Genomic DNA, 112371 nt, shown 5'->3' with positions numbered 1-112371 from the left:
CAAGTAGATGGCATGAGCAACCAACTACATCGCCAACGTAGTCCAGGTCCGGGCGCAGGTGTAGTGCGCAGAACAAGCCTGGGCGACATTGGCCGGAAACGCTCCGTACTCGTCCCATCCCGCGGCGCGGAGGAGTACCGTGCGCGAGGGCCTAGCTGGGGGACTCCGCCGCGGCCCCCGCCCGGCCTGCCTGGTCGCGCAGGGCCTCCGCCACGATGGCCTCCAGCCGGGCGTGGTGCGCGCCGCGCCAGTACACCTGGCCGCAGTCGGCGCACTGCGCGTACACGTCGAAGGAGCGCTGGGTGCCGTCGTGCAGCCGGTCGTGCACCTGCGCCTTGTCGGCCCGCTCCAGCAGCCCGTTGCAGGCCGTGCACCTGGTCCAGGGCGCCAGCGGCGGCGCGAACCGGCCGAGGACGTCCTTCACCTGCTCGTCCGGCCGGTGGCTGTAGACGTACGCGCCCGCCCAGATCTCCCGCCGCCGCAGCAGCCCCCGATCGCGTGAGAGCATCACCCGCTGCTCGGCGGCCGAGCGCGCGGCCAGCGCCGGATCGCCGATGTCCAGGTTCTCGTAGGCGGCGTCCACGCCCAGCAGCCGCAGCCGCCGGGCCAGCGTCCCGAGGTGCACGTCCAGCAGGAAGCGGGCGGGCCCGGGCAGCGGCTGCGGGCGCTCCACACCCAGCACCGACACCCGCTCCCGGTCCGCCGGCACGTGCCCGGGGGCCACCGGCCGCCCGTCCACCAGCAGCGTGCCGACCTCGGTCAGCGGAATCCCCAGCGACTCCACCACGTGCCCCAGCGACGACACCCCGTCCGTCCGCAGCGCGGCCTGCCCGCCGCGCCGTCCCGACGCCATGAACACCCGCAGGTCGGGGGCTATCTCACAGTAGATCTCCGGTCTCTCCACCCGGCCAGCATGCCAGCGCCCGCGACCGCGCTGCCACCGCATTCCCGCCGCAGGTGAGCGGGTGCGGCGGCAGGGCGGGGCGCAGCTTTTGCCGGGGGCCGACCGGGGGCGCATCCTGGAACGGACCTGGTGGTCCTGCCGATCGGCGAGGTGAACCATGGTGATGGCGGAGGCGCTCGGCGGTACCGCGCCCGGCGGGGTCGAGCCGCGCGAGACGGTGATCCGCACCGCGGGCCTGACCAAGGTGTACCCGAAGGCCGAGGCCCCGGCCGTGGACCGGCTGGACCTGGAGGTGCGCCGGGGAGAGCTTTTCGGCCTGCTCGGGCCCAACGGCGCCGGGAAGACCACCACCGTCGGGATGCTGACCACCCGGGTGGTGCCCACCGACGGCAGCGCGCACGTCGGCGGGGTGGACGTGATCGCCCGACCGGCGCTGGCCAAGCAGATCATCGCGGTGGTCTCGCAGCAGAACACCCTGGACCGCTCGCTCACCGTCCGGGAGAACCTCTACTACCACGGGCTGATGTTCGGCGTCCCGGCCCGTCAGGCCCGCCGCACGGCGGACGAACTGCTGGAGCGGTTCCGGCTGTCGTCCTGGGCCGACCGGTCGGTGCACACCCTGTCCGGCGGGATGGCGCAGCGGCTGATGGTGGCGCGGGCCATCTTCCACCGCCCGGCCGTGCTGTTCCTGGACGAGCCCACGGCCGGGCTCGATCCGCAGAGCCGGCTGGCGCTGTGGGAGATCCTCGGCGGGCTGATCGCCGACGGCCAGACCATCCTGCTGACCACGCACAACATGGACGAGGCCGACCAGCTCTGCGACCGGGTGGCGATCATCGACCACGGCCGGATCCTGGCCCTGGACACCCCGTCCGCGCTCAAGCGCAGCATCGAGGCGGACACCGTCGTCACGGTGCAGGCCGAGGGCGACGCCCGGGCGCTGGCCGACTGCCTGGCCGGGGCCGTCCCGGGGGTGGTGAGCACCCGGGCGCAGCCGGACGGCCGGGTGGAGCTGCACGTCCGGGGCAATGACCGGCTGCTGCCGAAGGTGCTGGGGGCGGCCGAGTCCGGCGGCTTCGACGTGGTCGACCTGTCGGTCTCGCAGACCTCCCTGGAGACCGTGTTCATCCGGCTCACCGGGAAGGAGCTGCGGGACTGATGGGTGCCTACGCCGCCTCGTCCGGGACCGCCCGGCAGCCGGCGGTGCGGCCGGAGCGCACCGTCGCCGCCGCCTCGCGCGCCGCGCTCGCCGGGCTGGTCCGGCGGGATCTGCTGGTGCTGCGGAAGAACGCCGGGGAGATCGCCGGGCGGACGCTGATGCAGCCGCTGCTGCTGGTGTTCGTCTTCCTCTACGTCTTTCCGATCATCGGTCAGGGGGTCGGCGGGGGCGGCCCTGCGGGGGAGTCGGCCTTCGCCACGGTGCTGGTGCCGGGCGTGGTCGCCATCGCCATCATGTTCCAGGGCATCCAGTCGGTCGCCATCCAGCTGTCCCAGGAGTTCGGCTTCACCCGGGAGATCGAGGACCGGGTGCAGGCGCCGTGCCCGATCTGGCTGGTGGCCGTGGCCCGGGTGCTGTCCGGCGCGACCCAGGCGTTCATCTCGGCGGTCGTGGTGTTCCCGATCGCGGCGGTGGTGCACGCCCCCGGCGTCCACGCCGACCTGCGGGTGCACTGGTGGATCCTGGTGACCCTGCTGCCGCTGGCCTGCGTCGCCATGACCTCGCTGGGACTGGTGCTCGGCACCACCTTCGAGCCCCGCAACATCGGCCTGATGTTCGGCTTCGTGGTGCTGCCGCTGGTCTTCCTCGGCGGCACCTACTACCAGTGGAACCGGCTGTCGGCGGTGCACGTCGGCGGCTTCCCCTGGCTGCAGGTGCTGGTGCTGTTCAACCCGCTGATCTACATCACCGAGGGGATGCGCGCGGCCCTCACCGACACCGCGCACATGCACCTGTACGTGGTCTACCCGGTGCTGTCCGGGTTCTGCGTGCTGTTCCTCGCCCTGGGCCTGCGGAACTTCCGCCGCCGGGTGCTCTCCTGAGGCGGCGTCCACCACCGCTGCACCCGTACTGCCTAGTCGAACAGGCGGGTTCGGCGGCGGCTGCATAGCGTGAATCACGGCGGGAGTCCCGAGGACGCCCCACCGGTGGCGGAGACCCGAGCGGGCCCGCTCCCCTCGTGCCCGCCGGCCCTCACCCACGCCCGTCTCTCTTGGCACGCCCGTTTCTGGGTTCGGCCGCAGGAAGCAGGTCCGCGTGCACACGCCACCGACGCCCGGAAGCGCAACCGAAGACTCGGATGTCACCACTCTGGAACCCCCCGCCCCGACCCCCGCCCCGAAGCGCCCGGGCTGGATCCGGCGGCTGCTCGCCCGGCGCAGCACCAGGGCGGTGCTGGCGGTCGCGGCCCTCTTCGCTGGCTGGCTGAGCTGGTCGCTGGGCAGCGCCCTGGCCGCGCCCGGGGACGACAGCGTCGCCGCCCGGGTCGCCGAATGGGGCCGGGACCACGAACTCGGCCCGGTGGTCACCGCGCTGGAGAGCGTCCAGTACAAGGCCCACCCACCGGCCGTGGGCGGCCGGCCGGACATGGCGCTGGTGCCGACCGGCGAGGCGGCCCAGGGGGCGTCCGGGGCCAAGCCGGCGCTGCCCGCGGTGGTGCCGCCCCGGCTGGCCTCCCCGGCCGGGGAGCCGCTGGCCGGAGAGGGCACCTGGAAGGTCCTCGGCAGCGTCCGCGGCACCCCGGCGCTGTACGGCGCGTACGTCCGCCCCGACGCCGACCACACCTCGTACGTCGCCGGTGTGGTCTCCATGGACCAGCGGATCCTGCGCTTCGCCCTGCACCCGGGCGAGGTGGACCCGGGGGCGGGCAACTGGGGCGTGCCGCCGTACATCCCGGCCGACCAGCGGGCCGGTCTGATGGCCACCTTCAACGGCGGCTTCAAGGTGGACGAGGCCCGAGGCGGCTTCTACCTCAACGGCGTCACCCGGGGCACCCTCACCGACGACGACGCCTCGCTGGTCTTCTACCGCGACGGCCATGCCGAGGTCGGCGCCTGGAACCGCGACGTGAAGATGGGCCCGCAGGTCGTCGGCGTACGCCAGAACCTGAACCTGATCGTGGACAACGGCCAGGTGCCGGACGGCGTGGACAGCAACGTCGAGAGCGGCTGGGGCCTGACCATCGCCGGCGACTACTTCGTCTGGCGCTCCGGCGCCGGGATCACCCGCGACGGGCGCCTGGTCTACGCCTACGGCCCGGCCCTGTCCGTCCGCACCCTGGCCGACCTGCTGCAGCGGGCCGGGTGCGTGCAGGCCATGCAACTGGACATCAACCCCGCCTGGATGTCGTACATGTACTACAAGCCGACCTCCGACCCGGCCAAGCCCACGCCGGTGAAGCTGCTCCCCACCCAGGAGCGCCCGGCCGACCGCTACTTCGAGTCGACCAGCCGTGACTTCACGGCCGTGTACGCCCGATGAGCCCCCAGCCGCCGGCCCAGCAGCCGGCCCCCGCGGCGGGCGCCGTCGCGGTCCTGCTGCCCGCCCGCCGACCGGGCTGGGTGCGCTGGCCGGTGGCGGCGGTGCGCACCGCCCGCCCCCGGCAGTGGCCCAAGAACTTCCTGGTCTTCGCCGCCCCGATGACCGGATCGGCGCTGGCGCGCGGCAGCGCAGCGCTGAGCGGGGCGATGGTCGCGCTGATGGTCTTCACCCTGGCCTCCTGCGCGGTGTACTTCGTCAACGACGCGGTGGACGCCGAACGCGACCGGCAGCACCCGCGCAAGTGTCTGCGCCCGGTGGCCTGCGGGGACCTGAGCGAGAACCACGCGCTGGCGCTGGCGGCCGGATGCGTGGTCGGCGCGGCCGGACTGGTGGCCGCCACCGGCCTGCTGGCCTCGGACTACGGCCTGGCCCTGGCCGTGGCCGCCTACCTGGCCAGCTCCTTCCTGTACTCGTTCGGGCTCAAGCACCTGCCGTTCGTCGAACTGGCCCTGGTCGCCTCCGGCTTCGTGCTCCGGGCGCTCGGCGGGGCGGCGGCCTCGCACGTGCCGCCGTCCGGCTGGTTCGTGCTGGTGTGCAGCCTGGGCGCGCTGCTGGTGGTCATAGCCAAGCGCTTCACCGAGATCACCTCGCTGGGCGCCCCGGCCGCCCGGCACCGCCCCTCCCTGCGCCGCTACACCCCGCGCGGCCTGCGGACCGCTCAGCGGGTGGTGGCGGTGGCGATGGTCTGCGCGTACCTGGCGTGGGCGCTGACCGAGCCCGACCCGTGGACCGGACGCTGGCACCTGGCCACCGCCGTGCCGCTGATCGCCGCACTGGTCCGGTTCGACCGGCTGACCGCCTCCGCCACCACCGGGCACATCGAGGACCTGATCCTGCGCGACCTGCCCATGGTCTGCCTGGAGATGGTCTGGCTGGTGGTGTTCGTCACCGGCCTGGCCACCCATCCGTGACCGCCGCCCGGCCCTCCCGCAGCGCCCAGGAGCGCCCCAGGGCCGCGCCCGACACGCCCAGCAGCGCCCCGGCCAGGACGTCCGAGGGGTAGTGCACCCCCACGCACAGCCGGGAGGCGCAGATCGCCGACGCCAGCAGCGCGGTCGGGCCGACCGGCAGCAGCGGGTGGAAGGCCAGCGCCGCCGCGGCCGAGGAGGCGGCGTGCGAGCTGGGGAAGCTGTGGCGCCCGGCCGTGCGCACCAGCGGCTCCAGGCCGGGCAGGCAGGGGCGCGGGCGGCGCACCACGCGCTTGACGCCCATGCTGGCCAGGTGCGCCCCGGCCACCAGGGCGGTGGCCCGCAGCCAGGCCCCGCGCCGGGGGGCGTCCACGGCGGCTCCGGTCGCCCCGGCCAGCAGCCACACCGCGCCGTGCTCGCCCGCGAACGACAGCGCCCGCCCGCAGGCCGCCAGCCCGGGCCGGCGGCCGGCCCCGCTCCGGGCGGCGCGCACCAGCAGCAGATCCAGGCCGGGGCGCGGGTCCAGGCCCGGGCGCGGGTGCTGCTCGGGTGGGGTCATGCCGCTCCTCCGGGACGATACGCCGACGCCGATGAACCCTGATGGCCCTGATATGACGATTTGTCAGGGTTGCCAACGGTACATTGTCCTATATGCGAGAAGACGCCGACGGGCCGGACCGCGTGGTCACTCTGTCCGGATGGGGGCGCACCGCACCCACCGCCGCCCGGATGCTCAGCCCCGCCACCGCCGCCGACACCGTCCGGGCCGTGCGCGCGCCGGACGCCCGCGGCCTGGTCGCCCGCGGCCTCGGCCGCTCCTACGGGGACGCCGCGCAGAACGCCGGCGGAACCGTGCTGGACATGACCGGCCTCACCGCGATCCGCAGCATCGACGTCCGCGGGGGCGTCGTCGACTGCGAGGCCGGGGTCAGCCTCGACACGCTGATGCGGGTGCTGCTGCCGTTCGGCTGGTTCGTCCCGGTGACCCCCGGCACCCGCCAGGTCACCGTCGGCGGCGCCCTCGGGGCCGACGTCCACGGCAAGAACCACCACGTCAGCGGGGGCTTCAGCCGCCATGTGCGCTCACTGGAGCTGCTCACCGCCGACGGCCGGGTGCGCCGGATCACCCCCGAGCACGACCCGGAGCTGTTCTGGGCCACCGCCGGGGCATGGGCCTGACCGGGGTGATCCTCTCCGCGCAGATCCGGCTGCTGCCGGTGCAGACCTCGCTGATGAGCGTGGACACCGAACGCGCCCGCGACCTGGACGACCTGATGGACCGGCTGGAGTCCACCGACCACCGCTACCGCTACTCCGTCGCCTGGATCGACCTGCTCGCCCGCGGAGCCGCCACCGGGCGCGCCGTGCTCACCCGCGGCGACCACGCCCCGCTGGACCGGCTCGGCCCGAGGCAGCTGCGCGACCCGCTCGGCTTCCGCCCCTCCGGCCTGCCGGTCAGCGCCCGCGGGCTGCCCGGCGGGCTGCTCACCCCGGCCACCGTCGGCGCGTTCAACCAGCTCTGGTTCCACAAGGCGCCCCGCGAGCGGCGCGGCCAGCTGCAGCGGATCTCCACCTTCTTCCACCCCCTGGACGGCGTCGCCGACTGGAACCGGATCTACGGCCCGGCCGGTTTCGTCCAGTACCAGTTCGTCGTCCCCTACGGCGCGGAGGACGCGCTGCGGCGGATCGTGGAGACCATCAGCCGCCACCGCTGCCCCACCTTCCTGGCCGTGCTCAAGCGCTTCGGCGCGGCCGACCCCGGCTGGCTCTCCTTCCCCGCCCCGGGCTGGACCCTGGCCCTGGACATCCCCGCCGCACTGCCCGGCCTCGGCGCCCTGCTGGACACCCTCGACGAGGAGGTCATGGCCGCCGACGGACGGGTCTACCTGGCCAAGGACTCCCGGCTGCGGCCGGAGTCCCTGGCCCGGATGTACCCCAGGCTCGGCGACTTCCGCGAGCTGCGCGCCCGGATCGACCCCCGCTCCCGCTTCGTCTCCGACCTCGCCCGCCGCCTCGGCCTGCACGGCCGCGACGACCGCGACCCCACCAGGAAGGACCCGCGACCGTGCTGAACGCCCTGGGCCAGCCCCAGTCCCTGCTGCTGCTCGGAGGCTCCTCCGAGATCGGCCTCGCCACCGCCCGCCGCCTGGTGCGCGAGCGCACCCGCCGGGTCCACCTGGCCGGACGCCCCTCGGCGGCGCTCACCGCCGCGGCCGACGAACTCACCGCGCTCGGCGCCGACGTCCAGGTGCACGCCTTCGACGCCGCCGACACCGACACCCACGAGGAGGTGATCGGCAAGGTCTTCGCCGAGGGCGACATCGACCTGGTGCTGCTCGCCTTCGGCGTCCTCGGCGACCAACTGCACGACGAGCGCGAGCCGATGGCCGCGGTGGCGGTCGCCCGGGTCAACTACCTCGGCGGGGTCTCCAGTGCGCTGGCGAGCGCGCAGGCGCTGCGCCGCCAGGGGCACGGCGCGCTGGTGGTGCTCTCCTCGGTGGCCGGGGAGCGGGCCCGGCGCGACAACTTCATCTACGGCTCCACCAAGGCCGGACTGGATGCCCTCGCCCAGGGCCTCGGCGACTCCCTGCGCGGCAGCGGGGCCCGGGTGATGGTGGTCCGCCCGGGCTTCGTCCGGGGCCGGATGACCCAGGGGATGCCCGAGGCGCCGCTGGCCACCACCCCGCAAGCGGTGGCCGACGCCATCCTCACCGGCCTGCGCCGGGGCAGCGGCACGGTGTGGGTGCCCGGCGCGCTGCGCTTCGTCATGTCCGGCCTGCGCCACCTGCCCCGGCCGGTGTTCCGCCGGCTGTCAGCCCGGTAGCAGCGACACCCGGGGGCGCGGACGCCGGGCGGCGGCCTCCCGCTCGAAGGCGGCCAGGCCGTCCGCGCCCAGCAGCGACCGGTAGGGCGCGGGCGGCTCCAGGCAGCAGGCGATGCCAGGGCGGTCGTCCCGGTCGCCGCCGGGGTGGGCGAGCGCGGCCAGCCGCCGGGCGAGGTCGGCCGGGTCCGGCCGCAGCCGCTCGCACAGGTCCAGGTGGACGTCGGCCAGTTCGGCGCCCAGCTCCTCGACCTCCTCGCCGTAGCTGCGCCAGTCCTGGCCCAGCAGCACGGCCAGCCGGTCCCAGCAGGCGACCGTGTGCTCGGCCGCGTCCAGCAGCGCCGGGGTGGCCGGACGCAGCGCCTGGACCCGCAGTTCGGCCACGGCCGCCCGGGCGGCGGTGGCCACCTGGTGCAGGTCGTAGCCGTCCTCGGCGGACGGTACCGCCAGGGCCCGGTCGGCCAGGGCCCGCAGCGGCCGCAGCTCCTCGGTGGTGGGTACCCCCAACTGGCCGGTGGCCAGCGCCAGATCGGTGGCCAGCAGCCGGTCGTGGACGGCGTGGCGGGCCACCAGCTCGGCCAGCCGCTCGGCGCCGAGCGTCCCGGCCAGGGCCAGGTGGCGCTGCTCGACCGGATCCCGCGGCGGGGCGTTGAACACCGGCCGGGGCGCCGGAGCCCAACTGGTCCCGGCGGACAGGGCGGCCAGCGCGGCGGCCACCGCGTGCGCGCACAGCGACGGCGGGGCGGCCGTGCCGCAGTCGCACTCCCCGGTCAGCGCACGGTCGTTGACGCCGACCCACACCTGCCAGGCCGGGCCGCCGCCGGCCGGGTCGGCGACGTCGGCGTTGACCCCGCCGTAGCCGGACTCCAGGTGGCCGACCGCGTCGGCGGCCAACAACCGCTCGCCGTCGGTGAATGCTGCGGCCGACGCTGCGGCCCGTACGGTCTCGTTGGTGACGCTCAATGCCATGCACCCATCCAACCCTGTCCGGGGCGCACTGCCTATGCCGGTGGCATTCCGGCTGCACAGCCGCTGTTCCGCCGCCGGGCCCCATTACCCGTCGCGGCGCCCGCGCGCTGGCCACCGGCACCGAGGGACAACCGATCTGATGAAAGATCAGGTGGCATATTGCCGACGGCGGTCGGCAGGGGCACCCTGAAGGGGTGATAGCGAAGCGTAGTCGACGGTCACGCTTTGTGGCAGCCGGGCCCGCCCCGCGCCGCCGCCCGGACGCATCCGCACGCCCGGCCCCAGGCGTCCCCGCTGACTCCGCACCACGTCATCGCACCTGTCAACTGGGCGCGGCGGCCCGCTCATTCGATTGGGAGCAGCATATGCAGCACGACCGGACCCGCGTCAGGCTCGCCGTAGCGCCGTGCGACCCCGCCCGCACGGCCCCGGGCGCGGCCCGCGCGGGGGCGCCGAAGGTGGCCGAGGCGGCTCCGGGCTTCTACCTGCTGGTCCGGCCGACCGGCTTCGCCGTGCACATGAGCGCCTCCGCCGATCACCTCCGCTTCGTCCGCCAACTGGCCGACGCCACGCTGACAGCCGCCGGGGTCGACACCGAACTGGCCCAGGACGTGCAGCTGGTGGCGTCCGAGCTGATCGGCAACTCGGTCCGGGCCTGCGGCGACCTGGTCCCGCTGGTGGTCGAGGTGGACGCCGACCCCCGCGGCGTCTCGGTCAAGGTGCACGACCCCGACCGCCGCGCGCTGCCCCGGCGCTCGGACATGCCCTCCGACTGCGGGGCCGAATCCGGGCGCGGGCTGCCGCTGGTGGACCTGCTGGCACCGGGATGGAGGGTGTCCCGGACGCCGATCGGCAAGCAGATCTGCTGCCACCTGCCCTACCGGCGACGGGTCCGGCGCTGAGCGCAGCCGCGCGCGCCCCCGGGTTGGTAGCGTCGGCGGATGCCGTGCCGACCGGCACCGGCCGACCCGACCCGAGGGAGCACCCCATGGCCTCCACCATCCGCCGAGCGGTCATCCCGGCCGCCGGCCTGGGCTCGCGGCTGCTGCCGCTGACCAAGGCGACGCCCAAGGAGATGCTGCCGGTCGGTGACAAGCCGGTGATCGAGCACACCGTCCGGGAGCTGGTCGACAGCGGCATCACCGACATCACCATCGTGGTCTCGGCCGGGAAGGGCCTGATCCAGGAGCACTTCCGCCCCGATCCCGGCCTGGTCGCCCAGCTGCGCAACGCGGGCAAGGACGGCTACGCGGACGCGGTGGAGGAGATCGCCGAGCTGGCCCGGCGCGGCCACATCACCTATCTGGACCAGCACGGGCCGTACGGCAACGGCACGCCGGTGCTCAACGCCGCCCGCGCCTTCGGCGACGAGCCGGTGCTGGTGCTCTGGCCCGACGACGTCTTCGTCTCCGAGGTGCCGCGCGCCCAGCAGCTCATCGCCGCGTACAACGCCACCAGCTCCCCGGTGCTGGCGCTGATGGCGATGGACCCGGCCGACTCCCACCGCTACGGCGTCCCGGTGGTCAAGGAGGACCTCGACGACGGCCTGCTGCGGATCACCGGCCTGGTGGAGAAGCCCGCCGAGCAGGACGCCCCCAGCCACTACGCGGCCATCGGCGGCTACGTGATCACCCCCGGCATCGTGGACGAGCTGCGCGAGCAGACCCGGCGCTGGCACGAACACCCGCAGGGCGAGATCTACCTCACCGACGCCATCAACGCCTACGCCGCGACCCGCGCCGTGTACGGCCAGGTCATCGACGGCACCTGGTACGACACCGGCAACCCGCTCGCCTACCTCACCGCCCAGTTCGCCGCCGCCCTGGCCCACCCCGACTACGGGCCCTCGCTGCGCAGGCTCGCCCACGACCTGGGCGCGGAGCCGCCGACCCGGTCGGGCGGCTGAACCCCCGGGCGGACCCCGCGGTCAGGGCGCGGCGGGGGAGGCTTCGGGGCGCAGCGCGGACAGGGTGAGCGCCAGCAGCCGGTGCACGGCGGCCTCGGAGCGCGCGGCCCCGGCGGCGGCCAGGGCGTGCAGGCAGTAGGCCGCCAGCTCGTCCGCGCCGATGTCCGCGCGGACCGCTCCGGCGTCCGCCGCCTGCGCCAGCAGCTCCCGGAGCAGCTCCAGGACCGGCTGCTGCGGATCGGGGCTCGGGCTTCCGTGGTCCGGGAGCACTCCTGCGCCCCGCTGCTCGTGGGCGGCGAGGGCGTAGGCCAGCAGCACCGCCTGCAGCCGTCCGCCGGGCCCGGTCCGCCCGGCGGCCCGGTCACGGGCCCCGGTCAGCCGGGCCAGCAGCCGCTCGGCCTCCCGCTGCCTCCGGGCCGCCAGCACCGCCTCGACGTCGGGGAAGTACTTGTACAGCGTGGCGCGGCCGATCCCGGCCCGCACGGCGATCTGCGACATGGTCAGCGAGGCCGGGCCGTGCTCGGCGGTCAGCGCCGCCGCCGCGTCCAGCACCGCCTCCCGGACCGTGCGGCGGTGGGCCTCGATGGTCTCGTTCCACAGCTTCGGCACCCTGCCCAATGTACAGAGTGCCGAACCTGGGACGGTGTGTCTCGAAAAGCGCCGGTCAGCCGCGCGCGGGCACTCCGGCGGGCTCCGAGGCCGGCTCGCTCCCGGCCTGCTGCTGCGGGGCGGCCCGGCGCAGCCACAGGATGCCGGTGACCGGCAGGATCAGCGGGATGAACACGTAGCCCATGCCGTAGTACGACCACACCGTCTGGTCGTGGAACGCCGAGGGCAGCACGATCGTCAGCGTCCCGACCACCAGCACGCCCGCCAGCTCCACGCCGCAGCACCACAGCGCCAGCCGCCGCGCCGACTCGCCGCCGCGCACCAGCGTCACCAGGATGAACGCGTACACCACCGCCGCGAACGCGGACAGCACGTACGACAGCGGCGCCCGGTGGAATTGCGCGATCAGCTGGTACAGCGAGCGCGACCCGGCCGCCACGGTGAACAGCCCGTACAGGCTCACCAGCAGCCGCCCAGGGCCCTCGCCGATCCTCCGCTGCGCCTTCTTCTCCTGCGCCTTCTTCTCCTGCGCGGATTCCTGTGTGGACTCCTGCGTGGGCTTCGTCTCAGCCATGCCCGCCTCCCCAGATCTCGACCAGTCGCAGCTCAAGTGCGGCCAGGACCAACCCGCCCGCCGTGGCGATCGCCGAGCCCCAGCGGGTTCGCTCCACCAGGGACATCAGCCCGGCGGCGGGCACGGTCAGCACCGCGCCGACGGCGTAGGCGAGGAAGATCACCGTCCCGCCCTGGGCCTTGTGGCCGTTGGCGAGCTCGACGATGCCGACCACCAGCTGGGCCAGGGCGAGCAGGGTCACCACGGCCATGCCGATCAGGTGCCAGTCCTTGGTGGGCTGGTCGCGTGCGGTGGCCAGTCCGCACCACGCCGCGAGCAGCAGGGCCGCGACCGAGACGACGGCCGTGAGCGCGCTGATCACCTCGCCCACCGCGCGGCGGGAGAAAGCGGACGGAAATCACTGAGCATGCCGCGACTCTATATCCGGCGGCGTCGGTGGGACACCGTGCCTCGACACCGACAGAGTGTCTCGAAAAGACTTCCGCCCCTGTTCCGGCCGTCGCACCAACGAGCGGCGCGGCGGTTCGATCCCGGGAGTTGGGAAGGAGATGCTGCAGGATCGCGGCAGGGGCTGGCCCCGTCGAACGAGGAGGGCGTCCATGGGCCTGGGAACGGCACCGAAGAAGGTCGCGCCGAGGGTGCCGCGGCGCCACGGCGAGGGCGACAAGGAACACCTGACCAGCCTCGGCGGGCTGGCCGCGCTCTCACTGGACGCGCTGAGTTCGGTGGCGTACGGGCCCGAGGCGATAGTGCTGGTCCTGGTCGCCGCCGGGACCTCGGCGCTGCGGCTGACGCTGCCGATCACCCTGGTCATCGCCGGACTGCTGGCCGTGCTGGTGGTCTCCTACTGCCAGGTCATCGCGGTCCACCCGGACGGCGGCGGCGCCTACGCCGTCGGCAAGAAGGACCTGGGCGCGACCGTCAGCCTGCTGGCCGCCGCCAGCCTGGTGATCGACTACGTGCTGACCGTCGCCGTCAGCCTGGCCGCCGGCGCGGCCAGCCTGGCGTCGGCCTTCCCCTCGCTGGCCCCGCACCTGCTGGCGATCTGCCTGATCGGGCTGGTGCTGATCACCGCCGTCAACCTGTGGGGGATCGCCGAGAGCGCCCGGGCGCTGATGCTGCCGATGGCGCTGTTCCTGGTCGCCGTCTTCGGCGTGATCGGGATCGGGCTGACCCGCTCCCACCCCGTCGCCATCGTCGGCACCGCGCAGCCGGTGCACGTCACCGAGGCGCTGGGGGTGCTGCTGATCCTGAAGGCGTTCGCGGCCGGATGCTCGGCGCTGACCGGGATCGAGGCCATCGCCAACGGCGTCCCCACCTTCCGCGAGCCCCGGGCCAGGCGGGCGCAGCGCACCGAGCTGATGCTCGGCGGGCTGCTGGCGCTGATGCTGATCGGGCTGGCGTGGCTGATCCGCCGCGAGCACGTGGCCCCGCGCGGCGGGGTGACCGTGCTGGCGCAGCTCACCGCCGGCTCCTTCGGCACCGGCTGGGCCTACTACGCGTCCAACATCGCGGTCACCCTGGTGCTCGGTCTGGCGGCCAACACCAGCTTCGGCGGGCTGCCGGTGCTGATGAGCCTGCTGTCCAAGGACAACCGGCTGCCGCACCTGTTCGGCCTGCGCAGCGACCGGCCGGTGCACCGGTACGGGGTGGTCGCCCTGGCGCTGATGGCGGCGGTGCTGCTGGTCGCCGTGGACGCGGTCACCGACCGGCTGATCCCGATGTACGCCATCGGGGTGTTCATCGGCTTCACCATCAGCCAGACCGGACTGGTCCGGCACTGGCACTCCGAACGGCCGGCCCGCTGGCGGCTGCGGATCGCCCTCAACGGCACCGGCGCGGTGCTCACCGCCGTCGCCGCCCTGGTCTTCGTGGTCAGCAAGTTCGCCCAGGGGGCCTGGGTGGTGGTGCTGACCGTGCCCGCGCTGATGCTGCTGTTCTCCCGGATCGAGAGCTACTACCGGGCGGTCGGGCAGGAGTTGGCGCTGGGCCGGCTGCCGCAGCACCCGGTGCCGATGCAGAGCCTGGTGGTCGTCCCGGTCAGCGGCATCAGCAAGCTCACCGAGCTGGCGCTGAGCGCGGCGCTGTCGCTGGGCGGCGAGGTGGTGGCCGTCAGCGTCCACCCCGATCCGGCGCGGTGCGCCGACTTCGAGGCCGAGTGGGCCCGTTGGGATCCGGGTGTGGAACTGGTGACGCTGGAGAGTCCGCACCGCTCGCTGGTCCACCCGATCGTCGGCTACGTCCAGCGCGCCCAGCAGGGCGCCCGCCAGGTCGCGGTGCTCATCCCCGAGGTGCAGCCGCGCCACTGGCGCTACCAGATCCTGCAGAACCAGCGCGGGCTGCTGCTGGCGACCGTGCTGCGGGCCACCACCGACGCCGTGGTCTGCGTCATCCCGTACCGGCTCACCAGCCGCTGAGCCCGGGGCGCGACACTGGAGCCATGGAAACCGCTGCCACCCCGGACGGCCAGGACACTCCCCGCCCCGGCGTCGCCGCCGCCGGGGCGCAGGCGCCGCCCGGGGCCGACTTCACCCCCGCCCAGCTCGAGCGCTCCCGGGCGCGCAAGCGGGACACCGCGGCCCTGCGCTACGGCTCGCTGCTGACCGGGGCGGCCGTCCCCTGCGTCCTGGGCTTCACCCCGCTCGGGGCGGGGCTCAGTCGCGCCGCGGGCGCGCTGGCCGGCGGTGGCTGGACCGCCACCGCCGCGCTCGGGGCGGTGGCGGTCCAGCTGGTGCTGACGCTGGCGGCGCTGCCGTTCTCGCTGCGCGGCGAGGTCGTCAACCGCCGCTGGGGGCTGTCCACCCGCAGCTGGGGGCTGTACGCCGCCGATGCCGCCAAGGGGCTGCTGCTGGGCGCGGTGCTGCTGGCGGCGGTGTCGGTGGGCCTGTTCGCGCTGGTCCGGGCGCTGCCGCAGAGCTGGTGGCTGGTGGCCGCGCCGGTGGCCGCCGCCCTGGTGGTGCTGATGTCCTTCCTGCTGCCGGTGGTGTTCGAGCCGCTGTTCAACCGCTTCGAGCCGATGCCGGAGGGGGAGCTGCGCAGCCGGCTGCTGGAGCTGGCCGGGCGCTCGGGGGTGCGGGTGCGCGACATCCTGGTGGCCGACGCCTCGCGCCGCACCACCGCCGCCAACGCCTACGTGTCCGGGATCGGCCGCACCCGCCGGGTGGTGGTCTGGGACACCACGGTGCGGCAGGCCGCGCCCGAGGAGGTGGCCGCCATCGCCGCCCACGAACTGGGCCACGCCGCCCGGCGGGACGTGGCCACCGGGACGGCCGCGGGCGCGGTCGGCGGCGCGCTGGCGGTGCTGCTGATCGCGGCCGCCCTGCACTGGGGGCCGCTGCTGCGGGCCGCCGGGGTCACCGGTGCGGCCGATCCGCGCGCGCTGGCCCTGGTGCTGGCGCTGGGCACGGTCCTGGGCACGATCGCCGGGCCCTTCGGCAACGCGTTCAGCCGCCGGATCGAGGCCAGGGCCGACGGCTACGCCCTGGAACTGACCCGCGCCCCCGGCGCGATGGTGGCAATGCAGCGGCGGCTGGCGGTGCTGAACATCGCCGACCTCAGCCCGCACCCGCTGACGGTGCTGCTGTTCGCCACCCACCCGCCGACGGCCGCCCGGATCGCCCACGCCCGCGCCTGGGCCCGCGAGCACGGAACAGCCGCGTGAGAAAGAGGGACTGACGATTCGTCAGTTGCCGCGCTGGGCCGGGACGGCGACCGACAGCAGCACGTCGGTCAGCTGCTCGGCCGCGTCCGGCCGCCCCAACGCCCGGGCGCACTCGGCCATCCGCTGCCGCAGCGGCGGCGAGGCCAGGATCGGCGCGACCGCGGTGCGCAGCCGCTCCGCGTTGACGGCCTCCTTGACCAGCGCGGTCGCCGCACCGGCGGCCTCCAGGTGCAGGGCGTTGTGCTCCTGCTCGTTCCCGGCCGAGGAGGCCAGCGGGATGAGCACGGACGGCTTTCCCAGCGCGGTCAGTTCGGCGATCGTCCCGGCGCCGCTGCGGGAGACGACCACATCGGCCAGGGCCAGGACGTCGGGCAGCTCCGGACCGACGAAGGCGGTGACGTGGTAGCGGCCGCGCTGGTCCACCGGCAGCCGGGCGGCGTAGTCGGCCGCCTCGTCGATGGAGCCGGAGCCGCACTGGTGGATCACGTTGGCGTTGAACAGCAGCCACGGGAGGATCTCCCGGATCATGCCGTTGATCTGCACCGACCCCTGGGCTCCGCCGGTGATGTAGACCGTGGGCAGCAGCGGGCTGAAGCCGCGCAGGCCGAGCGCGGCCACGGCCCGCTCGCGCCGCCCGGAGAACACCTCGGGCCGCACCGGGTTGCCGGTGACCACGGCGTGGGAGCGGGTCGCGTCCGGCAGCAGCGGCAGCGTGGACTCCGAGGAGACCGCGATCCTGGTGGCCGCGCGGGCCAGTGCCCGATTGGCCAGGCCGAGCCGTACCGTCTGCTCGTGGATGACCAGCGGGCGGCGGCAGAGCTTGGCCGCGAGCCCGATCGGCACCGCCACGTAGCCGCCGGTGGACAGCACCGCGTCGGGCCGGTAGTCGGAGACGATGCGGCGGGCCTGGGCGGCGCCCAGCGGCACCCGACCCATGTCCCGGACGTTCTCCCGGGTGAGCATGCCCAGCGGGTTGCTGGAGCGGCGGATCTTGCCGGTCTGCACGGTCCGGAAGGCGATGCCCTCGCGCTCGGCCACCCGCGCCTCCAGGCCGGCGGCCGTGCCCACCCACAGCACGTCCAGCCCCACGCCGAGCGCCGCGAGCCGGGCCTGGGTGGTGCGCACCGCGGTCAGGGCCGGATAGGTGTGCCCGCCGGTGCCCCCGCCGGTGACGATGAGCCGGAGCGGACGGCCGAGGGAGGCGAGGCGGTGGTCGAGGTCAGCGCTGGTCACGAGGTGAGGGTTCCGTTCGCGGACTGCGGGCACGCCCCAGACCCTGGGGCATCCGGACTTCGGGGACGATATCAGGCAAACGCCCCGCAGCCGGAAACCTCCAGCCCGGGCGGGATGCCGCCCGGGGCCGGAAGCGGCGTTGCCGGTCCGCCGCCGTACGGGGGAGGAGCGGCACCGCTGAGGAGCAGTCAGGAGAGGCTCGCCCGAGGCCCGGTGGGCGAGCCGCCCGGGGACGCTCAGAAGAAGTCGCGCTCGATGATCTCCTCGCGCACGGTCTCCCCGCCCAGCCCGAACAGGCCGCCGCGCTCCACGATCTCCTCGCGCTCGATGATCTCCTCACGGCCGAACGCGCCCCGGCGGACGACCTCTTCGCGCTCGATGATCTCCTCGCGCCCGAAGAAGCCGTCCCGCTCGATGATCTCCTCGCGCTCGTAGAACTGGTCCCGCACCGTGTCTCCCAAGGTCGTTCGTCGCTGTGCTGCCCGGTCGGATGCGAACAGGCAGGACCGGAACGGGCGTCCGCGCACCGGCGGCCGCAACAGCGGCTGTGGGGTGCGTTCTGACGTTCCGGCAGGCAGGGACGATAGCGCACCCGGGTAAGGAAGATCCTTGAGGTTCTGCGGGCCGCCGCCGGGGGCGCGTCCGGTGAACATCATTTGCTTCATCCCATTGACGGGCGGACATCACAATTGTTAAATCACACCGTGAAATAAGCCTTGATGTAAGGCTCGGCCATCCCCGCCCTTCCGCCGGAGGCGAGCGCCACCGCGCTCCGGAACCGGGGCCCCTCGCAACCCGGCCTGCACCTGGCGCAGCGCACCAGCACGTCGCACCGCGTACGCCCCCGCCCGAGGACGTCGGGCACCGAACACCAGGAAGGGTCTGTCAGGTCATGATCAGACAGCTAAGACGCTCCGTCCGCAGCAGCGGGTTCGCAGCCGTCAGGGATCGGTCCAGCAAGCGCACCCTGGTCTCCGCCGTGGTCACGGTGGTCTCCATGCTCGGCCTGCTGATCGCACCGGCGGTCACCTCGCCCGCGGCGGCCGCCTCCGGCGAGACGGCGTTGAGCGAGACGGGCTGGGTTGCCAGTTCCAGCACCACCTCCGCGGGCGATCCGCCGTCCAACGCCATTGACGGCAATCTGGCGACGCGGTTCAGCTCGGACGCCTACCAGGCCGCCGGGCAGTGGTTCCAGGTCGACCTCGGGTCGAGCCAGAGCTTCAACCAGATCGAGATGAACACGCCCAACTCGGCCGGGGACTACGCGGTCGGCTACAACGTGGAGGTGTCGACCAAAGGCACCGCCTTCACCACCGTGGCCACCGGCACCAGCAGCACCACGCCGGAGGTCGCCACCTTCGCCGCGCAGACCGCCCGCTACATCCGGGTGGTGCTGACCGCCGCCTCCACCACCAGCTGGTGGTCGATCGACGAGTTCACCGCCTACAGCGGATCCGCCACCCCCGAGACGGCGTTGAGCGAGACCGGCTGGACAGCCAGCTCCAACACCAGCTCCGCCGGTGATCCGCCGTCCAACGCCATTGACGGCAATCTGGCGACGCGGTTCAGCTCGGACGCCTACCAGGCCGCAGGGCAGTGGTTCCAGGTGAACCTCGGGTCGAGCCAGAGCTTCAACCAGATCGAGATGAACACGCCCAACTCGGCCGGGGACTACGCGGTCGGCTACAACGTGGAGGTGTCGACCAACGGCACCGCCTTCACCACCGTGGCCACCGAGACCGGCAGCTCCTCGCCGGAGATCGCCACCTTCGCGGCCCAGACGGCGCAGTACATCCGGGTGGTGCTGACCGCCGCGTCCACCACCAGCTGGTGGTCGATCGACGAGTTCACCGCCTACACCAACGGCTCCGGTGGCACGGGCGGCGGCACACCGCCCCCGCCGACCGGCGGCAGCCTCGGTTCGAACGTCTACGTGTTCAACACCGGCATGTCACAGGCGTCCATCCAGAACACCCTCAACACCATCGCCAACGCGCAGATCGGCAACCAGTTCGGCACCCAGCGCTACGCCATCCTGTTCGACCCCGGGACGTACGGCTCCGCCGCCGACCCGCTGATCTTCCAGGTCGGCTACTACACCAGCGTGGCCGGTCTGGGCCAGAACCCGAGCGCCGTGGTCATCAACGGCACCATCGACTCGTACAACCAGTGCGACGGCTCCACCTGCAACGCGACCGACAACTTCTGGCGCTCGGTGTCCAACCTCACCATCAACGTGACCGGCATGACCGGCTGCGAGTCCGGTGACGACTTCTGGGCCAGCTCCCAGGCGTCCCCGCTGCGCCGGGTGCACGTCAACGGCAACCTGAGCCTGATGGACTACTGCAACGGCGGCCCCGACTACGCCAGCGGCGGTTTCATCGCCGACTCGGAGTTCACCGGCGGCACCGTCACCAATGGCTCCCAGCAGCAGTACATCACCCGCAACAGCTCCCTGGACGGCTGGTCCAACGCGGTCTGGAACCAGGTCTTCTGCGGTGACCCGGGCGCCCCGGCGCAGAGCTTCGCCGGCAACTCCGGCGACAGCGGCGGCCCCAACTCCTACACCACGCTGGCGAGCTGCCCGACCACGGAGGAGGAGCCCTACCTGTACGTGGACTCCTCCGGCAACTACAACGTGTTCGTGCCCTCGGTGCAGACCAACTCCAACGGCCCCACCTGGGTCAACGGCAACACCCCGGGGACCTCGCTGTCGCTCAGCTCCTTCTTCGTGGTCCAGCCGACGGCCACCGTGGCGCAGATCAACGCGGCGCTCGCGGCCGGGGACAACCTGCTGTTCACCCCGGGCGTCTACAACGTCCCGCAGACCATCAACGTCACCAAGGCCGACACCAAGATCATCGGTCTGGGCTTCCCCACGCTCATCCCGCAGAACGGCAACACCACGGTCAACGTGGCGGACGTCAGCGGGGTCAACCTCTCCGGCCTGATCTTCGACGCCGGACCGACCAGTTCCCCCTCGCTGCTGCAGGTCGGCGTCCAGGGCGCGACCGACAGCCACGCCGGTGACCCGGTCAGCGTCGACGACGTCTACTTCCGGGTCGGCGGCGCCGAGGCCGGGACGGCGGCGACCAGCTTCATCGACAACAGCAGCAACTCCATCATCGACGACGTGTGGGCCTGGCGGGCCGACCACGGCGCCGGCGGCGGCTCCTGGACCTCCGACCAGGGCGCGACCGGGGTGGTCGTCAACGGCAACAACGTGACCGCCTACGGCCTGGCCGTGGAGCACTACCAGCAGGACGAGACGATCTGGAACGGGCAGGGCGGAACCGTCCTCTTCTACCAGAACGAGAACCCCTACGAGGTGCCCAACCAGGCCGCATGGATGTCCAGTTCGACCCAGGACGGCTACCCGGCGTTCTACGTCCCGAACAGCGTCACCTCGTTCCAGGGCTACGGGATGGGCAGCTACTCCTACTTCGACCAGGGCGTGCCCATCGTCAACTCCATGGCCTTCCAAGCCCCGGACACCTCCGGCGTGCAGTTCCACGACCTGCTGACGGTCTTCCTGAACGGCTCCGGCGGGATCAACTCGGTCATCAACGGCACGGGTGCGGCGGTGAGTTCGACCTTCGGCGGACCCAGCGACGTGGTCTCCTACCCCTGATCCGGCGGCGCCGGCCCCCACGGCGCCGGCGCCGAGCAGACACGGCGCCCCTGCCGACCCACCGCCCGGTGGGCCGGCGGGGGCGCCGCCTGCGCTTCCGCCGGAGCCGTGCCCGTGCCCGTGCCCGTGCCCGTGCCCGTGCCCGTGCCCGTGCCTGGGCGCGGGCGGGCGGCGCGGCAGCGCGCGGGCACGGCGGTCGTACGGTAGGAATACCGGTGGACCCGACCGGACGGGACCTGCGGAGGGAGCGGGGATGGCAGAGCACCAGCGGCCCTGGCGGTGGGCTGCCGTCATCGTGGCGGTCGTGGTGATCGTCTGGGTCGCGCAGCACGGCAGCCACAGCGGCGGCAGCCCGGGCACGGCCGCCGCACTGCCGTCGGACTCGGCCGGCGCCCGGCCCTCGGCGGGCGGCTCCGGGCACCCCCCGGGGGCAGCCCGAGCCCCAGCTCCTCGCCCGACCAGAACGTGCCCTCGGACTTCGCCGCGCCGGTGGTGGACTACGCCCGGCAGGCCGGGATCGATCCGCAGCTGCTGATGGCGATCCTCTACAACGAGTCCTACAAGCCGCACGACCCGTCGTTCCAGCGGGCCTGGCTCAAGCTCAAGCCGGGGGCGGCGCTCGGCATCGCCAACATGCACGAGGCCGCCTTCGACCAGGTCAAGGCCGGGCGGTCGTTCGCCGACCGGAGCTGGCTGGAGCTGCCGGACGACCCGGACCTGGCCATCGAGGCGGCCGCCTGGTACCTGCATGACCTGGCCGCCGAACTCCCCGCGCACCGCACCGGCGGGTACACCGAGGACGAGCTGCTGGCCATGGGCTACAACGCCGGGCCGTCCAACATGCTGGCCTTCGCCCGCGGCGTGACGCCCGGCTCGCAGGCCCAGTCCTACCTGGACACCCTGCACCAGAACTGGGCCACCGCGGGCGGCGTGGTCCGACCGTACGAGTGACACCATTATGATTGCCCGTCATATACCTTTCTCCGCACGGTAGTTTGGTGGGGACTGGCGGCGATCGGGGCTGTGATGGACGTAAGCGTCAGCTACCTTCCGGCCTGCGGGCGGACGGCGGTGGTCGAGGTCGCGGGGGCGGTCGACGTCCGGTGCTCGCCCCGGCTCCGCGAGGTGCTGACCGCGCTCGCCGAATCCGGCCGCAGCCGCCTGGTGGTGGACCTCGGGCGGGCCGACTCGCTCGACGCCACCGGCCTCGGCGTCCTCGTCGGCGCCCTCAAGCGGGTCCGGGCGCAGCAGGGCGGGCTGGTCGTCGTCACCCAGCAGCCCCGGATCCTGGACCAGTTCGCGCAGAGCGGGCTCAGCCGCCTGCTGGCCGTCCGCCCCTCGGTCCGGCAGGCGCTGGCGCTGCTGGAGGACGGCGGGGCCCGGCACGGGGACGGTCCGGCATCGGGTAGTGTGGGCGGCCCCAGCAATGGACGTGCCGAACGAGGAGGTGGGACCGATCAACGCAGGTACAGACCGGGTGCTCCCCTCCCGTAGCAGTGCGGGCCGTCTGGCATAGGCGGACCGGGAGAGCGCCCGCGGATCACGCGGTATCCCGAAAGGCTCTCATGACCGTCCCCCCGTCGTCCCTGACCGAATCCGCCATCGTCATCAGGCTCCGCGCCGCCGGCTGCGTCTTCGCCGAGGACGAGGCGCGCCTGCTGATGGACACCGCGCCCTCCCCGGCCGAACTCGCCGCCATGGTGCAGCGGCGCGTCGACGGCCTGCCGCTGGAGCACGTCCTCGGCTGGGCCGACTTCTGCGGGCTGCGGATCGCCGTCGGCCCCGGCGTGTTCGTGCCCCGCCGCCGCACCGAGTTCCTGGTCCGTCAGGCCGCCGCGCTGGCCCGGCCCGGAGCGGTGGCGGTGGACCTGTGCTGCGGCTCCGGCGCGCTGGGCGCGGCCCTGGCCGCCGCCGTGCCCGGGGTCGAGCTGTACGCGGCCGACATCGACCCGGCGGCCGTGCGCTACGCCCGGCGCAATCTCGCCGCCGCGGGCGGCCGGGTGTTCCGGGGCGACCTGTTCGACCCGCTGCCCGTCGCGCTCGGCGGCCGGGTGGACGTCCTGGTCGCCAACGTGCCGTACGTCCCCACCGACGAGGTCGGGCTGCTGCCCGCGGAGGCCCGGGTGCACGAGCCGCTGGCGGCCCTGGACGGCGGCAGCGACGGTTTGGACGTCATGCGCAGGGTCACCCGGGAGGCCGCGCGCTGGCTGGCGCCCGGCGGACACCTGCTCGTCGAGACCAGCGAGCGGCAGGCGCGACGGGCCGTCGAGGTCTTCACCGGCAGCGGGCTGACGGCCCGGTCGGCCGAGTCCGACGAGTTCTACGCCACCGTCGTCATCGGCGCCCGGCCCGGCGGGGCGCGCGGATGACCACGCGCCGGACGCGGCTCCCGGCCGGATCGCCGCGCTAGGGCCAGGGCCGGCTGATCCACCGGGCCGCGCCCGGCGGTGTGGGTGCGCTGTGCGGTTCCTGTGGGCCGTGTTCCCGGCCCTTCGTGCCCGCCGGACGGCCGGGACCTGCGGCGACCGGCTGAGGCTCCGGCTCGGGAACTTCCGTTCGTTGTGTGCGTGGGGGCGATCTTCGCGCACGGGACAGGGAGCGGTGGAATGGACGAGTCGGCTGCGGACGCGGCGTCGGTGGGGAACAGGGCACGGGGCCCGGTGGCGGCGAGCGGCACGGAGGTCCCGGAGGAGCCCGCGCCGGCCGCCGCGCCGGACGGCCGCAGACAGCGCCCGTTCTGGAAGGAGGTGCCGCTGCTGGTGGTCGCGGCCGTGGTGATGGCACTGATCATCAAGACCTTCTTCGTCCAGGCCTTCTACATCCCCTCGCAGTCCATGCAGAACACCCTGCAGCCCGGCGACCGGGTGCTGGTGGACAAGCTGACGCCCTGGTTCGGGGCCACCCCCGAGCGCGGCGACGTCGTCGTCTTCAAGGACCCGCACGGATGGCTCGACGACGAGCCCCAGCCCGCGCCGACCAGCAATCCGGTGCTGCGCGACCTCCAGTCGGCGCTGAGCACCATCGGGCTGCTGCCCGCCGCCGACGACCAGGACCTGATCAAGCGGGTCATCGCGGTCGGCGGCGACACCGTCCAGTGCGTCTCCGGGCAGCCGGTCCGGGTGGACGGCGTGGCCCTGTCGGAGCCGTACATCTACCCGGGCAACCAGCCCTGCGACCTCGACCCGGTCGGCACGGTGAAGGTGCCCAAGGGCGACCTGTGGGTGATGGGCGACCACCGCGACGACTCGGCCGACTCCCGGCACCAGCGGGTCACCGGCAACGGCGAGGGGTTCGTCCCGGTGGGCGACGTGGTCGGCCGTGCCTTCGTGGTGGCCTGGCCGCTCAACCACTGGGCGTTCCTCTCCGTGCCGTCCACCTTCGACCAGCACGGCCTGGCCTCCTCGCCGCTGCCCGCCGTGGCTCCGGCCGCGCTGGACGGCGCGGCGCTGCTCGTGCCGGTGTCGCTCTGGTACCGCAGGCGCCGCCGCAACCGCGGTTGAGCGCCGCCACCGTGGCCGACGCAGCCGCCGACTGGACAGCCGGCGACGCGATTGCCTAGCTTGCGCGGCATGACAGAGCGACGCGCCATCCTGACCGGTTCGACCTTCGAGGAGCAGATCGGCTACGCCCGGGCGGTGGTGGACGGGGACCGGATCCACATCTCCGGCACCACCGGCTTCGACTACGTCACCATGACCATCCCCGACGACGTGGTCGAGCAGGCCGAGCAGTGTCTGCGCACCATCGGCTCGGTGCTGGCCGAGGCGGGCTCCTCGTTCGCCGACGTCGTCCGGGTGCGCTACCTGCTGCCCCGGCGTGAGGACTTCGAGCCGTGCTGGCCGGTGCTGCGCCGCTGCTTCGGCGAGGTGCGCCCGGCGGCGACGATGATGGTGTGCGGGCTGGCCGATCCCCGGATGAGGATCGAGATCGAGGTGGACGCGCGGCGCGGGCAGGCGTGAGGCGTCAGCGCCGGTCCGTCCCTTCCCGGCGGTACTTGCCGGGGGTGCTGCCGAAGGCGTGCCGGAACGCCTCGATGAACGCGCTGGAACTGCTGTAGCCGCAGGCGGTCGCCACGGCCGTGACCGGGCGTCCGGCGGCGAGCAGGGTGAGCGAGTGGTGCAGCCGCAGCTGGGTGCGCCACTGCGGGAAGCTCATCGCGGTCTCGCTGCGGAACAGCCGGCTCAGGGTGCGTTCGGACGCGCCCACTGCGGCTCCGAGTTCGGCCAGGGTGCGCTGGTCGGCCGGGTCCTCGCTGAGCAGCGCATGGACGTGGCGCAGCCGGTCGTCGGCGGGCGACGGCAGGCACAGCGGCAGCGCCTCCACCCGGTACAGCTGGTCCAGCGCGACCCGCTCCAGGTTCTCCCGCTGCGCCGAGGTCAGGCTGTCGTCCCCGGTCAGGCTGACAATGACCTCGCGCAGCAGCGGGGTGACCGCCAGCACCGTGGGCCGGTCGAGCCGGAGCGGGTTGACGGTCGCGGCGAAGGCCAGGGTGCGCATGTGGGTGGGGCCGTGCGCCTGGTGGGCGTGCGGCACCTCGGCCGGGATCCACACCGCTCGGTACGGCGGCACGATCCAGGCGCCGATCGGCGTGGACACCTGCAGCACCCCCGCGCTCGGGTGGATGAGCTGGTGGACGGCGTGGTCGTGCCAGTCGACCCGTTCCCGGTGGACCAGGGAGGCGAGGGTCGGCCCGTGCAGAGGATGGCGGTCTACCGGCATAGCTCGGCAGGATACCGGTAGTCCGCAGGGGGCGTCGCTGGCGATGCTGGGGCCATGACCGATATCGAGCGGCGCGCCGCCGCCCCCGACCCGACCCGGCCCGACCTCGACAGCCTGCCCCTCGCGGACGCGGGGGCGTCGATGTGGCAGCGGATGCGGCTGTGGGGGATCGCGCACGCCGTGGACGACCTCTACCAGGGCCTGGTCCCGGCGAGCGTGCCGTACTTCGTCCTGGACCGCCACTACGGCTACGTGGCCGCCTCCGGCCTCACCCTGGCGGCCACCCTGGGCAGTTCGGTGCCGCAGCCGTTCCTCGGGGTGCTGGTGGACCGGGTGCGCTGGGGCTGGCTGCCGGCGGCCGGTGTCGCCCTGGCCGGTCTGGGGCTGGGCCTGTCCGGGCTGTTCCACCCCTATCCGGTGGTGTGGGCGCTGATCCTGCTCTCCGGGCTCGGTGTGGCCGTGTTCCATCCGGCGGCGGGCAAGGCCGCACGGGAGGCGGCGGGCGACAGCGCCGGGGCCATGGGCGTTTTCGCCGCGGGCGGCAGTGTCGGCTTCTTCCTGGCTCCGGTCCTGGCCACCCCGGCACTGGTGGCCTGGGGCGTGGGTGCGACCGCCCTGTTCATCCCCCCGGCTGTGCTGATCGCCTACGTGCTGCACCGCAACCGGCACCGGCACCGCGCGCTGGCCTCCGCCGCGCCGCTCCGCACCGGCACCGACCGCTGGGCGCCCTTCCTGGTGCTGACCGGTATCGAGGTGGTCCGCTCGACGGTGTTCTTCGGCGTCAACACCTTCATCGAGCTGTACTGGATCAGGCACCTGCACGCCTCCCGCGCGGTGGCCGGCACCGCGCTGGCCTGCTTCCTGGGCGGCGGCGTGCTCGGGACGCTGCTGGGCGGACGGATCGCCGACCGGATCGGCATGGTGCGCACCGTCCAACTCGGGGCCGTACTGGCCGTCCCGATGCTGGCCGGGCTGCGGTTCCTCCCCGGGACGCTCGCTCCGCTGCTGTTCGCCGGGCTCGCCGGGGCGGCGCTCAACATCCCGTTCGCGGTGCTGGTCAAGCTCGGCCAGGACTACCTGCCCAACCGTCCGGGCACGGCGGCCGGCGTGACGCTCGGACTGGCCGTCAGCATCGGTGGGTTGATCGCCCCGGCCTTCGGCGTGCTGGCGGAGAGCCGGGGACCGCAGGGCGTGCTGACGCTGCTCTGCGCAATCCCGTTGGCGGCCCTGGGGTTGGGCGTCCTCCTGCGTGAACCGGAACAATGACGCGTTTGGTGACGCCGCGTCAGTCGCCGTACACCGCAGATATGTTGTCGCGCGGCGGCGGCAGGCGGTGCCCGGCCGGGCCCTGGGCGAAGGCGGTGAGCAGGTTCTCCGTGGCCCGGGTGACGAAGGCGCAGGTGCGGGCGTCCATGCCGTGGTCGCCGCCGTCGTCGCGCCCGCCCGCCATCAGGCCCTCGACCCAGCGCATGGTGCCCGAGGCGAACACCCCGGCCCCGCCGGGCGCCGTGTAGTAGGCGGTGTCCGAGTGGCTCGCCCGGCCCTCGCACACCAGCGGCGAGTGCGCGAGGATCTCGATCGGGCGCGGCACCGGCCCGCCCGGGGTGACCCGGTCGTACTCCACGCCGACCAGGTGCGGGAAGGAGTCACCCGCGGCCACCCCGGTGCCCGCGTACAGCCAGTGGTCGGCGGCGAGGACCACGTACGGGGCGTCCACCGGGTAGCCCTCGTACAGCACTCCGGTGAGCGAGGACTCCGGGTCGGGGGCGGGCTCGGCCCGGAAGTCGGTGGTGACCGCCGGGTCGTCCCGGCCGTAGAGCGGATCGTCGCGGTAGTCGGTCTTGTAGCAGACCACGCTGCGCGAGCCGTCCTCGACCCGGATGCGGCGGAAGCAGGTGTTCGCGCCGAGAAAGGCGAGGTTGGTGCCCGCGTCGCGGGCCCGCGTGACGGCGGCGCGCTGCTGCGGCGTCCAGTACTCGTCGTGCCCGAGCGAGAGCAGCGCCGTCGCACCCTCCAGCACGGCCGGCTGCCGGTGCACGTCGATGCCGGTGGTGTAGGCCAGCGGTATGCCGAGCCGCTCGGCCAGCACCACCAGCGCGCGCTCGTACACCAGGAACTTCTCCGCGCCGTTGCCGTCGTACGGGCGGTCGAAGGAGACCGACAGCGAGCGGGTGCCGTAGGCTCCGTCCTCGCCCTGGTAGAGGCTGTAGCCGCCCCAGACGTTGTACGCCTGCCAGGTCGCCGGGCCGTGCACCAGCAGCGTCCGCCCCTTGGCGGCGGCGTCCCGGACGATCATCGGGACGTACCGCTGGTGGCCGTTCTCGGCGTCCAGGCGCAGCAGGTACGCGCCGGTCGGCCAGTCGTCGGTGGCCACGCCCAGCGTGGGCTCCCAGGCGGTGGTGACGGTCCGGGTGGCGTCGGTGAAACCCGCCGCCGGCTGGACCCGGCCGGGTATCCGCCCGGAGCGCCACACCAGCCGGGCCTGCGCGCCGCCGTACCAGCCGACCCGGTACGCCGACACGGTGAACCCCGGTGCGGTGGTGGAGACATGGAGCGCGAAGCGCTCCCCGCGCTCGACGCTGACCTGGTCGGTCCAGCCCTGGACGGCCTCCTGCGGACCGGCGGAGACCAGCCGCCAGTCGGCGTCACCGGGCAGGGACTGCTCGGAGCGCCGCGCCGTCGTGGCGCGGACCGGCGAGGGCCGGCCCGACGCGCGGTCCCCGGCGGAGGCGGGGGTACCGCAGCCGGCCAGCGCGCCCAGCCCGGCGGCGCCCGCCCCTGCTGCCGCTGCCGCGCCCAGGAACCGCCGCCGGGGCACCCCGCTGCTGTCCGCCATCCGACGCTCCGTCCGCCCGTGCCGCCTGTCCGCCGGTGCCGCGCGCGTGCCCGTGCCGCGCACGCGGGTGCCGTGCCGTTCGTCCTCGAGACTAGCGGCTGTTGATCGTCCGGGCGCGCGGCACCGTGGCCTCAGCCGGAGCGGCGGGCGACGAGCACCGCGTCGTGGACGGTCGCCTCGCGGCCCTCGGGGTCCAGCACCGCGCGCGGCCTCCGAAGTCCACCGCGGTGACCCGCCAGCCGCGTTCGGCCAGCCAGAGGGCGTCCCCGCCCTCGCCGCAGCCGACGTCCAGGGCGGCGCCGGGCGCGAGCCGCGCCGCCTCGGCGACCAGCTGCGGATTGACATGGCCGCTCCACAGGACGCTGCGCGAGCGGTAGCGCTCCTCCCAGAAGCTCTGGTCCATCGACGGGTACTGAGCGGTCTCGTCTGTGTTCCTGGTCAAGGTGACCACCTCCACGTGAAAGCGCGCCCCCGGCGGGGGACCGGTGCGGCGGGGCAGGGCCCCACTGGCGGTAATTGATGCGTCCATGCCATGATTGTCAGGCGCTCCCCCCGGACGCGTACGGTGCCCCGCCTTCGCGTGGAGACGGGGCACCGTCCCTGGTCGGCCCCGGTCCCTCAGGGCGTGCGGCCGGTGGCGGCGTCCAGTTCCGCCGAACGGGCGGCGCGCCGGGCGAGCACCGCCTCCCGCCGTTCGTCCCTCTGCCGCAGCGCCTCCCTGCGGTCCCGCTTGGAGAGCCGGTCCAGGTAGAGGCCGCCGTTCAGGTGGTCGGTCTCGTGCTGCAGGCAGCGGGCGAAGTAGCCGGTGCCCTCGATGACCAGCGGTCGGCCCTCCCGGTCGAAGCCGCGCGCCACCGCCCGGTCGGTGCGCGGGACGTCCGCCACCGCGCCCGGCACCGACAGGCAGCCCTCGTCGTCCTCGATCAGCCTGCGGCCGACCGGACCGGCCTCGTCCAGGACCGGGTTGAGGATGTGCCCGACGTGCCGCACGCCGTCGTCGTCCAGGCAGTCGTAGACGAACAGCCGCAGATCCACGTCGACCTGGTTGGCGGCCAGCCCGGCGCCCTCGGCGACGTACATGGTGCGGAACATGTCGTCGATCAGCCGGGAGAGCTCCGGGGTGCCGAACTCCGCCTGCGCCGGGCGGCACGGCCGGTGCAGGATCTCCTCGCCGGCCTCGGTGATCCGCAGCACCGATCCGCGCTCCGCCTCGGGCAGCAGCGACGGGCAGGAGTCGACCGGCTCGCCCTGGAGCCGGACCCTGCGGTCGACGGCGGCTGGACGGTGGTGGGCTGCGGGCACTGCGGGCTCCCTCTCGGTCACGGCCTGGCGCGCGGAAACCGGTCCGGGCGGCTCCGCCCGGACCGGCGCCCGCGCGCTGGGCGCGGCATGCACGGTGAGTGCATTTTAGGGAGTCAGGAGTTGGAGGGCCCGAAGAACTCCATCTCGGCCACGGCCACCTGCTTCTGCGGGCTGACGCCGTAGATCGACTCGATGATGAAACGGACGCTGGTCACGTCCCGGGCGTCCAGGCCGAAGGTCTGCGGCTGGCCGTCGTTCAGCGACAGCTGCTTGGTGCTGGTCTTCCCCGAGCTGTTGGTGATCAGCGCCTCCAACTGCTGCGGGCACGCCTCCACCGAGACCTGGTCCGACTCCGCGCCCGCACACGGCGTGATGATCACGTTCAGCAGGTGCGTGGGGGTGGCGAAGTTGGCCTGCAGCCACTGGCCGGTGTTGAAACCGCCGTAACCCGTGCCCCACCAGGTGTTGTTGTAGCCGTCACCGGCCAGCGAGGCCGGGTGGGCCGGATCGGCGTGGTAGGCGCTGAAGGTGATCTGGTGGATCTGCGCCCGGGTGGCGAAGTGGTCCTCCACCGCGTGCGTCGCCGGAGTCGCCTCCGTGCTTACCGTCACCACCAGCGCCACGGCGACCGCGATCGCCAGCGTCCAGCGCACGATCCGGCCCAAGTCCCGCCGCAGGCGCGGCCGTTCGCCCGCCCACGGGGCCTCGCGGCCACGGAAGTCGAAGATCCGCCGCCACCACGGCCGACGCTGCGGACCGCCGGGCGACTCCGCCAACCGCATCGCGCAGCGCCGGCAGAAGTGCCGGTCCCGCTGGTTGGCGGTGCCGCACCAGGGGCACAGCTCGCCGTGCGGCACATGGTCGTCGTCGCCGGGCTGCCGCACGGTGGGGCGCGCCGCCGACGGCGTCCCCGGCAGCACCGGCGCCACCTCCGGCGCGGGCCGACCCGGAACGCTGCGGTCGGCGACCGGCACCAGCAGCGCGCGGGCCCGGGCCACCTCCGGCGGCACCGGCGCGGCCGGGGGCGCGGGCGAGGCCGGGTGGATCGGCTCGTTGAGGACCTCGGTGGTGTCGTCCTCCGGGCCGAGGGCGGCAGCCGTCGGGGGAGCCTGCGCCGGGACGACAGGTGACGTGGCGTCAGCGGCCTTCTTGACCGAGAGGGTCGGCGGCGCGGCAGGCGGAGCCGGAGGGGCCGGTGGCGCGGCTGCGGCCGGTGCGGCGGACGTTGCCGGTGCTGCGGGTCGGGCCTGCGCGGGCTCCGGCACGGCGGCCTGCTCCGGCTTCGCGGCCTGTTCCGGCTCTGCGCCCTCCTCCGGTGCCGCTTCCTGCTCCGGTTCCCCGGCCTGGGCGGGCTGCTCCGGCTTCGCCTGGGCGGCCGGCTCGGCCGCGGCGGGGCGGGCCCCGGCCTGGTGCTCCCAGTTCAGGAACGACCCGCAGTCGTCGCAGAAGGACTGCCCGGCGTGGGCCACCCCGCCGCAGTCGGCGCAGCGCAGCTCCGTCCTCTGGGTTGTGTCGTTCACGTGGCGGGTCCTCTCATTGCGGCCACCTGGACCGTGCAGGGTATGTGGGCGGGGCGTGCGGCGCGCACCAGTTCGGTGAGGCGTTGCTGGTCGATGCTGCCGGGGTCCTCGACCCGCAGCACCACCCGCAGGTGCGGCTGCGGGTCACCGGGGAACGGCCCGAGCGGGCGGGCCGACCAGTCGGCCCCGCCGCTCTCGCTGATCTCCGGCTCCACACCGAAGGCCAGCCGGACCGCCTCCGACAGGCCGCGCGTGGTCCCGCGCAACCGGTGCAGTCCGGCTGCCGCCCCCACCGACTCGCGCAGCAGCGGCAGCGGGGCGTCCGGGTCGGTCTCCGCGCCGACCCAACTGCCCAGCCACTCGGTGAAGTCCTCGGGGGCGAGCGCGGGGGTGAAGTAACTGTCCAGGCAGTCCAGGACGTTGAGCAGCGGCGCGAGGAGGTCGTCCAGCCCGGCGGTGAAGCGCTGCGCCATCTCGTCGTCGGCGTACACGGCGGGCAGTTGCAGGCCGATCGGGTGCCGGCTGCCGAGCCCGTCGACAGCGCCCCGATATGCGGCGGATTCTGACATGCCGTCAGCCCCCGATCACGCGGACGCGGTGGTCGAACGAGAAGACCAGGGCGGAGGGGTCCAGGTCGATCCGGTCGGTCGGGTCGCCGCGCTTGCCGGAGAGCGGGTCAGCCGGGTGCAGCAGCACCTGGTCCACCAGCTCCACGCCCGGCACCCGCTGCAGTACCGCGAACACCTCGCCCGCCTGCAGCGGACGCCCGAACGGCCAGCCGGTCCCGTACGCGCCGCCGGCCAGCGGATCCAGGTGGTCGTAGAGCGCGTCCAGGGCCGCCGCGCGGATCCGCTCCGACTCGGTGCCCCGGAAGGCGTGCAGCGTCGCCACCACCGTGACGCCCTGGTAGTAGGGCGGTCCCACGGCCAGCCGGGTGCCGATCGGGCGGCGCTCGTCCAGGTGCCGGGTGATGGTGCCGAGCAGCTCGTCGCCGGGGACCAGCTGCTCGAAGCGCAGCCGCCCGCCCTGGTCCGGCACGGCCTGCGGGACGACCAGCACCCGCACCGCGTTCTCGCCGTGCTGGGACTCGTCCGCCGCCAGGCAGGTGATCCGGGCCGCCTCGGGGGCGGCGCGGCGGGCCAGCTCCTCGTAGTCGCGCACGGTCACCGCCCGGTCCTGGGCGCGCAGCGACACGGGGGCGCGGACCTTGGCCTCGGCCACGGTCTCGCCGTCGACGCCGCCGCGCGCCGCCTCGCGGTTGTCCACCCGGGCGATGTACGGGATGGAGCTGCGCAGCACCCGGATGCTGCCCCGGGCGACGTTCCCGGCCCGGCCGCCGCCGGTGCGGTAGCGGTGCGCGCGGATCAGCGCGCCCTTGGGCGGCACCGCGCCGTAGTGGCGCATCGTCCCGTCGGGCTCGCGGACGGACGGGCCGAAGGCCAGCTCGCCGGTGGTGGCGTCCAGGGTGGCGTGCCGGTCGTCCGGGCCGGAGCCGGCGAAGTGCGGGACGACCGTCCAGTCGGTCCAGCCCTCGCCGTCCGAGACCTGGAGCAGCAGCGGCGGATCGCCCTGGGCGACGGGTGCGTGCGCCAGCCGCAGCCGCTGCCCGGGGACGCCTGTGGACTCGCCCAGCGCCTCGTCCCGGACGACGTCCGCGTGGACGGCGCGGGTGGTGCCGCCGATGGTGAAGGCCGACGCGGAGCGGATGGTCGGGGAGAGGGTGTAGAAGGGCTGGCCCGGCTCGGCCTGCGTGACGCGGCAGCGCAGCCAGCCCGCGTCGTGCCGCCCGCTGCGCGCCACGGTGTGGCCCGAGGGCACGTGCAGCACGACCTCGCCGGGGCGGTTGAGGCCGCCGGTGGTGTCCCGGTCCACCTCGCAGGGGTGCCAGCCGTCGCCGGTCAGCGCCTCCCACACCAGCGGCGGCTGCCGGGGGTCGACACCCACGCCGTCCACCCGGCTGCCGAGCCGCAGCACCACCGCGCAGTCGGGGACGGCGGCGGTCAGCCCGAACAGCATGGCGTCGCCGGGCTGCGGCGGGTCGCCGAAGCAGGCGGTGTCCTTGCCGTCGAAGATCCCGTCGGTGTGGTCGATCGGCGGCTCGCCGCCCGGCTGCAGCAGGACCCGCTCCAACGTGCAGGGGACGACCGTGAGATCGCGCTCGGTGGCGAACACCACGGCGTCCTCGGTCTCGGTGCGCTGGGTGGCGACCTCTGTGCCGGTCGGCAGCAGCAGCGGCTGGCTCTGCGGCGCGGAGAGCCAGAAGGTCACCGCGGTGCGGGCGGACGCGGGCGGGAACAGGGTGACCCCGAGCAGGTCCAGGAACGCCAGGTAGTTCTTCTCCGGTACCCGGTTGAGCCGGTAGACGATCTGGTCCGCCATGTGCGCCACGGCCTCGACCAGCGTCACGCCCGGGTCGGAGACGTTGTGGTCGGTCCACTCCGGGCAGCGCTGCTGGATGTAGCGCTTGGCGTCGTCGACGAACTGCTGGAAGCGCCGGTCGTCGAGGTTGGGGGCTGGCAGGGCCATCAGCGGTCGCTTTCGGTGGACGGGTCGGCGGACGCCGAGGGGCCCTCGTGGGAGGGGATGACATAGAACGGGAAGACCAGGCTGCGCGGGTTGTTGGTGCCCCGGATCGTGTAGCGGACGTCGATGAAGAGCACCCCCTCCTCGCTGGGGCTGGCGGTGACCGCCACCTCACGCACCTCGATCCGCGGCTCCCAGCGGTCCAGCGTGCTCCGCACCTCGTACTGGATCCGCCCGGCCGTGGCCTCGTCCACGGGGGCGAAGACCAGGTCGTGGATGGCGCAGCCGAAGTCGGGCCGCATCGGCCGTTCGCCGGGAGCGGTGGCGAGGACCAGGCGCAGCGCCTCCTCGATCTCCTTCTCCCGGCTGACCAGGGCGATTCCGCCGGACGGGGCGATCCGCATCGGGAAGGCCCAGCCGGCGCCGACGAACTGCTCTGCCATGTACGGAACCTCGCTCTGTGCTGGTGGTGGAGCTGGTGTCTGACGAGTCGTCAGGCGACGGGAATGCCGTTGGCGGTGACCACGCCCACCATCGTCACGTCGACCGCCGCCAGCGTCAGTTCGGTGGTGGCCGTGAGGTTGGCGAGTCCGATGGCGTCGATGGAGACGTCCGCCACGGCGTCGATGGTGACGTCCGCACCGGCGTCGATGTCCACGATCCCGGCGGCGGCCAGGTTCAGCGCGCCGAGGGAGCTGACGCTGACCGTCGCCCCCTTGATGGAGACGGCCCCGGTCGCCTCCAGGTTGAGGTCCGCGCCCGCCTTCACCGAGACGCTGGTGCCGCCGTCGATCGTGATGGCGCCGGTGTTGCTGATGGTGATGGTGGCGCCGGGCCCCTCGCGGGTGGCGCTGATGGTGATGGTGGCGCTCGCCGGATCGGTCTCGTCCAGGTGCACCAGCAGCTTCTTCTCGCCGGTGCTCAGGCGGATGCCACTGCTGGGCGGCTCCCTGACCTCCAGCAGCTCCACCATGTGGCCGTTGCGCGAGGCCAGGCTGCGCCAGTTGATCGCGCCGTTGGTGGGGTCGTACTGCGGGTGCGCGTCCGGGTCGGGCGTGGGCTGGTCCACGCCGTTGTAGAGCCCGGCGATGACGTAGGGGTGGTCCAGCGCGCCCCGGTCGAAGGCGACCAGCACCTCGTCGTGCACATCGGGCAGGAACAGCCCGCCGCCGTGCACCCCGCCGAACTGGGCCACCCGGCACCAGTCGCTCTCGTAGTCGGCCGACAGCCACGGGAAGGTGAGCTTCACCCGCCCTTGCCTCAAAGGGTCCTGAGTGTTGGTCACCAGTGCGCTGACCACGCCCGGCATCTTCGGTGCGGTGTCCGCACCGCCCGACGCCAGGCCGTACAGCGAACGCATCTGACGACCCGTCACTGAAACCCAGGTCTGGTACTGGTCGGCACCGGTGAAGACATGGCGGGTGCCGGTCACCGTGTAGCGGCCCTCGAACGGGAAGCCGCCGCCCTTCAACGCCACCGGCAGCCCCGGGTGCAGCGCGGGATTGCCGGTGACCGTGATCTCCAACTCCGCGAAGGAGGAGGTGATGTCGTCGGCCAGCGCCTTGGACGCCTTCAGCACCTCGGCCTGGGTGTCGTAGGGGACGTCCGCCGCGGTCAGCCTGGCCGCCCCGAACATGGACGAGACCTCCGCGGGGGTGACCCCGATCTCGATGTCCTCGCTGCTCAGCGCCGGAGTCAGCTCGGTCAGCGGAGTCTTCGCCTGGACGTTCCAGCCGCGCACCTCGACCGTGTCCACCTGGTCGGCGGAGGTCACCACGACCCGGCTGCGCATCGCGTTGGTCTCGAACTCCAGCACGTACGGGCTCTGCCGGGCGGTCATGGTGTCCGGCGGCGCGCCCGCGGCCGACACCAGGTCGGTGAACTGCAGCAGCCCCAGCTCGTTGACGTACAGGTGCACGCCGTTCTCCCGGGCCAGCCGGCTCAGGAAGTCCCAGTCGCTGATGTTGGGCTGGGTGGCCAACTCGTAGGTGGTGGTCGTGGAGTCGACCTTGCCCAGCTCGACCCCGCACATCCCGGCGACCTTGCGGACGATGTCGGTGGCGGTCATGTTGGGGTAGCCCACCACCCTGCGGTTGCGCAGCAGCCGGTGCCCCGGGTCGTAGCCGCGCACCACCAGCAGCTTGTCGCTGCCGTCGGCGTCCGCCTCGAGCGCGGTGATCTCGCCGGTGATCAGCGGCTGCCCCTGCACCCCGTCGGTGATCGGGAACAGCTTCACCTCGGCGCCGATCCGCAGCAGTCCGCCGTAGGAGTCCATGATGGCCCGGCCGGGGTCGCTGAACGACAGCTGGAAGGCGGCGGGCATGTTCACCCCGGCGTCCACCCAGCCCTCGGCCAGCAGGTTGGCCAGGGCGTTGGGGATGGGCCCGCCGATCTCGACCGCGAGGATGTTGGTGTACGTGGCCTGGCTCATGGTGCTCCTACCTGTGGATCTCTTCGGCGGCGGGCAGCAGCAGCTCGGTGCCCGGCTCCAGATCCATGGGGTCGTCGATGTCGTTCGCCTCGGCGATCACCCGCCACACCGTGGCGTCGCCGTACTCCCGCCAGGCGAGGGACTGCAGCGAGTCGCCGACCACCACCCGGTGCACCCGGCGCGCCGTCAACGCGCCGGAAGTCGGGTTCTGACCGGCCGTCAGCACCGCCACCTCGGTCAGCGACAGCGTGCACCGGGCCCTGGTCGGCTCGCCGGTCGGGCTGAACAGCGTGTACTGCGCGGAGGCCCGGCTCACGTACGCGATGAACTGGACCGTGCTGAAGGAGCCCCACGAGAAGCGCACCCACGGCGGCGACGGCCGCTTGGAGAGCAGGCTCCCCGGCCACACCTCGCAGCAGGACAGCAGCAGTTCGACCTGCGACTGCACCTCGGACTTGCTGCCCGGGGCCGTCCCGTCCAGGAAGACCACGAGATCCATGGTGGCCGGATCGGCGCCCCTGAAGTTGGCCAGCGCGCCGCGCTCGAAGCCCACCGCGTGGTCCATCGACCAACTGGCGCTGCGGACCAGGGTCAGATCCTTCGGGTTGAACTGGAAGTCGACCGTGCCGATCTCTCCGCCCAGGGCCATGGCCAGGCCGGTGGGCGGCTCGTGGATCGCCAGGGAGGCGCGGACCAGACTGGTTCCGGGAGGCTGTGTCATGGCTAGGCCGCCCCCGCATCGGTGAACCCGTGGTGGGTGATCTCCAGCACCTCGGTGGCCACATTGGGGCTGGCCGGATCCAGCGACGGCCCCTGCCAGCGCACCGGCAGCACGTCCAGCAGGCCCCAGCGGGCGACCAGCGAACCGTCGGCGCGCAGCGCGGAGATCTGCGCCGTGGGCCGGACCACGCCGGTGGCCACCGACGAGATCCAGGCGGCGACCTTGGCCGTGTCCGGCGTCAGTGGACGCGTCAGCCGGATCGTGGAGTGCTTCACCCGCGAGGGCAGCTGCCACACGAAACCGTTGTTGCCGCCCTCCTCGTACGCCTCGACCTCGACCTCGGCGGCGAGTCCGTCGCAGCCGTTGAACGCGCCGAGGTCCTCACCGTCGATGCTGAGGGTGAAGAAGATGGTGGAACCTGGGTCCTGCGGGGTGCTCATGGCTGATGTACTCCAGGCGCTGGGGGCGGGGAGGGGTGGCGCGGCCGACTGCGGCCGGGTCGCGGTGGGGAGCCCCATGCGGGCTCAGGCGTCCGCACGGTCAACGCCCGGGGTCGCGGAGACGCCCGATCCGTTCCCGTTCGAGCCGCAGCTCGGCCCGCAGCAGCCGCGACAACGGCCCCACCAGGCGGCGCGCCAACTCGTCCAGATGCGGTTCGGCGGCGGGCTGCGCGGATACCGACACGCTCTCGGGCGTGCTCGCTGCCGAGGACCGCTGGATCGGCGCGGCCGGGCGCGGCGCCGCCGGAGGCACGGCAGCTGCAGCCGGCGGCACGGGCGGCAGAGGCGGCGGGGAGGCGGGCGGCGGCGCGGCGGGCGCTGACGCCGAGAACACCGGCTGCACGGCCGGGGGAGTCGCCCTGGGGCCGGGCGCACTGCTCAGCTGCACCGGCAGCGCCGACCTGGCCCCGGCAGGCGACACGGCGGACGGTACGACGGCCGGTCCGGCGAACGCCGAGGGGACGCCGGGCCGGACCGTGGACGCCGCTGGCGACCCCGAGGTCGCCGACGGGCCTGCGGCCGACAGCCGCTGGACCGGAAGCGCCGCCACGGACGGCCGGACCGCCTGCGGATCCGTCGCAACTGCCGCCCGCTGCACGTTCTGCAGGCGCACTGGGCTCGGAGCGCTCGGCCCATGCGGCCCACTCGGCGCGGGCCGCGCCGTCCGTACCGCCTGCGCCGGAGTGGGCGAGAGCGGAGCAACGGTCGGAGCCTGCGACGCAGCGGAGTGGGGCGCGGCCGGGGCGGGGCCGACCGTCGTCGCCAGCGGACGCGCCGACGCCAACGGCGCCCGCTGCACCACTGGGGCCGCGTGGTGCGTCAGCAGGGGCTGAACGGGTACCACAGGCGGCGTCATGTCGGCGGCTGACGTGAGCTGCTGATGTTCCGTCATGGATGGGCTCGGCTGGCTCGGTGGGGCGGCCGGCGGCTGAGCCGGCGCCGGGCGGCTGACGGCGGCGCGCTGGACCGGTCGCGCGGCGGCGGTGGCCGTCGGCGCACCGAGCGTGGGCTGCCGGGCGATCGGCGCACCCAACGCGCTGCGCCGCACCGGCGCGGACCCGGCCGTCGGCGGCACGCTCGGCGGAGCACCGGCGGGGGCTGTGGGCACGGACGCGGGGGCCGGCGACGTCCCGGATATGGGCGGGGTGATCGGAGCCCCCAGCGCGGACCGGCGCGTCGCCGACCGCTGGACCGGCGCGGACGGCTGCGAGGCGATCGGCGCCCCGAGCCCCACCCCGGCAGGCCGTTGCCCACCGACGGCTGGGCGTGCCGCCGACGCAGCACCGGGCACGGCCGGTTGCGTCGGGAGGCTGCCACCGCCCAGCGTGGGCGCGCTGGTTGGGCGGTGCGCGGTGATGGGCGGCTCCTGAGCCGGACGGTTCGGGCTGCCCGGCGCGGTGCGCACCGGCGGCGTTGCCGGAGGGGTGCTGGCCGAAGTCTGCACGGGAAGGGGGGCGGCAACCGGGGCGGTGGGAGCGGCGGCCGTCGGTGCGGTGCGCTGCGTCTGGGCGGCCGGTGACGGCGCCGCCGAGCCCAGGGGCTCGGCCGTGCGCGGCTCGGTCGGCGCGGCCGACCTCTGCACGGCCAGGGGGAGCGTGGCCGACGGCTGCGGCTCCCGGTGCGGCGGGCGCGGCTGAGCCGTCGGCGACGGCACGGCCGATGCGGTCGCGGGAGCCGCCGGAGTGCCGGTTGCTGCGGCCCGCTGAACGCTCGGCGCAGGACTGGCCACGGGCCGTGCTGCCGCCGGGGTCTCGGCGGACGGCGCCCGCTGAACGCTCGGGGCAGCGCCGCTGGTCACAGGCCCCGGTGCTGCCGGGGACTGGACTCCTGCCGGGGGCTGGGCGGAAGCGGTCCGCTGAACGTGTGGGTCACTGGCCGGTCGGCTCTCGGCGGGCGCTGCCGCGCCGGGTTCGGGACGGGCGGGCGTCGGGGCCTGGACGGGCGCCGTTGTGCGCTGCACATTCGGCGCGACCGTCGGCGTGCTCTCCGAACGGACGGGTGCCGCTGCGGGCGGGGTTGCGGCGCGCTGCGCAGCGGCTGAGCCGGGGAGCGAGCCACTGTCCGGGAGGGCGGCCGTGGGGCGGACGGCAGCGGGCCGAGCTGGGGCGGGGGAGTTGACGGCGGAGGGGTCCGCAGCAGGGCGGGTTGCCGCCGGAGTCGAAGGGGTCGGTGCAGCGGCGGCGCGTTGGACCACCGGCGCGTTGCTGCCCTCCGGTCGGGCCGCTACCGGTCGCTCAGCAGCGGCTGCCGCCCGCTGGACGCCCGGTGTGCCACGGACCGGGCTGCTCGCCGGACGTGCGCCTGCGGGAGCCGTTGCTGCCGGAGACGTCGCCGCCGGAGTCGTCGCCGGGGAAGCCGTTGCTGCCGGAGCCGTTGCGGCCCGTTGGACGGTCGGCGTCGGCGTCGCGGTGTCGGCGGCGCGGGTCTCCGATCGGGCCGCTGGAGGAGCCGAGACGGGCGCGGCGGGGGCCTGCGCCGGAGCGGCTGCAGCCCGCTGAACCGTCGGCGGCGCGCTGTCGGCCGTACGGTTCGTCGGCCGGGCGGCCACCGGAGCCGGAGCCTGGGCAGGAGCAGGAGCAGGAGCAGGAGCAGGAGCAGGGACGGCACCGGCGGCCGTGGCTGCGCTCGGAGCCGACGCTGCGGAAGCCGCTGCTGCCGGGCGTATGCCCACGGCCGGAGCCGGAGCCGGAGCTGGTGACGCAACCGGTGCCGATGTAGGAGCCGGTGCCGAAACCGGTGCGGCCGGTGCCGACGCCGCCCCGGCGCGCTGGACGGCGCCGGGCTCGGCGGCGCTGGACGCCGCCTGCGGGTGGGCCGGGGCCGCCGGGGGTCGGGGTGCGACGGACACCCGTCGCGGCGGCTGGGGCACCGCCGGAGCGGAGGTGAGTGTGGGCCTGCGGGCAGGTGTGGGCGACGCCGTCGCGGGCCGGGCGGTGGCGGCCGGGGCCGCCTCCCCGGCAGCCGGTGCGGCGGCCGGAGCTGTACCCGGGGTCGTGGCGGTCTGCACCTGCCGCTGGACGGCGGCGGCCTGGGGCCGCGCTCCCGTGGCCGCCCGCGCGGGCCGCACCGGGGACGCAGGCACCCCCGCCGCACCGGCTGCGGCACGAGCGCCGCCCCCGGCGCGGGGCACGCCCGTGGCCGCTGCACGCGCCGTTCCCGAAGCACCCGAAGCCCCGACAGACCCCGAAGCTCCGACAGGCCCCGTGGTCCCGACAGACCCCGAGACCCCCGCAGAACCCGAGGCCCCCAACGACCCCAGCGGCGCCGCCTGTCCCGCCAGGCCCGCGGATCCGGCCGGGCCCGAGGGCGTGCGGCCGGCGACGGGCAGGGACAGCGCGGGCAGGTCCAGCCGGGAGGGTTGGACGGGCGTGGCGCGCAGCAGGCCGTGGGTGAGGCCGCTGGGTGCGTCCCGCTGCACGGAGTGCGATATCTCGCCCATCATCGAGGGGTTCTGCCAACTCGCCAGCGTGCTGCTGAAGTTGCTCGACGCCACCGATCCGCCGGCTGATCCCAGGCGGGTCTGTATCGGCGGCAGTGCCGCCCAGTCCCGCGCGGGTGCCGGTGCGGGCGTCCGGGCAGGCGTGGGCGCGGGTCCGGCGGACGTGTGCTCCGCCGTACCCGCGCTGTCGGCGGTGGTCGCCGCCTGCGGGGCCTGCCCGCCCGATCGTGCGGTCCTGCGCAGTCGATCGCGTATGGCCATCGCTGTGCCTCAGCCTTCCGCGCCGGCGCGGGCGACGAGCGCGGCGATCTCGTCCGCGTACCGGCGACGGTCGCGGTGTTCCAACTCCAGGATTTCTTCCATGCTCCAGTGGAAATGGTAGGCGAGGTACGCGACTTCCTGGTGGATCAGGTCGGTCGCGTACGTCACCATTCCCCCAGGCGGCTCCCGCCCAGCTCGACTTCGAACGGCTGCTCGCAGTGCGGGCAGGTCACCGCCGCGCGAGTGTGCCCCTCGGAGTTGATCTGGCGGTAGAAGTCCTGCAGGAAGGCGAGGTCGGAGGCGAACATGTTCTCCACGATGCCGTCGTGCACCATCGGCACCGTGCCCAGCTGGGTGATCACCCGGCCGAGCAGGACCACCGAGAGGTACGCGGGGTTCTCCTGAACCCGGACGTCACGCAGTGGGATCAGTTCGTCCTTGGCGGTGGACAGCCGCATCACTCCACGCCGGTGGACCGTGCCGGAGTCGTCGACGTAGCCCCGGGGCAGCTCGAACTCGAACTGCGTGCGCAGCTGTTCGCGCTGGACCGGCGCGGGCCCCTGCGGCGCGGACGCGACCGGCGCCGCAGGGGCGGCCGGCGCGGGAGCCGGGGCGTGCCCAGGGTCCGCCAGCGGCGCGGCGGCCGGTGACGGAACCTGGGCGGTGTTCAGGGAACGGCGCATTACTCGATGACCAGCTCTTCGAAGACGATGGTGACGGACTCGGTCAGCGCCGCGGCGTCGCCGGCCTTGACCGTGCTCGCCTCGACCTTGCTGCACCAGGCGTTGCGCAGGTTGTAGCGCTTCACCGGGCTGTTCATGTAGTCCATCATGATGATCGAGGCGTTCTTGCGGGCCATCGCCATGTTCCCGGCGACCGACTCGTTGATCCACTGGGTGAACGACGCCGACTGGGTCATCCCTCGGACGACGGAGACCTGTCCGGCCTTCTTGACGCCGGGCATCTTCTTCACGGTGGGCTTGCCGTTGGCGGAGACCTGCTGGTACTCGATGACGTCCTGCTCCATGGTCAGGCCGTTCACCTCCTGCAGGTACTCGACCATGACGCCGTCGATCTGCAGGCCGAAGTTGTGTGATGCGAGCGCGTCGCCGGGCTGGAGTGACATGAACCGGTGGTCCTTCTGCTAGCGGTTGGTGGGCCGGTCGGTCGCACGGCCGCTGGTGGGCCGTGCGACCGACCGGGGGAGGAGCTGGGGGCTGCGCCGGGGTCGGACTACTCGTCCAACTCGCCCGAGCCGCCCGAGAACTGGGCCAGCCGGAAGACGACGAACTCGGCGGGCTTCACCGGGGCGATGCCGATCTCGCACACCACGCGGCCCAGGTCGACCGACTCGGGGGTGTTGGTCTCGGCGTCGCACTTGACGTAGTACGCCTCTTCGGGACGCGAGCCGAAGAGGGCGCCGTTGCGCCACTCGTTGACCAGGAACGCCGAGATGTTGCGCCGGATGCGGGCCCACAGCGCCTCGTCGTTGGGCTCGAACACCACCCACTGGGTGCCGACCAGGATCGACTCCTCCAGGTAGTTGAAGTACCGGCGGACGTTAAGGTAGCGCCAGGCCGGGTCGGAGGCCAGGGTACGGGCGCCCCACACCCGGATGCCGCGCCCGGGGAAGGAGCGGATGCAGTTGATGCCGACCGGGTTGAGCAGGTCCTGCTCGCCGCGGGTGATCTGCAGCTCCAGGTCGACCGCGCCGCGCACGATCTCGTTGGCGGGGGCCTTGTGGACGCCGCGCTCGGAGTCGTTGCGGGCCCAGATGCCGGCCACGTGGCCGCTCGGCGGGATCACCCGGGACTGGCCGCTGGCCGGGTCGAAGACCTTGATCCACGGGTAGTACAGCGCCGCGTAGCGGGAGTCGTAGTTGCTGGTCTCCATGCGCCACTTGCGGATGTCGCGGGCGTTGAGTCCGGGCGGCGGGTCGATGACGGCCATCCGGTCGCCCATCAGCTCGCAGTGCGCGATCAGGCCCAGCTGCACGGCCTTGACCGACTCCAGGTCGATCGCGCCGCGCTGGTAGGCCGCCATCAGGTCGGGGACGGCGACCATGGAGATCTCGTCCAGGGCCTCGAGGCCGCCGAAGCCGGTGCGGTCGGCCGAGTCGCCCAGGTACTGGTCCGGGGTGACCGGGCGACCGGTCGCCTTTCCGCCCTCGGTCGGCGCGGCCGGGGCCGCCGGGACGGCCAGGCTCTGGTTCTCGGGGCGCACCAACTGCGCTGCGGGCGCGGCCTCTTCGAGGACGATGAGCTTGGAGCGCTCCTTGACCTGGGTGACGACGTAGTTGCGTCCGCCCTTCTTGGCGGAGACGTCGAAGGACTCCGCGACCGTGTCGCCGTCCTTGACGATGAGCTTGAAGCGCTCGGCCGGGCCCTCGCCGTCGGCGTCGGCGACCTCGACGGTCAGCGGGCCGGTGCCGGGCGTGGTGGCCGCGACCCGGAACCCGCCGAGCTGCGCCGGCTCGCCGGTGGTGAGGGCCTTCGCAGCGCCGGTCGAGCCGGCCGCCAGCTGGCGCTGCTCGCCGGCCACGCCGCCGTCGGACCCGCCGACGCGCACCACGTAGGCGGCGCTGCCGCCGTTGTTGAAGAAGCCGTAGACGGAGTGCGCCAGGAAGTACCCGTCGGTGAACTCGCCGAACGCGGCCACGTACTGCGACCAGTTGGTCACCAGTGTCGGCTCGTTGAGCGGCCCGGTCGGGGCGAACCCGACGAAGGCCGCCACGGAGGTGCCCACTCCCTCGATCGGCCGCGAACCGCTGGCGACCTCCTCGACGTAGACACCGGGAGACAGGTACGACGGCATGCGTGGTTCTCCTTTTGCGACTTACGGGAAACGAAGGCTGTGCACGGCGACGGGTCGACTCGTGGGAAGACAGGGGAAAGGCAGGGTGACGAGGACCTCGGCGCGGCATCCTGGCCAGGACCGGGGTGTGCAGGGGGCAGGACCGGGGCAGCCGGGCGAGCCGTGGTGCTGTGGCTGCGGGGCGCTCCGTGGTCATGCATACCTTTCTCCGCCCCGGGTACATGGTTGGAGCAGTATCTGTTGACTGTCCACTACGCGCGTCCAGTGGCGACAGAGGATTCCGGACACCCACAAGGGCAGAGGCAATTGCCCTTTCGGGCAATCACGACTGCCCTCACGGCGTCCCCGGCGTCCGGTGACTGATGATCATCGCCGGGATACCGTGCCTGCGGTGAGCATATGGACATCCCTGGAACCCGCGTCCACGACGGTCGACGCAGGCAGTAGCACCACGGTGACGCTGCGGCTGCGCAACACCGGTGACGTGGTCGAGGAGTACCGGATCGTCCCGGTGGGGGATCCGGCGCTGTGGGTGCGGGTCGAACCGTCCACGCTCAAGCTGTTCCCCGGCACCACCGGCAGCGTCGAGCTGACGTTCGCGCCGCCGCGCACCCCGGACGCCACCGCCGGGCCCAACCCCTACGGCGTGCAGGTCATCCCGACCGAGCACCCCGAGGCGACCACCGTGCCCGAGGGCAACATCACCGTCACGCCGTTCACCGACGTCCGGGCGGAACTGCTGCCGTCCACCTGCCGGGGACGCTTCCGGGGACGGTCCACGCTGGCTGTGGACAACGTCGGCAACGTCAGGCTCACCGCCTCGCTCTCGGGCCGGGACACCGGAAGCCAGCTGGGTTTCGACATCCACCCGACCAGCCTGCAGATCGAGCCCGGCCGGGCCGCCTTCTGCGCGGTGCGGATCAAACCCGAACGGGTCCGGTGGAGCGGGCAGAAGGAGACCCGTCCGTTCAAGGTCGCCGTCCAGCGCTCGGGCGCGGAGCCGGATTTGGTCAGCGGCAGCTATCTGCAGCTCTCGGTGTTCCCCCGGTGGGCCTTCCGGGTGCTGAGCTTCGCGGTGATGCTGGTGGTGCTGTCCGTGGCGCTGTGGTTCGCGGTCCATCCGTCGGTCCAGAGCAAGGCGACCGCGCTGGCGCTGGCCGACAACAACCAGCCGGTCACCACACCGACCCAGACGGCGCCGCTTCCTGACGCTCCGTCAATGGCTCCTGCCGCCGGACAGAGCCCGGCCGACCCGTCGGCGACCGGCGGCGCTGCGGCCCCGACGCCCGCCGGCGGCAGCCAGGGCGGCGGCTCCGGCAGTGGTTCCGGCAGCGGCTCGGGTGCGGGCTCCGGCACCTCGCCCGCCGCCCAGCCGACCACCACCACCCTGGCCCTGCCGATCCAGGCCGGAAACCAGCCCAATGTGCTGGTCGAGTTCGCCCAGTACCGGCTCACCACCATCGGCTCGACCAACCCCTGCCGGATCGGCAACGGCCCCGGGGACCTCGCCTCGGTCGCCGTCGGCGTGCTCGACCCGACCACGGTCAAGCAGCTGACCTGCTTCCAGAACGCCACCGACCAGCACCGGTACGGGCGACTGCGCCTCGCGGAGCCCGGCGAGCTGGGCCGGGAGACGTTGACCGCGCTCTGGTCCTTCAGCAACCTGGACTCCGGTACCAGCGCCCTGGCCGCAGGCCAGAACAGCCCGCACGTCTACGACGCCGACGCGGCGCTCAACTGGGCCACGCACCCGCAGATCACCCAGCAGGTGCTGAGCACCGGCATCAGCCAGGCCGAGGCGTACATCCGCAGTTTCGCCCCGAACGGCGCCCTGCCCGCCGAGTCGGCCGACAGCGCCTTCACCTCGGCGGTGTCGTCGTACTCCGCCGCGGTCACCGCCGACGACGGCAACAACCTGATGAAGCAAGGGTTCGGCGCCGGGCTGGTGGAGTCGCCCACGGTCCCCGGCTCGGGCACCGTCCCCTCCGCCCTCTGGCCCCCGGCGCCGATCCAGCCCTAGCGCCGGGCCTAAGCGGTGGCCCCAGCGGTGGACGCGCGCGGCCCGGGTCACCAGGCCGCGTCGTCCTCCAGCACCAGCCGCCCCGCCTTGCGGTACTCCCGGCGCGCACCCTCCAGCAGATCCGCCCCGGTCACCGGCTCGCCGCGCCCGGCGGCCAGGTACGCGGCCGTGGTCACCGCGCTGCGCACCGATCCGCCGGACAGCTCGAACTCCCGCGCGCAGCGCGAGGCGTCCAGGCCCTCGACCGTCGGCACCCGGGACAGGCTGTGCTGCCACAGCGCCAGGCGCTGCTCCGGGCCGGGGAAGGGGAAGTCGACCACGAGGTCCAGCCGCCGGGTGAAGGCGTCGTCGATGTTCGAGCGCAGATTGGTGGTCAGCACCGCGATGCCGTCGAAGGACTCCAGCCGCTGCAGCAGGTAGGCGCTCTCCAGGTTGGCGTACCGGTCGTGGCTGTCCTTGACCTCGGAGCGCTTGCCGAAGACCGCGTCGGCCTCGTCGAAGAGCAGCACCGCATCCACCCGGTCGGCCTCGGTGAAGATCCGCTCCAGGTTCTTCTCGGTCTCGCCGACGTACTTGTCGACCACGGCCGACAGCTGCACCACGTACAGGTCCAACCCCAGGTCGGCGGAGACCACTTCGGCCGCGAGGGTCTTGCCGGTGCCCGAATCCCCGGCGAACAGGGCCACCACGCCCCGGCCGCGCCCGCCGCCCGCGCGCAGACCCCACGCGCCCAGCACCCGGTCCCGGTGCCGGGCCCGCTGGGCCAGCTCGCGCAGCTGCGTCAGCGGCTGCTCGGGCAGCAGCAGATCGGACCAGTCGACCGCCGGGCGGATCCGGCGCGAGTGCTGCTCCAGACCGGAGGCGGACTGGCCGAGCGCCGCCCGGCGCAGCTGCGACGGGCCCAGCGGCACCCCCTCGAAGTCGGCCAGGTCCACCGCCGCCGCAGCGGCCCGGCGGATCTGCCCGGCCGACAGCCGATAGGGGGCGACCGCCGCCGCCAGGTCGAAGCCGTCACCCGGGCCCTCGCCCCCGCCCTCGCTCCTGCCGTCCGCGCGACCGGCGAGCGCGGCCCGCCAGAGCTGCTCCGGCTCGGCCGGGGGCTCGGGTGCGTCCAGCAGCAGGATGCGCCGACCGGTCCACTCCGGGTCGCAGGGCGTCGCCCCGGTCAGCAGGACCGGTACGTCGGTGTCGGCGAGGGCCCGTACCAGCGGTCCCGCGCCCCTGGCCGGCAGCGGCCCGGCGACGATGCCCGCGCCGCGCAGCCGGGCCTCGCGCAGCAGCGCCGGTATCCAGGCCGGGGCCGCGGGCGGTGCGTGCCCGGTGGCCGGGTCGGGCGTGTCGGCGGCGAGCCGGTCGCAGTCCAGGTGCAGCGCGTCCAGCCCGGCCAGCTGCAGCGCGGCCACGGCCTGCGGGATTCCGCAGCCCGGACGCGCCTCGCGCAGATGGACCAGGAGCGGGGCGTCGGCGATCCGCTTGGCGAGCCGTACCGCCAGCTCGTCCTCGGGGCGGACGACAGGGTCGGCGTCCGCGTCCGCACGCACCAGCCGCACCGCGTCCGGGAGTTGCGGGTCGGGCGTGTCGTCGCCCAGCAGGTGCGCGGCGACCCGGTCGGGCACGGTCAGCGTCCGGCTGAGGAAGGGGCGCTCCGGGTCCTCGACGGTCAGCAGCCCAAGCGCCCGCAGCGGCGCGGAGGGGTGCAGCCTGGCCCGGCCTGCGGCGGAGTCGGCGGGCAGCCCGCACAGGTCCAGGACGGTGCCGGTGGTGGCGCGGCGCCGGCTGACGTCGTCGTTGAGGTAGCCGTAGAACTGCTCGAAGCCCCGGTCCAGGTCCGGGGCCAGGGCCAGCAGCAGGAATTGCAGGTCGAGCCCGGTGAGGCCGCAGCGGGCGGTCAGGCCGGGCAGCCGGTCGCCGTGGCCCGCGCCGCCGGAGCCGGCCGACGGCGCGGGCGGGGGCAGCGGCACCGGGGGCGGCGGGGGCGGCGGCAGCGCGGGCCCGCCGCTGAGCAGGTGGTGCACGGCCTCGGGCGGCAGGTGCAGGCCGCGCAGCGGATCGCCCGCGGTGGGGTCGGTCGCGCTGCGGGCCTCCACCAGCAGCGCGACCCGCTGCCGCAGTTCGGCCAGGTGCTCGCGCAGGGCGTCGGCGTGCGCCGCGTCACCGGCGGTCGCGGGGCCGTACGGGGTCGCGGTGCCGTACGGGGTCGCCGTGTCGGGGCGGGTCACGAGGCCGGTGTCCCCTGCGGTCCGGTGGGCCGCTTGGGCGGCGGCAGGCGGCGGGTGCGGGTGGCCGAGTCGTCCAGGGTGCCGTCGGTGCCGCGCACCCGCACGGACGTCCACTCGGTGACCGGCGGACCGGCCGGGTACTCCGGCGAGACCGGTATCGGCGCGGTGATCACCACGTCCAGCGAGGGCTTGAGCTCGCCGCCGAGCGCGGACCAGATGTCGGCCAGCGAGCGGGACTCGGCGGGCGGCATGGCCACGGTGATCGGTACGGCCAGGCCGAGTTCGGCCAGCGCGCCGGTCAGCGACCCGGGCGGCAGCACCTCCCCGCGCAGCAGGGTGGTGAGCGCGGCGGAGAGCAGCCGGTGCTCGTCCTCGGGGCGCTTGGTCCAGGCCGTCACCAGGTAGGAGAGCCGGAACCAGCGCGGGGGCTGACGCCGCCGCACCACCGTCCCGTGCTCGTCGCGGACGGCGACCGCCCCGCGCTCGCGCCGGTTGACGTCCTCGCGGATGTCGTACAGGTAGGCGTCGAGGGTGGGCACGGTGCGCTTGGCCGCCCAGTCGCGGGTCGGCGCGTCGAACGCCACCTCCACCTCCGTGCCCGCCAGGCTGCCGCCGCGCAGTACCCCGCGCAGCACCTCGTCGATCTCGTGGATCACCTTGCTGGTCCTCTTGTCCTGATGGTCACTGGTCGTCCTGGATCGTCCTGGTCGTCGCGGCGGCGGCCGGACCGCCGACGACCGGTCAGATGTAGCCCTCGCGCAGGGCGTAGGCCACGGCGTGGGCCCGGTTGCGCAGATGGAGCCGACTGGTCAGCCCGTGCAGGACGTTCTTGACGGTGCGTTCGGAGTAGGACAGCCGCGCGGCGATCTCCGAGGTGTCCAGCCCGTCGGCGACCAGCCGCAGGACGTCCGTCTCCCGCTCGCTGAGCCCGACCGGGACGGCCGTGCCCTCGGCGGCGCTCCGCTGCATCCGCCCCACCTGGGTGAGCAGCCGCCCCAGCAGGTCGGTGGGCAGGTTGCCGTCACCGCGCGCGGCGGCCAGCACCCCCTGCAACAGCCGTGCCGCGTCGGCCTCATGACGCCACAGGATGGTGCCCACCCCGCACTCCACCACCTCCAGCAGCTGGAACTCCCGCATCCGCGCCACCACCAGCACGACATTGCCCAGACCGCCGCGCGTCAGCCGCCGCAGGGTCTGCAGGACCGAGTCGTCCACGGTCTCGGCGATCACCACGGCGACGCTGACGCTGTCCGGCCGTTCCTCGTCGGACAGCGTGATCCCCGGGTACTGGCACAGGTGGTGGGCCGCACCCGCTCTGGATATCGGGTCGGTGGCATGTATCTCCACGACCACGCGCGCTGCGCTTCGGCCGACGGCGCCGATCCGGGGACCATGGTCCAACCGGAAGGTCTCGACACGCTGGTCAACTGCCTGATGCATGCGCGTTCCTCCTGCTCACTGCCCCGACCCTTCTGGGAAAGGCCGTTGGCCCCGCCGATCGTCCATATCGGGACGACCCCGGCGCCAGGTAACTCGACTGGACCATCATCAGGCCCCCGAATGAAGGAACATCATCAGCACACGCTCCAAGGGATGAGACTTTCAGCACATGTGAATGGTGCAACCACATGCCTTGGTCATGTCGTCCCACTGTCAAGGGCCGCTCCCTGAAAGCCGACCCGCGCGCGCCCGGACGCCCGCGCTGCTCCGGAAGGGGCGTCAGATCCCCCGATCGGATGAATGCGGGCGTTCTACGCCACTTGGACCCGTCCATCGGCCGCTCTGTCCCGAAAGATGACCAGGAGGCGCTGGCAGCAGGCCGGTGCGTCCCACGTAGTCCGTGGAACAGAGATGGGGCGTGATGGGCGAGGAGAACCTCGATACCCGGTTGCTCGCGGAGCTGACCGAAGAGTCGCAGGACCTGAACAGCGACGCGGTCAGGATCACCCGTGAGGCACTCACCGAGTACGGGCAGCAGCAGGAGCCGGTGCGGCGCTGGTGGCAGCGCGGCGGCTCGGTGGCGGCGCTGGCAGGCGGTGCGGCACTGCTGGGCGCGGGCAGGGCGGCGGCCGCTTCCAGCGACGACATCATGGCGCTGCAGACGGCGGCGTCGATCGAGAACCTGGCGGTGAGCGTCTACACCACCGCCGCCGGGCTGCCGTTCATCAAGGACGGCAACAAGACGGTCGCGGCGTTCATCACCAAGACCACCGCCCAGCACAAGGCGCACGCGCAGGCGTTCAACGCGGCGGCCACGCAGGCGGGCGGCAAGGCGCAGAACGACCCGGACCCGAAGTACGCGGCCGTGGTCAAGCAGATGCTGCCCTCGATCAAGACCCCGGCGGACGTGGTGAGCCTGGCCATCACGCTGGAGGACACCGCGGCGCAGACCTACACCGCGTACGTCTCGAAGGTCACCGAGGCCTCGCTGCGGAAGCTGTTCGCGTCGGTCGCGCCGGTGGAGGCGCAGCACCGTGCCGTGTTGCTGTCGGTGCAGGCACTGCTGGCCGCCGGGGACGCGTCGCTGATCGCCATCCCGACCGACCTGGCGAAGCTGCCCGCGGCGGCGGGCAGCGTCGGCATCCCCGACGCCTTCTATCCGACGAAGAACGCTTCCCCGATCACCGAAGGGGCTGTGCAGTGAGTGCTGGCAACGGCGGCTGGGAGCTGCCGATCTCCGAGGGCGAGCTGTCACGGCTCACCCGCGACCTGGACCAGGCGCACCAGGAGTACCTGCCGCGGATGCACGCCGCCGCGGCGGAACTCACCGAGGAACTGCGGGACACCCAGCCGGAGTCGGCCGGGGTGGAGCGGCTGCGCATGGGTTCGCGGCGCGGGTTCCTGCTCGGCGCCGGCGGCGTGGCCGCCGCCATGGCACTGGCCGCCTGCTCCAGCAGCTCCACCAAGAACGCGGTGGCGGCGCCCGGCGACAGCATGTCGGGTTCGCCGTCGGCGAGCAGCATGTACACCGGTGACCTGCAACTGGTGGCGCTGGCGACGGCGTTGGAGAACCAGGCCGTGGGCGCGTACGCGGCCGCGCTGTCCGCCGCCAAGGCCGGGAAGCTGGGCACCGTCCCGCCCGCGGTGGGGACCTTCGCCACCACCGCGATGGCCCAGCACGCCGACCACGCCAAGGCCTGGAACGCGATCCTGACCGGCGCCGGCAAGCCCGCCATCTCCAATGTGCCGCTGTCCAACCAGGCGGCCACGCTCAAGGCCCTGGGCGCCGCCACCAGCGCCGGCGCCGTGGCCCAGCTGGCGCTGGACCTGGAGAACCAGGCCGCGCAGACGTACCTGTACGCCACGTACAGCGTCAGCAGCGCGGGCGGCATCGCCACCGCCGCCAGCATCGCCCCGGTCGAGGCCATGCACGCTTCCATCCTCTACTTCGTCCTGGGACAGTACCCCGTCCCCGACGACTTCCTCCCCACCGACAAGGCCGCCAGCCCCAGCCTGCTTACGGTCTAGGGCATCTGACGCTCCATCGGATCCGGCGGTGCGCCACCTTCACCCCCACGGCGGCGCACCGCCCCCGCTGTACCCCCGCTACTTCCACTGTTTCGGCTCACAGGTGAGGACGCCGTCGTGTTCAGGTTCCCGCGTCAGATCGCTCTGCTGCTGGGGTTGTTGTTGATCCCCCTGGCCGGATGCTCCAGTTCTGGTTCGTCTTCCAGTACCAAGTCACCTGCGGCCGCCAGCAGTTCGAGCGCCTCCCCGATGGCGTCGGCCAGCGGCTCGGGCGCGGCGTCGGCCGCGCAGATCGTGATCAGCAACTTCGCCTTCCACCCCGCCGCGCTGACGGTGAAGCCCGGCGAGAAGGTCACCGTGGTCAACCACGACTCCACCGCGCACACCGTGACCGACGGCTCGGTGTTCAACACCGGGGACGTCAACTCCGGTGCGACCGTGACGTTCACCGCGCCCGCCAAGGCCGGGAGCTACCCGTACATCTGCACCATCCACCAGTTCATGCACGGCACCCTGAACGTCGGTTGAGGAGCTTCCCATGGCCGCAGTCCGCCTCCTGCTCCGTGTGATCGCGGCCGTCGGCCTGGCGATCGACGCCGGTGTCCACGCCAAGCTGGCGCCGCAGTACGACGCCGTCACCGTGCACGTCAGCCAGGGCACGCTGTTCCGGATCGAGGCCGGGGTGGCAGCCCTGGCCGTGCTGCTGGTGCTGCTCTGGCGCAGGCCGCTGGGCGACCTGTTCGCCCTGCTCACCGCCGCCGGCGGGCTCGCCGCGCTGCTGGTGTACCGCTATGTCGACGTCGGCACGCTGGGGCCGTTCCCCAACATGTACGAGCCGGTCTGGTTCACCGACAAGGTCTGGGCGGTCGTCGGGCAGGTGCTGGCCCTGGTGGCGCTGGTGCCGCTGCTGGCGATTCCGGTCCGCAGGCCCCGCCCCCGGGTGGAGTGAGGGCCGCCCGCCGCGTGCCGCCGCAGGGCCGGACGGAACCGGCGGACAGGCTTGGGCGAGCCGTACCGCTGAGGGCGGTGGACGCTTGCTAGATTCCCCAACCAAGGAACGGACGGCAGGGCGGCGCTCCTCGGACCGCAGGTGAGTTCGCAGGTGACGCGGAGGAGCAGCGGTGCGTGATCAAGAGGTCGGCGGCTACGCCGCGCGCCGGGCGGGCAGCGGTCGGGGCGGCGTCTCGCCGGTGGGCCGGACCCCCCGTCAGGGCAGGACGACGGCCGAGCCCGGTCGGACGGTCCCCCCGGGCCGCCCGCCGCACCCGCGCCGCAGCCCCGGCCGTCCGCCCGCAGGCACTCCGCGCCGGGCCCCGCGCAGGCGCTCCCGGCTGGCGCGGGCGATGCGGCTGCTGGCGGTGGCGCTGTCCTCCGGCGTCCTGCTGACCAGCGCCGTCTCCTGGTACACCTACCACTCGCTGACCAACGGGCTGACGACCTCTGACGCGCTGGCCGCGCTGCACGGCGCCCCGCCCAACCCGGACGGCTCGGTCAACGTGCTGCTGATCGGGCTGGACAGCCGCAAGGACATGAACGGCGACGACCTGCCCAAGCAGTTCGTCTCGGACGACCTCAACGCCGGCTCCAGCGCCATCGGCGGCTACAACACCAACACCCTGATCCTGCTGCACATCCCGCAGGGCGGCGGCAAGGTCGAGGCGGTCTCGGTGCCGCGCGACGACTACGTCGAGACGTACAACGGCGACGGTTCGGCCCAGGGCATGCACAAGGTCAAGGAGGCGTACGGCCTGGCCAAGGCCGTCGCCGAGACCCGGCTGAGCCAGCAGGGGGTGACCGGGGCGGCGCTGGAGCAGCGCAGCCGGGAGGTCGGCCGGGAGGCCACCCTGGCCACCGTGCAGAAGTTCCTCGGGGTGCGGATCGACCACTTCGCCGAGGTCAACCTGCTGGGCTTCTACGACATCGCGCAGGTGGTGCAGCCGATCACGGTCTGCCTCAACCACGCCGTGTACGACCCAACGGAGCGGGGGCAGGGCTCCGGCGCTGACTTCCACGCCGGGCTGAACAGCCTGGACGCGGCGCAGGCGCTCTCCTTCGTCCGCCAGCGGCACCACCTGACCAACGGCGACCTCGACCGCACCCACCGTCAGCAGGCGTTCCTCTCCTCGGTCGAGTACAAGCTGAAGCAGGAGGGGCTGTTCGACGACGTCGGCAAGATGCAGGGCCTGTTCGCCGTGGTGAAGAAGGACGTCGTCGTCGACAGCCACTGGAACCTGCTGGACTTCGCCCGCCAGGCCCCCAACCTGACCGGCGGGAACGTCGTCTTCAACACCCTGCCGGTGCAGGGCTTCGCCGAGCGGGGCGGCGAGTCGGTGAACCTGGTCGACCCGGGCCAGATCCAGGCCATCATGCAGCGGCTGACCGGCCACGCACCCTCCGCCGCCCCCTCGGCCCCGGCCTCGCCCTCGCCCTCGGCGCAGACCGCCGCGCCGGTGCCGCCGCCCGCCTCCGCCGCGCCGTCCGTCCTCCCGGCGGCCGTCACCGCGGCCACCGTCGACGTGTTCAACGGCTCCGGCACGCCCGGTCTGGCCTCTGCCGACTCCCGGGCGCTGGCGGCGCTGGGCTTCGGCACCGGACGCACCGGGAACGCGGTGGCGCGGCAGGCCACGGTGGTCCGCTACGGCACCGGCGTCGGCGAGGCCGCGCAGCGGATCGCGGCCAGGCTGGGCGGCGGCGTCGCCGCGGTCGCCGATCCGGACGTGCGGGCCGGCCATGTGGAGGTGCTGCTCGGGGCCGGTGCGACCCCGCTGGCCCTGCCCGGAGCGGCCGCCGCGCCGGGCGCGCCCGCCGCTGCCGCCACCGACATCCCGTTCCAGGGGCCGTCGGTGCGGATGGGCGGCATCCCCTGCGTCAACTGACCCGGTGTCACCCCGGCAGCAGCCGGTAGCCGCCCGGGGCGGGCGGCGGTCAGTCGTGCGGGGGCAGTCGGCCGAGCTGGTGGTCGGCGGCGTTGAGCGCCTCGTCGACCAGCCGCCGCAGGTGCCCGTGGCGCAGGCGGTAGACCACCCGGCGGCCCTCCTTGCGGGTGCCGACCAGTCCGGCGAGGCGCAGTCTGGCCAGGTGCTGGCTGACGGAGGGGCGGGCCACGTCCGTCGCCTCGGCCAGCGTGGTCACGTCCGCCTCGCCCGTGGACAGCCGCTGCAGCAGGGCCAGCCGGGTGCGGTCGGCCAGCAGCCCCAGGATCTCGGCGGCAGCGGCCAGCCGTTCGCTCTCATCACGCACCTGCACAGCATACGCAGCTGACAGGTGCATGCGTGCGTGTTCATGCACATAATGGGGAGTCCGCGCGAAGGCCCGTCAGGAAGGCGTCCCGCCGTGAGCGACCGCACCGCACCCCACGAACATCCGCACGAGCACCCGCACCCGCACGGTCACGACCATCCGCACGCCCACGACCGCCCCGCGCCCGGCCGCTGGGCCCGGCTGCGGCACCGGGCCGGGCACGCGTTCACCCCGCACAGCCACGAACCGGCCGCCATGGTCGACACCGCCCTGGAGACCTCCGCCGAGGGCATGCGCACGCTGTGGATCTCGCTGGTCGGCCTGGCCGCCACCGCCGCCGTCCAGGGTGCCGTGGTGCTGCTGTCCGGGTCGGTCTCACTGCTCGGGGACGCCGTCCACAACGCCGCCGACGCGCTCACCGCGCTCCCGCTGGCCGCCGCCTTCCTGCTCGGCCGCCGGGGCGCGACCCGCCGCTACACCTACGGCTACGGCCGGGCGGAGGACCTGGCCGGGGTGTTCATCGTGGCCACAGTCGCCGCCTCCTCCGCGCTGACCGCGATCGTGGCCGTGGACCGGCTGCTGCACCCCCGCCCGATCGGCCACCTGCCGGTGGTGGCGGTGGCCGCCCTGGTCGGCTTCGCCGGAAACGAGTGGGTCGCCCGCTACCGGGTGCGCACCGGCCGCAGGATCGGCTCGGCCGCGCTGGTCGCCGACGGCCTGCACGCCCGCACCGACGGCTTCACCTCACTGGCCGTGCTGCTGGGCGCGGGCGGCGCGGCGCTGGGCTGGCGGCTGGCGGACCCGCTCGTCGGACTGGTCATCACCGGGGCCATCCTGCTGGTCCTGCGCGGCACCGCGCGCGAGATCCTCGGCCGGCTGATGGACGCGGTGGACCCGGTCCTGGTCGACTCCGCCGAGACCGCCCTGCGCCGGACCCCGGGCGTGGTGGACGTCGGGCAGCTGCGGATGCGCTGGCTCGGCCACCGGCTCCGGGCCGAGGTGGCCATCGTCGTCGACGGCGGCCTGACCGTACGCCAGGCCCACGACGTGGCGGTCGAGGCCGAGCACGCGCTGCTGCACGCGGTGCCGAGGCTGGGCGCCGCGCTGGTCCACCCGGATCCGGCGCCCGGGCGAGGCTGCGAGCCCGATCCGCACGCCCACCTGGCCCACCACCGGGCCCGGCGGACGACGGCGGGCCGCCGCAGCGCCCGGCCGGCCGCCGTCCACGATCACCGGGCGTAGTTCACCAGGCGTAGATCCGGGAGATGATCTGGTGCCGGATCGCCTGACCCGGGCCGGGGTGCGACACCATCACCGGCACGCCGTTGGGGTCGCGCCCCTCCACCCAGGAGAAGCCCTCGGCCACATGGGTGGTGGTGTGCGCGTTGAGCTCCTTCAGCACCCGCTCGCAGCGCTTCAGCGCGGCCTCGCTCGGGGCCGTCCACACGGAGCACTGGATGCCGATGCCGCCGATGGTGTGCGGCGCGCGCGGGCCGACCGAGCGCAGGTACAGCTGCGAGCCGTCGGCGCCCACCAGCAGCGCGGCACTGGCGTTCTCCACCGTGACCGCCATGCCCAGCAGCTCGCGGTAGAAGGCGACGGACTGCGCCAGATCGAACACGTACAGCACCACCGACGTCAGCCGCAGCCCCTCGGCCGAGGCCGCCGGCTGCCCCCCGGGCTCCGGGGTGTCCTGGCTCGCCGGGCTCGCCGTGGATTCCATCTCGTCGTCCCTCACTCCGTGCGGTTCGTCGGACCGGTGGTGCGGACAGTGCGTGGGACGAGTCTTGCACGCCGCCCGGGCGAAGGCGTGCGCCGCGCCCGTAGAGTGGACCCCACCCGTCGCCCACGGTTCGGAACCCGCATGCGCGTAGCCCTCTTCCTCACCTGCTTCAACGACACCGTGTTTCCGGAGACGGGAAGGGCGGTGGTGCGGCTGCTGGAGCGGCTCGGCCACCGGGTGGAGTTCCCGCAGGGCCAGACCTGCTGCGGGCAGATGCACTTCAACTCCGGCTACCGGCCGGAGGCCGTCCCGCTGGTGCACCGGTTCGCGGAGGTCTTCGCCGGGTACGACGCGGTGGTCAGCCCCTCGGCGTCGTGCACGGCCATGGTCCGCGACCACCACCGGACGCTGACCGGCGTCCAGCCGCCGCAGGTGTACGAGCTGTCCGAGTTCCTGGTGGACGTGCTGGGCGTGACCGACGTCGGCGCCTGCTACCCGCACCGGGTCGCCTACCACCCCACCTGCCACTCGCTGCGGATGCTGCGCGTCGGCGACCGGCCGCTGCGGCTGCTGCGCGCGGTGCGCGGCATCGACCTGGTCGACCTGGCCGACGCGGACACCTGCTGCGGCTTCGGCGGCACCTTCGCCCTGAAGAACGCCGACACCTCGGCCGCGATGCTCGCCGACACCATGCAGCGGGTGCGGCAGAGCGGGGCCGAGGTGCTGTGCGCCGCCGACAACTCCTGCCTGATGCACATCGGCGGCGGCCTGTCCCGGCGGCGCTCGGGCGTGCGCACGGTCCACCTCGCCGAGATCCTGGCCGCGACCGAACCGGCCGCCGCCCCCGCCGCCGCCACCGGAGGAGGACGCCGATGACGGCCCCGCAGGAACCCGACCGCTCCAACGTGGTCTGGCTGGGCGCCCCGGCCTTCCCCGAGGCCGCCCGCGCCGCCCTGGCCGATTCCCAGCTCCGGGCCAACCTGAAGCACGCCACCGGCACCATCCGCGACAAGCGGCTGGCGGTGACCGCCGAGCTGGACGACTGGGAGCAGTTGCGGGAGGCGGGGGCCGCGTTGAAGCGGCGGACGCTGCGCCATCTGGACCACTATCTGGTGCAGTTGGAGGAGTCGGTGACCCGGGCCGGAGGAGTGGTGCACTGGGCGGCGGACGCGGCCGAGGCCAATGCGATCGTCACCGGCCTGGTGCGGGAGGCCGGTGCGCGGGAGGTGGTCAAGGTCAAGTCGATGGCCACGCAGGAGATCGGGCTGAACGAGGCCCTGGCCGAGGCCGGGATCGCCGCGTACGAGACGGACCTGGCCGAACTCATCGTTCAACTGGGCAAGGACCGGCCCTCGCACATCCTGGTCCCGGCGATCCACCGCAACCGCGCCCAGATCCGCGACATCTTCCAGCGGGAGATGGGCCGTTGGGGCCGCCCGGCCCCGGATGGGCTGACCGACGACCCGCGTGCGCTGGCCGAGGCGGCGCGGCTGCACCTGCGGGAGAAGTTCCTGCGCGCCACCGTCGCCGTCTCCGGCGCCAACTTCGCTGTCGCCGCCACCGGCACCGTCGGCGTCGTCGAGTCCGAGGGCAACGGCCGGATGTGCCTGACCCTGCCGCAGACCCTGATCACCGTCATGGGCATCGAAAAAGTCCTGCCCGCCTGGTCCGACCTGGAGGTCTTCCTGCAGCTGCTGCCGCGCTCCTCCACCGGCGAACGGATGAACCCGTACACCTCCACCTGGACCGGCACCACCCCCGGCGACGGCCCGCAGAACTTCCACCTGGTCCTGCTCGACAACGGCCGCACTGCCACCCTCGCCGACACCGTCGGACGCCAAGCCCTGGCCTGCATCCGCTGCTCCGCCTGCCTCAACGTCTGCCCGGTCTACGAGCGCACCGGCGGCCACGCCTACGGCTCGGTCTACCCCGGACCCATCGGCGCGGTGCTCACCCCGCAACTCGTCGGCGTCGAGCATGCCGCCTCGCTGCCCTTCGCCTCCACCCTGTGCGGAGCCTGCTACGACGCCTGCCCCGTCAAGATCAACATCCCCGAAGTCCTCGCCCACCTGCGGGCCCGAGTGGTCGAGGCCGAACGTGCCCGGCACCGGCTGCCGACGGCCGAGGCGCTGGCCATGACGGCGGCCGCAGGCGTCCTGGACAGCCCCCGGCGGCTGGCCGCCGCCCAGAAGGCCGCCGCGCTGGGCAGCCGCCTGCTCGCCCGCGACGGCCGGATCGGCGCGCTGCCCGGCCCGCTGCACGGCTGGACCGACTCCCGGGACCTTCCGCAACCGCCCGCCGAGACCTTCCGCGCCTGGTGGCGCAGGAACCGGGAGCAGCCGTGACCAGCCGTCAACGCGTCCTCGACCGCATCCGCGCGGCCCTGGCCGACGTCCCCGCCGACGAGTCCGCGGAGGCTGCCCCCGCGCCTCCGCCTTCGGCAGGTCCGGCCGCCGCCGAGGGGTCGGCGGACCACGGCTACCGGCGCAGCCACGCCGGCCCCGACCCGGTCGGGCAACTGGCCGAGCGCATCGCCGACTACCGGGCCACGGTCACCCGGGTCACCGGCGCCGACCGGGCCCGCGCCGCCATCGGCGCCGCGCTGGCCGAGCGCGGTGTGCGCCAGCTGGTCGTCCCGCCCGGCTTCCCCGGGGAACTGCTGCCCGAAGGCCCGTGGCGGGTCCTCGGCGACGAGCCGCCGCTGAGCCGTGCGGCCCTGGACGCCGCCGACGGCGTCCTCAGCACCGCCGCCCTGGGCATCGCCGTCACCGGCACCCTGGTCCTGGACGCCGGCCCGGGCCAGGGACGCCGGGCGCTGACCCTGCTGCCCGACTACCACCTGTGCGTGGTCCGGGAGGAGCACGTCGCGGGCGACCTCCCGGAGGCGCTCGGCCGCCTGGACCCGGCCCGGCCGCTGACCTTCGTCTCCGGACCCTCCGCCACCAGCGACATCGAGCTGGAGCGGGTCGAGGGGGTGCACGGCCCGCGCACCCTGCACGTGGTCATCATCGCCCAGCCGGACGCTGCCGTGCGCTCGGGCCGCTGACGGAGTCCGGCGCGGCCCCGCTCCACGGTAACCGAGGCATTCGTCCTGATCGTCCGTCAGTTCACTGTGCCACCTGCTCAGAACGGTATCTGACGCACCGTCATTGACTTTTCATGACCACAGTTGGATTCTCTCCATCACTGTCACCGCAGGTGGCGGCCGGTCGGCACACGGGACTGCGCGCCGACCGCCGCAGCTGCGGACGCTCCACCGCCACCGTCCCCGGGCGCAGTCGGCCGCCGTCGCAGGGGATGCCCGCGCACGGGCCCGCACCCTGTGCGAACCACGCCACCAGCCGCTGACCGCGCCCGTGCCGCCACACCTGATCAGGGGTGGCGGCCGCGCCGTGGCGGTCACACCCGGCACACCCCGTACGCGCCCCGGCATGCCCTGCCGCCGCGTGTCCCACCACCTCGCGGAAGGTCGCCATGGGATCGTCCCAGCAACCGGATCAGCCTGTTCCACCGCTCTCCCGCCGCGCCTTCCTGGGCGCGGCCGGGGCCACCGCCGCGCTCACCGGCCTCTCCTGGACCCCGGCGTTCCGGGTCCTGCCGGCCCAGGCCGCGACCCCCGCGCCGCCGGACTTCCCCAGCGGCATCACCGTCTACCAGCAGGCATGGACCAACTGGTCCGGTGAGATCGCTGTCAGCCCGCTGTGGACCTGCGCCCCCGCCTCGCCCGCCGACGTGGTCACGCTGGCCAACTGGGCCCACGCCCAGGGCTGGAAGATCCGCGCCCGGGGGATGGGCCACGGCTGGTCGCCGCTGCTCGAACCGAACGGCGCCACCGGCAGCATCCTCATGGTCGACACCACCGAGAGCCTCACCGCCGTCACCGTCAACGGCGGCAGCCCGGCGAGCGTCACCGCCCAGGCGGGGATCAGCATGACCACGCTGCTCACCGACCTGGAGAACGCGGGCTACGGGCTGACCAACACCCCCGCCCCCGGAGACCTCACCCTCGGCGGGGTGCTGGCCATCGACGGCCACGGCACCTCCTATCCGGCGAGCGGCGAGAGCCCGCTGCCCGGGCACACCTACGGCTCGGTCAGCAACCTGGTCGTCTCGCTCACCGCCGTGGTCTGGAGCCCGGCCCAGAACGCCTATGCGCTGAAGACCTTCCAGCGCAACGACCCGGACATCGCCGCCTTCCTGGTCCACCTCGGCCGCGCCTTCGTCACCGAGGCGACACTGCGGGTCGGCCCCAATGTGCGGCTGCGCTGCCAGTCCAGCTACACCACCAACGTCGGCACGCTGTTCGCGCCGCCCGCCTCCGCCGGATCGAGCTCCTTCTCCGCCCTGGTCAGCCAGAGCGGCCGGGTGGAGACCATCTGGTTCCCCTTCACCACCGTGCCCTGGCTGAAGGTGTGGTCGGTCAGCCCGAGCAAGCCGTTCTTCTCCAAGGAGGTCGACAGCCCCTTCAACTACAGCTTCTCGGACTCCGTCAGCAGCTCCGAATCGCAGCTGATCTCGGAGATCGTCAGCGGTGACGTCTCAGTGACGCCGACGTTCGAGAACCTGGAGATGAGCATCGTCGGCTCCGGACTGATCGTCACCGGCACCTGGGACATCTGGGGGTGGGCCAAGAACACCCAGCTCTACGTGCGGCCCACCACGCTCCAGGTCACCGCGAACGGCTATGCCATCCTCTGCGCCCGGTCCGACGTCCAGCGGGTGGTCAGCGAGTTCTACACCTACCTGGACAACGCCCTCAACGCCTATGCCGCCCAAGGGGAGTACCCGATGAACGGCCCCTGGGAGGTGCGCTGCACCGGCCTGGACAACCCCGCCGACTGCGGCGTCCCCGGCGCCGTCCAGGCACAGCTGAGCGCCCTGCGGCCGAGACCCGACCAGCCCGCGTGGGACACCGCGGTGTGGATGGACGTGCTCACCATCCCCGGCACGCCGCAGTCCCAGCAGTTCTACCGGGAGACCGAGCAGTGGGTGCTGGCCAACTACAGCGGCGGCTACGCCGCGGTACGGCCCGAGTGGTCCAAGGGCTGGGCGTACTCCGGCGCGGCCGGATGGGCCGATCCGGCCATGCTGGGCAGCACCATCCCGGCCGCGTACCGCTCGGGGCAGGCCACCGGCGACAACTGGGACACCGCGCTGGCCACGCTGGACCGCTACGACCCGGCCCGGATCTACAGCAACACCTTCCTGGACGGCTTCCTGCCCTGACAGCGGCGGCCCGCGGTCGTCGGCTGTCGGGGCTACAGGTCGAGCCACTCCAGCAGCCGGCCGTGCAGCCCGCTGCCCGCCCGGTGGACCCGGATGTGTCCGAGGACGGATCGACCGGTGATCCGGATGACCGGGCCCTCCGCTCCGTCCGGGCCCGGCGCGCTCCCACGCGCGCCGGGCAGGCTGCGCTTGCCGAACAGGGCCGAACCGGTGTCGTAGACCTGGGCGTTCTGCGGCACGATGACCACGATCTTGCCGCAGAAGGAGTCGGCCTGCAGCACCACCTCGTGACGGGTGAACACCGCCTGGCGCAGGTCCAGCACCAGCGCGCCGAAGCGGGCGCGGGCCACACTGTGCGGCGGCACCGGCCAGGCGCCGCCCCGGCGCAACTTGCTGAACAGCGCCGTCATCGGCTCGCCGACGGGCACGGTAGCAGCTGTCGTACCGGGTTCGCCGGGGCCGGTCGGCAGGTCCGCGGTCAGCGGGGCCAGGGCCGCCTCGGTGCGGGCGGCGTAGGCCGCCTCCAGCCGCTCCGCGTGCTCCTGCGGGTCGAGGAAGCCCCCGGCCAGGGCCTCGGCCAGGACTCCGGCGACCCGGTCCCGGTCGGCGTCACCGACGCGGACCGCCGGAGCGCCCTGCCCGGGCTGCCCCGGAAGCTCCACCGGGCGGTCGGCGGGCTCGCGTTCGGCTGCGGGGGCTGCCGCGGACTGCGGCTCGGGGGTGCGGGCGGACGGCGCCGAGGGCACGGGGACTCCTGGGGAACGGCGGGACGAGAGGCGGTTCAGCCCGGTCAGGATAACGCGATATAGCGCGAGTGTCGCCCCCGGTGTGCGCAGCCCACTGCGGGAATTCGCCGGGCCGTACCCGGCCGTTCGCCCTCCCGTCGCCGGGGTGACGCCGGGGCGCGGGAGCGTCGCCAATGAGCGGTAAAGTTGGCTATACAACTTGAGCCGCAATGATCCCGTGCCGAGCCCTGGAGGCCACCCATGCCCAACCCCGCCTCGCTCCCGCCGCTGTGGCTGCGGGACAACTGCGGCTGCGCCGACTGCCGAGACCCGCGCAACGGGCAGAAGCTGTTCCAGATCACCGACCTGCCGGAGGGGCTGGCCGTCGCTGCCGAGAACCCGGCCGCCGTGGACGGCGCACCCGGCTGGGAGGTCCGCTGGACACCCGACGGCCACGTCTCCCGCTACGCCGAGTCCTGGCTCGCCGCCGACGTCCAGCAGAGCACCGGCACCGGCCAGGGCACGGGCCGGGGCGGCGACCAGCGCACCGAGGACGCCAAGACGCTCTGGCGGGCGGCGGACCTCACCGCCCCCGGCAGCCTGCCCACCGCCGCCTGGGCGGACTACCGCGCCGACCCCGCCGTACGGCTGCGCACCCTGGACGCCGTCGGACGCCTCGGCTTCGCCCTGCTGACCGGCGTCCCCGCCGACGACGGGCAGGTCACCCGGGTCGCCGAGACCTTCGGCTACGTCCGGGAGACCAACTACGGCCGGATCTTCGAGGTCCGGATCGAGGAGAACCCCAGCAACCTGGCCTTCACCGGGGAGCGGATCACCCCGCACACCGACAACCCCTACCGCGACCCGGTGCCCACGCTGCAACTGCTGCACTGCCTGGTCAACAGCGCCGAGGGCGGTGACTCCGGGCTGGTCGACGGCTTCGCCGCCGCCGCGCTGCTGCGCGAGGAGGACCCGGCCGCCTTCGAGACGCTCACCCGCATCCCGGTGCCCTTCCGCTTCGCCGACACCAGCGGCGGCGGTGCGGAAGTGACCGCCCACCGCCCGCTGATCGGCACCGACCCGCGCGGGCGGATCCGCGAGATCCGCTTCAACAACCGCTCCATCGGCACCCTGCGGCTGCCCGCCGACGACACCCGGGCCTTCTACACGGCCTACCGCGCCTTCGCCCGGCTGCTGCTCCGCCCCGAGCTGCAACTGGACTTCCGGCTCGCCCCCGGCGACTGCCTGATCTTCGACAACACCCGGCTGCTGCATGCCCGCACCGCCTTCGCCAGCAGCGGCGGACGCCACCTCCAGGGCTGCTACGCCGACCTGGACGGCCTGTTCAGCACCGCCGCCGTGCTGCGCCGGGGCGTGCTGGACCAGCTCGCGGACCTCTTCGCCGAGCAGGGCAGCGCGGAGTACTTCGGCGAGGACGTCACCCAGGCCCAGCACATGCTGCAGGCAGGAGCCCTGGCGCAGGCCGAGGGGGCGCCCCCGGCGCTGGTGGCGGCCGCCGTGCTGCACGACCTCGGCCACTTCCACGGCGAGGTCACCGGCCACGACCTGATGGAGGGCACCGACAACCGGCACAGCCACACCGGCGCGGACTGGCTGGCCCAGTGGTTCGGGCCCGCCGTCACCGAACCGGTCCGGCTGCACGTCGCCGCCAAGCGCTACCTCTGCGCGGTCGAGCCGGGCTACTTCGCGCTGCTCTCCCCGGCGTCCGTGCACACCCTGGCCGTCCAGGGCGGGCCGATGACGCCCGCCGAGGCCGAGCAGTTCGCCGCCCACCCCTACGGCGCGGACGCGGTCCGGCTGCGGCGCTGGGACGAGGCCGCCAAGGACCCGCAGGCGCTCACGCCCGGCTTCGCGCACTTCCGCCCGCTGCTGGCGGAGCTGCTGGCCCCCGGCGGCACGGCCTCACTCGGAGTCGGTGCGGTGGCGTGACAGCGCGGTGGAGGCCAGCGAGTTGTGCACGGTGAAGGCCACGGTGCCGGGCAGGTAGCGGTCGTCGGACCACTCCACCGGCACCCCGGCCGGATCCGTGCTGCGCCGCCGCTCGCGCAGCAGCGCCGTACCCACCGGGCAGCCCAGCAGCGCCGCGTCCTCCTCGTCGGCGAAGGCCAGGTCCACGGTGTGGTCGGCGTCCGCCAGCAGCACCCCGGCGTGCTCCAGGGCCTCGCTGACCGACACCGTGTCCGGCGGCATCGCCGCCACCAGCGCGCCGATGGACGGCGGGTAGCTGGTTCGCTCGACCATCACCGGACGGTCGGCCAGCGTCCGCAGCCGCAGCACCCAGTGCACCTCCGAGCCCTCGGGCAGCCGCAGTTGGGCGCTCTCCTCGGGGCCGGCGGCCCGGCGCTCCTGCCGGACCACGCGCCCGCCCGGCGACTCGCCCAGCGAGCGGGCCCAGCGGGTGAAGCTCATCAGCTCGGCGAAGCTCTGCAGCGGCGGAGCGGCCAGCACCACCCGCCGGGTGCCCCGCCGGGAGGTGACCACCCCCTCCGCCCGGAGCACGGACAGCGCCTGCCGCACGGTGCCCCGGGAGACCGAGTAGCGCGCCGCCAGCTCCTCCTCGCTGGGCAGCCGACCGCCCGCGCCGTACGCGCCCGCGCGCGCCTCGGCGCGCACCTCGGCGGCCACCTGCCTGTACCGCGCTGTCTCCGCCACCGGCCGCACACTCCCCGTCGCCCACGATCCCGCTCGGGACCAGCAGGAATCTACCGGACGCCGGAGCGGCAGCCGTGCCCCGGCCGACGGGTCAGCTGCCGCTGTACATCAGCGAACCGGGCGTGGTGAGCAGCTCGCCGGTCTCCAGCCAGGTCTTCAGGCCGGAGAGGATCATCGGCCAGCCGCCGTACAGCTCGTCGTTGGCGCCCTCGCGCAGCTCGTCATGGGTCACCACCAGCCGGCAGGAGTCGCCGACCTGCTCGATCTCCCAGGTGATCCGGGAGGTGCCCTCGCGCTTCACGTCCTCGCTCCACAGCGCGACCATGGTCTGGACGAGCCGCCGGGGCGGGTCGGCCTCCAGGATCTCGCCCTCGCTGAGCAGCCCGTGGGCGTTCGGGGCGCTCATCTCGTAGCGCGAGCCGGGCGTCCACTCCGAGGCCACCCGCGCGCCGAAGGTGTACTTGCTCCTGATCTCGCTGTCCGTGATGGCATGCCACAGCAGCTCCGGGGTGGTGCGGATGTAGATCTCGTAGATCTTCTGCATCGGAGTCTCCAATCGGCTCTTGAGGTCGCTGAGCGCGGCGACCACGGGGAGCGCGTACTTGCTCACCCACCGGTCGTGGACGAGCCGGATGGGCACGGGATTCAGGAAGTGCAGCTTCTCTCGGCCCTGACGCCTGGTCACGACCAGTCCGGCCTCCTCGAGCAGCTTGAGGTGCTTCATCACCGCGAAGCGGGTCATGTCGAAGCGCGCCTCCAGCGCGGTGAGCGTCTGACCGTCCTGCTGGAACAGCTCGTCCAGCAGGCTCCGGCGCGTGGGGTCGGCGAGGGCCTTGAATATCGCGTCCACCCCACCGACGATAGGTGACCTTTTGGTCACATGTCAACGGCTTCCCGATCCGGCCGGGCGTGAGCTGCGCACTCCCGGGGATCGGTAGGATCGACCCATGTCTGCTACCCCGGTCCGCGTCCGCTTCGCCCCCTCCCCGACTGGCATGTTCCACGTCGGAGGAGCCCGCTCCGCCCTCTACAACTGGGCGGTGGCACGGCAGTCCGGCGGCACCTTCGTGCTGCGCATCGAGGACACCGACGCGGCGCGCAACAAGCCGGAGTGGATCGACGGCATCATCAGCGCGCTCGCCTCCATCGGCATCAACGAGTCCGACCCGGCCTTCGAGGGCCCCTACTTCCAGTCCCGGAACGCCGACCGGCACCGGGAGGCCGGGCTGCAGCTGCTGGCCGCCGGCCACGCCTACTACTGCGACTGCACCCGGGAGCAGCTGGCCGAGCGGACCGGCAACGCCCAGCTCGGCTACGACGGCTTCTGCCGCGACCGCGGCCTGGCCTACGAGGCGGGCCGGGCGCTGCGCTTCCGCACCCCGGACGAGGGCGCGACGGTCGTGGTGGACCTGATCCGCGGCGAGCCCTCCTTCCCCAACTCCGCGATCGAGGACTTCGTCATCGCGCGCGGCGACGGCTCCCCGGTGTTCCTGATCGCCAACGTCGTCGACGACCTCGACGAGGGCGTCACCATGGTGATCCGGGGCGAGGAGCACCTGTCCAACACCCCCAAGCAGCAGCTGCTCTGGGAGGCCCTCGGCTCGACCCCGCCGACCTGGGCGCACCTGCCGGTGATCGTCAACGAGAAGCGGCAGAAGCTCTCCAAGCGCCGGGACAAGGTCGCCCTCGAGGACTACCTGGCCGAGGGCTACCTGCCCGACGCCATGGTCAACTACCTGATGCTGCTGGGCTGGGGCCCCGGCGAGGACCGCGAGATCCGCCCCTACGCCGAGCTGGAGCAGTTGTTCCGGATCGAGGACGTCAACGGTTCCTCCGCCTTCTTCGACGTCAAGAAGCTGTCCGCGTTCAACGGCGAGTACATCCGGGCGATGGCCCCGGCCGACTTCGCCGCCGCCTGCGCCCCCTGGCTGACCGAGCCGCGCGCCCCCTGGGCCGCCGACGCCTTCGACCAGGCGGTCTTCGACGGCGTCGCGCCGCTGGCGCAGACCAGGATCACCGTGCTCTCGGAGATCACCGCCTACGTCGACTTCCTCTTCCTGGACCAGCCGGTGCAGGACGACGCCGCCTGGGCCAAGGCGATGAAGCCCGGCGCCGACGGCATCCTGCGCGACGCCCGGGCCGGGCTGGCGGACGCCGTCTGGCAGGCCGACGCGCTCAAGGCGGTGCTGGAGGCCGTCAGCGAGAAGAACGGCCTCAAGCTCGGCAAGGCGCAGGCGCCGATCCGGGTCGCCACCACCGGCCGCACCGTCGGCCTGCCGCTGTTCGAGTCGTTGGAGGCCCTGGGCCGCGAGCGCGTGCTGGCCCGGATCGACGCCGCCCTGGCCCGCCTGGAGCAGTGAGCCCGGAGGCAGTGAGCCCTGAGCAGTGAGGGCCTGACGCCGCGGCCCGCCGTGGCGTCAGGCCAGCGCCGCCGGGCGGGCGCGGTCGGCGGCGGCCCGCAGCGCGTCCAGCACCGGACGGATCAGCGGATGCTCCGCCGCGCCCCGGCGGACCGCCGCGAAGACCCGCCGGGTCGCCGGGACGCCCGCCACCGGCAGCACCACCACATCCGGCAGGTCCACCCCGCGCAGCGCCGAGCGCGGCACCAGCGCCACCCCGGCGCCCGCCCCGGCCAGCGCGGCGACCGCCCGGAAGTCGTCCGAGGAGTGCGCCAGTCGGGGCTGGAAGCCGGCGAACTCGCAAGCCAGGACGACCACGTCATGGCAGGGATTGCCCGGGTAGGGACCGATCCAGGGCTCCTCGGCGAGGTCCGAGACGTTCACCCGGGAGCTGCCCGCCAGCCGGTGCCCGCGCGGCAGCACCGCGTCGAAGGGCTCGGCGTACAGCGGAACCCGCGCCAGCCGCTGGTCGTCCTCGTGCGGAGCGCCCCGGTACTCCACGGCCACCGCCAGGTCGGCATGGCCGTCCACCACCATCATCAGGCTGGCGTCGCCCTCGGCGTCGCGCACCCGCAGCCGGATGCCGGGCGCCGACGCGGCCAGGCTCGCCATGGCCGGGGCGACCACGGTGGCGATGCCGGTGGCGAACGACGCCACCGTGACGTCGCCCGCCTGGCCCGCGCCGTACGCGGCCAGCTCGGCCTCGGCCCGCTCCAGCTGGGCCATGACGGCGTTGCTGTGCCGCACCAGGATCTCCCCGGCGGCCGTCAGCCTGATCCCGCGCCCGTCGCGCACCAGCAGCTGGTGCCCGACCTCGTTCTCCAGCGCCGCCAGCTGCTGCGACACCGCCGACGGGGTCAGGAACAGCGCGGCGGCCGCGGCGGTCACCGTCCGGTGGTCCGCCACGGCCCGCAGGGTGCGCAGTCTCCGGGCATCGATCACCCGCTCATCCTGCCAGGGCGGCCCTCGCGGCGACGAATGCGCCCACGGCGCGCTCCACGTCCTCGGCCGAGTGGCTCGCCGACAGCTGCACCCGGATCCGGGCCCTGCCGTGCGGAACCACCGGGTAGGAGAAGCCGACCGCGTAGACGCCGTGCTCCAGCAACTGCTCGGCGATCCGCCCGGCCAGCTCCGCGTCGCCGATCATCACCGGCGAGATCGGGTGGTCGCCGGGCAGGATCTCGAAGCCCTCCTCGGCCATCCGGCTGCGGAACTGCGCGGTGTTGGCGCCCAGCTGGGCCCGCAGCGCCGCGCCCCGGCCGGTGGTCTCGTCCTCCAGCAGGTCCAGCACCTTCAGCGAGGCGGCGGCGATCACCGGGGCCAGCGAGTTGGAGAAGAGGTACGGACGCGACCGCTGGCGCAGCAGCGCCACGATCTCCGCGCGGGCGGCCACGTAGCCGCCGGACGCGCCGCCGAGGGCCTTGCCGAGCGTGCCGGTGATGATGTCCACCCGGTCGGTCACCCCGTGCAGCTCGGGCGTGCCGCGCCCGCTCGGGCCGACGAAGCCGACCGCGTGCGAGTCGTCCACCATGACCATGGCGCCGTAGCGGTCGGCCAGGTCGCAGATCTGCTCCAGCGGGGCGACGTAACCGTCCATGGAGAACACGCCGTCGGTGACGATCAGCCTGCGCCGGGCGTCCGCGGACTCCTTGAGCTGCTGCTCCAGGTCGGCCATGTCCCGGTTGGCGTACCGGTGGCGGCGGGCCTTGGACAGCCGGATGCCGTCGATGATGCTGGCGTGGTTGAGCGCGTCGGAGATCACCGCGTCCCGCTCGTCCAGCAGGGTCTCGAAGACCCCGCCGTTGGCGTCGAAGCAGGAGCTGTAGAGGATGGTGTCCTCCATGCCGAGGAAGGCCGACAGCCGGGCCTCCAGCTCCTTGTGCACCTCCTGGGTGCCGCAGATGAAGCGGACCGAGGCCATGCCGTAGCCCCAGCGGTCCAGGGACTCCTTGGCGGCGGCGACGACCTCGGGATCGTCGGCCAGGCCCAGGTAGTTGTTGGCGCAGAAGTTCAGCACCTCGCCGGGGCGGCCGCCCGCGGTGACGGCGACCGACGCGCTCTGCGGGGTGCCGATCACCCGCTCGGGCTTGTGCAGCCCGGCGGCGCGGATCTCGTCGAGGGTGGAGCGCAGGTCCTCGCGGACGGAGTCGAACATGGGGTGGCTCTCCTTGCGGTTGCCGTGGTCTGCCGCGGGGTTGCCGGGGCGGGGAGGGGAGGGGTCAGGCCGTCCAGTCCAGGATGACCTTGCCGCAGCGGCCGCCGGCCGCCTCGTCGAAGGCCGCGTCGAAGTCCCGGTACGAGTGGCGTCCGGTGATCACCGGGCTGAGGTCCAAGCCGCCCTCCAGCAGCACCGACATGGAGTACCAGGTCTCGAACATCTCCCGGCCGTAGATGCCCTTGAGCGTCAGCATGGAGGTCACCACCTTGGCGAAGTCGACCGAGAACTCCTCGGAGGGCAGCCCGAGCATGGCGATCTTCCCGCCGTGCGTCATGTTGGCGATCATGTCGCGCAGGGCCTCCGGGCGGCCGGACATCTCCAGGCCGACGTCGAAGCCCTCGCGCAGCCCGAGCCGCCGCTGGCCCTCCTCGATGGTGGACGTCCGCACGTCCAGCGCCAGGCTCACCCCGACCCGCTCGGCCAGCTCCAGCCGGTACGGGCTGACGTCGGTGATCATCACCTGGCGCGCCCCGGCGTGCTTGGCCACCGCCGCCGCCATCACCCCGATCGGGCCGGCCCCGGTGATCAGCACGTCCTCGCCGACCAGCGGGAAGGACAGGGCGGTGTGCACCGCGTTGCCGAAGGGGTCGAAGATCGCGGCGACGTCCAGGTCCACCGGCACCCGGTGCACCCAGACGTTGGACGCCGGAAGCGTCACGTACTCGGCGAACGCGCCGTCCCGGCCGATGCCCAGGCCCACCGTGCTGCGGCACAGGTGCCGCCGCCCGGCCAGGCAGTTGCGGCACTTGCCGCAGACCAGGTGGCCCTCGCCGCTGACCAGGTCGCCCGGGTTGATGTCGGCGACGCCCGGGGCCACCTCGACGACCTCGCCGACGAACTCGTGGCCGAGCACCAGCGGGGTCCGCACGGCCTGCTGCGCCCAGCCGTCGTAGGCGCGGATGTGCAGGTCGGTGCCGCAGATGCCGGTCCGCAGGACCTTGATCAGCACCTCGCCCGGGCCCACCTCCGGCTCCGGCACGTCCATCAGCCACAGGCCCGGTTCTGCCTTCGCCTTCACAAGTGCCTTCACGGTGGATCTCCTGAGCGTGACACGGTGCCGCACCGCGATCACGGTGGGCAGCTTCACCCTGCCGGTCACACCTGCCCCAGGTCCATCGAGGCTTTCTTAAGTGCGCCACCAGCGGAGCTACAAGATCTCTGCAGTCTGCCCGCTGTCCGCCGCCCGGCCGGTGCGGCACGCCACCCGCCCGGCCCCGTCCGCGCCCGGACGGACGCACGCCGCCGGGCCCGGCGTGGCGGTCAGCGCCGCCACTCGTCGGCCAGCAGGCCGAGCACCACCTCGTCCAGGAAGGCGCCGTCCACCCAGGCGGCCCGGCGCAGCGTGCCCTCCCGGACGAATCCGGCCCGCTCGGCGGCGCGCAGCATGGCGCCGTTGTCGGCGAGGGTCTCCACCTGGAGCCGCTGCAGGCCGCGTACGCCGAAGCCGTAGCGGCACAGCACCCGGACCACGTCGGTGCTCAGGCCGCGCCCCCGGAACGCCGGGCGCAGCGACACGCCCAGGTGCGCGGAGCGGCTGTGCTGGTCCAGGCCCCAGAGCACGGCGTCGCCGACCAGCCCGCCGTCCTCCAGGGTCACCACCGAGAACACCGCCAGGGTGTCGGTGGGGTCGGCGACGGCGAAGGGGGAGGCGGCCGAGCCGGGGGAGATCGGCCGCCAGGGCCGGCTGTCGGCCCGCGAGCGGGCGGCGACGTCGTCGTAGAGCTCGTCGTGCAGGACGGGTACATCGGATGGGTGTCGGGCCCGCAGCCCGACGGTGTGACCTCGCAGCATGGCACCTTCCTATCCCGCCGCGCCGCCGGTGATCAAAGGGTTTGCCGCTGGCGGTACCGCTCCGGCCTGCGCCTCCACCCTGGGATGGAGGCCGGGGATGGGGGCCTGGGCCCGGCCGTCGGGATCGGCCGCCGACTCTCCATCCGGCGGCCGATCCGGCGCCGCCCGGTGCCGGAGATGCTGGGGGCCATGAGCACTTACGACTATCTGATCAACGCGGTCCTGGTCCTGCTGGTCATCCGGCAGGTCCGCGGTTCCAGGCTGGACCTGCTCAATCTGGTGCTGCCGCTGGCGATCACCGGCTTCGTCGCATTCCAGTACCTGCGCTCCATCCCCACCGCCGGGAACGACCTGGTGCTGATCACCGTGCTGGCCTCGGTGGGCGTGCTGCTGGGCGTCGGCGCGGCGCTGGCCACCCGGCTGCGGCTCGGCGCGGACGGGGTGCCCTTCGCCAAGGCCGGGGTGGTCGCCGCGGTGCTGTGGGTGGTGGGCATCGGCTTCCGGATGGCCTTCTCCTTCGAATCCACCCACGGCGAGGGCGCGGCCATCGACCGTTTCAGCCTCCAGCACTCGATCACCAGCGGCCAGGCGTGGGTGGCGGCGCTGGTGCTGATGGCGCTCGGCGAGGTGGTCTCGCGGATGCTGGTGCTGCGGATCCGGGGCCACCGGCTGACCGCCGCCGCCGGTCGCGGGCGCGGCGCGGCCCTCGCCGCGGGCTGACCGCCCGGCCCGGGCGGCGGCCGAACGCGGCCGGGAGCCGGTCGAACGCCGGTGACCGCCGCCGGGCCTCCGCCCGCACGGGCCTTCGAGCGCCGACACGAAACGGTGGTCCCGCAGCGCCGTCGGTGACCTGCTGTGACCACCGCCGTTGACCAGGCCGTGAAGACGGCCACGACCATGCCACACCCGCCGGTCCGGACCGGCGGCAGTCCGGTGGACGCCCGGTGACGCCCTTGGTCGCGGCGGCGGTCTCGGCCCTGGCCGGTCCCGGACCGCTGCCGCTGCCGCTGCGGGTGCCGCCGCCCGTACCGGCCCCCTGGGGCGCACCGGGTGCCTCGGGCGCGCAGGACGCCCAGCTGCTGATGCGGTGCCAACTGCTGCTGTCACTCGCCTGGGTGATGGCGGTGGGCTACTGGGGGCTGCGATACTTGCCCCATGGATGCCTCCCTGCCGGGGGGCCTGCCCCACTGCGGCGGCGTCGGCAAGGAAGCATCCACGCGTATGTGGGTCCGCTCCTTCGCCCCGCGCCCTGTCGGGCAGGCTCCTGGACCGCCCTTCTCCGCCACCGCTCCTACCAAGCCCGCGGCTCCCACCGCACCCGCCACCCCTGGCCCCGCGCCGGGCAGGGGTACGCCGTCGGCCTGCTCGCGCGCATCGCCTGCCCCGGGCACCGCCCGGCAGGCGACCGCTGCCCCCGCTCCGGCCTGGCCCGGCGCGCCCGGCGGGCGGCCCGGCCGTGCCCTGCCCCGGGCCGCCGACGGAGCCGCCGACCGCCCTGGGGCCGACCCCGCCGCGGATCGTGACCGGCGTCAACTCAGGTACGCGCGGCCGCACATGTGGCTAAGCTCGTCAGCGTCGCCGCACGGGAGTCCGCGACGGGAGGGGCCGGGCGTGACGGGAGAACAGGACGAGGGCTGGCTGGACGGGAGTTGGCAGACCACGCAGTGGGAACAGCTGGGGGTGGACCCCACCAGGCCCAGCGTCGCCCGGGTCTACGACGCCGTACTCGGAGGCAAGGACAACTTCGCCGTGGACCGCGCCGTCGCCGCCCGGCGGCTGGAGCTGATACCCGACGGCGGGCAGGGCGCCCGGCTCAGCCGGGCCTTCCTGGCCAGGGGCGTCCGGCACCTGGCCCGGCTGGGCATCCGGCAGTTCCTGGACATCGGCTCGGGCCTGCCGACCGCCCAGAACACGCACCAGGTGGCGCAGAGCGTGATCCCGGACGCCAGGGTGGTCTACGTCGACCACGATCCCATGGTGCTCAGCCACGCCCGGGCGCTGCTCACCGACAACCCCTTCACCGAGGCCGTCCTGGGCGACCTGCGGCAGCCCGAGGTGATCCTCGGCGATCCGGTGGTCAAGGACTTCCTCGACTGGAGCCGTCCGATCGGGCTGCTGCTGCTCGGCATCGTGCACCATCTCGCCGACTCCGACCGGCCCGGCAGGCTGGTGCGGACCCTGCTGGAGCAACTGCCGCCCGGCAGCTGTCTGCTGCTCAGCCACTTCTGCGACGCCAGCTCCGAGGCCCGGGCCCTGGAGGAGGCGTTCCAGCAGATGCTCGGCTCCGGCCGGATGCGCGGCGAGCAGGAGATCCGGGCCTTCTTCGACGGCACGGAACTGCTGGAGCCCGGCGTCGTTCCGGTGGTCGCCTGGCACCCGGAGGAGGAGCCGCCCGGGGCGGAGGGGCCCGAGCCGCGGACCCCCAGCACGCTCCTGGTCTTCGGCGGGCTGGGGCGGGTGCGTCCCTGACCGTCCGCATCGCACCGATCGGTCAGCGGGCCGGGCCGGGTCAGCGGGCGATGTCCTCCTCGGGCCGGGCCAGCGCCGCCAGGTCGGCGCGGCGCGGCAGCCCCTCGCAGTCGCCGGGGACGGTGACGGCGAAGGCCCCGGCCGCGATCGCGGTCCGCAGCCGCTGCTCGGCGGTCGCGCCGCCGAGGTGCTCGGCCAGGTAGCCGGCCACGAAGGCGTCGCCCGCGCCGGTCGGGTCCACCACGGTCACCGGCAGCGCCGGCAGCCGGTACCGGACGCCGTCCACAACGGCGGTGCAGCCGCGCGCACCGTCCTTGACGACGGCCTCGCTCGGACCCAACGCGGCCAGCGCCTGCGCCAGTTCGGCCGCCGTCCGGGCCGTCGGCGCCGACTCGCCGGAGCCGGCGACCAGCTCTGCCTCCTCCACCCCGGCGAAGACGATGTCGGCCAGCGAGACCAGCTCGCGCAGCACCGGCCCGGCCGCCGTCCGACTCCACAGCTTGGAGCGGTAGTTGACGTCCACCGAGACCGTGGTCCCGCCCGCGCGCGCCAACTGCAGTGCGTGCCGCACCGCCGCCGCGGCGGACTCGGACAGCGCCGGGGTGATGCCGGTGACGTGCAGGATCGCGGCCGTCCCGACCAGCTCCGCCGGGACGTCGGCCGGGGCCAGCCGCGAACCGGCGCTGCCCGCCCGGTGGTAGTCCACCTGGAGGGTGGTGCCGAAGCGCCGGTGCTTGACCATGATCCCGGTGAAGCCGCCGTCCCGGATCGCCAGGGTGCGCACCTCCTCGCCGCGCAGCCGCCGTTCGACCAGGTCGCCGGTGGCGTCGGCGCCGACCCGGCCGAACCAGGCCGCGGGCGCGCCGAGCCGGGAGACCCCGATGGCCACATTGCTCTCGGCCCCGCCGATGCCGTAGCCGAAGCCCCGGGCGTACTCCAGCGGGCCGGTGTCCAGCGCGGAGACCAGGCCCATGGTCTCGCCGAAGGTCAGCAGCCCGGTCCGCTCCAGCCCGTCGGCGCTCATCGGGCCGCCGCCGCGCAGCGGAGCTCGGCCACGGCCCGGACGGCCGCCGCCGACAGCCGGGTGATCTCGTCCCAGCGGCGGGCGCGCACCAGCTCGCGCGGGACCATCCAGCTGCCGCCGACCGCGAGCACGGCCGGATCGCGCAGGTAGTCCCCGGCATTGGCGGGGGAGATGCCGCCGGTCGGCAGGAACCGCATGTCGTGGAAGGGGGCGGCCAGGGCCCGCAGGGCCGGCAGGCCGCCGGAGGTCTCGGCCGGGAAGAACTTCACCGTCCGCAGCCCGGCCCGCCGGGCACGCAGCACCTCGGTCGCGGTGGCCGTGCCCGGCAGCACCGGGACGCCCAGCGACCGGCAGCGCTCGACCACCTCGTCGTCGAAGCCGGGGGAGACGACGAAGCGCGCACCCGCGTCCACGCAGCGCTCCACCTGCCCGGCCTCCAGCACCGTGCCGACGCCCAGCAGCAGACCGGCCCGGCCCGCCATGGCGGGCACCGCGTGCTCGGCCGCCGGGGTCCGCAGGGTCAGTTCGGCGCAGCCGAGACCGCCGGCCAGCAGCGCGTCGGCAAGCGCCCCGGCGCTGTCGGCGTCGTCCAGGACCACGACCGGCACCACGCCGACCGCGCCGAGCCGGGAGAGCACGTCGGGCGGTTGCCCGGCAGCCGGGGATATGCCTTCGGGGGCGTCGGTCACGGTTTCTCCTCATCCTGCACGCAGAATCCCGGTCCGCAGGCTACCCGGCCCGGCCGCCGCGGCTCCGGGCTGCCCACCCATTGGTACAGACCACTGTACGGCGGCGGGCGGCGGGGCCGGAGCGGCGGGAACTGACCGGCGGTCAGCCGGGCGGCGGAGCCCGGGCGGCCAGCGGTTGCGGTCGGCGCCGGCCGGGGGCACGGTGGGCCGGGGCGGCACCGAGCCGTGCCGCCGCGCCCCGGCCCCGGTCCTGCGGAGAGGTGTGTACGTTATGCCCGATCGTCGTTCGTATCCCGACGGAGCGCCCTGCTGGGTGGATCTGACCGCGCCCGACCTGGCCGCCGCCCGGGACTTCTACGGGCCGCTGCTCGACTGGGAGTTCCAGGACGCCGGTCCCGACTTCGGGTACTACACCATGTGCCTGCGGCAGGGGAAGCCGGTGGCCGCCCTGATGCCGCCGCCGTCCGGCGGCGAGGGCCTGCCCGCGATGTGGAACGTCTACCTGGCCACCGAGGACGTCGACGCCGTCGTGGCCCGGATCCCCGAGGCCGGCGGCAAGCCGGTGATGGGCCCGCACGACGTGCCCGGAGCGGGCCGGATGGCCTTCGCCTTCGACCCGACCGGAGCCTCCTTCGGCCTCTGGCAGCCGGGCGGGCACTACGGCGCCCAGCTCTACGGGGAGCCGGGCGCGGTCTGCTGGAACGAGCTGAACACCACCGACGGCGCCGCCGCCGACAGCTTCTACCACGCCCTGTTCGGCTACGCCCAGGAGCAGATCGGGGACGGCGGGGAGTTCGACTACACCGCCTGGAAGGTGCCCGGCGGCGCGCAGAGCGAGTGGGGCGACCTGCCGGTGTGCGGCCGCAACCAGGTCTCCGAGGAGCAGCTGCACGGCGGGCTGCCCGCCTGGGGCACCTACTTCGCGGTGCCGGACGTCGACGCCGCCGCCCGGGCGGTGACGTCCACGGGCGGCACCGTGCTGCGCCCGCCGATGGACTCGCCGTACGGCAGGATGTGCGCCGTACGCGACCCCCTGGGCGCGTCGCTCACGCTCTGCACCCTGCCCGGCTGAGGTGCCGCCGCCGGGGCCGGTCGGCCGCTGAGGTCGCCCGCCGGGGCCGGTCACCGTCGGCCGTCACGGCCGGGTGAGCCGGTCCAGCAGGGCGAGGGCCTCGATGACGACGGCCAGCTCCTGCTCGGTGAAGCCGTCCTGCAGCGCCCGGGACAGCCACTCCTGCCGCTGGCGGCGGCTGTCGCGGATGTACCGGTCGCCGGCGGCGGTGAGCGAGACCACCTGGCGGCGGCCGTCGTCCGCGTCCGGGCGGCGCTCGATCAGACCCCGCTCCTCCAGCAGGGCGAGGGTGGCCCCCATGGACTGCGGGCGGACCCGCTCGGCACCGGCCAGCGCGCTGGGTGAGGCCGGGCCGTCGTGGTCCAGCCGGCTGAGCACGGACAGCTGGGTCGGGGTGAGGCCGTCCGGGGGGTCCAGCTCCTTGAGCGTCCGCTTCAGGCGTCCGATCAGTACCCGCAGGTCGTTCGCGGCCCTGGCTGCGGGCTCACCCGGGCCGGCCGTCTCCTCGTCCATCGTTCCAGGATAGTTTCATCAGTCTGGACTGCCAAGTTCAGGCTGTCGAAACCCCTGGCGGCGCTTCGGCGGCGGGTGGCGGTGCCGGTACGATCGAGACCGCGCCGACGTCCGCGGTCCATGCGCGCAGCCGCGACGGCGCACGGGGGTTGGAGGTTCCACATCGAGCCGCAGGAGCTCCTGCTGTCGGCCCGGGCGCGTCGGCCCGAGGCGCTGATCCGCTCCGTCATCAGCCTGGCCCTGATCGGGCTGACCCTGCTGCTCGCCCATGACGCCCGCTCCACCGCCACCGGCCTGGACGCCGATGTGGCGCAGCTGGCCGCGCACACCCCCCGGTGGCTGATCGACGCCGCCGGGGCGTTCGCCGCCACCGCCGTGCTGCTGCTGCCGCTGGCGTTCGCGGCCCGGCTGCTGATCCAGCGCGAGCCCCGGCGCGCCGCCGACGGGGTGCTGGCCGCCGTGCCCGCCTACGGGCTGGCGCTGCTGGTCGGCCTGGCCCATCCGGTCCTGGACCGGCCCGCCCCGGTCCTGGCCTACCTGGTCACCGCCGGGGCCGCCGCCCGCCCGCGCTGGCTGGCGGCCATGGTCGTGCTGCTCGGCCTGGACGGGCTCACCGCGCTGGTCAACGGCAGCGCCGACGCCCTGGCCCTGCTGCTCTCGCTGCTGGTCGGCCTGGCCGCCGCCAACGCCACCGTCTACGGCCTCGGCTCGCCCAACGCCCGGCTCACCCTGGAGCTGCTGTTCACCGCCCTGCGGCAGACCGGCTTCCGGCCCGCCACCGCCACCCGCACCCCCGGCGCGCCCCCGCACGAGCAGCACCGCTTCCTGGTCAGCCAGACCGACGGCCGCCCCGACCTGGACGTGATGCTGCTGGACCGAGAGACCTCCGCCTCCGGCTTCTTCCGCCGGACCTGGCGCCGGGTCCGGCTGCGCACCGCCCCCCAGCGCCGCAGCCTGCTCTCGCCGCGCGGCGCGCTGCAGCAGGAGGCACTGCTCTCCTACGCGGCCCAGGCCGCCGGCGCCCGCAGCCGGCGGCTGCTGCTGACCGCCGACCTCGGCCCGGACGCCGCCTTCGCCGTCTACGAGCGGCTCACCGGCCGCACCCTGGACCGCCTGGCCGACGAGGACCTGACCGACGGACTGCTGGCCGACGCCTGGCGCCAGCTGGCGCTGCTGCACGCCCGCCGGATCGCCCACCGCAGCCTGGACCCGGCCTCGCTGCTGGTCGACGACGAGGGCGCGGTCCACCTGGTGAACCTGGAGGACGGCGACATCGCCGCCGGCGACCTCGCCCTGCGCGGCGACCTGGCGCAGCTGCTGGCCACCACCGCGCAGCGGGTCGGCCCGGACCGCGCCGTGGCCGCCGCCGTCGGCGTCATCGGGGCCGAACGTGTCGGCTCCGCCGTGCCGCTGCTCCAGCCGCTCGCCATCTTCCCCAGCACCCGGGCCGCCCCCGACCTGCTGGCCGACCTGCGGGACGCGGTGCTGCGGACCCGCCCGGAGGCGCCGATCGAGCCGGTGCGGCTGGAGCGGCTGCGGACCAGGACCCTGATCTCGGTCTTCGGCGGCGTCCTGGCCGGCTACTACCTGCTGCTGCAGTTCTCCAGCAAGCAGAACAACCCGCTGAGCGCGCTGGCGGCGGCGCACAGCGGCTGGTTCGCCTTCGCCGGGCTGGCCGCCGTGCTCGGCGTGGTGGCCGCCACCATGAGCTTCGTCGGCTTCGTCCCCGAGCGGCTCGACCTGGTCAAGGCCACGCTGGCGCAGCTGGCGGGCGGCTTCGCCAACCTGGTCACGCCCAGCGGGGTGGGCGGCATGGCGGTCGGCACCCGCTTCCTGCAACGGGCCGGGATCGCCCCGCGCAAGGCCATCGCCAGCGTCGGCGCCTCCCAGGTGGTCGGTCTGGTGCTGCACGTGCTACTGGTCCTGGTCTTCGGCTACCTGGCCAGCGTCCACTACGGCAGCTCGCTGTCCACCTCGCCCGCGCTGATCACCGGCCTGCTGGTGGCGGCGGTGCTGGCGCTGCTGGCGACCAGCGTGCCGCCGCTGCGGCGCTGGCTGGCGGCCCGGCTGCAACCGCTGCTCGCCGACGCGATTCCGCGCCTGCTGGACCTGCTCCAGCACCCGGTCAAGCTGGCCGTGGGCGTGGTCGGGCAGCTGCTGGTGTCGCTGACCTCGGCGGCCTGCCTCTACTTCTGCGTGCTGGCCTTCGGCCTGCACCCCAGCTTCGCCGCCGTCGCCATCGCCAACCTGATCGGCGGCGCGCTGGGCTCGGCCGTGCCCACGCCCGGCGGCGTGGGCGGGGTGGAGGTGCTGCTCAGCGGCGCCCTGGCGCAGACGATCGGGGTGTCCCCGGCCGAGGCGCTGCCGCCGGTGCTGCTGTTCCGGGCGCTGACGTTCTGGCTGCCGGTGCTGCCCGGCTGGCTGGCCCTGGTGTGGCTGCAGCGCAGCAAGGCGCTGTGAGCGGGCCGGGTGGTGCGAGCGGTTCTGACATCGGGCCGGGTCAGGACTGCCGCCACACCCGGACGTAGTCGACCAGCATGTCCGCGGGCGCGGTCTGGCCGCCGGAGCCGCCGACGGCGTTGTTGAGGATCAGGTACTGCGGCGCGGAGCTGCCGTCGGTGGTGGTGGAGCCGACGTCGTGGCCGTCGTAGTAGTACGTCACGGTGTCGCCCTCCCAGTCCGCCCCGAAGACGTGCCAGCCCGGGCCGACGTCGGCGCAGCCGCCGGGGCCGCCGGAGGGGTCGTGGTAGTGGAAGCAGGTCTGCCCGGACAGCCCCTCCATGACGTCCATCTCGCCGTCGGCGGGCCAGCTCTGGCCGTCGGCCCAGAAGGCGGGCCAGTCGGCGACCCCGCCGTCGGGCGCGGCGGGCAGGTAGATCCGGGCCTCGAAGGCGCCGCTGGTGAACTCGTGCAGGCCGTCGGTGGTCACCATGCCGGAGGCGTAGGGGCGGGTCTCGCCGCCGCACTGCTCGCTCCTGGCCACCGCGTCCAGGTGCAGGTAGCCGCCGCCGACGCTGACCTCGGACGGGTCGTAGCACTCCTGCTCCTCGGCGCCGACCGGGGCGGTGACGCCGGAGGCCAGCCAGCCGGTGCGCCAGTTGGCGGAGGACAGGCTGTCGCCGTCGAACTCGTCGTCGAAGACCGGGGTCCAGCTGCCGGGCATGCCCTCCGGCCCCGCGCCCCGGGAAGCAGGAGGGACGGTGGGCGCGGGCGCCGGGGCCGAGCGGGTGACCGGCGCGGGGGAGGCAGGAGGCGCGGCCGGTGCCGGGGCGGCGGAGCCCGTGGCCGGCGCGGTGCTCGCGGTCTCGGCGCCGACCGGTCTGCGGTGCCGGGCGGTGCCGCTCCCGGAAGCGCCGGAGGCCCCGGCAGCCCCCGAAACACCGGAGGCCCCGGTGCTCCCGGCGGCTGTGCCCGCGGCCACCGGTATCCGCAGCCGCTCGCCGGGCCGGATCAGGTCCGGATCGGGGCCGACGGCCCGCTGGTTGGCCGCGTACAGGGCGAGCCAGCCCCCGGGGACGTGGAAGGTGCGGGCGATCTCGGTGAGGTTCTCCCCGCTGCGCACCACGTGCACCGGATCGTCGGCGGCAGGGCCCGCGTGCGCGCCGCGGCTCATCCGGGCGGCGGCGCTCGCGGCGGCCTCGTCGCGCCGGGGCGAGGTGGCGTGCGCGATGGTGCTGCTGACCAGCGGCATGGCGGCGGTGGCCCCGGTGAAGGCGAGGGTGAGGGCGGTGCGCGAGGCCGTGCTGCGGCCGGCGGGGCGGCGGTGACGGGCGTGGCGCTGCATGGGGACTCCCTGGCGTGTGGCCGGTGGTCCCCAACGATGCCGCAACGATTGGCTAGATCGTGATGCTTCCCGGCAACTGGAGGTACGGTGCCCGACTTCTGGAGAACTCGTGCCGATCCTCCGCCGCAGCTCAGCGCGCCGCGTACCCGCCGTCCACCAGGTAGTAGCTGCCGTGGACGAAGGAGGCCCGCTCCGACAGCAGGAACGCGACCAGCTCGGCGACCTCCTGCGGGGTGCCCAGCCGTCCGGCCGGGTGCAGCGCCACCAGCGCCTCCCGGATGGAGACGTCGGTCTGCGAGAGCAGCGGGGTGTCGATGAAGCCGGGCCCCACCGCGTTGATCCGTACGCCCCGGGGGGCGTACTCCAGCGCGGCGCTCTTGGTCAGCCCGAGCACGCCGTGCTTGGCGGCGACGTACGCGGCCGATCCGGCGAAGCCGTTGCTGCCCAGCACCGACGACATGTTGACCACGGCCCCGCCGCCGGAGGCCAGGATGGCGGGCAGTTCGTAGTGCAGCGAGTAGAAGACGCCGTCCAGGTTGGTGGCCAGCACCCGCCGCCAGCCGTCCACCGGGTACTGGCCGGTGTGGACGCTGCCGCCGCCGGCGATCCCGGCGTTGTTGACGGCCAGGTGCAGCCCGCCCAGCTCCTCCCGGACCTTCCGGACGGCCTCGGCCACCGAGTCCGGGTCGGTGACGTCGATGCGGACCGCCAGCGCCTCGGCCCCCTCGGCCCGCAGCGCGGCGGCGGCCTCGCGCGCCCCCTCGCCGTTGAAGTCGGCGACCGCCACCGCCGCGCCCCCGGCGGCCAGCCGGCGGGCGACGGCCAGCCCGATGCCCGAGGCGGCGCCGGTGACCAGGGCGGTCCTGCCGCCGAACTCCTGGGCCGGACCGGCGTCGGGCGGGGAGGAGGTGCTCATCGCTCCATGATGACCAGCTGATGCGGTTCCCGCATGCCGGGCGGGCCCCGCCCGGCATGCGGGAGCGGGCCAGGGGCGGATCAGCTCCGTGCCGTCGCCTGCTGCTGCTCCGGTGTCCCCGGCACGATCAGTGCGGCGACGAACGCCGTGCACCGCAGCCCGAGCAGGAAGAGGACGGTCAGCATACGCACCGTCGGCTGTCGGTCGGGCGAGCAGCGGGATCGCCGGGCAATCGTCCCCACCCCGGGGCGGATCCGCGATCGACCATAGCGCCATTTCCGGTGTGATGCCCCGTCATTCCTGATCGGACGACAGGAACGTGTATCGAATAGTGGGCGGGCGGCTGCCCGACTGGAAAGCGGAATGCCCGTTGTGATGTGATGGACGCGAGGGATGAGTCCAATGAGTTGACCGCTAGCTGTGCAGAGTGCGGGGTCTTGTGTACATATCCATCGCCGTTGCCGCGACGGCCCTGGCGGTCGCACTGGTGGCCGGTGTCCTGCAGCTGCGGGCCCGAAGAGCCTCCCGGCGGTACCAGGAGCGCTGCGGACAGCTGGAGACGGCCCACTCCCAACTGCAGCACGCGCACCAGCAGCTGCAGACCCACGCCGTCCAACTCGCGGGCGAGCGCGACGAGCTGGCCGCCGTCGGAGCGCGGCGCGAGGCGGAGAACGGCCAGGTGCTGGCCAACCTGGCGATGCGCACCCTCGGTCTGGTCGAGCGCCAACTCGGCCTGCTGGAAGGGATGGAGGGCTCCGAGTCGGACTCCGCCCGGCTGGAGCAGCTCTACCGGCTCGACCACCTGGCCACCCGGATGCGCCGCAACGGCGAGAACCTGCTGCTGCTCGGGGCGCCGCGCACCACCGCCCCGCCCAACCGCAGAGCCCCACCTCGCTGCTGGACGTGCTGCGCGCCGCCGTCTCCGAGATCGAGCGCTACGAGCGGGTGCACCTCACCCCCGTGCCCCAGCTGTGGATCCGCTCGGACATCGCCGAGGACCTCTCCCACGTCTTCGCCGAACTCCTGGAGAACGGCACCGCGTTCTCGCCGCCCACCGAGCCGGTCACGGTGACCGCCTGGCAGCTGGAGAGCGGCGAACTGATGGTCACCCTGGTGGACCGGGGCATCGGCCTGCCGGACGAGCTGCTGCACGAGGTCAACGCCCGGCTGGCCGCGCCCGACGACGGCTCCCGCTTCGGGGCCGCCCGCACCGGCCGCAGCATGGGGCTGCAGGTGGTCACCATCCTCGCCCGCCGGCACGGGCTGCGGGTGCAGCTGCGCCACAGCACCACCGCCGACGGGACGACGGCGCTGGTCGCCGTCCCGGTCACGGCCTTCGCCCGGGAGCCCGTGCCCGTGCAGGGGCCGGAGGCCGCTGCCGCCTGGGACGAGCGGGTGGCCGGCTCGGTGGCGCAGATGACGCGTCCGCTCAGCGCCGTGCCCGGGCCGCGCCCGGCGACGGTCGCCGCCGATCCGGGCGCCGTCGGCGGCCTGCCCAAGCGGGTTCCCGGCGAGAGCGGGCAGCGGGCCCGCCGGGCCGCCCCGGCCGCCGCGGGCGACCCCGGCAGTCCCGCCGCGCGCGGCAGCGGCAGCGCCGCGGACGAGCTGCGCCGCCGGCTCGGCGGCTTCCAGAGCGGGGTGCGCGCCGCCGCGCCCGCCCATGTCCAGTCCGTGCCCGCCCACGTCCAGGAGGACCGACGATGACGACGGGCGTTCACGGCGCCGCCGGTACGGCCCGGGTGGAGTCCACGCCGTTGCAGCGGCTGCGCTGGCTGCTCAGCGACGTGCAGATGACCACGCCCGGGCTGCGCTCGCTGGCCCTGGTGTCCACCGACGGCCTGCCGCTGGTGGCGGCCGACGAGGAGACCCCAGGCGAGGAGCTCGCCACCCTGGCGGCGGGGCTGACCGCGCTGTCCGGGGGCATGTCGAAACTGCTGGAACTGGGCTGCCTGCGGCGCACCGTGGTGACGCTGCACGAGGGCACGCTGGTGCTGATGTCGGTCGACGAGACCACCTGCCTGGCCGCCTACACCAGCGCCGGCTGCGACCTGAGCCTGGCCGGCTACCAGCTGGCCCGGCTGGTCGAGCGGGCCGGGCACGTGCTGACCACGCAAGTCCGCCGCGAACTCCGGGGCCAGCCCGGACAGGAGACCGCCCGGTGATGCCGCAGACACCCGCAGGAGCCGCCGCAGGACACCAGGCGAACGGGCTGCCCCGCCGTTCGGCGCGGGTCCGCCCCTACGCCCTGACCGGCGGACGCACCCGCTTCGGCCAGGTGCTGCTGGTGGAGACGCTGGTCTCGGCGGTCTACCAGCCCGGCGGCTTCCCCCCGGCCATGCCCGAGCTGGAGCGGATCTGCGAGCTGTGCCAGGGCCAGATGCGTTCGATCGCCGAGGTGTCGGCCCTGCTGCGGCTGCCGCTCGGCGTGGTCCGGGTGTGGGTGAGCGATCTGGTGGACGCGGGCCGCATCCGCGTGCACGGCGGATCCGTCGCCGTGCGCTCCGGCGGCGGCTCGGCCGTCGCCGCACCCGCACGACCGAACCGCATGGTTCTGGAGAGGATCCTCGGTGGACTCCGTGATCTCGCCTGACACCGCCCGGCCGGGAGCCGGGCCCGGGGTTCCGTCGGGCCTGGGCACCACCCCCGGCGGCATCCCGCTGACCGAGTTCCCGGTCACCTCCGCCAAGATCGTCATCGCGGGCGGCTTCGGCGTGGGCAAGACCACCCTGGTCGCGTCCGTCTCCGAGATCACCCCGCTGACCACCGAGGCGGTGATGACCGAGGCGGGCAGCGGCACCGACCCGCTCCCGGACGGCAGCACCAAGACCACGACCACGGTGGCGATGGACTTCGGCCGACTGCACCTCGCACCCGACCTGGTGCTCTACCTCTTCGGAGCCCCCGGGCAGCGCCGCTTCTGGTTCATGTGGGACGACCTGGCGCGCGGCGCGGTCGGCGCGGTCGTGCTCACCGACACCCGCAGGCTCGCCGACAGCTTCCCGGCCGTGGACTACTTCGAGAGCAGCGGCCTGCCGTTCGTGGTCGCCGTCAACCAGTTCGACGGCGCGCCGCAGTACCAGGACGCCGACGTCCGGGACGCGCTGAGCCTCTCGCCGGGGGTGCCGCTGCTGTGGTGCGACGCCCGCTCCCGGCAGTCCTCGGCCCGCACCCTGGCCGCGCTGGTGGAGCACACCCTCTCACTGGACGACCAGGGCTGACCCCGCGCCCGAAGCCCCGTCCGACCCCCGCGTCCACCCCGCTTTTCGCACACACCCTCTTCAAGGAGCCTCCCTTGGCCAAGATTCTGATCGTCGGCGCCGGCCAGGCCGGGCTGCAGCTCGCCCTGGGCCTGCAGGGCGACGGCCACGACGTCACGGTGATGACGGACCGGACGCCGGACGAGATCCGCGGCGGCCGGGTGCTGTCCACGCAGTGCATGTTCGACACCTCGCTCGGCCACGAGCGGGCGCTGGGGCTGAACCTGTGGGACGGTCAGGCCCCGCGGGTCGAGGGGCTGGGCGTCTCGGTCAGCGGCCCGGACGCCGCGCGGGTCATCGACTGGGTCGGCCGGCTGGACGGCCCGGCGCAGTCGGTGGACCAGCGGGTGAAGATGCCGGCCTGGCTGGAGCTGTTCGCCGAGCGCGGCGGCAAGGTCGTCGTCAACGGCGTCACCGTCTCCGATCTGGACCTGCTGGTCCGCGGCTACGACCTGACCCTGGTCGCGGCGGGCAAGGGCGAGCTGGTGTCGATGTTCGCCCGCAACCCGGAGCGCTCGCCGTACACCGCGCCGCAGCGCGCCCTCGCCGTCTCCTACGTGCACGGCCTCGGCCCGCGCCCGGAGCACGACTTCGCGGCCGTGCGCTGCAACCTGGTGCCCGGCGTCGGCGAGCTGTTCGTGATACCGGCGCTCACCCTCTCCGGCCCCTGCGACATCCTGTTCTGGGAGGGCGTGCCCGGCGGCCCGCTGGACGTCTTCGAGCCCGCGCTGGCGCCCGAGGAGCACCTGCGGCGCACCCTGGAGCTGATGCGGACGTACACCCCCTGGGAGTACCAGCGCACCCTCGGCGGGGTGGAGCTGACCGACGGCCGGGCCACCCTGGCCGGCCGCTACACCCCGGTGGTCCGTCACGCCGTGGGCGAACTGCCCAGCGGGGGAACGGTGCTGGGCGTGGCCGACGTGGTCGTCGCCAATGACCCGATCACCGGCCAGGGCTCCAACAGCGCCTCCAAGTGCGCCACCAGCTACCTCTCCGCCATCCGCGCCCACGGCGACCGGCCCTTCGACCGCGCCTTCATGGAGGCGGCCTTCGAGGGCTACTGGACCTCCACCGCCGGTGACGTCACCGCCTGGACCAACGCCATGCTGGCGCCGCCGCCCGAGCACGTGCTCAACCTGATCGGCGCGGCCGGGCAGCTGCCGCCGGTGGCCGCCCGCTTCGCCAACGGCTTCGACAACCCGTCGGACTTCCCGAACTGGTTCTTCACGCCGGAGGCCGCCGACGCCTACCTGGGCTCGCTGGCCCAGGGCTGACCCCGCGCCGCCGCCCCGGGCCGGTCAGCGACCGCCCGGGGTGGCCGCCGGGTTGCCGCCCGCGGCGGCGACGGCCTCGTCGTACAGGTCGGGCTCCAGGTAGATCACCCGGGCGATCGGCTCGGCGGCGCGCACCCGGGCCTCGGCCGCGTTGATGGCGCCCGCGATCTGCGCGCCGGTGGCCTCGGCGGGCACCGAGATCTTCGCGGCCACCAGCAGCTCCTCCGGGCCCAGGTGCAGCGTGCGCATGTGGATCACCCGGAACACCGACTCGCCGTCCACCAGTGCCGCCCGGATCCGCTCCACCACCTGCGGGCCCGCCGACTCGCCCAGCAGCAGCGACTTGGTCTCCGTGGCCAGTACCACCGCGATCAGCACCAGCAGCGTCCCGATGCCGAGCGAGCCCGCGCCGTCCCACACCCCGTCATGGGTGAGCACCGCCGTGCCGACCCCGATCAGCGCCAGCACCAGGCCGATCAGCGCGCCGAAGTCCTCCAGCAGCACCACCGGCAGCTCCGGGGCCTTGGCCGTGCGCACGTACTGTGGCCAGGACTGCGCGCCTTTGCCCTGCCGGGCCTCGCCGACGGCGGTGCGGAACGACATGCCCTCGGCGGCCATGGCGAACAGGAGCACGCCGACCGGCCAGTACCAGTCGTCCACCGGGTGCGGGTGGCTGACCTTCTCGTAGCCCTCGTACAGCGCGAACACCCCGCCGAGGGTGAACAGCACGATGGACACCAGGAAGCCGGAGACGTACCGCTCGCGCCCGTAGCCGAAGGGGTGCTCGGTGTCCGCCGCCCGCTTGGCCCGGCGGCCGCCGAACAGCAGCAGCACCTGGTTGCCGGAGTCGGCCAGCGAGTGCACCCCCTCGGCCAGCATCGAGGAGGAGCCGCTGAAGGCGAAGGCGACGAACTTGGCCACGGCGATGGCGAGGTTGGCGCCCAGCGCCGCGACCACGGCCCTGCTGCCTCCGGAGGCGCTCATCGGACGCTGACTCCCTTCGGGTCCACGGAACTTCGGGCCGACTGCCCCGGTCGGCGGCTCAGCCGCCGACGGCGCTGCCGGTGCCGCGAGCGTACCGGCTCAGGAACAGTGCCTCGACATGCGCCATGTGCTCGATCTCGGCCGGGTCCACGCTCTCGTCGGGCGCGTGGATCAGGCAGCGCGGCTCCTCGACGCCCATCAGCACGATCTCCGCCTCCGGGAAGGTCCGCGCGAAGACGTTGCACAGCGGGATGGAGCCGCCCTGGCCCATGACCGACATCGGCCGCCCGTAGACCTCCTTCATGGCCGCGTCCAGCGTCGCGTAGGCGGGGCCGCCGGTGTCTGCCCGGAACGGCGAGCCGGTGGACTCGTTCTCGACGGACACCCGCACCCCCCAGGGCGCCGCCGCGCGCAGGTGGGCCGCGAGCGCGTCCCGGGCGGCGACCGGGTCCATGCCCGGCGGCACCCGCAGGCTCACCCGCGCCCGGGCGCTGCCGGGGACGGCGGCGGCCGAGCCGACCACCGGCGGGCAGTCGATGCCCAGCACGGTCACCGCCGGGCGGGCCCACAGCCGGTCGGCGACGGTACCGGAGCCGGTCAGCCCGACCCCGTCCAGGACCCCGGCGTCGGCGCGGAACTGTTGCTCGTCGTAGCCGACGCCGTCCCAGGTGCCCGTGCAGTCCAGGCCGTCGATCCGGGTGCCGCCGTCCGGGTCGCGCAGCGAGTCCAGCATCCGGATCAGCGCCGCCAGGGCGTCCGGGGCCGCGCCGCCGAACATCCCCGAGTGGACGTTGCCGTGCAGGCTGTCCACGCCCACCACCAGGTTGGCCATCCCGCGCAGACTGGTGGTGGCAGTCGGCACGCCCACCGCCGCGTTGCCGGTGTCGCAGACCAGCAGCACGTCCGCGCGCAGCTCGTCGGCGTGCGGCGGCACGAACTCCTCCATGCCGCCGGTGCCCTGCTCCTCGGAGCCCTCGGCGGCCAGCACGATGCCCACCGGGATGTCGTCGCCGAGCGCCCGCAGCGCGGTCAGGTGCATCACGATGTTGCCCTTGCAGTCGGCGGCGCCGCGCCCGTACCAGCGGCCGTCGCGCTCGGTCAGCTCGAACGGCGGGGAGGTCCAGGCCGCGTCGTCCAGCGGCGGCTGCACGTCGTAGTGGCAGTACAGCAGCACCGTCGGCGCGCCGGGCGGCGGCGGCCGGTGCCCGATGACGGCGTGGCTGCCGTCCGGGGTCGGCTCCAGCCGGACGTCCAGCAGGCCGGCCTCGGTGAACGCGGCCACCAGCCACTCGGCGGCCTCGCGGCAGCGCTCCGGCGGGTACTGGCGCGGGTCGGCGACCGAGGGGATCGCCACCAGCTCGGCCAGGTCGGCCCTGGCCCGGGGCATCAGCGCCGCGATCCGGCTGCGCAGCTCGTCGTGTGCGGTCATGGACTGCTCCTTGGCGTCTCGCGGCGGGCGGGCGGTCACTCGCGCGCGGTGTTGTCGAGGTGGAGGTCTGCGATCTTGGTCTGGAAGTCGGACAGCTGGTCGGGGCAGTACACGGAGAGCACCAGCGCCTCGGCCCGCACCACGTCCGCGTCGGCCAGGACCGGCCGCTGCCCGGGCCCGGCCGCCCCGTTCACCATGGCGTCCTTCCACTGCGCCTGCCGCAGCCCCCCGGAGGGATCCTGGCAGACCGAGCCGCCGTCCGTGCCCAGGGTGTCGGTGATCTCCCGCTGGTCCGGCACCGGGAAGCCGGCCGCCTCCAGCTCGGCGGACAACTGCCGCGCCTTGTCGTTGGCCTGGTTGGAGACCCGGACCTGGTGGAACGTCAGCAGGCCGACCACCAGCAGCGCCACCAGCAGCAGGATCGAGCCCAGGTAGATCCAGCGGTGCTGCGAGGCCGTCAGCGAGCGGCTCATCGGGCCACCTCCGGCGCGGCGTCCCGGTCCAGCTTCCACTCGGGCTTGCGCAGCCTCAGGAACAGGTAGGGGATGACCAGCCCGAGGACGACCAGCCCGCCGCCGACGATGGCCACGTAGCGCCAGGCGCTGCCGCCGCCGAACTGCGAGGAGGGGACGAAGCCGATCGCCATGGCGGCGGCCGAGGCCAGCAGCCCGACGCTGCTGAGCACGGTCAGCGCCGGGGCCCGATAGCCGCGCGGATGGTCCGGCTGGGTCCGCCTCAGCCGGATCGCGGCGGCGAACATCAGCAGGTAGACGATCAGGTACACCTGGGTGGTGATCACCGAGAAGATCCAGTACGCGCTGGAGACGTCCGGGATCAGCGCGTACGCCAGGGCGATGACGGTGGTGACGACGCCCTGGGTGACCAGGATGTTCTGCTGGACGCCGTTCTTGTTCAGCCGCTGCAGGAACGGCGGCAGGTAGCCCTCCTGCCGGGAGATCAGCAGCAGCCCCTTGGACGGCCCGGCCAGCCAGGTGAGCATGCCGCCCAGCGAGGCGGCGATCAGCGCCACCGCGATCACCGGCGTCAGCCAGCCGACGTGGAAGTACGCGAAGAACGAGTCGAACGCCTGCATCACCCCGGCGGTCAGGCTGAGCTGTGCGGCGGGCACGACCCAGCTGATCGCCAGGGCCGGAAGGATGAAGATCAGCAGCACCAGGCCGGAGGCGAGGAACATCGAGCGCGGGAACTCCCGGGCCGGCTTGCGCAGCGAGGAGACGTGGACCGCGTTCATCTCCATGCCGGAGTAGCTGAGGAAGTTGTTGACGATCAGCACCAGGCTGGCCAGCCCGGCCCAGGGCGGCAGGATGTTCCCGGCGTTCATCGGCGCGGCCGAGCTGTTGCCCTGGCCCAGGAAGACCAGGCCGAGCACGACCAGCAGGGTGCCCGGGATCAGCGTGCCGATGACCAGCCCGAATGAGGAGAGCCCGGCCACCGCGCCGGTCCCGCGCGAGGAGACCCAGACGCCGGTCCAGTACAGCACCATGATCACGATCGCGGTGTACAGGCCGTTGCTGGCCAGCCTGGGATTGATCACGTAGGCGATGGTGCTGGCCACGTAGGCGAGCAGGCTCGGGTAGTAGAAGATCGTCATGGCGAACTGGCACCACACCGCCAGGAAGCCCAGCGGCCGGGACAGCCCCTCCGACACCCAGCGGTAGACCCCGCCTTCCCAGCCGGAGGCCAGCTCGGCCGAGACCAGGGCGGTCGGCAGCAGGAACACCAGCGCGGGCAGCAGGTACAGGAAGACGCAGGCCAGGCCGTACACGGCCATGGTCGGGGCGGACCGCAGGCTGGCCACCGAGCTGGTGGTCATCAGCGCCAGGGTGATCCAGGTCATCCGCGGCGCGGGCGCCGATACCCGTCGGCCCTGGGCGCCGGACCGGGTCTGCGGGGCCGTCGGCGGAGCTGCCCCGCCCGGACCGGCTCCCTCCCGCTCGGCCGGGACGTCCATGGTGCTCACGCGGTGACCCTCCTCAACGGGGCCCGGGCGGGCCGCCTCGTCCCACCAGGATCACCGGCCGTGATCGGGTGTGCACGTCGAGTCGGGTCGGGGGCGGGCCCGGTCCGACCGGGGCCGAAGCGGGTCGCAGGCGGGTCGGGCCCGTGCGGCGGGCGGCCTGCGGCGGCCGCCCGCGGCTCAGCGGCGGACCAGCCGGTGCAGCCCGCGCCGCGCCGCCCGCCCGGCCTGGTCGCTCCAGCGCAGCAGCGGCGGGGTGGCCCACAGGCTGACCAGCGCCACCAGCGCGCCGATCACGCAGTCCAGCAGGTAGTGGTTGCCGGTGCCCATCACCACGAACGCGATGGCAAAGGGGTACACCAGGCCGAGGAGGCGCACCAGCCGGTGCCGGGCGTGCAGGAAGACCAGCAGGCCGCACCAGAGCGCCCAGCCCACGTGCAGGCTGGGCATGGCCGCGAACTCGTTGCTCATGTCGGCCAGCCCGCGCGGGGTGCCGCCGCCGCCGGTGCCCCACCAGCCGACTGTGGAGTGCTCCGCCAGGATGTCGGTGAAGTGGTACGAGGAGCCCAGCAGCCGCGGCGGCGCGGTCGGGAAGGCGACGAAGCCGACGACCCCGAGCAGCGTGGCCAGGCCCAGCCAGGTCCGGGCCATGCGGTAGTGGTCGCGGTGCGAGCGCCACACCCAGAACAGCACCGCGACGGTGATCACATAGTGCAGTGAGGCGTAGACGAAGTCCGCCGGCACGCCCAGCCAGGCATGGGTGGCGAACAGGTGGTTCAGCGTCCGCTCCGGGCTGAGGTGCAGTCGGCGCTCCAGCCGGAGGATGGCGTCCCCGTGGTGCTGCGCCTGCAGCAGGCTGGTGTGCACCAGCAGGCGGCTGCCGTCGTATATCGCGTACAGGACCAACAGCACCTCCCAGCCCCACTTGCGGCGCCACCACCGGCGGCGCGGCTCGGCCGCCCCGTCCTGCGCGGAGGCCGGGGCCGGGGGCGCGACACCGACCGTGCCCTCCGGCTCGGTGCCGGAGCTGCGTGCCGACCCGTCGTCGGACTCACGGGTGAGGTATGCGTGATCGCTCTTCATGGACTCTCGGGGTTCGGGGGAGGGCGGACGGGAGGCTGCCTGCGCGTACGGACCGGAGGCTGACGCGAAGCGGATCCCGATGGGGGAGCGGCAGGCCCCTGCGCCTCCCGCGGCCTGCGCCGCCGGGCGATCCTGGGGCAACCGATGGGCTGGTGCGGCGGGCCGCGTCAGCTGTCGGGCGTCCGGTGATGCCCCCGGACGCCGGGGTGTCCCAGGGGCCGGAGACGGCTGGAGAGCGCATCGATTCTGGTTGCCATCCGTTCATCTTCCCTTCTGGTGTGAACGGGCTGTGCAGCCGGGGCCCCTGCTGGCGTCCGCCGCACCCCGGCACGGGCCGCCCGAGCCGGCGGCCGGCGGGCTCCCGGCGGGCTCCCGGGGAGCGCTCCGGGCTGCTCGGGGGACCGGCGGGAACAGCATCGTCCGAGGTCACCGACCGGCCGTTCGGCTGGTGGGAGCGGGCACCGACGCGCGGCAGGGGTCGGGGCGCCCGTCAGGGCTTGCGGCCGACGCCGGCCCAGACCGAGCGAGGGGCGGTGTCCGCGCCGGGGGCGGGCCGCCAGGAGGGGGCGGGCACCAGGCCCGGCTCGAGCAGCTCGGTGCCCTCGAAGAAGCGGGCGACCTGGTCACGGGTGCGGTAGGTGATCTTGGCCGGCATCAGCCGGTCCATCACCGCGCCGGTCCGGGCCATGGCGAGGCCGTTGATGTCGGCGGCCGGCTGGGACAGCGCCAGGTAGCTGCCGGAGACCACCTCGGACAGCACGGTGGCGACCAGGCCCGCCGGATCGTCCTCGTCCGGGATGCAGTGCATCAGCCCCGCCATGACCACCGCGATCGGCTGGTCGAAGTCCAGCGTCGAGCGCGCCTCCAGCAGGATCTTCTCGGTGTCCCGGACGTCGGCGTGGATGTAGGTGGTGGCCCCGGACGGGCTGCCGGTCAGCAGCGCCCGGGCGTGGACCAGCACGATCGGGTCGTTGTCGGCGTAGACGATCCGCGCCTGGGGGTCGACCCGCTGGGCCACCTCGTGGGTGTTGTCGGCCGAGGGGAGCCCGGTGCCCAGGTCCAGGAACTGCCGGATCCCGGCCTCCGCGGCCAGGTAGTGCACCGCCCGGCCGAGGAAGGCCCGGTTGGCGCGCACGTTGTGGGTCACCGGGTTGCCGGTGGCGATGACCTTCTCGGCGACCTCGCGGTCCACCGCGTAGTTGTCCTTGCCGCCGAGCCAGTAGTCGTACACCCGGGCGATGTGGGGTATGCCGGTGTCGAGCCGACCCTGGTCCCGGCCCTGCGGCTCCGGATACGTCGAACCCTCTGCCATGCTTCCCCACCCTCGTCGGCGTACATCCCCGGACGTAACGCTCCTGCTGCCGTACGGCTGCTGCCGTACTGCGCGGCGCGTGTGCCCGTGCGGCGCGCCCCCGGGGCAAGAGTATGCCCGGTACGACGGCCGGAGAAGTCGCCTGATGATCACTCAGGGCCCGGCCCCGCGCGGCCGGTCCGCAGCCGGGCGGGGTCCGCGGCCCGGCGGTCGGCGCCGACTGGCATGATCGGGAAGGGAGGTGGTTGCCATGGCGACCGAGGACACGCCGCCGGACGGCGAGGCCGAGCGGGTCACGGCGTTCTGGCGGGAGCTGGGACTGCCGGGGCTCGTCGATGTTCACACCCACTTCATGCCCGACCGGGTGCTGGACAAGGTCTGGGCCTACTTCGACGCGGCCGGGCCGCTGGTCGGGCGGAGCTGGCCGATCACCTACCGGATGCGGGAGGAGCAGCGGCTGGAGGTGCTGCGCTCGTTCGGGGTCCGGGCCTTCACCGCCATGCTCTACCCGCACAAGCCTGCCATGGCCGCCTGGCTCAACGCCTGGGCCGCCGACTTCGCCGCCCGCACCCCGGACTGCCTGCACACCGCGACCTTCTTCCCCGAGCCGGAGGCCGCCGACTACGTCGAGCAGGCGGTGCGGCAGGGCGCGCGGGTGTTCAAGGCGCATGTGCAGGTCGGCGGCTACGACCCCAACGACGCGCTGCTGGAGCCGGTGTGGGGGCTGCTGGCCGAGGCCGGGGTGCCGGTGGTGGCCCACTGCGGCTCGGGGCCGGTGCCGGGGAAGCACACCGGCCCCGAGCCGATCGCCCGGCTGCTGGCCCGGCACCCCCGGCTGCGGCTGGTCGTCGCCCACATGGGGATGCCGGAGTACGGCGACTTCCTCGACCTCGCGGCCCGCCACCCCGGCGTACGGCTGGACACCACCATGGCCTTCACCGACTTCAGCGAGGCGACGGCGCCGTTCCCGCCGTCCGAGCTGCCCAGGCTGGCCGACTTCGGCGACCGCATCCTGTTCGGCAGCGACTACCCCAACCTCCCCTACCCCTACCTGCACGCGCTGGAGGCGCTGGCCCGGCTCGACCTGGGCCGGGACTGGCTGCGGGCGGTCTGCCACGACAACGCCGCCGCCCTGTTCGGGCCCGCCCCGGCCGCGCCCCGGACGGAGGGGACGGACACGGCCGAGGTGTGAGATCATCGCTGGCAAATGGTCTATACCACGGTCGGTACCACAGGGCGCACGCCTGGGATGGGTGGGATTTCAGCATGGAGATTGTGATCGTTCCGGACGCCGCAGCGGGCGGCGAGCTCATCGCTGCGGCCATCGTCGAGCTGCTGTCCCGCAAGCCGGACGCGCTGCTCGGCGTCGCCACCGGATCGACCCCGCTGCCGATCTACCAGGCGCTCACCGCCAAGGTCCGCGACCTGGGGCTGGACGTCTCCCGGGCCAGGATCTGCCAGCTGGACGAGTACGTCGGCCTGCCCAAGGGCCACCCCGAGTCCTACCGCTCGGTGGTGCTGCGCGAGGTGGTGGAGCCGCTCGGCCTGACCGAGGCGTCCTTCATGGGCCCGGACGGCTCGGTCGCGGCCGAGGCCGTCGCCGCCGCCTGCGCCGCCTACGACCAGGCCCTGGCCGACGCCGGCGGGGTGGACCTGCAGCTGCTGGGCATAGGGACCGACGGCCACATCGGCTTCAACGAGCCCTGCTCCTCGCTGGCCTCCCGCACCCGGATCAAGACCCTCACCCAGCAGACCCGGGAGGACAACGCCCGCTTCTTCGACAGCCTGGACGAGGTCCCGCACCACGTGATCACCCAGGGCATCGGGACCATCCTGGAAGCCCGCCACCTGGTGCTGCTGGCCACCGGCGAGGCCAAGGCCGAGGCCGTGGCGCTGACGGTGGAGGGCCCGGTCGCGGGCGTCGTCCCCGCCTCGGCGCTGCAGCTGCACCCGCACGCCACCGTCGTCGTGGACGAGGCCGCCGCCTCCGAGCTCAAGCTGGCCGACTACTTCCGGGCCACCTACGCCGCCAAGCCGTCCTGGCAGGGCATCTGACGGGCACCCGGCTGTGGGCCCGGTTGCGGCCTCAGCGGGTGCGGGCCGGGACCACTGCGACCGGGCAGTGGGCCTGGTCGAGCAGTGCGTCGGCGGCCCGGCCCAGCGGGTCGGTCATCAGGACGCCGCTCAGCTCGCGGCCCACGGCCACCAGCTCCGCCGTCCGGGAGAGCTCCACCAGCCAGTCGGACTCGTCCCGTGCGGAGTACTCGGCCGTGACGTCCAGGGCCGGGTGGTCCTGGTGCAGCGCGGCCAGCACGGTCTCCAGCTCGTCCCTGGCCGCGTCGGCCCGCTCGGTCGAGGGCAGGTCGCCGACGATCAGCCGCAGCGGGGCCTCCAGCGCGTGCGCGGCCGAGACCGCGAACGCCAGCACCTCGGGGCGCAGGTCGAACGGGTCCAGGCCGATCAGGATGTGCCCGGCGGTGACGTCCTCGGCCCGCTTGTGCACCACCACCGGGCAGCGCGCGTAGCCGGCCGCCGCCCGGCTGACCGAACCGGCCAGCCAGCCGCGCAGACCGCTCAGGCCGCGGGTGCCGGTCACCAGCAGCGCCGCGCCCCGGCTCTGCGCGGGCAGTACGTGCCTGGGGTCGCCCGAGACCACCCGGGTGGCCACGGCGAGGCCGGGCGCCACCGCCTTGGCCCTGTCCACCGCCTCGCCGGTCACCGGGCTGTCCTGGGACGGCTCCGGGCCCGGGCCGAGCAGCACCTCGGCCAGGCCGCCGGTGGTCGGCTCGACGTTCAGCACCCGCAGCGGCGCGCCGACCCGGGCGGCGGCCCGCGCCGTCCACTCCAGAGCGGCCCAGGCGTCGTCGGATCCGTCGACGGCGACCAGGAAGGGGCGGATCGACTCCATGGGGCGACTCCTGCACGGTGAGGATCCCTGGCGGGATTCCGGCGGGGGCGGCAGCCCACCTCAGCGGGAGCATAGCAAGCACTGTCATACCAGCACATATCGGACACTCTTCCCCGGTGTGCCCGTCTCGGCCGCCCTCCTGGCGCCGACGCGCGGCCGAGGCCACCGCGCGCCCGCCCCGACCCGGCCCGCACTCGCCGTCGGACAACTGTGCCCCCGAGCATCCGCGCGGGCCCGCCGGGGCGGTAGCGTGCGTGCTGCGGTGCGGCGAAGTCGCCCGTGGCCGGGGGAAACAGGGCCGGTGCACATCATGCGGAGGGACGTTCATGCAGGCTGAGGTCAAGGGCAGCACGCTGCCCGTACTGGAGATCCAACTCGAGCCCAAGGAGTCCGTGATCTCCATGCACGGCGAGCTGTCGTGGATGACGGCGAACGTGCACATGTCGCAGACCACCAAGGCCGGCTCGGGCGGCCTGATGGGCACGCTCAAGCGCGCGGTCGGCGGCGGCGGCATCTTCCTGACGCAGTACCAGGCCAAGGACGGCGCGGGCCTGGTGGCCTTCGCCGCGAAGGTGCCCGGCCACATCGTGCCGGTGGACGTCGAGCGGGGCCAGGGCTACCTGGTGCACCGCCACGGCTGGCTGTGCGGCACGCCCGGCGTCGCCGCCACCGTGGGTCTGCAGCACACCTTCCGCGGCGGCATGTGGGGCGGGGACGGCTTCGTCCTGCAGAAGCTGGAGGGGCAGGGCCGCGCCTGGGTCGAGCTGTCCGGGGAGCTGAGCCACTACAACCTGGGCCCCGGCCAGACGATGCTGGTCCACCCGGGCCACGTCGGCATGTTCGAGGACCGGGTGAAGTTCAAGATGACCACCGTCCCCGGCATCGCCAACAAGGTCTTCGGCCGTGACGGCTACCTCCTGGTCGCGCTGACCGGGCCGGGGCAGATATGGCTGCAGAGCATGCCGCTGCCCAACCTGGCGCACGCCCTCGAGCCGTACCTGCCGCAGCCCGACAACGGCTGAGCCGAGGCCGTCAGGACGGCGAGCGAGGCAGAGTACACCGCCCGGCGGGTCAGTTGCAGGCTTCTGCAATTTGTCAGTGCCGTCACTGCCCGCTCGCCTAGCGTCACTGTCCATGGCATCCACGGACATCGCACTCAAGGAAGCAATGGCCATCGAGGGCGCGCTCGGCGTCGCCCTGGTGGACGTGAACAGCGGGCTGGCGCTGGGAACCCTCGGCGGCGGCACCGACCTCGACCTCAACGCCGCCGCGGCGGGCAACACCGACGTGGTGCGCGCCAAGCAGCGCACCATGGAGATGCTCGGCATCACCGGCGCCATCGACGACATCCTGATCACCCTCAGCGGCCAGTACCACATCATCCGCCCGCTCACCTCGCGCAGCGGCGGCGGTCTGTTCCTCTACCTGGCCCTGGACCGCAAGCGGGCCAACCTGGCCATGGCCCGCCGGATGCTGCAGCAGCTCGAAGGCAAGCTGGAGGTCTGATGCAGCCCCCGCTCTACCAGTTGAAGGCCGAGTTCTTCCGGATGCTGGGGCACCCGGTCCGGATCAGAGTGCTGGAGCTGCTCCAGGACGGGCCCATGCCGGTGCGCGATCTGCTGGCCGACATCAAGGTGGAGCCCTCCAACCTGTCCCAGCAGCTGGCCCATCTGCGGCGCGCGGGCATCGTGATCTCGCTGCGGCAGGGGCCGACCGTGCTGTACGCGCTCGCCGGGCCCGACGTCGCCGACCTGCTGCGCGCCGCCCGGCGCATCCTGACCGTGCTGCTCGCCGACCGCGAGGGCATGCTGGAGCAGCTGCGCCAGGTGGACGTGGTGGCCGGGGCGGTCAGCGAGGTGTGACCGCGCCGCCGGGCGGGCCGGGGCCGGAGCGGACAGGGCATCCGCCCCGGCCGGGTGCGCGGCCGGGGGTGTGCGCCGACTACTCCAGCGGGGCGCCGGGCTGCGCGCCGGAGCGCAGCGGGACCTCCCGGACCAGCCAGGTGAAGAGGAAGGTGAGGAAGGCCAGCGCGGTGCCGCCGATCAGCACGCTGTGCAGGCCGTCGGTGACCGCCGACTTGAAGGCCAGCTGGACCGCGCCGGGCAGGTGGGCCAGGGCCGAGGGCGGGATGTGCGCTCCGGTGGAGGCGAGGGCGTGCCCGGCCGCGCCGAGGTGGCTGCTGAGCGAGTGGGTCAGCCGCTGGGTGTAGAGGGAGCCGAAGACGGCGATGCCCAGCGAGCCGCCGACGGTGCGGAACAGCGTCACCGAGCCGCTGGCGGCGCCCATGTTGCGCAGCGGGACGCTGTTCTGGGTGATGAGCATGGTGTTCTGCATCAGGAAGCCCATGCCCAGGCCGAGGACGGTGGTGAGCAGCGACGCGGTCAGGGTGGAGGTGCCGACGTCGAGCAGCAGCAGGAGCGCCATGCCGACGGTCAGCACCGCCCCGCCGACGATCATCAGGGTGCGGTACCTGCCGGTGCGGGAGACCGCCTGGCCGCTGCCGATCATCACCGCGAGCATGCCGAACATCAGCGGGAGCAGCAGCAGGCCGCTGGCGGTCGGCGAGGCGCCGCGGACGTACTGGAAGTACTGCGGCAGGAAGTTGATGGCGCCGAACATGGCCGCGCCGACCAGGAAGCTGAGGATCTGGGCGGTGGTGAAGTTGCGGTCCTTGAACATCGACGGCGGCAGGATCGGCTCCGGCGCCCGGCCCTGGAAGTGCACGAAGGCGGCCAGCGCGGCGATGCCGCAGACGGCCAGCCCGATGACGGGGGCCGAGAGCCAGGCGTACTGCACCCCGCCCCAGGAGGCGACCAGGGTGATCGCCACGATGCCGACGCCCAGCAGCAGCGCGCCGGTGTAGTCGATCCTGGCCTCGATCCGGCGCCGGGGCAGCTTCATGCCCAGGCCGGTGACCAGCAGCGCGGCGATGCCCAGCGGAATGTTGATGTAGAAGCACCAGCGCCAGCTCAGGTGCTCGGTGAGCAGGCCGCCCAGCAGCGGGCCGCCGACGAAGGCGACCGGCATCATGCCGCCGATCAGCGCCTGGAACCGGCCGCGCTCGCGCGGCGGGACCAGGTCGCCCAGGGTGGCCATGGCGCCGACCATCAGCCCGCCCGAGCCCAGGCCCTGGAGGCCGCGGAAGGCGATCAGCTGGTCCATGTCCTGGGCCAGGCCGGTGAGCGCCGAGCCGATCAGGAAGATGACGATGGACAGCATGAACATCGCCTTGCGCCCGTACAGGTCGCCCAGCTTGCCCCAGACCGGGGTGGTGACGGCGGCGCCCAGGGTGTAGGCGGTGACCACCCAGGAGAGGTGGGAGAGACCACCGAGGTCGCCGACGATGGTGGGCAGGGCCGTGCTGACGATCAGGTTGTCCAGCATGGCGATGAGCATGCCGAGCATCAGCCCGATGACGGCGACGTAGACGGAGCGGCTGACGCCGTCGGGCGCCTCGGTCTCCGGAGGTAGTGTTCTCGCTTCGGACATCGCCCTCATCCTCTCGGAGGCCGCGACCCGGGGACCGGCCTTACCTGCCGCCCGGCTAGTTACCTCTACCGACGGTAGGCGCTGCGCTGACCCGTCGTCAATCGCATCCGGGCATGGGCGCGTCCCGCGTCGGGGGAGGACGGATCGGCGGCGGATCGGGAACGAATAGGGGGTGATTCGAGGGCGATCCGGCAGCGGAACCGAGCCGGATCGGGCAGGATCGGGGCAAGTCCCGGCCCTGGTGGCGGCCGTCCTGGTGGGGGAGAGTGGAGCCCGTCGGACCATATTGCGCCTTTCTTGCGAACCGATGCAAGATATTTGCAAACAATGGCGTAAGCTTCCGTCCATGACACGACGACTGGCCGAAGTGGCAAAGAAGGTCGGGGTGAGCGAGGCGACGGTCAGTCGCGTGCTCAACGACAAGCCGGGGGTCTCCCCGTCCACCAGGACCGCGGTGCTGACCGCCCTGGACGTCCTCGGGTACGAGCGGCCGACCCAGCTGCGCGGGGAGCGCTCCCGGCTGGTGGGCCTGGTGCTGCCGGAGCTGCAGAACCCGATCTTCCCCGCCTTCGCCGAGGTGGTGGGCGGCGCGCTGGCCCAGCAGGGCTTCACCCCGGTGCTGTGCACCCAGACCGCGGGCGGGGTGTCCGAGGCGGACTACGTGGAGCTGCTGCTGCAGCAGCACGTCTCCGGGGTGGTCTTCTTCGGCGGCCTGTACGCGCAGGCCGAGTCCCCGCACGAGCACTACGCCCGGCTGGCCCAGCGCGGCCTGCCCACGGTGCTGATGAACGCCGCCTTCGACGACTTGGACTTCCCGCAGGTGTCCTGCGACGACGCGGTCGCGGTGGAGCAGGCCATGGGCCACCTGTACTCGCTGGGCCACCGCCGGATCGGGCTGGTGATGGGCCCGCCCGACCACGTCCCCTCGCGGCGCAAGCTGCGCGCCGCCCAGCAGGTCGCCGAGCGCACCGGCCTGGAGCTGTCGGAGTCCTGCGTGGAGCACGCACTGTTCTCGCTGGAGGGCGGGCAGGCCGCCACGGCGCGGCTGCTGCAACGGGGGGTCACCGGCATCGTCTGCGCCAGCGACCCGCTGGCGCTCGGGGCGGTGCGCGCGGTGCGCCGGCGCGGGCTGAGCGTCCCCGGGGACGTCTCGGTGGTCGGCTACGACGACTCCTCGTTCATGGCCTGCACCGATCCGCCGCTGACCACCGTGCGGCAGCCGATCGAGGCCATGGGCCGGGCAGCGGTGGACCTGCTGGTGGGCGAGATCGAGGGGCCCGGGTGACCCATGACGAGGTGCTGTTCGAGCCGGAGCTGGTGGTGCGCGGCTCCACCGGGCCGGTGCCGCGGGCGGACTGACGGGCGGTCGGCGCCGCCGTCGGTGCGTTTGGGCAGGTTGGCAGGGTCGAAGGGCCGGACGGGTACCGTCCGGCCCTTTCGTCGCCTTCGGTCATCCGATCCCTGATTGATGCAAAGATTTTCCGTTCCTTGGTTCATCTCTTGCGCTCGACTGCCAATGTTTGTACGTTGAGCGCCACAAACGACACCACAGGCATGAGCCGCCTTCTGTCGACGAGGGAGTCGATCGATGAACAGATACCCGAACCGTTCGCTGGCAGCCCTGGCACTGGCGGGGTGCATCGGCCTCAGCATGAGCGCGTGCAGCTCCAGCTCCAGCAGCGACAAGGCCGCCGGCGCCAACGGGACGACCACGATCACCGTCGGCTGCGAGCCGCCCACCACCCAGCCCGCGCAGCGCGACTTCTTCCTCCAGGACATCGCGGACTTCGAGGCCGCCAACCCCAAGATCATCGTCAAGGGGGACGACACCAACCCCTGCGACACCCCGGCGAAGTTCGACGCGGAGCTGGCCTCGGGCACCGAGGACAACGTCTTCTACACCGCGTTCACCGACCCCACCAACGTGCTGTCCACCAACCAGGCGGCGGACATCCAGAAGTACATACCGCAGATCAGCAACTACTCCAGCATCCTGCCGCAGCTGCTCAACGTGTACCGCAAGGGCGAGACCTCCGGCGGCGACCTGTACGGCATCCCGGTCAACAACTACACCGAGGGCCTGGTCTACAACGCCACCCTGTTCAAGCAGGCCGGGATCACCGCCCCGCCCAGCACCTGGGCCCAACTCGAGGCGGACGCCAAGAAGATCAGCGACCTGGGCAACGGCGACATCGGCTACGCCGACTACAGCGCGGGCGGCACCGGCGGTTGGCACTTCGCCGCCGAGCTGTACTCCCGGGGCGGCCAGATGGCCAACGCGGCCGGCACCAAGGCCGCGTTCGACAACGCCGACGGCCTGGCGGTGCTGCAGACCCTGCACGACATGGCCTTCAACGACAAGTCCATGGGCACCAAGCAGGGCCTGGTCTGGGCCGACCTGCCGCAGCTGATGAGCACCGGCAAGCTCGGCATGTACGTCGGCGCCCCCGACACCATCACCAACATGCACGCCACCTACAACACCCCCTACACCAACATCGAGATGAGCCCGCTGCCCGGGGTGAACGGCCCGACCGGCACCCTGCTCGGCGGCGACGGCTACATGTTCAACAAGAAGGACACTCCGGCGCAGATCGAGGCCGGGATCAAGTTCCTCGACTTCGAGTTCCTGACGCCGGGCGACGGACAGTTCAACTACGTCCGCAACGCCGGCGCCGGCCAGCCGGTGGGCCTGCCGGAGCCCGACCTGTTCACCGCCGGATCCGCGGCCGACACCCAGGTCGGCAAGGACGAGAAGGCGTCCGCCAACGTCCCGGCATCCAACTTCACCGCCTACACCGCGGGGCTGACCAGCATGAGCCTGAACATCGAGCCGCCGCAGGCGCAGGCCATCTACGCGCAGGGCGACAAGGCGATGTACGCGGCGCTGACCAACCCCGGCGCCAACCTGCAGCAACTGCTGGACACCTTCGCCAACGCCGCCAACGGCATCCTCGCCAACAACTCGAACGGCTGAGCCTCAGATGGCAGCGACGCGTCCTGCCGGGGGCCTCGGCTCGCGGCAGGACGCCCCGTCCAGCAGGAGTACAGGTCCGATGGCGACCACCGACACGCCCCGCCACCCCGCCCGTCCGCGTGGCGCCTTCCTGCGCGGGGTACAACGCAACTCCACCGCCTACCTGTTCATGATCGGGGCGATCCTCTGCTTCGCGGTGTTCTCCTGGTACCCGATGATCCGGGAGCTGATCCTGAGCTTCCAGAAGGTCAACATCGCCGGGCAGAGCAGCGGTTGGGCCGGACTGCAGAACTACCGGCGGGCGATCCACGACCCCGACTTCTGGAGCTCCTGGCGCACCACCGGGCTGTTCGCCGGCTTCGCCCTGGTCTTCGGGTACGCCGTCCCGTTCTGCATCGCCGTGGTCCTCAACGAACTGCGGCACGGCAAGGGCTACTTCCGGCTGCTGGTCTACCTGCCGGTGATGATGCCGCCGGTGGCCTCCGCCTTCCTGTGGAAGTGGTTCTACACCCCGGACAACACCGGGCTGTTCAACGCCGCCCTGCACCTGCTGCACCTGCCGACCTCGCACTGGACGCAGTCCTCCTCCCCGGACTTCGCGGTGCTGTGCCTGGTGCTGTTCTCCACCTGGATCAACATGGGCGGGGGCGTGCTGATCTACCTGGCCGCGCTCCAGGGCATCCCCGGAGAGCTCTACGAGGCAGCCGAGTTGGACGGGGCGGGCATCCTCAAGCGGGTGTGGCACGTCACCGTCCCGCAGACCCGGATGATCCTGTCGCTGATGTTCCTGCTGCAGATCGTCGCCACCGCGCAGGTGTTCCTGGAGCCCTTCATCCTGACCGGCGGCTCCAACGGCACCGTCAGCGTGGTCTACCTGGTCTACCAGTACGCCTTCAACTACGGGAACTTCGGCGGCGCCGCCGCCCTGGGCGTGATGCTGTTCGTGGGCCTGGCCTGCTTCTCCGGCGCCTACCTGTGGCTGTCCCGACGCGGAAACGAGGAATGACCCCGATGGCAGCCGTCGACACCCAGACCCGGACCCTGATCTCGCAGTCCCAACTGTCCCGTCCGCGCGCCCGGGTCGTCTACTGGGTGGTGCTGTGGGCCCTGGTGGCGCTGTTCGCGCTGGTCTTCCTGTTCCCGCTGTACTGGATGTTCAGCAGCGGGCTGAAGACCGCCGCCGAGGTGCTGCAGAGCCCGCCGTCGCTGGTCCCGGCCCACCCGCAGGCGGCCAACTACCGCCACGCCTGGTCCGATCTGGACCTCGGCCGGTTCATGCTCAACACCCTGATGTACGCCGGCGGCGCGCTGGCCTTCCAGCTCGTCTTCGACGTCTCCGCCGCCTACGCCCTGTCCAAACTGCGGCCGGTGCTGGGCAACGTGGTGCTGTTCATGATGCTGTCCACGCTGATGATCCCGGCCATGGTCCTGATCATCCCGCAGTACCTCACCGCGCTGGACGTGCCGTTCGTGCACTGGGACCTGCTGAACACGCCGTGGGCGATCTGGCTGCCCTCGGTGGCCAACGGCTTCAACATCTTCATCCTGAAGCGCTTCTTCGACTCGGTGCCGCAGGACCTGCTGTCCGCCGCCACCATCGACGGCGCCGGACCGCTGCGGACGCTGTGGTCGGTGATCCTGCCGATGTCCCGGCCGATCATCGGCGTGGTGTCCATCTTCGCCGTGGTCAACGTCTGGAAGGACTTCCTCTGGCCCTACCTCGTCCTGACCGACACCTCCAAGATGTCCATCAACGTCGGCCTGTACAGCCTCAGCGGCGACGGCATCCCGGAGAACGTCTTCATGGCCGCCCTGGCCATGGCCTGCGTGCCGACCATCGTGTTCTTCCTGATCTTCCAGCGCAACATCATGTCGGGCCTCACCGCCGGCAGCCTCAAGGGCTGACCCGCACCGGACCGACCGCCGCACCGGCGGCCACCGTGCCGCAGCAGCCGCACCCGACCACGCACCGCCTACCGTCCCGACGTGAGGCATAACGCCGAGGAGACACCGTGCCTGCAATCCGGGCGAATCCCCTTCCCAACGAGTGGTGGCGTGGCGCCGCCATCTACCAGGTGTACGTCCGAAGCTTCGCCGACGGAAACGGCGACGGGGTCGGCGACCTCGCGGGCGTCCGCTCACGGCTGCGCCACCTGGCCGACCTCGGCGTCGACGCGCTGTGGTTCAACCCCTGGTACCCTTCGCCGATGGCCGACGGCGGGTACGACGTCACCGACTACCGCAGCATCGACCCCGCCTTCGGCACCCTGGCCGAGGCCGAGAAGCTCATCGCGGAAGCCCTCGACCTGGGCATCCGCACCATCATCGACATCGTCCCCAACCACGTCTCGGACACCCACCGCTGGTTCCGGCAGGCGCTGGCCGCACCACCCGGCTCACCCGAGCGCGCCCGCTTCTGGTTCCGCCCCGGCCGCGGCGAGCACGGCGAACTGCCGCCCAACGACTGGCCCTCGCAGTTCGGCGGCTCCGCCTGGAGCCGGGTCGCCGAACCCGACGGCACCCCCGGCGAGTGGTACCTGCACCGCTTCGCCTCCCAGCAGCCCGACCTCAACTGGGAGCACCCCGAGGTCCGCGCCGAGCACGAGGACGTGCTGCGCTTCTGGTTCGACCGGGGCGCCGCCGGGGTGCGGATCGACTCGGCCGCCGAGGTGGTCAAGGACCCGGCCCTGCCCGACTTCGACCCGGAGCACGACCCGCACCCGTACCTGGACCGCGACGAGCTCCACGACATCTACCGCTCCTGGCGCCGGCTCGCCGACTCCTACCCGCAGCCCCGGGCGCTGATCGGCGAGGTCTGGCTGCCCGACCCCGAGCGCTTCGCCCGCTACCTGCGCCCGGACGAACTGCACACCGCCTTCAACTTCGGCTTCCTGGCCTGCCCCTGGGACGCCGAGCGGCTGCGCGAGTCGATCACCACCACCCTGGCCGTGCACGCCCCGGTCGGCGCCCCCGCCACCTGGGTGCTCGCCAACCACGACATCACCCGCACCGTCACCCGCTACGGCCGCGCCGACACCGGCTTCGACTTCGCCACCAAGGGCCACGGCATCCCCACCGACCTGGCCCTGGGCACCCGCCGCGCCCGCGCCGCCGCGCTGCTGTCGCTGGCGCTGCCCGGCTCGGTCTACCTCTACCAGGGCGAGGAGCTGGGGCTGCCCGAGGTCGAGGACATCCCGGCCGACCGCATCGAGGACCCGATGTACCACCGCACCGGCGGGGCCGACCCCGGCCGCGACGGCTGCCGGGTGCCGCTGCCCTGGTCCGGGACGGTCTCCCCGTACGGCTTCAGCGCCGAGCCGGTCACCGGCGAGCCCTGGCTGCCGCAGCCCGACGGCTGGGCGGGGCTGTCCGTCGCCGCGCAGAGCGGCGCGCCGGACTCCATGCTCACCCTGTACCGCACCGCGCTGCGGCTGCGCCGGGCCGAACCCGGCCTCGGCGACGGGCCGATGAGCTGGCTGGACGCCGGTCCCCGGGTACTGGCCTTCGCCCGCGGCTCCGGCGCCGACGGGCCCGGATTCACCTGCGTGGTCAACCTGTCCGGCGCGCCCGTGCCGCTGCCCGCGCACACCGCGGTGCTGTTGGCCAGCGGCCCGCTGGACGGGGGCGCGCTGCCTCCCGATACCGCGGTGTGGCTGCGGACGACCTGACAGTCCCGCAACCGCGCCGCAGGCCGCGCCGCCCCCGGACCGAGGGTTCCGACCGGGCGGCGCGGCCGCCTCACGCCGGGCAGGCCGTCAGGCGGAAGCGGGGTCGGCGTGCACCACCCCGAGGATGAGCAGCACCCCGAAGACCAGCACCACTCCGAACAGCAGCGCCAGACCGCCGGTGACCAGGAGTCCGGTGGTCACGTCGTAGGGGTCCTTGATGGTCGCCGAGTCACGGGGGTTCGCCGGGCTGTAGCGGACGGTCACCGCTTCACCCGTGCGGCACTCGACGCCGGACTCCAGCAGCTGGACGTACGTCATCCGTTCGCCGTCGGCGGTGGTGAACTCGATGTGGGCTTCGCGGGAGAAAGTCCGGAACCCGTTGGCTCCGCCGTGGTGCGCCTTGACCCGCAGGACCGTGCCCTGGACGACCACGCCCGAGCGGGACGCGCGGAGCATCGGAAACAGGCGCTTGACCATCGATACGACGAAGAGTGCGGTGAGGGGGCCGCCGAACACCACTGCCAGAATGCCTAGACGCATCGGATCTCCTCGGAACGCAGCGGGCCGACCGCCGGTCGGCCGGGCAGTGGGGAGCTGCGGGTGAGCGGGTGCGTCATTTTCCCTCCCCGCCCTCGGACTCGGCTGCTCCCTCGATCTTCGCATTGAGCAGCTCGCCGAAGATCTCGGGCAGGGTCGGCGCCTCGGTGTCCTTTCCCAACACGCCGTTGACCGCCCGTTTGGAGGCGTATTCGCTGGCCAGGGTGGTGAGCGCGCGCCCCGCCGTGGTCTCCAGCGCGTTGGGCATGGTGGCGAGGATGGCCGGCAGATCCGGAATGATCTCGCTTGCGTCGTCCGGCAGATAGATGAGGGCCGTGAGCGCCGCGCTCTGGGCCGCGCTCTTGGTGAGGGCGCTGCCGCCGAAGGTGAGCCCGCCGACGGCTGTCGACTCGAGGAGGTTGATGAGCATCTCCTTCGGGGAGGACGGGGCCTCGCCCAGGGCGGTCTTGGCTGAGTCGCCCAGAGATGCCTCGAGGATGGAGTCCACCGCGCCGAAGACCCCGCCCATGGTGATCGCGGCCACGATGTCGGCGATGGTCGTGCCCAGCAGTTCGACACTGCCGACGGCGGTGCCGATCAGCGCGGTGGAGACCGCACCGCCGATCGCGTCGGAGGCGCCCAGGGTGAAGACGGTGGCCAGGGCGCCTGCGGCGAGGGCGGTGACGATCTCGGCGGCGGTCTCCTCCAGCTTGCGCTTGGCCTCGTCGACCGCGTCGGCGTAGTTGTCGCAGGCGGTGGCGAGCGCGTCGGCGGCCTCGATCAGGACCGGGAGCATCGCGGGCTTCTCCGCGACCGTGCAGGCCTCGAAGGGGCCGCCGATGCCGCTCCAGAAGGTGTTGAATGCGTCCATCGCCGCGCCGGTGTTGTGCCGGCTGAGGGAGTACGCCGCGCTGCCGGCGGTGTTGAGGGCGTCCTGCGCGGCGGAGCCGACGGCCCGCCAGGCGGAGGCTGCCTCCCGGGCCTTGCCGGAGTCCGCGTCCGGCCAGGGGACGCCGATGTCGGCCAGGACCGACGCGGTGCTCACTGAAGACTCTTCATGGCCGCGGTGATCTGGGCCTCGGTCACCCCGTACTCCTGGCCCATCTGCTGCAGTCCGTCGCCGACGCCCTCGACGGCGATGCCGCTCATCCTGGCGAGCGCCAGCACCTTGACGGCCAGCGGCTGGTACTTGGCGCCGAAGTCGGGCCCGTGCGCGGTGGTGCCCCAGAAGGAGCCGAGGCCCTGCAGCGCCGCGCTCTGCGCCGCCACCGCCGAGGCCAGCTCGGTTCCGGCGCCGGCGAACTTCGGCGCCACCGCCGCGAAGTCGTCGACCTGTACCGCGAAGCCGCCGGACGGCGCCGGCTGCTGCCCTGTCGTCATGGGTGTTCCCCTCCCGTTGCCGCCCGTCGGTGGGCGGTTGCCGAGCATCATCTCAAGCCCTGCGGCGGCCGGTGCGGCGGGTCCGGCGGCGCGGTCCGGGCCGGGTCCGGGCCGAGGTCCGCAGCGTGGTCACGATCCGGTACAGAAGCAGACCCGGGTGGCCCGACCCCTTGACGGGCTGAGGTTTTCTCGGGAATCTATGCCTCACCAATCGTTAGGAAACTTAACTATCTAAAGGTACGTGCACCCCAGGGAGAGGTAAGACCGACATGCACCAAGGCTTCCTGAAGAGAAGCGGCAGGGTCCTCGGCGTCGCCGCGGTCGCCGCGTCCATGCTGCTGGTGAGCGCCTGCGGCGGCTCCGGCGGCACGTCCGGCGGCGGCGACGCCAACGCCGTCCTGACCGTCTCCAACGAGAGCGGCGGGCTGTGGACCTGTAGTTTCAACCCGTTCAACAGCGGGGTCAGCTTCCTGTCCATGGGCGACGTGTACGAGCCGCTCATGTTCGTCAACGCACTGCAGAACGACAAGACCACCCCGTGGCTGGCCACGGCCTTCGCGTGGAGCAACAGCAACACCACGCTGACCTTCACCATCCGCAACGGGGTGAAGTGGAACGACGGCACCGCGATGACCGCCGCCGACGTGCTGTTCACCTTCGACGAGCTCAAGAAGTTCCCGGCGCTCGACCTCAACTCGGTCTGGTCGGTGCTCTCCTCCGTCCAGCAGTCGGGCAGCGACCAGATCGTCTTCCACTTCAAGACCGCGGCGACCCCGTACTTCTACTACATAGCGGACCAGATCCCGATCATCCCGCAGCACGTGTGGGGCTCGATCAAGGACCCGGTCACCTACACCGACGCCGACCCGGTCGCCACCGGCATGTACGTGGTCAAGCCCTGCACCCCGCAGAACATCACCTACAAGCCCAACTCCCACTACTGGCAGCCCGGCCTGCCCAAGGTGAAGACGCTGGAGTACCCGGCCTTCACCTCCAACGACTCGGCCAACAACTACCTGGCCACCGGGCAGGCCCAGTGGGGCGCCCAGTTCATCCCCAACATCCAGAAGTACTACCTGGACAAGAGCTCCAACTACCACTCCTGGGAGCCGCCGATCACCCAGGTGTCGATGTTCCCCAACGAGAAGGACCCGCTGCTCGGCAACGCCACCGTGCGCAAGGCCCTGTCCTACGCGACGGACCGGGCGTCGGCCTCCTCCATCGGCGAGGGCGGGCAGGAGCCCCCCGCCAGCCAGCTGGGCGTGGTCACCCAGACCTACCCGCAGTGGATCGCCCCGGCCGCCCAGTCGCAGAACGACTACACCTACGACCCGGCCAAGGCCGACCAGCTGCTGCAGAGCATCGGCGCGGTCAAGGGCGCCGACGGCATCTACACCCTGAACGGCAGGAAGCTCAGCTTCACCATCATCAACAACGGCGGCTACAGCGACTGGGTCGCCGCGCTGCAGACGGTGGCGCAGGGCATGAAGGCGGCCGGCATCCAGCTGAACGTCGACAACCTCTCGCAGAACGACTACACCACCAAGCTGCTCAACGGGCAGTTCCAGCTGGCCTACTACAGCGAGACCGGCGGCCCCGCGCCCTACTACGAGCTGCGCCAATGGCTGTACTCCAGCAACAGCGCGCCGATCGGGCAGCCCGCGGCGACCAACTACGAGCGCTTCAGCGACCCCGCCGTCGACAAGCTGTTCAACCAGTACGCCGCCACCGCCGACCAGGCCACCCAGAAGGCGATCGTCGGCCAGCTGGAGCAGGTCATGCTCAACCAGGTGCCGATCATCCCGGTGACCGAGGCCGCCGCCTGGTACCAGTACGACACCAAGGACTTCACCGGCTGGGTGACCCAGCAGAACGACTACGCCGTCCCCTCGGTCTGGCAGCTCCCCGACTGGGGCCAGGTGCTGATGCACCTCCAGCCGAAGTAGCCGTCGTGCGGCCGGGCCCCTGCTGCGGCGGCCCGGCGGCCCCGGCCCGGCATCCAGCCGCCGTACGCCGTCCGAAAGAAGAAAAGAGGTCCGCAGGGTGAGATTCCTGCTCCGCCGTCTGGGTTTCTTCGTGCTCACCCTGTGGGCCGCACTGACCATCAACTTCGCCATCCCGCGGATGCTCCCCGGAAGCCCGGTGGACGCCCTGATTGCGAAGTTCCACGGCAAGCTCACTGGAGCCTCGCTCCAGGCCATGGAGGCCGCGCTCGGCTTCAAGAACCACCAGAGCCTGCTGCAGCAGTACCTGACCTACCTGAAGGACTGCGCGACCCTGAACTTCGGGGTCTCCTCCTCGCAGTTCCCGGCCTCGGTGGACAGCATCGTCGGCGCGGCCATCCCGTGGACGCTGGGCCTGGTCGGGGTGACCACCGTGCTGGCGTTCGTGCTGGGCACCGCGATCGGCGCGATCGGCGCCTGGAAGCGCGGCGGCAAGCTCGACAGCGTCCTGCCGCCGCTGTTCGTGGTCGGCACCGGACTGCCGTACTTCTGGATCGGCATCATGCTGATCATGCTGTTCGCCGACATCAACCCCTGGCTGCCGTCGGCCTTCGGCAGCGACAACGACGTGGTCCAGGGCTGGAACGGGGCCTTCGTCGGCTCGGTGGTCACGCACGCGGTCCTGCCGGCCGCCTCGCTGCTGATCACCTCCATCGGCGGCTGGGTGCTGACCATGCGCAACACCATGGTCACCACGCTCGCCGAGGACTACATCCGGATGGCCCGGGCCAAGGGCCTGCCCGCGCACCGCATCATGATCGACTACGCCGCGCGCAACTCGATCCTGCCCAACGTCACCGGCTTCGCCATGTCGATGGGGTTCGTGGTCAGCGGCGCGGTCGCGGTCGAGTACGTCTTCTCCTACCCCGGTGTCGGCTACCAGATGGTCCAGGCCGTGGACAACGAGGACTTCCCCGTCATGCAGTGCCTGTTCCTGGTGATCACCGTGGCGGTGCTGGTCTCGGTGCTGATCTCCGACATTGCGACGGCCATTCTCGACCCCCGCACCCGGTCCGCGAGGTAACGACCACCATGACTTCTCTGCTCCGCTCGATCCGGCACAACGGCAAGGCCGTCACCGGCCTGCTCATCATGCTCGTCTTCGTGGTGATGGCCCTGGTGCCCGACCTCATCGTCTCCGGGAACCCGGCCACCGACACCAAGGCCGTCTCGCTCGGCGTCTCCTCGAAGCACCTGCTCGGCACCACCGCCTTCGGCCAGGACATCTGGCTGCAGGTGGTGCACGGCGCCCGGCCGGCGCTGCTGATCGCGGTCATCTCCGGCCTGCTGGCCACCGTGCTGTCGGTGCTGATCGGCGTCGGCGCCGCCTACCTCGGCGGGATCTGGGACGACGCGCTGAACCTGTTCACCGACGTGGTGCTGGTGCTGCCGACGCTGCCGCTGGTCATCGTCATCGCCGGCTACTTCAGCCAGCACAGCATCAGCGTCATGATCATCGTCCTGGTGGTCACCGGCTGGTCCTACGGCGCGCGCCAACTGCGGTCGCAGGCGCTGTCGTTGCGCAACCGGGACTTCCTGGAGGCGGCCAAGGTCCGCGGCGAGCGCAGCTCCTACATCATCGTGTTCGAGCTGCTGCCCAACATGACCTCGCTGATCGTCGCCAACTTCCTCGGCGCCGCCCTCTACTCGCTGCTGACCGCCTCCACGCTGGAGTTCATCGGGCTCGGCGACACCAGCTCCTACGACTGGGGCACGATGCTCTACTGGGCCCAGAACAACTCCGCGCTGCAGACCGGCGCGTACGTCTGGGCCGCCGCCCCCGGCATCTGCATCGCCCTGCTCGCCGCCGCGTTCGCCCTGCTGAACAACGCCTTCGACGAGATCAGCAACCCCGCCCTGCGCCCCGTGAGGAGGCTCCGTGTCACGACTTCGTGACGTCCGGTCCCTGTCCCCGTCCGAGCCCCCCACGGCGCCCCCGGCCGCGACCGACGGCCCGCTGCTGGACGTCCGCGACCTGGTCGTGGAGTACGCCACCGGGAAGGGCCCGGTGCGCGCCGTGGACCGCGTCAGCTTCACCCTGCGGCGCGGGGAGTTCCTCGGCATCGTCGGCGAGTCCGGCTGCGGCAAGTCCACGCTGCTGTT

106 protein-coding genes and 2 pseudogenes (1 of these 108 cut by a window edge) are annotated in these 112371 nt (G+C 73.3%); 55 read left to right on the top strand and 53 right to left on the bottom strand.

The genetic code is table 11. The annotated features are described in order from the left end of the window. Nucleotides 1-151: 151 nt before the first annotated feature. Nucleotides 152-904 (bottom strand): Mut7-C RNAse domain-containing protein, encoded by a 753-nt coding sequence (locus GXW83_RS20430; protein WP_182444460.1) that lies wholly within the window; start codon nt 902-904, stop codon nt 152-154. 157 nt (nt 905-1061) lie between these two features. Between GXW83_RS20430 and GXW83_RS20425 the strand changes: the two genes are divergently transcribed. The 4 genes from GXW83_RS20425 (at nt 1062) to GXW83_RS20410 (ending at nt 5353) form a co-directional block, all read left to right on the top strand. Continuing rightward, nucleotides 1062-2063 (top strand): ABC transporter ATP-binding protein, encoded by a 1002-nt coding sequence (locus GXW83_RS20425; RefSeq protein WP_225447131.1) that lies wholly within the window; start codon nt 1062-1064, stop codon nt 2061-2063. Next, nucleotides 2063-2944, top strand: coding sequence for an ABC transporter permease (locus GXW83_RS20420; protein ID WP_182444459.1), 882 nt, complete (start codon nt 2063-2065; stop codon nt 2942-2944). The genes GXW83_RS20425 and GXW83_RS20420 overlap by 1 nt, the downstream gene beginning before the upstream one ends. 214 nt (nt 2945-3158) lie before the next feature. Then, nucleotides 3159-4382 carry a phosphodiester glycosidase family protein gene (locus tag GXW83_RS20415; RefSeq protein ID WP_182444458.1) on the top strand — a complete coding sequence of 408 codons (1224 nt, stop codon included), beginning with the start codon at nt 3159-3161 and terminating at the stop codon, nt 4380-4382. Further along, nucleotides 4379-5353, top strand: a complete 975-nt coding sequence (locus GXW83_RS20410) for a decaprenyl-phosphate phosphoribosyltransferase (protein WP_182444457.1) — start codon at nt 4379-4381, stop codon at nt 5351-5353. Before GXW83_RS20415 ends, GXW83_RS20410 begins: the two co-directional genes overlap by 4 nt. On the opposite strand, the gene GXW83_RS20405 is transcribed toward GXW83_RS20410, so the two are convergent. Beyond that, a complete protein-coding gene (locus GXW83_RS20405; RefSeq protein WP_182444456.1) occupies nt 5328-5909 on the bottom strand; it encodes a phosphatase PAP2 family protein in 582 nt (193 codons plus the stop codon). The two genes, GXW83_RS20410 and GXW83_RS20405, sit on opposite strands and share 26 nt — an antisense overlap. A 92-nt stretch (nt 5910-6001) precedes the next feature. Between GXW83_RS20405 and GXW83_RS20400 the strand changes: the two are divergent. Together GXW83_RS20400 and GXW83_RS20395 are read left to right on the top strand one after the other, a co-directional pair. Next, a pseudogene (locus GXW83_RS20400) lies at nt 6002-7422 on the top strand (FAD-binding protein). Then, entirely contained in the window at nt 7416-8174 is a 759-nt protein-coding gene (locus GXW83_RS20395; protein WP_182444455.1) for a decaprenylphospho-beta-D-erythro-pentofuranosid-2-ulose 2-reductase, read from the top strand. Before GXW83_RS20400 ends, GXW83_RS20395 begins: the two are co-directional and overlap by 7 nt. Here the strand turns inward: GXW83_RS20395 and GXW83_RS20390 are convergent. Further along, nucleotides 8163-9140 carry a hypothetical protein gene (locus GXW83_RS20390; RefSeq protein WP_182444454.1) on the bottom strand — a complete coding sequence of 326 codons (978 nt, stop codon included), beginning with the start codon at nt 9138-9140 and terminating at the stop codon, nt 8163-8165. The genes GXW83_RS20395 and GXW83_RS20390 overlap by 12 nt on opposite strands. 365 nt (nt 9141-9505) lie before the next feature. Here GXW83_RS20390 and GXW83_RS20385 point away from each other — a divergent pair, with 365 nt between their 5' ends. Beyond that, complete coding sequence (locus tag GXW83_RS20385; RefSeq protein ID WP_182444453.1) at nt 9506-10042, top strand: ATP-binding protein; 537 nt, start codon at nt 9506-9508, stop codon at nt 10040-10042. Between the two features lie 86 nt (nt 10043-10128). Continuing rightward, nucleotides 10129-11046 (top strand): UTP--glucose-1-phosphate uridylyltransferase, encoded by a 918-nt coding sequence (locus GXW83_RS20380; protein WP_182444452.1) that lies wholly within the window; start codon nt 10129-10131, stop codon nt 11044-11046. Between the two features lie 21 nt (nt 11047-11067). Here the strand turns inward: GXW83_RS20380 and GXW83_RS20375 are convergent, their stop codons facing one another. Genes GXW83_RS20375 through GXW83_RS20365 form a run of 3 tightly spaced genes read right to left on the bottom strand, consistent with a single transcriptional unit; the run spans nt 11068 to nt 12590 of the window. Next, nucleotides 11068-11655 (bottom strand): TetR/AcrR family transcriptional regulator, encoded by a 588-nt coding sequence (locus GXW83_RS20375; protein WP_182444451.1) that lies wholly within the window; start codon nt 11653-11655, stop codon nt 11068-11070. A gap of 55 nt (nt 11656-11710) precedes the next feature. After that, nucleotides 11711-12229 (bottom strand): hypothetical protein, encoded by a 519-nt coding sequence (locus tag GXW83_RS20370; RefSeq protein ID WP_182444450.1) that lies wholly within the window; start codon nt 12227-12229, stop codon nt 11711-11713. Then, the gene (locus GXW83_RS20365; RefSeq protein WP_182444449.1) at nt 12222-12590 is read right to left on the bottom strand and encodes a hypothetical protein; all 369 of its coding nucleotides are present in this window, start codon (nt 12588-12590) and stop codon (nt 12222-12224) included. The genes GXW83_RS20370 and GXW83_RS20365 overlap by 8 nt, the downstream gene beginning before the upstream one ends. Before the next feature lie 238 nt (nt 12591-12828). Here GXW83_RS20365 and GXW83_RS20360 point away from each other — a divergent pair, with 238 nt between their 5' ends. After that, on the top strand, nt 12829-14646 hold the full coding sequence (locus GXW83_RS20360) for an APC family permease (protein WP_182444448.1): 1818 nt from the start codon (nt 12829-12831) through the stop codon (nt 14644-14646). Nucleotides 14647-14669: 23 nt separating this feature from the next. Further along, nucleotides 14670-15890, top strand: a complete 1221-nt coding sequence (locus tag GXW83_RS20355; RefSeq protein WP_182444447.1) for a M48 family metallopeptidase — start codon at nt 14670-14672, stop codon at nt 15888-15890. A gap of 21 nt (nt 15891-15911) precedes the next feature. Here GXW83_RS20355 and GXW83_RS20350 read toward each other — a convergent pair whose 3' ends face one another. Then, a complete protein-coding gene (locus GXW83_RS20350; RefSeq protein ID WP_182444446.1) occupies nt 15912-17123 on the bottom strand; it encodes a glycosyltransferase in 1212 nt (403 codons plus the stop codon). Nucleotides 17124-17359: 236 nt separating this feature from the next. Beyond that, the gene (locus tag GXW83_RS20345) at nt 17360-17572 is read right to left on the bottom strand and encodes a hypothetical protein (RefSeq protein ID WP_182444445.1); all 213 of its coding nucleotides are present in this window, start codon (nt 17570-17572) and stop codon (nt 17360-17362) included. Nucleotides 17573-18015: 443 nt separating this feature from the next. On the opposite strand from GXW83_RS20345, the gene GXW83_RS20340 reads away from it, so the two are divergent. From GXW83_RS20340 to GXW83_RS20315, 6 genes are all read left to right on the top strand, one after another. Then, the gene (locus GXW83_RS20340; RefSeq protein ID WP_182444444.1) at nt 18016-20754 is read left to right on the top strand and encodes a discoidin domain-containing protein; all 2739 of its coding nucleotides are present in this window, start codon (nt 18016-18018) and stop codon (nt 20752-20754) included. A 465-nt stretch (nt 20755-21219) separates the two neighbouring features. Continuing rightward, nucleotides 21220-21705 (top strand): transglycosylase SLT domain-containing protein, encoded by a 486-nt coding sequence (locus GXW83_RS20335; RefSeq protein WP_225447130.1) that lies wholly within the window; start codon nt 21220-21222, stop codon nt 21703-21705. A gap of 75 nt (nt 21706-21780) precedes the next feature. Continuing rightward, a complete protein-coding gene (locus GXW83_RS20330; protein ID WP_182447452.1) occupies nt 21781-22248 on the top strand; it encodes an STAS domain-containing protein in 468 nt (155 codons plus the stop codon). Nucleotides 22249-22319: 71 nt separating this feature from the next. Beyond that, nucleotides 22320-23123, top strand: coding sequence for a putative protein N(5)-glutamine methyltransferase (locus tag GXW83_RS20325; protein WP_182444443.1), 804 nt, complete (start codon nt 22320-22322; stop codon nt 23121-23123). A gap of 237 nt (nt 23124-23360) precedes the next feature. Next, a complete protein-coding gene (gene lepB, locus GXW83_RS20320) occupies nt 23361-24254 on the top strand; it encodes a signal peptidase I (RefSeq protein ID WP_182444442.1) in 894 nt (297 codons plus the stop codon). 69 nt (nt 24255-24323) lie between these two features. Further along, on the top strand, nt 24324-24713 hold the full coding sequence (locus GXW83_RS20315; protein ID WP_182444441.1) for a RidA family protein: 390 nt from the start codon (nt 24324-24326) through the stop codon (nt 24711-24713). 4 nt (nt 24714-24717) lie between these two features. Here the strand turns inward: GXW83_RS20315 and GXW83_RS20310 are convergent, their stop codons facing one another. Continuing rightward, the gene (locus GXW83_RS20310; RefSeq protein ID WP_182444440.1) at nt 24718-25473 is read right to left on the bottom strand and encodes a helix-turn-helix transcriptional regulator; all 756 of its coding nucleotides are present in this window, start codon (nt 25471-25473) and stop codon (nt 24718-24720) included. A gap of 54 nt (nt 25474-25527) precedes the next feature. Between GXW83_RS20310 and GXW83_RS20305 the strand changes: the two genes are divergently transcribed. Continuing rightward, nucleotides 25528-26739 (top strand): MFS transporter, encoded by a 1212-nt coding sequence (locus tag GXW83_RS20305; protein ID WP_370466741.1) that lies wholly within the window; start codon nt 25528-25530, stop codon nt 26737-26739. Nucleotides 26740-26758: 19 nt separating this feature from the next. Here GXW83_RS20305 and GXW83_RS20300 read toward each other — a convergent pair whose 3' ends face one another. The 11 genes from GXW83_RS20300 to GXW83_RS20250 all read right to left on the bottom strand — a co-directional run bounded on the left by GXW83_RS20300 (nt 26759) and on the right by GXW83_RS20250 (nt 37490). Next, nucleotides 26759-28309, bottom strand: coding sequence for a N,N-dimethylformamidase beta subunit family domain-containing protein (locus GXW83_RS20300; RefSeq protein WP_225447129.1), 1551 nt, complete (start codon nt 28307-28309; stop codon nt 26759-26761). Between the two features lie 91 nt (nt 28310-28400). Then, nucleotides 28401-28751 (bottom strand): class I SAM-dependent methyltransferase, encoded by a 351-nt coding sequence (locus GXW83_RS35390; protein WP_370466740.1) that lies wholly within the window; start codon nt 28749-28751, stop codon nt 28401-28403. A gap of 176 nt (nt 28752-28927) precedes the next feature. After that, the gene (def, locus tag GXW83_RS20290; RefSeq protein WP_182444439.1) at nt 28928-29611 is read right to left on the bottom strand and encodes a peptide deformylase; all 684 of its coding nucleotides are present in this window, start codon (nt 29609-29611) and stop codon (nt 28928-28930) included. A gap of 113 nt (nt 29612-29724) precedes the next feature. After that, a complete protein-coding gene (locus tag GXW83_RS20285) occupies nt 29725-31131 on the bottom strand; it encodes a zinc ribbon domain-containing protein (RefSeq protein WP_182444438.1) in 1407 nt (468 codons plus the stop codon). Beyond that, nucleotides 31128-31700, bottom strand: coding sequence for a phage tail protein (locus tag GXW83_RS20280; RefSeq protein WP_182444437.1), 573 nt, complete (start codon nt 31698-31700; stop codon nt 31128-31130). Before GXW83_RS20280 ends, GXW83_RS20285 begins: the two co-directional genes overlap by 4 nt. 4 nt (nt 31701-31704) lie before the next feature. Beyond that, the gene (locus GXW83_RS20275) at nt 31705-33657 is read right to left on the bottom strand and encodes a putative baseplate assembly protein (RefSeq protein ID WP_182444436.1); all 1953 of its coding nucleotides are present in this window, start codon (nt 33655-33657) and stop codon (nt 31705-31707) included. Beyond that, a complete protein-coding gene (locus GXW83_RS20270; RefSeq protein ID WP_182444435.1) occupies nt 33657-34097 on the bottom strand; it encodes a GPW/gp25 family protein in 441 nt (146 codons plus the stop codon). The genes GXW83_RS20275 and GXW83_RS20270 overlap by 1 nt, the downstream gene beginning before the upstream one ends. Before the next feature lie 50 nt (nt 34098-34147). Next, nucleotides 34148-36085, bottom strand: a complete 1938-nt coding sequence (locus GXW83_RS20265) for a VgrG-related protein (protein ID WP_182444434.1) — start codon at nt 36083-36085, stop codon at nt 34148-34150. Nucleotides 36086-36092: 7 nt separating this feature from the next. After that, nucleotides 36093-36806, bottom strand: a complete 714-nt coding sequence (locus GXW83_RS20260) for a LysM peptidoglycan-binding domain-containing protein (RefSeq protein WP_182444433.1) — start codon at nt 36804-36806, stop codon at nt 36093-36095. 2 nt (nt 36807-36808) lie between these two features. After that, nucleotides 36809-37246, bottom strand: coding sequence for a phage tail protein (locus GXW83_RS20255; protein WP_182444432.1), 438 nt, complete (start codon nt 37244-37246; stop codon nt 36809-36811). Nucleotides 37247-37346: 100 nt separating this feature from the next. Next, entirely contained in the window at nt 37347-37490 is a 144-nt protein-coding gene (locus GXW83_RS20250) for a hypothetical protein (protein ID WP_182444431.1), read from the bottom strand. A gap of 10 nt (nt 37491-37500) precedes the next feature. Here GXW83_RS20250 and GXW83_RS20245 point away from each other — a divergent pair, with 10 nt between their 5' ends. After that, nucleotides 37501-38139, top strand: a complete 639-nt coding sequence (locus tag GXW83_RS20245; protein WP_182444430.1) for a hypothetical protein — start codon at nt 37501-37503, stop codon at nt 38137-38139. 2876 nt (nt 38140-41015) lie between these two features. Here the strand turns inward: GXW83_RS20245 and GXW83_RS20240 are convergent. The 4 genes from GXW83_RS20240 to GXW83_RS20225 all read right to left on the bottom strand — a co-directional run bounded on the left by GXW83_RS20240 (nt 41016) and on the right by GXW83_RS20225 (nt 43820). Then, nucleotides 41016-41174: a DUF6760 family protein gene (locus tag GXW83_RS20240; RefSeq protein ID WP_370466886.1), complete on the bottom strand. Its 159-nt coding sequence runs from the start codon at nt 41172-41174 to the stop codon at nt 41016-41018. Next, the gene (locus GXW83_RS20235) at nt 41171-41689 is read right to left on the bottom strand and encodes a hypothetical protein (RefSeq protein WP_182444429.1); all 519 of its coding nucleotides are present in this window, start codon (nt 41687-41689) and stop codon (nt 41171-41173) included. Before GXW83_RS20235 ends, GXW83_RS20240 begins: the two co-directional genes overlap by 4 nt. Further along, entirely contained in the window at nt 41689-42132 is a 444-nt protein-coding gene (locus GXW83_RS20230; RefSeq protein WP_182444428.1) for a phage tail protein, read from the bottom strand. The genes GXW83_RS20235 and GXW83_RS20230 overlap by 1 nt, the downstream gene beginning before the upstream one ends. 107 nt (nt 42133-42239) lie before the next feature. Continuing rightward, nucleotides 42240-43820: a phage tail sheath family protein gene (locus GXW83_RS20225; protein ID WP_182444427.1), complete on the bottom strand. Its 1581-nt coding sequence runs from the start codon at nt 43818-43820 to the stop codon at nt 42240-42242. A 391-nt stretch (nt 43821-44211) separates the two neighbouring features. On the opposite strand from GXW83_RS20225, the gene GXW83_RS20220 reads away from it, so the two are divergent. Then, nucleotides 44212-45840, top strand: coding sequence for a peptidoglycan-binding protein (locus tag GXW83_RS20220; RefSeq protein ID WP_182444426.1), 1629 nt, complete (start codon nt 44212-44214; stop codon nt 45838-45840). A 47-nt stretch (nt 45841-45887) separates the two neighbouring features. On the opposite strand, the gene GXW83_RS20215 is transcribed toward GXW83_RS20220, so the two are convergent. From GXW83_RS20215 to GXW83_RS20205, 3 genes are all read right to left on the bottom strand, one after another. Further along, nucleotides 45888-48059, bottom strand: a complete 2172-nt coding sequence (locus tag GXW83_RS20215) for an ATP-binding protein (RefSeq protein ID WP_182444425.1) — start codon at nt 48057-48059, stop codon at nt 45888-45890. After that, entirely contained in the window at nt 48056-48715 is a 660-nt protein-coding gene (locus GXW83_RS20210; RefSeq protein WP_182444424.1) for a DUF4255 domain-containing protein, read from the bottom strand. The genes GXW83_RS20215 and GXW83_RS20210 overlap by 4 nt, the downstream gene beginning before the upstream one ends. Before the next feature lie 85 nt (nt 48716-48800). Next, nucleotides 48801-49499, bottom strand: coding sequence for a response regulator transcription factor (locus tag GXW83_RS20205; RefSeq protein ID WP_182444423.1), 699 nt, complete (start codon nt 49497-49499; stop codon nt 48801-48803). Nucleotides 49500-49899: 400 nt separating this feature from the next. Here GXW83_RS20205 and GXW83_RS20200 point away from each other — a divergent pair, with 400 nt between their 5' ends. Further along, on the top strand, nt 49900-50703 hold the full coding sequence (locus GXW83_RS20200; RefSeq protein ID WP_225447128.1) for a ferritin-like domain-containing protein: 804 nt from the start codon (nt 49900-49902) through the stop codon (nt 50701-50703). Next, on the top strand, nt 50700-51527 hold the full coding sequence (locus GXW83_RS20195; protein WP_225447127.1) for a ferritin-like domain-containing protein: 828 nt from the start codon (nt 50700-50702) through the stop codon (nt 51525-51527). The genes GXW83_RS20200 and GXW83_RS20195 overlap by 4 nt, the downstream gene beginning before the upstream one ends. Nucleotides 51528-51661: 134 nt before the next feature. Here GXW83_RS20195 and GXW83_RS20190 read toward each other — a convergent pair whose 3' ends face one another. Further along, nucleotides 51662-51832, bottom strand: a complete 171-nt coding sequence (locus GXW83_RS20190; protein WP_182447748.1) for a hypothetical protein — start codon at nt 51830-51832, stop codon at nt 51662-51664. Here GXW83_RS20190 and GXW83_RS20185 point away from each other — a divergent pair. The 3 genes from GXW83_RS20185 (at nt 51822) to GXW83_RS20175 (ending at nt 54403) form a co-directional block, all read left to right on the top strand. Next, nucleotides 51822-52055, top strand: a complete 234-nt coding sequence (locus GXW83_RS20185) for a cupredoxin domain-containing protein (RefSeq protein ID WP_255431312.1) — start codon at nt 51822-51824, stop codon at nt 52053-52055. The two genes, GXW83_RS20190 and GXW83_RS20185, sit on opposite strands and share 11 nt — an antisense overlap. A 10-nt stretch (nt 52056-52065) precedes the next feature. Next, the gene (locus tag GXW83_RS20180; protein ID WP_182444421.1) at nt 52066-52476 is read left to right on the top strand and encodes a hypothetical protein; all 411 of its coding nucleotides are present in this window, start codon (nt 52066-52068) and stop codon (nt 52474-52476) included. Between the two features lie 172 nt (nt 52477-52648). Beyond that, nucleotides 52649-54403, top strand: a complete 1755-nt coding sequence (locus tag GXW83_RS20175; RefSeq protein ID WP_225447126.1) for an LCP family protein — start codon at nt 52649-52651, stop codon at nt 54401-54403. Between the two features lie 49 nt (nt 54404-54452). Here the strand turns inward: GXW83_RS20175 and GXW83_RS20170 are convergent, their stop codons facing one another. Further along, nucleotides 54453-54797: a helix-turn-helix transcriptional regulator gene (locus tag GXW83_RS20170; RefSeq protein ID WP_182444420.1), complete on the bottom strand. Its 345-nt coding sequence runs from the start codon at nt 54795-54797 to the stop codon at nt 54453-54455. A gap of 63 nt (nt 54798-54860) precedes the next feature. Here GXW83_RS20170 and GXW83_RS20165 point away from each other — a divergent pair, with 63 nt between their 5' ends. Further along, the gene (locus GXW83_RS20165) at nt 54861-56009 is read left to right on the top strand and encodes a cation diffusion facilitator family transporter (protein WP_225447125.1); all 1149 of its coding nucleotides are present in this window, start codon (nt 54861-54863) and stop codon (nt 56007-56009) included. A 1-nt stretch (nt 56010) separates the two neighbouring features. Here GXW83_RS20165 and GXW83_RS20160 read toward each other — a convergent pair whose 3' ends face one another. Further along, nucleotides 56011-56490 carry a VOC family protein gene (locus tag GXW83_RS20160; protein WP_225447124.1) on the bottom strand — a complete coding sequence of 160 codons (480 nt, stop codon included), beginning with the start codon at nt 56488-56490 and terminating at the stop codon, nt 56011-56013. Between the two features lie 141 nt (nt 56491-56631). On the opposite strand from GXW83_RS20160, the gene GXW83_RS20155 reads away from it, so the two are divergent. From GXW83_RS20155 to GXW83_RS20140, 4 genes are all read left to right on the top strand, one after another. Further along, nucleotides 56632-57366 carry a (Fe-S)-binding protein gene (locus GXW83_RS20155; RefSeq protein ID WP_182444419.1) on the top strand — a complete coding sequence of 245 codons (735 nt, stop codon included), beginning with the start codon at nt 56632-56634 and terminating at the stop codon, nt 57364-57366. Further along, nucleotides 57363-58835, top strand: a complete 1473-nt coding sequence (locus GXW83_RS20150) for a LutB/LldF family L-lactate oxidation iron-sulfur protein (RefSeq protein ID WP_182444418.1) — start codon at nt 57363-57365, stop codon at nt 58833-58835. Before GXW83_RS20155 ends, GXW83_RS20150 begins: the two co-directional genes overlap by 4 nt. After that, the gene (locus GXW83_RS20145) at nt 58832-59536 is read left to right on the top strand and encodes an LUD domain-containing protein (RefSeq protein WP_182444417.1); all 705 of its coding nucleotides are present in this window, start codon (nt 58832-58834) and stop codon (nt 59534-59536) included. The genes GXW83_RS20150 and GXW83_RS20145 overlap by 4 nt, the downstream gene beginning before the upstream one ends. 428 nt (nt 59537-59964) lie before the next feature. Beyond that, on the top strand, nt 59965-61716 hold the full coding sequence (locus GXW83_RS20140; RefSeq protein WP_182444416.1) for a cholesterol oxidase substrate-binding domain-containing protein: 1752 nt from the start codon (nt 59965-59967) through the stop codon (nt 61714-61716). Nucleotides 61717-61748: 32 nt separating this feature from the next. On the opposite strand, the gene GXW83_RS20135 is transcribed toward GXW83_RS20140, so the two are convergent. Next, the gene (locus tag GXW83_RS20135) at nt 61749-62462 is read right to left on the bottom strand and encodes a DUF1707 domain-containing protein (RefSeq protein ID WP_225447123.1); all 714 of its coding nucleotides are present in this window, start codon (nt 62460-62462) and stop codon (nt 61749-61751) included. A 240-nt stretch (nt 62463-62702) separates the two neighbouring features. Between GXW83_RS20135 and GXW83_RS20130 the strand changes: the two genes are divergently transcribed. Continuing rightward, nucleotides 62703-64391: a phosphonate degradation HD-domain oxygenase gene (locus tag GXW83_RS20130; protein ID WP_182444415.1), complete on the top strand. Its 1689-nt coding sequence runs from the start codon at nt 62703-62705 to the stop codon at nt 64389-64391. Here GXW83_RS20130 and GXW83_RS20125 read toward each other — a convergent pair. After that, nucleotides 64365-65114 (bottom strand): GntR family transcriptional regulator, encoded by a 750-nt coding sequence (locus GXW83_RS20125; protein WP_182444414.1) that lies wholly within the window; start codon nt 65112-65114, stop codon nt 64365-64367. The two genes, GXW83_RS20130 and GXW83_RS20125, sit on opposite strands and share 27 nt — an antisense overlap. A gap of 91 nt (nt 65115-65205) precedes the next feature. Beyond that, entirely contained in the window at nt 65206-65964 is a 759-nt protein-coding gene (locus GXW83_RS20120; RefSeq protein ID WP_182444413.1) for a metalloregulator ArsR/SmtB family transcription factor, read from the bottom strand. A gap of 145 nt (nt 65965-66109) precedes the next feature. Between GXW83_RS20120 and gltX the strand changes: the two genes are divergently transcribed. Beyond that, a complete protein-coding gene (gene gltX / locus GXW83_RS20115; protein ID WP_255431360.1) occupies nt 66110-67474 on the top strand; it encodes a glutamate--tRNA ligase in 1365 nt (454 codons plus the stop codon). 57 nt (nt 67475-67531) lie between these two features. Here gltX and GXW83_RS20110 read toward each other — a convergent pair whose 3' ends face one another. The 4 genes from GXW83_RS20110 to GXW83_RS20095 form a co-directional block, all read right to left on the bottom strand. Continuing rightward, complete coding sequence (locus GXW83_RS20110; protein ID WP_182444411.1) at nt 67532-68455, bottom strand: LysR family transcriptional regulator; 924 nt, start codon at nt 68453-68455, stop codon at nt 67532-67534. A gap of 4 nt (nt 68456-68459) precedes the next feature. Further along, entirely contained in the window at nt 68460-69668 is a 1209-nt protein-coding gene (locus GXW83_RS20105) for a glycine C-acetyltransferase (protein ID WP_182444410.1), read from the bottom strand. Between the two features lie 64 nt (nt 69669-69732). Continuing rightward, entirely contained in the window at nt 69733-70761 is a 1029-nt protein-coding gene (gene tdh, locus GXW83_RS20100) for an L-threonine 3-dehydrogenase (RefSeq protein WP_182444409.1), read from the bottom strand. Nucleotides 70762-70991: 230 nt separating this feature from the next. Beyond that, nucleotides 70992-71522, bottom strand: a complete 531-nt coding sequence (locus GXW83_RS20095; protein ID WP_182444408.1) for a GNAT family N-acetyltransferase — start codon at nt 71520-71522, stop codon at nt 70992-70994. Nucleotides 71523-71711: 189 nt separating this feature from the next. Between GXW83_RS20095 and GXW83_RS20090 the strand changes: the two genes are divergently transcribed. Both GXW83_RS20090 and GXW83_RS20085 read left to right on the top strand, forming a co-directional pair. Then, a complete protein-coding gene (locus GXW83_RS20090; protein WP_182444407.1) occupies nt 71712-72242 on the top strand; it encodes a hypothetical protein in 531 nt (176 codons plus the stop codon). An 891-nt stretch (nt 72243-73133) separates the two neighbouring features. After that, on the top strand, nt 73134-73991 hold the full coding sequence (locus tag GXW83_RS20085; RefSeq protein ID WP_182444406.1) for an SAM-dependent methyltransferase: 858 nt from the start codon (nt 73134-73136) through the stop codon (nt 73989-73991). A gap of 40 nt (nt 73992-74031) precedes the next feature. On the opposite strand, the gene GXW83_RS20080 is transcribed toward GXW83_RS20085, so the two are convergent. Both GXW83_RS20080 and GXW83_RS20075 read right to left on the bottom strand, forming a co-directional pair. Beyond that, entirely contained in the window at nt 74032-75015 is a 984-nt protein-coding gene (locus tag GXW83_RS20080) for a sugar kinase (protein WP_182444405.1), read from the bottom strand. After that, nucleotides 75012-75704, bottom strand: coding sequence for a bifunctional 4-hydroxy-2-oxoglutarate aldolase/2-dehydro-3-deoxy-phosphogluconate aldolase (locus GXW83_RS20075; RefSeq protein WP_225447122.1), 693 nt, complete (start codon nt 75702-75704; stop codon nt 75012-75014). The genes GXW83_RS20080 and GXW83_RS20075 overlap by 4 nt, the downstream gene beginning before the upstream one ends. A 313-nt stretch (nt 75705-76017) precedes the next feature. On the opposite strand from GXW83_RS20075, the gene GXW83_RS20070 reads away from it, so the two are divergent. After that, nucleotides 76018-76776, top strand: a complete 759-nt coding sequence (locus tag GXW83_RS20070) for a VOC family protein (RefSeq protein ID WP_225447121.1) — start codon at nt 76018-76020, stop codon at nt 76774-76776. 63 nt (nt 76777-76839) lie between these two features. Here the strand turns inward: GXW83_RS20070 and GXW83_RS20065 are convergent, their stop codons facing one another. Continuing rightward, nucleotides 76840-77289, bottom strand: coding sequence for a MarR family winged helix-turn-helix transcriptional regulator (locus GXW83_RS20065; protein ID WP_182444403.1), 450 nt, complete (start codon nt 77287-77289; stop codon nt 76840-76842). A gap of 120 nt (nt 77290-77409) precedes the next feature. Here GXW83_RS20065 and GXW83_RS20060 point away from each other — a divergent pair, with 120 nt between their 5' ends. Then, nucleotides 77410-79749, top strand: a complete 2340-nt coding sequence (locus tag GXW83_RS20060) for a lysylphosphatidylglycerol synthase transmembrane domain-containing protein (RefSeq protein ID WP_182444402.1) — start codon at nt 77410-77412, stop codon at nt 79747-79749. A 40-nt stretch (nt 79750-79789) separates the two neighbouring features. On the opposite strand, the gene GXW83_RS20055 is transcribed toward GXW83_RS20060, so the two are convergent. Both GXW83_RS20055 and GXW83_RS20050 read right to left on the bottom strand, forming a co-directional pair. Then, on the bottom strand, nt 79790-81073 hold the full coding sequence (locus GXW83_RS20055) for a family 16 glycosylhydrolase (RefSeq protein WP_182444401.1): 1284 nt from the start codon (nt 81071-81073) through the stop codon (nt 79790-79792). Between the two features lie 130 nt (nt 81074-81203). Next, complete coding sequence (locus tag GXW83_RS20050) at nt 81204-81989, bottom strand: SDR family NAD(P)-dependent oxidoreductase (protein ID WP_182444400.1); 786 nt, start codon at nt 81987-81989, stop codon at nt 81204-81206. Nucleotides 81990-82428: 439 nt separating this feature from the next. Between GXW83_RS20050 and GXW83_RS34250 the strand changes: the two genes are divergently transcribed. The 6 genes from GXW83_RS34250 (at nt 82429) to GXW83_RS20025 (ending at nt 86520) form a co-directional block, all read left to right on the top strand. Then, entirely contained in the window at nt 82429-83061 is a 633-nt protein-coding gene (locus GXW83_RS34250; RefSeq protein ID WP_225447120.1) for a hypothetical protein, read from the top strand. Then, nucleotides 82950-83693, top strand: a complete 744-nt coding sequence (locus tag GXW83_RS20045; protein WP_225447515.1) for an ATP-binding protein — start codon at nt 82950-82952, stop codon at nt 83691-83693. The genes GXW83_RS34250 and GXW83_RS20045 overlap by 112 nt, the downstream gene beginning before the upstream one ends. Continuing rightward, nucleotides 83690-84151: a roadblock/LC7 domain-containing protein gene (locus GXW83_RS20040; protein ID WP_182444398.1), complete on the top strand. Its 462-nt coding sequence runs from the start codon at nt 83690-83692 to the stop codon at nt 84149-84151. Before GXW83_RS20045 ends, GXW83_RS20040 begins: the two co-directional genes overlap by 4 nt. Then, nucleotides 84151-84579: a DUF742 domain-containing protein gene (locus tag GXW83_RS20035; protein ID WP_182444397.1), complete on the top strand. Its 429-nt coding sequence runs from the start codon at nt 84151-84153 to the stop codon at nt 84577-84579. The genes GXW83_RS20040 and GXW83_RS20035 overlap by 1 nt, the downstream gene beginning before the upstream one ends. Then, nucleotides 84557-85207: an ATP/GTP-binding protein gene (locus GXW83_RS20030; RefSeq protein WP_370466739.1), complete on the top strand. Its 651-nt coding sequence runs from the start codon at nt 84557-84559 to the stop codon at nt 85205-85207. Before GXW83_RS20035 ends, GXW83_RS20030 begins: the two co-directional genes overlap by 23 nt. 74 nt (nt 85208-85281) lie before the next feature. Next, complete coding sequence (locus GXW83_RS20025) at nt 85282-86520, top strand: styrene monooxygenase/indole monooxygenase family protein (protein WP_182444396.1); 1239 nt, start codon at nt 85282-85284, stop codon at nt 86518-86520. A 24-nt stretch (nt 86521-86544) separates the two neighbouring features. Here GXW83_RS20025 and GXW83_RS20020 read toward each other — a convergent pair whose 3' ends face one another. From GXW83_RS20020 to GXW83_RS19995, 6 genes are all read right to left on the bottom strand, one after another. Beyond that, complete coding sequence (locus tag GXW83_RS20020; protein WP_182444395.1) at nt 86545-87504, bottom strand: cation diffusion facilitator family transporter; 960 nt, start codon at nt 87502-87504, stop codon at nt 86545-86547. Nucleotides 87505-87562: 58 nt separating this feature from the next. Next, the gene (locus tag GXW83_RS20015) at nt 87563-88933 is read right to left on the bottom strand and encodes a dipeptidase (RefSeq protein ID WP_182444394.1); all 1371 of its coding nucleotides are present in this window, start codon (nt 88931-88933) and stop codon (nt 87563-87565) included. Nucleotides 88934-88968: 35 nt separating this feature from the next. After that, nucleotides 88969-89406: a hypothetical protein gene (locus GXW83_RS20010; protein WP_182444393.1), complete on the bottom strand. Its 438-nt coding sequence runs from the start codon at nt 89404-89406 to the stop codon at nt 88969-88971. Beyond that, the gene (locus tag GXW83_RS20005; RefSeq protein ID WP_370466738.1) at nt 89403-90914 is read right to left on the bottom strand and encodes an APC family permease; all 1512 of its coding nucleotides are present in this window, start codon (nt 90912-90914) and stop codon (nt 89403-89405) included. Before GXW83_RS20005 ends, GXW83_RS20010 begins: the two co-directional genes overlap by 4 nt. A 177-nt stretch (nt 90915-91091) precedes the next feature. Then, nucleotides 91092-91994 (bottom strand): phosphatase PAP2 family protein, encoded by a 903-nt coding sequence (locus tag GXW83_RS20000; RefSeq protein WP_182444392.1) that lies wholly within the window; start codon nt 91992-91994, stop codon nt 91092-91094. Nucleotides 91995-92484: 490 nt separating this feature from the next. Further along, nucleotides 92485-93306, bottom strand: coding sequence for an SAM-dependent methyltransferase (locus GXW83_RS19995; protein ID WP_182444391.1), 822 nt, complete (start codon nt 93304-93306; stop codon nt 92485-92487). Between the two features lie 250 nt (nt 93307-93556). Between GXW83_RS19995 and GXW83_RS19990 the strand changes: the two genes are divergently transcribed. Together GXW83_RS19990 and GXW83_RS19985 are read left to right on the top strand one after the other, a co-directional pair. Beyond that, the gene (locus GXW83_RS19990; protein ID WP_182444390.1) at nt 93557-94498 is read left to right on the top strand and encodes an amidohydrolase family protein; all 942 of its coding nucleotides are present in this window, start codon (nt 93557-93559) and stop codon (nt 94496-94498) included. A gap of 74 nt (nt 94499-94572) precedes the next feature. Further along, entirely contained in the window at nt 94573-95361 is a 789-nt protein-coding gene (locus GXW83_RS19985; RefSeq protein WP_182444389.1) for a glucosamine-6-phosphate deaminase, read from the top strand. Between the two features lie 31 nt (nt 95362-95392). Here GXW83_RS19985 and GXW83_RS19980 read toward each other — a convergent pair whose 3' ends face one another. Further along, nucleotides 95393-96214, bottom strand: coding sequence for a universal stress protein (locus tag GXW83_RS19980; protein WP_182444388.1), 822 nt, complete (start codon nt 96212-96214; stop codon nt 95393-95395). A gap of 326 nt (nt 96215-96540) precedes the next feature. Here GXW83_RS19980 and GXW83_RS19975 point away from each other — a divergent pair, with 326 nt between their 5' ends. From GXW83_RS19975 to GXW83_RS19965, 3 genes are all read left to right on the top strand, one after another. Further along, complete coding sequence (locus tag GXW83_RS19975) at nt 96541-97236, top strand: TIGR00266 family protein (RefSeq protein ID WP_182444387.1); 696 nt, start codon at nt 96541-96543, stop codon at nt 97234-97236. A 112-nt stretch (nt 97237-97348) separates the two neighbouring features. Next, complete coding sequence (locus GXW83_RS19970) at nt 97349-97720, top strand: hypothetical protein (RefSeq protein WP_182444386.1); 372 nt, start codon at nt 97349-97351, stop codon at nt 97718-97720. Beyond that, a complete protein-coding gene (locus GXW83_RS19965; protein WP_182444385.1) occupies nt 97720-98076 on the top strand; it encodes a helix-turn-helix transcriptional regulator in 357 nt (118 codons plus the stop codon). Before GXW83_RS19970 ends, GXW83_RS19965 begins: the two co-directional genes overlap by 1 nt. Before the next feature lie 79 nt (nt 98077-98155). On the opposite strand, the gene GXW83_RS19960 is transcribed toward GXW83_RS19965, so the two are convergent. Beyond that, the gene (locus GXW83_RS19960) at nt 98156-99712 is read right to left on the bottom strand and encodes an MDR family MFS transporter (protein WP_182444384.1); all 1557 of its coding nucleotides are present in this window, start codon (nt 99710-99712) and stop codon (nt 98156-98158) included. 337 nt (nt 99713-100049) lie between these two features. On the opposite strand from GXW83_RS19960, the pseudogene GXW83_RS19955 reads away from it, so the two are divergent. The 5 genes and pseudogenes from GXW83_RS19955 to GXW83_RS19935 all read left to right on the top strand — a co-directional run bounded on the left by GXW83_RS19955 (nt 100050) and on the right by GXW83_RS19935 (nt 106348). After that, nucleotides 100050-101062, top strand: a pseudogene (locus GXW83_RS19955) (LacI family DNA-binding transcriptional regulator). A 229-nt stretch (nt 101063-101291) separates the two neighbouring features. Beyond that, nucleotides 101292-102680: an ABC transporter substrate-binding protein gene (locus tag GXW83_RS19950; protein ID WP_182444383.1), complete on the top strand. Its 1389-nt coding sequence runs from the start codon at nt 101292-101294 to the stop codon at nt 102678-102680. Between the two features lie 79 nt (nt 102681-102759). After that, nucleotides 102760-103686, top strand: a complete 927-nt coding sequence (locus GXW83_RS19945) for a carbohydrate ABC transporter permease (protein ID WP_182444382.1) — start codon at nt 102760-102762, stop codon at nt 103684-103686. Between the two features lie 5 nt (nt 103687-103691). Then, complete coding sequence (locus GXW83_RS19940; protein WP_182444381.1) at nt 103692-104585, top strand: carbohydrate ABC transporter permease; 894 nt, start codon at nt 103692-103694, stop codon at nt 104583-104585. A gap of 107 nt (nt 104586-104692) precedes the next feature. Next, nucleotides 104693-106348 (top strand): glycoside hydrolase family 13 protein, encoded by a 1656-nt coding sequence (locus GXW83_RS19935; RefSeq protein ID WP_182444380.1) that lies wholly within the window; start codon nt 104693-104695, stop codon nt 106346-106348. Nucleotides 106349-106435: 87 nt separating this feature from the next. Here GXW83_RS19935 and GXW83_RS19930 read toward each other — a convergent pair whose 3' ends face one another. The 3 genes from GXW83_RS19930 to GXW83_RS19920 form a co-directional block, all read right to left on the bottom strand. Next, nucleotides 106436-106888 (bottom strand): DUF3592 domain-containing protein, encoded by a 453-nt coding sequence (locus GXW83_RS19930; protein WP_182444379.1) that lies wholly within the window; start codon nt 106886-106888, stop codon nt 106436-106438. Nucleotides 106889-106961: 73 nt separating this feature from the next. After that, nucleotides 106962-107930, bottom strand: coding sequence for a hypothetical protein (locus GXW83_RS19925; protein ID WP_182444378.1), 969 nt, complete (start codon nt 107928-107930; stop codon nt 106962-106964). Further along, nucleotides 107927-108265 carry a hypothetical protein gene (locus GXW83_RS19920; protein WP_182444377.1) on the bottom strand — a complete coding sequence of 113 codons (339 nt, stop codon included), beginning with the start codon at nt 108263-108265 and terminating at the stop codon, nt 107927-107929. The genes GXW83_RS19925 and GXW83_RS19920 overlap by 4 nt, the downstream gene beginning before the upstream one ends. Nucleotides 108266-108534: 269 nt before the next feature. Here GXW83_RS19920 and GXW83_RS19915 point away from each other — a divergent pair, with 269 nt between their 5' ends. The 4 genes from GXW83_RS19915 to GXW83_RS19900 form a co-directional block, all read left to right on the top strand. Beyond that, nucleotides 108535-110211 carry an ABC transporter substrate-binding protein gene (locus GXW83_RS19915; protein ID WP_182444376.1) on the top strand — a complete coding sequence of 559 codons (1677 nt, stop codon included), beginning with the start codon at nt 108535-108537 and terminating at the stop codon, nt 110209-110211. Between the two features lie 97 nt (nt 110212-110308). Then, nucleotides 110309-111292 (top strand): ABC transporter permease, encoded by a 984-nt coding sequence (locus tag GXW83_RS19910; RefSeq protein ID WP_182444375.1) that lies wholly within the window; start codon nt 110309-110311, stop codon nt 111290-111292. Between the two features lie 8 nt (nt 111293-111300). Beyond that, nucleotides 111301-112164 (top strand): ABC transporter permease, encoded by an 864-nt coding sequence (locus tag GXW83_RS19905; protein WP_182444374.1) that lies wholly within the window; start codon nt 111301-111303, stop codon nt 112162-112164. Then, a protein-coding gene (locus GXW83_RS19900; protein WP_225447119.1) for an ABC transporter ATP-binding protein crosses the window boundary here: on the top strand, nt 112148-112371 show its 5' end (the start). The gene runs 826 nt beyond the window's last position; only the first 224 of its 1050 coding nucleotides appear in the window; the start codon lies at nt 112148-112150; the stop codon falls past the right edge of the window. Before GXW83_RS19905 ends, GXW83_RS19900 begins: the two co-directional genes overlap by 17 nt.

The sequence above is a fragment of the Streptacidiphilus sp. PB12-B1b genome, assembly GCF_014084125.1.
Lineage (GTDB): Bacteria > Actinomycetota > Actinomycetes > Streptomycetales > Streptomycetaceae > Streptacidiphilus.
This window is presented reverse-complemented; position numbering and strand designations above follow the sequence as displayed.

Bases quoted from the DNA above. Each gene is read 5' to 3' on its own strand.
- GXW83_RS20095 (WP_182444408.1), bottom strand. From the start codon at position 71,522: ATGCTGCGAGGTCACACCGTCGGGCTGCGGGCCCGACACCCATCCGAT.
- GXW83_RS20035 (WP_182444397.1), top strand. From the start codon at position 84,151: ATGCCGCAGACACCCGCAGGAGCCGCCGCAGGACACCAGGCGAACGGG.
- GXW83_RS20130 (WP_182444415.1), top strand. From the start codon at position 62,703: ATGCCCAACCCCGCCTCGCTCCCGCCGCTGTGGCTGCGGGACAACTGC.
- GXW83_RS20385 (WP_182444453.1), top strand. From the start codon at position 9,506: ATGCAGCACGACCGGACCCGCGTCAGGCTCGCCGTAGCGCCGTGCGAC.
- GXW83_RS20265 (WP_182444434.1), bottom strand. From the start codon at position 36,085: ATGAGCCAGGCCACGTACACCAACATCCTCGCGGTCGAGATCGGCGGG.
- GXW83_RS20280 (WP_182444437.1), bottom strand. From the start codon at position 31,700: ATGTCAGAATCCGCCGCATATCGGGGCGCTGTCGACGGGCTCGGCAGC.
- GXW83_RS19985 (WP_182444389.1), top strand. From the start codon at position 94,573: ATGGAGATTGTGATCGTTCCGGACGCCGCAGCGGGCGGCGAGCTCATC.
- GXW83_RS20325 (WP_182444443.1), top strand. From the start codon at position 22,320: ATGACCGTCCCCCCGTCGTCCCTGACCGAATCCGCCATCGTCATCAGG.
- GXW83_RS20015 (WP_182444394.1), bottom strand. From the start codon at position 88,933: ATGACCGCACACGACGAGCTGCGCAGCCGGATCGCGGCGCTGATGCCC.
- GXW83_RS19995 (WP_182444391.1), bottom strand. From the start codon at position 93,306: ATGGCAGAGGGTTCGACGTATCCGGAGCCGCAGGGCCGGGACCAGGGT.
- GXW83_RS20330 (WP_182447452.1), top strand. From the start codon at position 21,781: ATGGACGTAAGCGTCAGCTACCTTCCGGCCTGCGGGCGGACGGCGGTG.
- GXW83_RS20155 (WP_182444419.1), top strand. From the start codon at position 56,632: ATGCGCGTAGCCCTCTTCCTCACCTGCTTCAACGACACCGTGTTTCCG.
- GXW83_RS19970 (WP_182444386.1), top strand. From the start codon at position 97,349: ATGGCATCCACGGACATCGCACTCAAGGAAGCAATGGCCATCGAGGGC.
- GXW83_RS20360 (WP_182444448.1), top strand. From the start codon at position 12,829: ATGGGCCTGGGAACGGCACCGAAGAAGGTCGCGCCGAGGGTGCCGCGG.
- GXW83_RS20065 (WP_182444403.1), bottom strand. From the start codon at position 77,289: ATGGACGAGGAGACGGCCGGCCCGGGTGAGCCCGCAGCCAGGGCCGCG.
- GXW83_RS20090 (WP_182444407.1), top strand. From the start codon at position 71,712: ATGAGCACTTACGACTATCTGATCAACGCGGTCCTGGTCCTGCTGGTC.
- GXW83_RS20260 (WP_182444433.1), bottom strand. From the start codon at position 36,806: ATGACACAGCCTCCCGGAACCAGTCTGGTCCGCGCCTCCCTGGCGATC.
- GXW83_RS19980 (WP_182444388.1), bottom strand. From the start codon at position 96,214: ATGGAGTCGATCCGCCCCTTCCTGGTCGCCGTCGACGGATCCGACGAC.
- GXW83_RS20305 (WP_370466741.1), top strand. From the start codon at position 25,528: ATGACCGATATCGAGCGGCGCGCCGCCGCCCCCGACCCGACCCGGCCC.
- GXW83_RS20000 (WP_182444392.1), bottom strand. From the start codon at position 91,994: ATGAAGAGCGATCACGCATACCTCACCCGTGAGTCCGACGACGGGTCG.
- GXW83_RS19960 (WP_182444384.1), bottom strand. From the start codon at position 99,712: ATGAGGGCGATGTCCGAAGCGAGAACACTACCTCCGGAGACCGAGGCG.
- GXW83_RS20275 (WP_182444436.1), bottom strand. From the start codon at position 33,657: ATGGCCCTGCCAGCCCCCAACCTCGACGACCGGCGCTTCCAGCAGTTC.
- GXW83_RS20355 (WP_182444447.1), top strand. From the start codon at position 14,670: ATGGAAACCGCTGCCACCCCGGACGGCCAGGACACTCCCCGCCCCGGC.
- GXW83_RS20420 (WP_182444459.1), top strand. From the start codon at position 2,063: ATGGGTGCCTACGCCGCCTCGTCCGGGACCGCCCGGCAGCCGGCGGTG.
- GXW83_RS20170 (WP_182444420.1), bottom strand. From the start codon at position 54,797: ATGCACCTGTCAGCTGCGTATGCTGTGCAGGTGCGTGATGAGAGCGAA.
- GXW83_RS19930 (WP_182444379.1), bottom strand. From the start codon at position 106,888: ATGCGTCTAGGCATTCTGGCAGTGGTGTTCGGCGGCCCCCTCACCGCA.
- GXW83_RS19945 (WP_182444382.1), top strand. From the start codon at position 102,760: ATGGCGACCACCGACACGCCCCGCCACCCCGCCCGTCCGCGTGGCGCC.
- GXW83_RS20050 (WP_182444400.1), bottom strand. From the start codon at position 81,989: ATGAGCACCTCCTCCCCGCCCGACGCCGGTCCGGCCCAGGAGTTCGGC.
- GXW83_RS20105 (WP_182444410.1), bottom strand. From the start codon at position 69,668: ATGTTCGACTCCGTCCGCGAGGACCTGCGCTCCACCCTCGACGAGATC.
- GXW83_RS19915 (WP_182444376.1), top strand. From the start codon at position 108,535: ATGCACCAAGGCTTCCTGAAGAGAAGCGGCAGGGTCCTCGGCGTCGCC.
- GXW83_RS19920 (WP_182444377.1), bottom strand. From the start codon at position 108,265: ATGACGACAGGGCAGCAGCCGGCGCCGTCCGGCGGCTTCGCGGTACAG.
- GXW83_RS20340 (WP_182444444.1), top strand. From the start codon at position 18,016: ATGATCAGACAGCTAAGACGCTCCGTCCGCAGCAGCGGGTTCGCAGCC.
- GXW83_RS20160 (WP_225447124.1), bottom strand. From the start codon at position 56,490: ATGGAATCCACGGCGAGCCCGGCGAGCCAGGACACCCCGGAGCCCGGG.
- GXW83_RS20315 (WP_182444441.1), top strand. From the start codon at position 24,324: ATGACAGAGCGACGCGCCATCCTGACCGGTTCGACCTTCGAGGAGCAG.
- GXW83_RS19905 (WP_182444374.1), top strand. From the start codon at position 111,301: ATGACTTCTCTGCTCCGCTCGATCCGGCACAACGGCAAGGCCGTCACC.
- GXW83_RS20150 (WP_182444418.1), top strand. From the start codon at position 57,363: ATGACGGCCCCGCAGGAACCCGACCGCTCCAACGTGGTCTGGCTGGGC.
- GXW83_RS20425 (WP_225447131.1), top strand. From the start codon at position 1,062: ATGGTGATGGCGGAGGCGCTCGGCGGTACCGCGCCCGGCGGGGTCGAG.
- GXW83_RS20080 (WP_182444405.1), bottom strand. From the start codon at position 75,015: ATGAGCGCCGACGGGCTGGAGCGGACCGGGCTGCTGACCTTCGGCGAG.
- GXW83_RS20230 (WP_182444428.1), bottom strand. From the start codon at position 42,132: ATGTCACTCCAGCCCGGCGACGCGCTCGCATCACACAACTTCGGCCTG.
- GXW83_RS20410 (WP_182444457.1), top strand. From the start codon at position 4,379: ATGAGCCCCCAGCCGCCGGCCCAGCAGCCGGCCCCCGCGGCGGGCGCC.
- GXW83_RS20255 (WP_182444432.1), bottom strand. From the start codon at position 37,246: ATGAGCACCCCGCAGGACCCAGGTTCCACCATCTTCTTCACCCTCAGC.
- GXW83_RS20060 (WP_182444402.1), top strand. From the start codon at position 77,410: ATGCGCGCAGCCGCGACGGCGCACGGGGGTTGGAGGTTCCACATCGAG.
- GXW83_RS20235 (WP_182444429.1), bottom strand. From the start codon at position 41,689: ATGCGCCGTTCCCTGAACACCGCCCAGGTTCCGTCACCGGCCGCCGCG.
- gltX (WP_255431360.1), top strand. From the start codon at position 66,110: ATGTTCCACGTCGGAGGAGCCCGCTCCGCCCTCTACAACTGGGCGGTG.
- GXW83_RS19950 (WP_182444383.1), top strand. From the start codon at position 101,292: ATGAACAGATACCCGAACCGTTCGCTGGCAGCCCTGGCACTGGCGGGG.
- GXW83_RS19990 (WP_182444390.1), top strand. From the start codon at position 93,557: ATGGCGACCGAGGACACGCCGCCGGACGGCGAGGCCGAGCGGGTCACG.
- GXW83_RS20020 (WP_182444395.1), bottom strand. From the start codon at position 87,504: ATGAGCGCCTCCGGAGGCAGCAGGGCCGTGGTCGCGGCGCTGGGCGCC.
- GXW83_RS19965 (WP_182444385.1), top strand. From the start codon at position 97,720: ATGCAGCCCCCGCTCTACCAGTTGAAGGCCGAGTTCTTCCGGATGCTG.
- GXW83_RS20205 (WP_182444423.1), bottom strand. From the start codon at position 49,499: ATGCATCAGGCAGTTGACCAGCGTGTCGAGACCTTCCGGTTGGACCAT.
- GXW83_RS19975 (WP_182444387.1), top strand. From the start codon at position 96,541: ATGCAGGCTGAGGTCAAGGGCAGCACGCTGCCCGTACTGGAGATCCAA.
- GXW83_RS20370 (WP_182444450.1), bottom strand. From the start codon at position 12,229: ATGGCTGAGACGAAGCCCACGCAGGAGTCCACACAGGAATCCGCGCAG.
- GXW83_RS19940 (WP_182444381.1), top strand. From the start codon at position 103,692: ATGGCAGCCGTCGACACCCAGACCCGGACCCTGATCTCGCAGTCCCAA.
- GXW83_RS20405 (WP_182444456.1), bottom strand. From the start codon at position 5,909: ATGACCCCACCCGAGCAGCACCCGCGCCCGGGCCTGGACCCGCGCCCC.
- GXW83_RS20310 (WP_182444440.1), bottom strand. From the start codon at position 25,473: ATGCCGGTAGACCGCCATCCTCTGCACGGGCCGACCCTCGCCTCCCTG.
- GXW83_RS20300 (WP_225447129.1), bottom strand. From the start codon at position 28,309: ATGGCGGACAGCAGCGGGGTGCCCCGGCGGCGGTTCCTGGGCGCGGCA.
- GXW83_RS20270 (WP_182444435.1), bottom strand. From the start codon at position 34,097: ATGGCAGAGCAGTTCGTCGGCGCCGGCTGGGCCTTCCCGATGCGGATC.
- GXW83_RS20055 (WP_182444401.1), bottom strand. From the start codon at position 81,073: ATGCAGCGCCACGCCCGTCACCGCCGCCCCGCCGGCCGCAGCACGGCC.
- GXW83_RS20010 (WP_182444393.1), bottom strand. From the start codon at position 89,406: ATGAGCCGCTCGCTGACGGCCTCGCAGCACCGCTGGATCTACCTGGGC.
- GXW83_RS20040 (WP_182444398.1), top strand. From the start codon at position 83,690: ATGACGACGGGCGTTCACGGCGCCGCCGGTACGGCCCGGGTGGAGTCC.
- GXW83_RS20140 (WP_182444416.1), top strand. From the start codon at position 59,965: ATGGGATCGTCCCAGCAACCGGATCAGCCTGTTCCACCGCTCTCCCGC.
- GXW83_RS20225 (WP_182444427.1), bottom strand. From the start codon at position 43,820: ATGCCGTCGTACCTGTCTCCCGGTGTCTACGTCGAGGAGGTCGCCAGC.
- GXW83_RS20180 (WP_182444421.1), top strand. From the start codon at position 52,066: ATGGCCGCAGTCCGCCTCCTGCTCCGTGTGATCGCGGCCGTCGGCCTG.
- GXW83_RS20390 (WP_182444454.1), bottom strand. From the start codon at position 9,140: ATGGCATTGAGCGTCACCAACGAGACCGTACGGGCCGCAGCGTCGGCC.
- lepB (WP_182444442.1), top strand. From the start codon at position 23,361: ATGGACGAGTCGGCTGCGGACGCGGCGTCGGTGGGGAACAGGGCACGG.
- GXW83_RS20380 (WP_182444452.1), top strand. From the start codon at position 10,129: ATGGCCTCCACCATCCGCCGAGCGGTCATCCCGGCCGCCGGCCTGGGC.